Origin of the sequence: Escherichia sp. E2562 (assembly GCF_005781075.1) — a bacterium.
In the GTDB taxonomy this organism is placed as follows: Bacteria; Pseudomonadota; Gammaproteobacteria; order Enterobacterales; family Enterobacteriaceae; genus Escherichia.
Genome location: NZ_VATM01000003.1, coordinates 1 through 115,343, shown reverse-complemented (window position 1 = coordinate 115,343; position 115,343 = coordinate 1). Strand labels below are relative to the sequence as shown.

General features: G+C 51.4%; 106 protein-coding genes. 58 read left to right on the top strand and 48 right to left on the bottom strand.

What is annotated here, in order from left to right:
• Nucleotides 1–42 precede the first annotated feature (42 nt).
• The 4 genes from lpxC (at nucleotide 43) to mutT (ending at nucleotide 4,928) form a co-directional block, all read left to right on the top strand.
• A complete protein-coding gene (lpxC, locus tag FEK43_RS04465; RefSeq protein WP_000595482.1) occupies nucleotides 43–960 on the top strand; it encodes a UDP-3-O-acyl-N-acetylglucosamine deacetylase in 918 nt (305 codons plus the stop codon).
• Between the two features lie 230 nt (nucleotides 961–1,190).
• Nucleotides 1,191–1,703, top strand: coding sequence for a secA translation cis-regulator SecM (gene secM / locus FEK43_RS04460; RefSeq protein WP_130204926.1), 513 nt, complete (start codon nucleotides 1,191–1,193; stop codon nucleotides 1,701–1,703).
• A 61-nt stretch (nucleotides 1,704–1,764) separates the two neighbouring features.
• Entirely contained in the window at nucleotides 1,765–4,470 is a 2,706-nt protein-coding gene (gene secA / locus FEK43_RS04455; protein WP_130204928.1) for a preprotein translocase subunit SecA, read from the top strand.
• Nucleotides 4,471–4,529: 59 nt separating this feature from the next.
• Entirely contained in the window at nucleotides 4,530–4,928 is a 399-nt protein-coding gene (mutT, locus tag FEK43_RS04450; RefSeq protein ID WP_131161244.1) for an 8-oxo-dGTP diphosphatase MutT, read from the top strand.
• Nucleotides 4,929–5,017: 89 nt separating this feature from the next.
• On the opposite strand, the gene yacG is transcribed toward mutT, so the two are convergent.
• The 3 genes from yacG to coaE are packed head-to-tail and all read right to left on the bottom strand — an operon-like array spanning nucleotide 5,018 to nucleotide 6,588.
• A complete protein-coding gene (gene yacG / locus FEK43_RS04445) occupies nucleotides 5,018–5,215 on the bottom strand; it encodes a DNA gyrase inhibitor YacG (protein WP_000005046.1) in 198 nt (65 codons plus the stop codon).
• A 9-nt stretch (nucleotides 5,216–5,224) separates the two neighbouring features.
• On the bottom strand, nucleotides 5,225–5,968 hold the full coding sequence (gene zapD, locus FEK43_RS04440; RefSeq protein WP_130217398.1) for a cell division protein ZapD: 744 nt from the start codon (nucleotides 5,966–5,968) through the stop codon (nucleotides 5,225–5,227).
• Nucleotides 5,968–6,588 (bottom strand): dephospho-CoA kinase, encoded by a 621-nt coding sequence (gene coaE / locus FEK43_RS04435; RefSeq protein WP_130221628.1) that lies wholly within the window; start codon nucleotides 6,586–6,588, stop codon nucleotides 5,968–5,970. Before coaE ends, zapD begins: the two co-directional genes overlap by 1 nt.
• Before the next feature lie 224 nt (nucleotides 6,589–6,812).
• Here coaE and guaC point away from each other — a divergent pair, with 224 nt between their 5' ends.
• Nucleotides 6,813–7,856: a GMP reductase gene (gene guaC / locus FEK43_RS04430; protein WP_130204936.1), complete on the top strand. Its 1,044-nt coding sequence runs from the start codon at nucleotides 6,813–6,815 to the stop codon at nucleotides 7,854–7,856.
• Nucleotides 7,857–7,890: 34 nt separating this feature from the next.
• On the opposite strand, the gene hofC is transcribed toward guaC, so the two are convergent.
• The 4 genes from hofC to nadC all read right to left on the bottom strand — a co-directional run bounded on the left by hofC (nucleotide 7,891) and on the right by nadC (nucleotide 12,014).
• Nucleotides 7,891–9,093 carry a protein transport protein HofC gene (gene hofC, locus FEK43_RS04425; RefSeq protein WP_135406054.1) on the bottom strand — a complete coding sequence of 401 codons (1,203 nt, stop codon included), beginning with the start codon at nucleotides 9,091–9,093 and terminating at the stop codon, nucleotides 7,891–7,893.
• Complete coding sequence (gene gspE / locus FEK43_RS04420) at nucleotides 9,083–10,468, bottom strand: type II secretion system protein GspE (protein WP_130259637.1); 1,386 nt, start codon at nucleotides 10,466–10,468, stop codon at nucleotides 9,083–9,085. The genes hofC and gspE overlap by 11 nt, the downstream gene beginning before the upstream one ends.
• 9 nt (nucleotides 10,469–10,477) lie before the next feature.
• Nucleotides 10,478–10,918, bottom strand: coding sequence for a prepilin peptidase-dependent pilin (gene ppdD / locus FEK43_RS04415; protein WP_130204940.1), 441 nt, complete (start codon nucleotides 10,916–10,918; stop codon nucleotides 10,478–10,480).
• Between the two features lie 202 nt (nucleotides 10,919–11,120).
• Nucleotides 11,121–12,014 (bottom strand): carboxylating nicotinate-nucleotide diphosphorylase, encoded by an 894-nt coding sequence (gene nadC / locus FEK43_RS04410; protein ID WP_130204942.1) that lies wholly within the window; start codon nucleotides 12,012–12,014, stop codon nucleotides 11,121–11,123.
• An 87-nt stretch (nucleotides 12,015–12,101) separates the two neighbouring features.
• Between nadC and ampD the strand changes: the two genes are divergently transcribed.
• Together ampD and ampE are read left to right on the top strand one after the other, a co-directional pair.
• A complete protein-coding gene (gene ampD / locus FEK43_RS04405) occupies nucleotides 12,102–12,653 on the top strand; it encodes a 1,6-anhydro-N-acetylmuramyl-L-alanine amidase AmpD (RefSeq protein ID WP_130259638.1) in 552 nt (183 codons plus the stop codon).
• Nucleotides 12,650–13,504: a beta-lactamase regulator AmpE gene (gene ampE / locus FEK43_RS04400; RefSeq protein WP_000171986.1), complete on the top strand. Its 855-nt coding sequence runs from the start codon at nucleotides 12,650–12,652 to the stop codon at nucleotides 13,502–13,504. The genes ampD and ampE overlap by 4 nt, the downstream gene beginning before the upstream one ends.
• A gap of 42 nt (nucleotides 13,505–13,546) precedes the next feature.
• Here the strand turns inward: ampE and aroP are convergent, their stop codons facing one another.
• The gene (aroP, locus tag FEK43_RS04395; protein ID WP_165383261.1) at nucleotides 13,547–14,920 is read right to left on the bottom strand and encodes an aromatic amino acid transporter AroP; all 1,374 of its coding nucleotides are present in this window, start codon (nucleotides 14,918–14,920) and stop codon (nucleotides 13,547–13,549) included.
• Nucleotides 14,921–15,460: 540 nt separating this feature from the next.
• Between aroP and pdhR the strand changes: the two genes are divergently transcribed.
• The 4 genes from pdhR to lpdA all read left to right on the top strand — a co-directional run bounded on the left by pdhR (nucleotide 15,461) and on the right by lpdA (nucleotide 22,705).
• Nucleotides 15,461–16,225 (top strand): pyruvate dehydrogenase complex transcriptional repressor PdhR, encoded by a 765-nt coding sequence (pdhR, locus tag FEK43_RS04390; protein WP_000331776.1) that lies wholly within the window; start codon nucleotides 15,461–15,463, stop codon nucleotides 16,223–16,225.
• Nucleotides 16,226–16,385: 160 nt separating this feature from the next.
• Nucleotides 16,386–19,049: a pyruvate dehydrogenase (acetyl-transferring), homodimeric type gene (gene aceE / locus FEK43_RS04385; protein ID WP_135406055.1), complete on the top strand. Its 2,664-nt coding sequence runs from the start codon at nucleotides 16,386–16,388 to the stop codon at nucleotides 19,047–19,049.
• Nucleotides 19,050–19,063: 14 nt separating this feature from the next.
• The gene (gene aceF / locus FEK43_RS04380) at nucleotides 19,064–20,956 is read left to right on the top strand and encodes a pyruvate dehydrogenase complex dihydrolipoyllysine-residue acetyltransferase (protein WP_135406056.1); all 1,893 of its coding nucleotides are present in this window, start codon (nucleotides 19,064–19,066) and stop codon (nucleotides 20,954–20,956) included.
• 324 nt (nucleotides 20,957–21,280) lie between these two features.
• Nucleotides 21,281–22,705, top strand: coding sequence for a dihydrolipoyl dehydrogenase (lpdA, locus tag FEK43_RS04375; RefSeq protein WP_130205068.1), 1,425 nt, complete (start codon nucleotides 21,281–21,283; stop codon nucleotides 22,703–22,705).
• A gap of 242 nt (nucleotides 22,706–22,947) precedes the next feature.
• Here the strand turns inward: lpdA and FEK43_RS04370 are convergent, their stop codons facing one another.
• Complete coding sequence (locus FEK43_RS04370; protein WP_138158446.1) at nucleotides 22,948–24,801, bottom strand: DUF3300 domain-containing protein; 1,854 nt, start codon at nucleotides 24,799–24,801, stop codon at nucleotides 22,948–22,950.
• A gap of 354 nt (nucleotides 24,802–25,155) precedes the next feature.
• Between FEK43_RS04370 and acnB the strand changes: the two genes are divergently transcribed.
• Together acnB and yacL are read left to right on the top strand one after the other, a co-directional pair.
• On the top strand, nucleotides 25,156–27,753 hold the full coding sequence (acnB, locus tag FEK43_RS04365; protein ID WP_135406058.1) for a bifunctional aconitate hydratase 2/2-methylisocitrate dehydratase: 2,598 nt from the start codon (nucleotides 25,156–25,158) through the stop codon (nucleotides 27,751–27,753).
• 175 nt (nucleotides 27,754–27,928) lie between these two features.
• Nucleotides 27,929–28,291: a protein YacL gene (gene yacL, locus FEK43_RS04360; protein WP_135406059.1), complete on the top strand. Its 363-nt coding sequence runs from the start codon at nucleotides 27,929–27,931 to the stop codon at nucleotides 28,289–28,291.
• Between the two features lie 37 nt (nucleotides 28,292–28,328).
• Here the strand turns inward: yacL and speD are convergent, their stop codons facing one another.
• The 3 genes from speD to FEK43_RS04345 all read right to left on the bottom strand — a co-directional run bounded on the left by speD (nucleotide 28,329) and on the right by FEK43_RS04345 (nucleotide 30,458).
• The gene (gene speD / locus FEK43_RS04355; protein ID WP_130260722.1) at nucleotides 28,329–29,123 is read right to left on the bottom strand and encodes an adenosylmethionine decarboxylase; all 795 of its coding nucleotides are present in this window, start codon (nucleotides 29,121–29,123) and stop codon (nucleotides 28,329–28,331) included.
• Between the two features lie 15 nt (nucleotides 29,124–29,138).
• The gene (gene speE, locus FEK43_RS04350) at nucleotides 29,139–30,005 is read right to left on the bottom strand and encodes a polyamine aminopropyltransferase (protein WP_130204953.1); all 867 of its coding nucleotides are present in this window, start codon (nucleotides 30,003–30,005) and stop codon (nucleotides 29,139–29,141) included.
• Between the two features lie 105 nt (nucleotides 30,006–30,110).
• The gene (locus FEK43_RS04345) at nucleotides 30,111–30,458 is read right to left on the bottom strand and encodes a YacC family pilotin-like protein (RefSeq protein ID WP_000846617.1); all 348 of its coding nucleotides are present in this window, start codon (nucleotides 30,456–30,458) and stop codon (nucleotides 30,111–30,113) included.
• Nucleotides 30,459–30,622: 164 nt separating this feature from the next.
• Between FEK43_RS04345 and cueO the strand changes: the two genes are divergently transcribed.
• The gene (cueO, locus tag FEK43_RS04340) at nucleotides 30,623–32,173 is read left to right on the top strand and encodes a multicopper oxidase CueO (RefSeq protein ID WP_135406060.1); all 1,551 of its coding nucleotides are present in this window, start codon (nucleotides 30,623–30,625) and stop codon (nucleotides 32,171–32,173) included.
• 46 nt (nucleotides 32,174–32,219) lie between these two features.
• Here the strand turns inward: cueO and gcd are convergent, their stop codons facing one another.
• A complete protein-coding gene (gene gcd, locus FEK43_RS04335) occupies nucleotides 32,220–34,610 on the bottom strand; it encodes a quinoprotein glucose dehydrogenase (protein ID WP_135406061.1) in 2,391 nt (796 codons plus the stop codon).
• A 205-nt stretch (nucleotides 34,611–34,815) separates the two neighbouring features.
• On the opposite strand from gcd, the gene hpt reads away from it, so the two are divergent.
• Nucleotides 34,816–35,352 (top strand): hypoxanthine phosphoribosyltransferase, encoded by a 537-nt coding sequence (hpt, locus tag FEK43_RS04330; RefSeq protein WP_000683335.1) that lies wholly within the window; start codon nucleotides 34,816–34,818, stop codon nucleotides 35,350–35,352.
• Between the two features lie 40 nt (nucleotides 35,353–35,392).
• Here the strand turns inward: hpt and can are convergent, their stop codons facing one another.
• Complete coding sequence (can, locus tag FEK43_RS04325) at nucleotides 35,393–36,055, bottom strand: carbonate dehydratase (RefSeq protein ID WP_130204959.1); 663 nt, start codon at nucleotides 36,053–36,055, stop codon at nucleotides 35,393–35,395.
• A 108-nt stretch (nucleotides 36,056–36,163) separates the two neighbouring features.
• Between can and FEK43_RS04320 the strand changes: the two genes are divergently transcribed.
• The 4 genes from FEK43_RS04320 to FEK43_RS04305 all read left to right on the top strand — a co-directional run bounded on the left by FEK43_RS04320 (nucleotide 36,164) and on the right by FEK43_RS04305 (nucleotide 39,685).
• Nucleotides 36,164–37,090 (top strand): ABC transporter ATP-binding protein, encoded by a 927-nt coding sequence (locus tag FEK43_RS04320; protein ID WP_000150638.1) that lies wholly within the window; start codon nucleotides 36,164–36,166, stop codon nucleotides 37,088–37,090.
• On the top strand, nucleotides 37,087–37,857 hold the full coding sequence (locus tag FEK43_RS04315) for an ABC transporter permease (protein ID WP_064525104.1): 771 nt from the start codon (nucleotides 37,087–37,089) through the stop codon (nucleotides 37,855–37,857). The genes FEK43_RS04320 and FEK43_RS04315 overlap by 4 nt, the downstream gene beginning before the upstream one ends.
• Nucleotides 37,858–37,961: 104 nt before the next feature.
• Entirely contained in the window at nucleotides 37,962–38,402 is a 441-nt protein-coding gene (locus tag FEK43_RS04310; RefSeq protein WP_130260735.1) for a PTS sugar transporter subunit IIA, read from the top strand.
• A gap of 56 nt (nucleotides 38,403–38,458) precedes the next feature.
• Nucleotides 38,459–39,685 (top strand): polysaccharide deacetylase family protein, encoded by a 1,227-nt coding sequence (locus FEK43_RS04305; RefSeq protein ID WP_138158444.1) that lies wholly within the window; start codon nucleotides 38,459–38,461, stop codon nucleotides 39,683–39,685.
• A gap of 3 nt (nucleotides 39,686–39,688) precedes the next feature.
• On the opposite strand, the gene panD is transcribed toward FEK43_RS04305, so the two are convergent.
• Nucleotides 39,689–40,069, bottom strand: a complete 381-nt coding sequence (gene panD, locus FEK43_RS04300) for an aspartate 1-decarboxylase (protein ID WP_000621508.1) — start codon at nucleotides 40,067–40,069, stop codon at nucleotides 39,689–39,691.
• A gap of 273 nt (nucleotides 40,070–40,342) precedes the next feature.
• Here panD and rpnC point away from each other — a divergent pair, with 273 nt between their 5' ends.
• Nucleotides 40,343–41,215 (top strand): recombination-promoting nuclease RpnC, encoded by an 873-nt coding sequence (rpnC, locus tag FEK43_RS04295; protein WP_135406062.1) that lies wholly within the window; start codon nucleotides 40,343–40,345, stop codon nucleotides 41,213–41,215.
• A gap of 68 nt (nucleotides 41,216–41,283) precedes the next feature.
• Nucleotides 41,284–41,529: a hypothetical protein gene (locus FEK43_RS04290; RefSeq protein ID WP_131161232.1), complete on the top strand. Its 246-nt coding sequence runs from the start codon at nucleotides 41,284–41,286 to the stop codon at nucleotides 41,527–41,529.
• 70 nt (nucleotides 41,530–41,599) lie between these two features.
• Here FEK43_RS04290 and panC read toward each other — a convergent pair whose 3' ends face one another.
• The 15 genes from panC to thpR all read right to left on the bottom strand — a co-directional run bounded on the left by panC (nucleotide 41,600) and on the right by thpR (nucleotide 55,507).
• Nucleotides 41,600–42,451: a pantoate--beta-alanine ligase gene (gene panC / locus FEK43_RS04285; protein ID WP_131161231.1), complete on the bottom strand. Its 852-nt coding sequence runs from the start codon at nucleotides 42,449–42,451 to the stop codon at nucleotides 41,600–41,602.
• An 11-nt stretch (nucleotides 42,452–42,462) separates the two neighbouring features.
• On the bottom strand, nucleotides 42,463–43,257 hold the full coding sequence (gene panB, locus FEK43_RS04280; RefSeq protein WP_135406063.1) for a 3-methyl-2-oxobutanoate hydroxymethyltransferase: 795 nt from the start codon (nucleotides 43,255–43,257) through the stop codon (nucleotides 42,463–42,465).
• A gap of 134 nt (nucleotides 43,258–43,391) precedes the next feature.
• Nucleotides 43,392–44,522, bottom strand: a complete 1,131-nt coding sequence (locus tag FEK43_RS04275) for a fimbrial protein (RefSeq protein ID WP_135406064.1) — start codon at nucleotides 44,520–44,522, stop codon at nucleotides 43,392–43,394.
• Nucleotides 44,523–44,533: 11 nt separating this feature from the next.
• Entirely contained in the window at nucleotides 44,534–45,121 is a 588-nt protein-coding gene (locus FEK43_RS04270) for a fimbrial-like protein (protein WP_138158442.1), read from the bottom strand.
• A 20-nt stretch (nucleotides 45,122–45,141) separates the two neighbouring features.
• On the bottom strand, nucleotides 45,142–45,744 hold the full coding sequence (locus FEK43_RS04265) for a fimbrial protein (protein WP_135406065.1): 603 nt from the start codon (nucleotides 45,742–45,744) through the stop codon (nucleotides 45,142–45,144).
• A 14-nt stretch (nucleotides 45,745–45,758) separates the two neighbouring features.
• Complete coding sequence (locus FEK43_RS04260) at nucleotides 45,759–46,316, bottom strand: fimbrial protein (protein ID WP_135406066.1); 558 nt, start codon at nucleotides 46,314–46,316, stop codon at nucleotides 45,759–45,761.
• 13 nt (nucleotides 46,317–46,329) lie between these two features.
• Entirely contained in the window at nucleotides 46,330–48,930 is a 2,601-nt protein-coding gene (locus FEK43_RS04255) for an outer membrane usher protein (protein WP_135406067.1), read from the bottom strand.
• A 40-nt stretch (nucleotides 48,931–48,970) separates the two neighbouring features.
• The gene (locus tag FEK43_RS04250; protein ID WP_130260745.1) at nucleotides 48,971–49,696 is read right to left on the bottom strand and encodes a fimbrial chaperone; all 726 of its coding nucleotides are present in this window, start codon (nucleotides 49,694–49,696) and stop codon (nucleotides 48,971–48,973) included.
• 88 nt (nucleotides 49,697–49,784) lie between these two features.
• On the bottom strand, nucleotides 49,785–50,381 hold the full coding sequence (locus FEK43_RS04245; protein ID WP_138158440.1) for a fimbrial protein: 597 nt from the start codon (nucleotides 50,379–50,381) through the stop codon (nucleotides 49,785–49,787).
• A 347-nt stretch (nucleotides 50,382–50,728) separates the two neighbouring features.
• Nucleotides 50,729–51,208, bottom strand: a complete 480-nt coding sequence (gene folK / locus FEK43_RS04240; protein ID WP_130260747.1) for a 2-amino-4-hydroxy-6-hydroxymethyldihydropteridine diphosphokinase — start codon at nucleotides 51,206–51,208, stop codon at nucleotides 50,729–50,731.
• Nucleotides 51,205–52,602 (bottom strand): polynucleotide adenylyltransferase PcnB, encoded by a 1,398-nt coding sequence (gene pcnB, locus FEK43_RS04235; RefSeq protein WP_205712960.1) that lies wholly within the window; start codon nucleotides 52,600–52,602, stop codon nucleotides 51,205–51,207. The genes folK and pcnB overlap by 4 nt, the downstream gene beginning before the upstream one ends.
• 59 nt (nucleotides 52,603–52,661) lie before the next feature.
• Complete coding sequence (gluQRS, locus tag FEK43_RS04230; protein WP_135383394.1) at nucleotides 52,662–53,558, bottom strand: tRNA glutamyl-Q(34) synthetase GluQRS; 897 nt, start codon at nucleotides 53,556–53,558, stop codon at nucleotides 52,662–52,664.
• A 66-nt stretch (nucleotides 53,559–53,624) separates the two neighbouring features.
• Nucleotides 53,625–54,080 (bottom strand): RNA polymerase-binding protein DksA, encoded by a 456-nt coding sequence (gene dksA / locus FEK43_RS04225; RefSeq protein ID WP_001155227.1) that lies wholly within the window; start codon nucleotides 54,078–54,080, stop codon nucleotides 53,625–53,627.
• Between the two features lie 177 nt (nucleotides 54,081–54,257).
• Complete coding sequence (gene sfsA, locus FEK43_RS04220) at nucleotides 54,258–54,962, bottom strand: DNA/RNA nuclease SfsA (protein WP_135406069.1); 705 nt, start codon at nucleotides 54,960–54,962, stop codon at nucleotides 54,258–54,260.
• A 14-nt stretch (nucleotides 54,963–54,976) separates the two neighbouring features.
• Entirely contained in the window at nucleotides 54,977–55,507 is a 531-nt protein-coding gene (gene thpR / locus FEK43_RS04215) for an RNA 2',3'-cyclic phosphodiesterase (RefSeq protein ID WP_135406070.1), read from the bottom strand.
• Nucleotides 55,508–55,580: 73 nt separating this feature from the next.
• Here thpR and hrpB point away from each other — a divergent pair, with 73 nt between their 5' ends.
• The 6 genes from hrpB to fhuB all read left to right on the top strand — a co-directional run bounded on the left by hrpB (nucleotide 55,581) and on the right by fhuB (nucleotide 66,874).
• On the top strand, nucleotides 55,581–58,010 hold the full coding sequence (hrpB, locus tag FEK43_RS04210) for an ATP-dependent helicase HrpB (RefSeq protein WP_135406071.1): 2,430 nt from the start codon (nucleotides 55,581–55,583) through the stop codon (nucleotides 58,008–58,010).
• 162 nt (nucleotides 58,011–58,172) lie between these two features.
• Nucleotides 58,173–60,695, top strand: coding sequence for a bifunctional glycosyl transferase/transpeptidase (mrcB, locus tag FEK43_RS04205; RefSeq protein WP_130257830.1), 2,523 nt, complete (start codon nucleotides 58,173–58,175; stop codon nucleotides 60,693–60,695).
• 218 nt (nucleotides 60,696–60,913) lie between these two features.
• A complete protein-coding gene (fhuA, locus tag FEK43_RS04200; RefSeq protein WP_135406072.1) occupies nucleotides 60,914–63,157 on the top strand; it encodes a ferrichrome porin FhuA in 2,244 nt (747 codons plus the stop codon).
• A gap of 50 nt (nucleotides 63,158–63,207) precedes the next feature.
• Nucleotides 63,208–64,005: a Fe3+-hydroxamate ABC transporter ATP-binding protein FhuC gene (fhuC, locus tag FEK43_RS04195; protein ID WP_135406073.1), complete on the top strand. Its 798-nt coding sequence runs from the start codon at nucleotides 63,208–63,210 to the stop codon at nucleotides 64,003–64,005.
• A complete protein-coding gene (fhuD, locus tag FEK43_RS04190) occupies nucleotides 64,005–64,895 on the top strand; it encodes a Fe(3+)-hydroxamate ABC transporter substrate-binding protein FhuD (protein ID WP_130204999.1) in 891 nt (296 codons plus the stop codon). Before fhuC ends, fhuD begins: the two co-directional genes overlap by 1 nt.
• Entirely contained in the window at nucleotides 64,892–66,874 is a 1,983-nt protein-coding gene (gene fhuB, locus FEK43_RS04185; protein ID WP_135406074.1) for a Fe(3+)-hydroxamate ABC transporter permease FhuB, read from the top strand. Before fhuD ends, fhuB begins: the two co-directional genes overlap by 4 nt.
• A gap of 137 nt (nucleotides 66,875–67,011) precedes the next feature.
• On the opposite strand, the gene hemL is transcribed toward fhuB, so the two are convergent.
• Nucleotides 67,012–68,292 (bottom strand): glutamate-1-semialdehyde 2,1-aminomutase, encoded by a 1,281-nt coding sequence (hemL, locus tag FEK43_RS04180; protein ID WP_130205003.1) that lies wholly within the window; start codon nucleotides 68,290–68,292, stop codon nucleotides 67,012–67,014.
• A gap of 161 nt (nucleotides 68,293–68,453) precedes the next feature.
• On the opposite strand from hemL, the gene FEK43_RS22980 reads away from it, so the two are divergent.
• From FEK43_RS22980 to erpA, 4 genes are read left to right on the top strand one after another with little or no spacing between them, the layout of a single operon-like run.
• On the top strand, nucleotides 68,454–68,516 hold the full coding sequence (locus tag FEK43_RS22980) for a hypothetical protein (RefSeq protein ID WP_214251109.1): 63 nt from the start codon (nucleotides 68,454–68,456) through the stop codon (nucleotides 68,514–68,516).
• Nucleotides 68,513–69,934 carry a H(+)/Cl(-) exchange transporter ClcA gene (gene clcA, locus FEK43_RS04175; protein WP_138158438.1) on the top strand — a complete coding sequence of 474 codons (1,422 nt, stop codon included), beginning with the start codon at nucleotides 68,513–68,515 and terminating at the stop codon, nucleotides 69,932–69,934. Before FEK43_RS22980 ends, clcA begins: the two co-directional genes overlap by 4 nt.
• A 23-nt stretch (nucleotides 69,935–69,957) precedes the next feature.
• Nucleotides 69,958–70,023 (top strand): small protein YadW, encoded by a 66-nt coding sequence (gene yadW, locus FEK43_RS04170; RefSeq protein WP_120795373.1) that lies wholly within the window; start codon nucleotides 69,958–69,960, stop codon nucleotides 70,021–70,023.
• Nucleotides 70,016–70,360 carry an iron-sulfur cluster insertion protein ErpA gene (gene erpA / locus FEK43_RS04165; RefSeq protein ID WP_001295564.1) on the top strand — a complete coding sequence of 115 codons (345 nt, stop codon included), beginning with the start codon at nucleotides 70,016–70,018 and terminating at the stop codon, nucleotides 70,358–70,360. The genes yadW and erpA overlap by 8 nt, the downstream gene beginning before the upstream one ends.
• 46 nt (nucleotides 70,361–70,406) lie before the next feature.
• On the opposite strand, the gene FEK43_RS04160 is transcribed toward erpA, so the two are convergent.
• The 3 genes from FEK43_RS04160 to mtnN are packed head-to-tail and all read right to left on the bottom strand — an operon-like array spanning nucleotide 70,407 to nucleotide 72,559.
• The gene (locus FEK43_RS04160; protein WP_064525034.1) at nucleotides 70,407–71,030 is read right to left on the bottom strand and encodes a TRIC cation channel family protein; all 624 of its coding nucleotides are present in this window, start codon (nucleotides 71,028–71,030) and stop codon (nucleotides 70,407–70,409) included.
• Nucleotides 71,031–71,067: 37 nt separating this feature from the next.
• Nucleotides 71,068–71,868 (bottom strand): vitamin B12 ABC transporter substrate-binding protein BtuF, encoded by an 801-nt coding sequence (gene btuF, locus FEK43_RS04155; RefSeq protein WP_130205008.1) that lies wholly within the window; start codon nucleotides 71,866–71,868, stop codon nucleotides 71,068–71,070.
• Nucleotides 71,861–72,559 (bottom strand): 5'-methylthioadenosine/S-adenosylhomocysteine nucleosidase, encoded by a 699-nt coding sequence (gene mtnN / locus FEK43_RS04150; RefSeq protein ID WP_064525028.1) that lies wholly within the window; start codon nucleotides 72,557–72,559, stop codon nucleotides 71,861–71,863. Before mtnN ends, btuF begins: the two co-directional genes overlap by 8 nt.
• A gap of 83 nt (nucleotides 72,560–72,642) precedes the next feature.
• Between mtnN and dgt the strand changes: the two genes are divergently transcribed.
• From dgt to cdaR, 3 genes are all read left to right on the top strand, one after another.
• On the top strand, nucleotides 72,643–74,160 hold the full coding sequence (dgt, locus tag FEK43_RS04145; protein WP_130205010.1) for a dGTPase: 1,518 nt from the start codon (nucleotides 72,643–72,645) through the stop codon (nucleotides 74,158–74,160).
• 129 nt (nucleotides 74,161–74,289) lie between these two features.
• Nucleotides 74,290–75,717, top strand: coding sequence for a serine endoprotease DegP (gene degP, locus FEK43_RS04140; protein ID WP_130205012.1), 1,428 nt, complete (start codon nucleotides 74,290–74,292; stop codon nucleotides 75,715–75,717).
• 154 nt (nucleotides 75,718–75,871) lie between these two features.
• Nucleotides 75,872–77,029, top strand: a complete 1,158-nt coding sequence (cdaR, locus tag FEK43_RS04135) for a DNA-binding transcriptional regulator CdaR (protein WP_130217332.1) — start codon at nucleotides 75,872–75,874, stop codon at nucleotides 77,027–77,029.
• 88 nt (nucleotides 77,030–77,117) lie between these two features.
• Here the strand turns inward: cdaR and FEK43_RS04130 are convergent, their stop codons facing one another.
• From FEK43_RS04130 to map, 5 genes are all read right to left on the bottom strand, one after another.
• Nucleotides 77,118–77,504 (bottom strand): DUF3461 family protein, encoded by a 387-nt coding sequence (locus tag FEK43_RS04130; protein ID WP_000272188.1) that lies wholly within the window; start codon nucleotides 77,502–77,504, stop codon nucleotides 77,118–77,120.
• A gap of 161 nt (nucleotides 77,505–77,665) precedes the next feature.
• Nucleotides 77,666–78,478: a phosphodiesterase YaeI gene (gene yaeI / locus FEK43_RS04120; protein ID WP_130205018.1), complete on the bottom strand. Its 813-nt coding sequence runs from the start codon at nucleotides 78,476–78,478 to the stop codon at nucleotides 77,666–77,668.
• 53 nt (nucleotides 78,479–78,531) lie between these two features.
• Nucleotides 78,532–79,356, bottom strand: coding sequence for a 2,3,4,5-tetrahydropyridine-2,6-dicarboxylate N-succinyltransferase (dapD, locus tag FEK43_RS04115; protein ID WP_001186656.1), 825 nt, complete (start codon nucleotides 79,354–79,356; stop codon nucleotides 78,532–78,534).
• 30 nt (nucleotides 79,357–79,386) lie between these two features.
• Nucleotides 79,387–82,059: a bifunctional uridylyltransferase/uridylyl-removing protein GlnD gene (gene glnD, locus FEK43_RS04110; protein WP_135406075.1), complete on the bottom strand. Its 2,673-nt coding sequence runs from the start codon at nucleotides 82,057–82,059 to the stop codon at nucleotides 79,387–79,389.
• Between the two features lie 179 nt (nucleotides 82,060–82,238).
• Complete coding sequence (map, locus tag FEK43_RS04105) at nucleotides 82,239–83,033, bottom strand: type I methionyl aminopeptidase (protein ID WP_001018190.1); 795 nt, start codon at nucleotides 83,031–83,033, stop codon at nucleotides 82,239–82,241.
• Between the two features lie 367 nt (nucleotides 83,034–83,400).
• Between map and rpsB the strand changes: the two genes are divergently transcribed.
• From rpsB to tilS, 20 genes are all read left to right on the top strand, one after another.
• A complete protein-coding gene (gene rpsB, locus FEK43_RS04100) occupies nucleotides 83,401–84,126 on the top strand; it encodes a 30S ribosomal protein S2 (RefSeq protein WP_000246884.1) in 726 nt (241 codons plus the stop codon).
• A gap of 258 nt (nucleotides 84,127–84,384) precedes the next feature.
• Nucleotides 84,385–85,236 (top strand): translation elongation factor Ts, encoded by an 852-nt coding sequence (gene tsf, locus FEK43_RS04095; protein ID WP_000818112.1) that lies wholly within the window; start codon nucleotides 84,385–84,387, stop codon nucleotides 85,234–85,236.
• Nucleotides 85,237–85,382: 146 nt separating this feature from the next.
• The gene (gene pyrH / locus FEK43_RS04090) at nucleotides 85,383–86,108 is read left to right on the top strand and encodes a UMP kinase (protein WP_000224573.1); all 726 of its coding nucleotides are present in this window, start codon (nucleotides 85,383–85,385) and stop codon (nucleotides 86,106–86,108) included.
• A gap of 291 nt (nucleotides 86,109–86,399) precedes the next feature.
• On the top strand, nucleotides 86,400–86,957 hold the full coding sequence (frr, locus tag FEK43_RS04085; RefSeq protein ID WP_000622419.1) for a ribosome recycling factor: 558 nt from the start codon (nucleotides 86,400–86,402) through the stop codon (nucleotides 86,955–86,957).
• A 92-nt stretch (nucleotides 86,958–87,049) separates the two neighbouring features.
• Entirely contained in the window at nucleotides 87,050–88,246 is a 1,197-nt protein-coding gene (gene ispC / locus FEK43_RS04080; protein WP_135406076.1) for a 1-deoxy-D-xylulose-5-phosphate reductoisomerase, read from the top strand.
• Between the two features lie 188 nt (nucleotides 88,247–88,434).
• Complete coding sequence (gene ispU / locus FEK43_RS04075; protein WP_112014149.1) at nucleotides 88,435–89,193, top strand: (2E,6E)-farnesyl-diphosphate-specific ditrans,polycis-undecaprenyl-diphosphate synthase; 759 nt, start codon at nucleotides 88,435–88,437, stop codon at nucleotides 89,191–89,193.
• Nucleotides 89,194–89,205: 12 nt separating this feature from the next.
• Entirely contained in the window at nucleotides 89,206–90,063 is an 858-nt protein-coding gene (gene cdsA, locus FEK43_RS04070) for a phosphatidate cytidylyltransferase (protein WP_130205024.1), read from the top strand.
• 11 nt (nucleotides 90,064–90,074) lie between these two features.
• Entirely contained in the window at nucleotides 90,075–91,427 is a 1,353-nt protein-coding gene (gene rseP, locus FEK43_RS04065; RefSeq protein ID WP_130217326.1) for a sigma E protease regulator RseP, read from the top strand.
• A gap of 29 nt (nucleotides 91,428–91,456) precedes the next feature.
• The gene (gene bamA / locus FEK43_RS04060; RefSeq protein WP_130205028.1) at nucleotides 91,457–93,889 is read left to right on the top strand and encodes an outer membrane protein assembly factor BamA; all 2,433 of its coding nucleotides are present in this window, start codon (nucleotides 91,457–91,459) and stop codon (nucleotides 93,887–93,889) included.
• A 121-nt stretch (nucleotides 93,890–94,010) separates the two neighbouring features.
• On the top strand, nucleotides 94,011–94,496 hold the full coding sequence (skp, locus tag FEK43_RS04055; protein ID WP_000758958.1) for a molecular chaperone Skp: 486 nt from the start codon (nucleotides 94,011–94,013) through the stop codon (nucleotides 94,494–94,496).
• Between the two features lie 3 nt (nucleotides 94,497–94,499).
• On the top strand, nucleotides 94,500–95,525 hold the full coding sequence (lpxD, locus tag FEK43_RS04050; RefSeq protein ID WP_064524990.1) for a UDP-3-O-(3-hydroxymyristoyl)glucosamine N-acyltransferase: 1,026 nt from the start codon (nucleotides 94,500–94,502) through the stop codon (nucleotides 95,523–95,525).
• 104 nt (nucleotides 95,526–95,629) lie between these two features.
• Entirely contained in the window at nucleotides 95,630–96,085 is a 456-nt protein-coding gene (fabZ, locus tag FEK43_RS04045; protein ID WP_000210739.1) for a 3-hydroxyacyl-ACP dehydratase FabZ, read from the top strand.
• A 3-nt stretch (nucleotides 96,086–96,088) separates the two neighbouring features.
• Nucleotides 96,089–96,877, top strand: a complete 789-nt coding sequence (gene lpxA, locus FEK43_RS04040) for an acyl-ACP--UDP-N-acetylglucosamine O-acyltransferase (RefSeq protein WP_000565966.1) — start codon at nucleotides 96,089–96,091, stop codon at nucleotides 96,875–96,877.
• The gene (lpxB, locus tag FEK43_RS04035; protein WP_130221597.1) at nucleotides 96,877–98,025 is read left to right on the top strand and encodes a lipid-A-disaccharide synthase; all 1,149 of its coding nucleotides are present in this window, start codon (nucleotides 96,877–96,879) and stop codon (nucleotides 98,023–98,025) included. Before lpxA ends, lpxB begins: the two co-directional genes overlap by 1 nt.
• On the top strand, nucleotides 98,022–98,618 hold the full coding sequence (gene rnhB / locus FEK43_RS04030; RefSeq protein ID WP_130205032.1) for a ribonuclease HII: 597 nt from the start codon (nucleotides 98,022–98,024) through the stop codon (nucleotides 98,616–98,618). The genes lpxB and rnhB overlap by 4 nt, the downstream gene beginning before the upstream one ends.
• Before the next feature lie 36 nt (nucleotides 98,619–98,654).
• On the top strand, nucleotides 98,655–102,137 hold the full coding sequence (gene dnaE, locus FEK43_RS04025) for a DNA polymerase III subunit alpha (RefSeq protein WP_135406077.1): 3,483 nt from the start codon (nucleotides 98,655–98,657) through the stop codon (nucleotides 102,135–102,137).
• A gap of 12 nt (nucleotides 102,138–102,149) precedes the next feature.
• Nucleotides 102,150–103,109 (top strand): acetyl-CoA carboxylase carboxyl transferase subunit alpha, encoded by a 960-nt coding sequence (gene accA / locus FEK43_RS04020; RefSeq protein ID WP_000055746.1) that lies wholly within the window; start codon nucleotides 102,150–102,152, stop codon nucleotides 103,107–103,109.
• 222 nt (nucleotides 103,110–103,331) lie between these two features.
• Nucleotides 103,332–103,586, top strand: a complete 255-nt coding sequence (locus FEK43_RS04015) for a DUF4282 domain-containing protein (protein ID WP_130205036.1) — start codon at nucleotides 103,332–103,334, stop codon at nucleotides 103,584–103,586.
• 164 nt (nucleotides 103,587–103,750) lie between these two features.
• Nucleotides 103,751–104,140, top strand: a complete 390-nt coding sequence (locus FEK43_RS04010; protein WP_130205038.1) for a VOC family protein — start codon at nucleotides 103,751–103,753, stop codon at nucleotides 104,138–104,140.
• Between the two features lie 64 nt (nucleotides 104,141–104,204).
• Entirely contained in the window at nucleotides 104,205–105,503 is a 1,299-nt protein-coding gene (gene tilS, locus FEK43_RS04005) for a tRNA lysidine(34) synthetase TilS (RefSeq protein ID WP_135406078.1), read from the top strand.
• A gap of 48 nt (nucleotides 105,504–105,551) precedes the next feature.
• Here tilS and rof read toward each other — a convergent pair whose 3' ends face one another.
• Together rof and FEK43_RS03995 are read right to left on the bottom strand one after the other, a co-directional pair.
• On the bottom strand, nucleotides 105,552–105,812 hold the full coding sequence (gene rof, locus FEK43_RS04000; protein ID WP_000062312.1) for a Rho-binding antiterminator: 261 nt from the start codon (nucleotides 105,810–105,812) through the stop codon (nucleotides 105,552–105,554).
• The gene (locus FEK43_RS03995) at nucleotides 105,799–105,999 is read right to left on the bottom strand and encodes a YaeP family protein (protein ID WP_000417058.1); all 201 of its coding nucleotides are present in this window, start codon (nucleotides 105,997–105,999) and stop codon (nucleotides 105,799–105,801) included. Before FEK43_RS03995 ends, rof begins: the two co-directional genes overlap by 14 nt.
• A gap of 165 nt (nucleotides 106,000–106,164) precedes the next feature.
• On the opposite strand from FEK43_RS03995, the gene FEK43_RS03990 reads away from it, so the two are divergent.
• The 3 genes from FEK43_RS03990 to nlpE are packed head-to-tail and all read left to right on the top strand — an operon-like array spanning nucleotide 106,165 to nucleotide 107,853.
• Nucleotides 106,165–106,710, top strand: coding sequence for a YaeQ family protein (locus FEK43_RS03990; RefSeq protein ID WP_001185282.1), 546 nt, complete (start codon nucleotides 106,165–106,167; stop codon nucleotides 106,708–106,710).
• Nucleotides 106,707–107,129 carry an alternative ribosome rescue aminoacyl-tRNA hydrolase ArfB gene (arfB, locus tag FEK43_RS03985; RefSeq protein WP_130205042.1) on the top strand — a complete coding sequence of 141 codons (423 nt, stop codon included), beginning with the start codon at nucleotides 106,707–106,709 and terminating at the stop codon, nucleotides 107,127–107,129. Before FEK43_RS03990 ends, arfB begins: the two co-directional genes overlap by 4 nt.
• A gap of 13 nt (nucleotides 107,130–107,142) precedes the next feature.
• A complete protein-coding gene (nlpE, locus tag FEK43_RS03980) occupies nucleotides 107,143–107,853 on the top strand; it encodes an envelope stress response activation lipoprotein NlpE (protein ID WP_130205044.1) in 711 nt (236 codons plus the stop codon).
• Nucleotides 107,854–108,007: 154 nt separating this feature from the next.
• Here nlpE and FEK43_RS03975 read toward each other — a convergent pair whose 3' ends face one another.
• The 7 genes from FEK43_RS03975 to metN form a co-directional block, all read right to left on the bottom strand.
• On the bottom strand, nucleotides 108,008–108,832 hold the full coding sequence (locus FEK43_RS03975) for a YaeF family permuted papain-like enzyme (protein ID WP_135406079.1): 825 nt from the start codon (nucleotides 108,830–108,832) through the stop codon (nucleotides 108,008–108,010).
• A gap of 52 nt (nucleotides 108,833–108,884) precedes the next feature.
• Nucleotides 108,885–110,603, bottom strand: a complete 1,719-nt coding sequence (proS, locus tag FEK43_RS03970) for a proline--tRNA ligase (protein WP_001260707.1) — start codon at nucleotides 110,601–110,603, stop codon at nucleotides 108,885–108,887.
• Between the two features lie 110 nt (nucleotides 110,604–110,713).
• Nucleotides 110,714–111,421, bottom strand: coding sequence for a tRNA (N6-threonylcarbamoyladenosine(37)-N6)-methyltransferase TrmO (gene tsaA / locus FEK43_RS03965; RefSeq protein ID WP_135406080.1), 708 nt, complete (start codon nucleotides 111,419–111,421; stop codon nucleotides 110,714–110,716).
• Nucleotides 111,418–111,822: an Rcs stress response system protein RcsF gene (gene rcsF / locus FEK43_RS03960; protein WP_001202329.1), complete on the bottom strand. Its 405-nt coding sequence runs from the start codon at nucleotides 111,820–111,822 to the stop codon at nucleotides 111,418–111,420. The genes tsaA and rcsF overlap by 4 nt, the downstream gene beginning before the upstream one ends.
• A 117-nt stretch (nucleotides 111,823–111,939) precedes the next feature.
• Nucleotides 111,940–112,755, bottom strand: coding sequence for a methionine ABC transporter substrate-binding lipoprotein MetQ (gene metQ / locus FEK43_RS03955; RefSeq protein WP_000874224.1), 816 nt, complete (start codon nucleotides 112,753–112,755; stop codon nucleotides 111,940–111,942).
• A gap of 39 nt (nucleotides 112,756–112,794) precedes the next feature.
• Complete coding sequence (locus FEK43_RS03950) at nucleotides 112,795–113,448, bottom strand: methionine ABC transporter permease MetI (protein ID WP_001294600.1); 654 nt, start codon at nucleotides 113,446–113,448, stop codon at nucleotides 112,795–112,797.
• Nucleotides 113,441–114,472: a methionine ABC transporter ATP-binding protein MetN gene (gene metN / locus FEK43_RS03945; RefSeq protein WP_000593990.1), complete on the bottom strand. Its 1,032-nt coding sequence runs from the start codon at nucleotides 114,470–114,472 to the stop codon at nucleotides 113,441–113,443. The genes FEK43_RS03950 and metN overlap by 8 nt, the downstream gene beginning before the upstream one ends.
• A gap of 187 nt (nucleotides 114,473–114,659) precedes the next feature.
• On the opposite strand from metN, the gene gmhB reads away from it, so the two are divergent.
• Nucleotides 114,660–115,232, top strand: coding sequence for a D-glycero-beta-D-manno-heptose 1,7-bisphosphate 7-phosphatase (gmhB, locus tag FEK43_RS03940; RefSeq protein WP_130205052.1), 573 nt, complete (start codon nucleotides 114,660–114,662; stop codon nucleotides 115,230–115,232).
• Nucleotides 115,233–115,343: the final 111 nt, after the last annotated feature.

The following is a 115,343-nucleotide window of genomic DNA, read 5'->3' as shown; positions in this document are numbered from 1 at the left end:
TAGTACACTTCGGTTGGATAGATAATTTGGCGAGATAATACGATGATCAAACAAAGGACACTTAAACGTATCGTTCAGGCGACGGGTGTCGGTTTACATACCGGCAAGAAAGTCACCCTGACCTTACGCCCTGCGCCGGCCAACACCGGGGTCATCTATCGTCGCACCGACTTGAATCCACCGGTAGATTTCCCGGCCGATGCCAAATCTGTGCGTGATACCATGCTCTGTACGTGTCTGGTCAACGAGCATGATGTACGGATTTCAACTGTTGAGCACCTGAACGCAGCGCTCGCGGGCTTAGGCATCGATAACATTGTTATCGAAGTTAACGCGCCGGAAATCCCAATCATGGACGGCAGTGCCGCTCCGTTTGTTTACCTGCTGCTTGATGCTGGTATCGACGAGCTGAACTGCGCCAAGAAATTTGTTCGCATCAAAGAGACTGTTCGCGTCGAAGATGGCGATAAGTGGGCTGAATTCAAGCCATACAATGGTTTTTCGCTGGACTTCACCATCGATTTCAACCATCCGGCAATCGATTCCAGCAATCAACGCTATGCGATGAACTTCTCTGCTGATGCGTTTATGCGCCAGATCAGCCGTGCGCGTACGTTTGGTTTCATGCGTGATATCGAATATCTGCAGTCCCGTGGCCTGTGCCTGGGCGGCAGCTTCGATTGTGCCATCGTTGTTGACGATTATCGCGTACTGAACGAAGACGGCCTGCGTTTTGAAGACGAGTTTGTGCGTCACAAAATGCTCGATGCGATCGGTGATTTGTTCATGTGTGGTCACAACATTATCGGTGCATTTACCGCTTATAAATCCGGTCATGCACTGAATAACAAACTGTTGCAGGCTGTACTGGCGAAACAGGAAGCCTGGGAATATGTGACCTTCCAGGACGACGCAGAACTGCCGTTGGCCTTCAAAGCGCCTTCAGCCGTACTGGCATAACGACATCTATACTGTCGTATAAAATTCGACTGGCAAATCTGGCACTCTCTCCGGCCAGGTGACCCAGTCGTTTTTTTTTGAGTTTTTACAGCGTCGTAAGAAATCGGTGCGAACGCTGTTTTCTTAAGCACTTTTACGTGTTACTTATCTTGAATACTGCTGTGGACTTCTGGCTTTAATGATAAGATTTGTGCGCTAAAAACGTTGAATACGATCGGGATGGCAATAACGTGAGTGGAATACTGACGCGCTGGCGACAGTTAGGTAGACGCTACTTCTGGCCGCATCTCTTATTAGGGATGGTCGCGGCGAGTTTAGGTTTGCCTGCGCTCAGCAACGCCGCCGAGCCAAACGCGCCCGCAAAAGCGACAACGCGCAATCACGAGCCTTCCGCCAAAGTTAACTTTAGTCAGTTGGCCTTGCTGGAAGCAAACACACGCCGCCCGAACTCGAACTATTCCGTTGATTACTGGCATCAACATGCTATTCGCACGGTAATCCGCCATCTCTCCTTTGCAATGGCGCCGCAAACGCTGCCCGTTGCCGAGGAATCTTTACCGCTTCAGGCGCAACATCTTGCTTTACTGGATACGCTCAGCGCGCTGCTGACCCAGGAAGGCACGCGGTCTGAAAATGGTTATCGCATTGATTATGCGCATTTTACCCCTCAAGCAAACTTCAGCACGCCCGTCTGGATAAGCCAGGCGCAGGGCATCCGTGCTGGCCCTCAACGCCTCAGCTAACAACGAGAAACCTTTACTTCATTTTATTTACTCCGCAATGCGGGGTGTTTGAGATTTTATTATGCTAATCAAATTATTAACTAAAGTTTTCGGTAGTCGTAACGATCGTACCCTGCGCCGGATGCGCAAAGTCGTCAACATTATCAATGCCATGGAACCGGAGATTGAAAAACTCTCCGACGAAGAACTGAAAGGAAAAACGGCAGAGTTCCGCGCGCGTCTGGAAAAAGGCGAAGTGCTGGAAAACTTGATTCCGGAAGCCTTCGCTGTCGTGCGTGAAGCCAGTAAGCGTGTTTTTGGCATGCGCCACTTCGACGTACAGCTGCTCGGCGGTATGGTTCTTAATGAACGTTGCATCGCGGAAATGCGTACAGGTGAAGGTAAAACCCTGACCGCAACGCTGCCTGCTTACCTGAACGCATTAACCGGTAAAGGCGTGCACGTTGTTACCGTCAACGATTACCTGGCGCAACGTGACGCCGAAAACAACCGTCCGCTGTTTGAATTCCTCGGCTTGACCGTCGGCATCAACCTGCCGGGCATGCCAGCACCGGCAAAGCGTGAAGCTTACGCGGCTGACATTACTTACGGTACGAACAACGAATACGGCTTTGACTACCTGCGCGACAACATGGCGTTCAGCCCTGAAGAACGTGTACAGCGTAAACTGCACTATGCGCTGGTGGACGAAGTGGACTCCATCCTGATCGATGAAGCGCGTACACCGCTGATCATTTCCGGCCCGGCGGAAGACAGTTCGGAAATGTATAAGCGTGTAAACAAAATCATTCCGTACCTGATCCGTCAGGAAAAAGAAGACTCCGAAACCTTCCAGGGCGAAGGCCACTTCTCGGTGGATGAAAAATCTCGCCAGGTGAACCTGACCGAACGTGGTCTGGTGCTTATTGAAGAGCTGCTGGTGAAAGAAGGCATTATGGATGAAGGTGAGTCGCTGTACTCTCCGGCCAATATTATGCTGATGCACCACGTAACGGCGGCGCTGCGTGCTCACGCGCTGTTTACCCGCGACGTCGATTACATCGTTAAAGATGGTGAAGTTATCATCGTTGACGAACATACTGGTCGTACCATGCAGGGCCGTCGCTGGTCTGATGGCCTGCACCAGGCTGTGGAAGCAAAAGAGGGTGTACAGATTCAGAACGAAAACCAGACACTGGCTTCGATCACCTTCCAGAACTACTTCCGTCTGTATGAAAAACTGGCGGGGATGACCGGTACGGCTGATACCGAAGCTTTCGAATTCAGTTCCATCTACAAGCTGGATACTGTAGTCGTTCCGACCAACCGCCCGATGATTCGTAAAGATCTGCCGGATCTGGTCTACATGACCGAAGCGGAAAAAATTCAGGCGATCATTGAAGATATCAAAGAACGTACTGCGAAAGGCCAGCCAGTGCTGGTGGGTACTATTTCAATCGAAAAATCGGAACTGGTATCAAACGAGCTGACCAAAGCTGGTATCAAACACAACGTTCTGAACGCTAAATTCCACGCCAACGAAGCGGCAATCGTTGCTCAGGCGGGCTATCCGGCAGCAGTGACCATCGCGACCAACATGGCGGGTCGTGGTACTGACATCGTGCTTGGTGGTAGCTGGCAGGCAGAAGTTGCCGCGCTGGAAAACCCGACCGCTGAGCAAATTGAAAAAATTAAAGCCGACTGGCAGGTGCGTCACGACGCGGTACTGGAAGCAGGTGGCCTGCATATCATCGGTACCGAGCGTCACGAATCTCGTCGTATCGATAACCAGCTGCGTGGCCGTTCTGGTCGTCAGGGTGATGCCGGTTCTTCCCGTTTCTACCTGTCGATGGAAGATGCGCTGATGCGTATTTTTGCCTCTGACCGAGTATCCGGCATGATGCGTAAACTGGGTATGAAACCCGGTGAAGCCATTGAGCATCCGTGGGTAACTAAAGCAATTGCCAATGCTCAGCGTAAAGTTGAAAGCCGTAACTTCGACATTCGTAAACAGCTGCTGGAATACGATGACGTAGCTAACGATCAGCGTCGTGCCATATACTCCCAGCGTAACGAACTGCTGGATGTCAGCGATGTGAGCGAAACCATCAACAGCATTCGTGAAGATGTGTTCAAAGCAACCATCGATGCCTACATTCCGCCACAGTCACTGGAAGAAATGTGGGACATTCCAGGTTTGCAAGAACGTCTGAAAAACGACTTCGACCTTGATTTGCCGATTGCCGAGTGGCTGGACAAAGAGCCAGAACTGCATGAAGAGACGCTGCGTGAGCGTATCCTGGAGCAGTCCATCGAAGTGTATCACCGTAAAGAAGAAGTGGTTGGCGCTGAGATGATGCGTCACTTCGAGAAAGGGGTGATGCTGCAAACGCTGGACTCCCTGTGGAAAGAGCACCTGGCGGCGATGGACTATCTGCGTCAGGGTATCCACCTGCGTGGCTATGCGCAGAAAGATCCGAAGCAGGAATACAAACGTGAATCGTTCTCCATGTTTGCGGCGATGCTGGAATCGTTGAAATATGAAGTCATCAGCACGTTAAGCAAAGTACAAGTACGCATGCCGGAAGAAGTTGAAGAGCTGGAGCAGCAGCGTCGTATGGAAGCTGAGCGTTTAGCGCAAATGCAGCAGCTTAGCCATCAGGATGACGACTCTGCAGCCGCAGCTGCGCTGGCTGCGCAAACCGGCGATCGTAAAGTTGGACGTAACGATCCTTGCCCATGCGGTTCTGGTAAAAAATACAAGCAGTGCCATGGTCGCCTGCAATAAAAGCTAAGTGTTGAAATAAAAGGCGCAGGATTCTGCGCCTTTTTTATAGGCTTAAGACAATGAAAAAACTGCAAATCGCGGTAGGTATTATTCGCAACGAAAACAACGAAATCTTTATAACCCGTCGCGCCGCAGATGCGCACATGGCAAATAAGCTGGAGTTTCCGGGCGGTAAAATAGAAATGGGAGAAACGGCAGAACAAGCGATGGTACGGGAGCTTCAGGAAGAAGTCGGGGTTACCCCGCAACGTTTTTCGCTGTTTGAAAAGCTGGAATATCAGTTCTCTGACAGGCATATCACACTGTGGTTCTGGTTGGTCGAAAGCTGGGAAGGAGAACCGTGGGGGAAAGAGGGACAGCCCGGTGAGTGGATGGCGCTGGCCAGCCTCGATGCAGAAGATTTTCCGCCAGCCAATGAACCGGTAATTGCGAAGCTTAAGTGTCTGGAGGTCGGATAAGGCGTTTACGCCGCATCCGACATTTACACACGATGCCTGATGCGACGCTGGCGCGTCTTATCAGGCCTACGTGCGGCATCGGACAAATGTCACTGCTTTGGCTCTTCGCTCCAGTCATCGCTCTCAGAAAGATCGCCACTGCTAGGGATTCGTTTTTCTTCAGCAGCCCATTCTCCGAGGTCGATCAACTGGCAGCGTTTGGAACAAAATGGCCGAAATGGGCTGACTTCACCCCACACCACCGTTTTCCCGCAGGTGGGGCAATTCACCGTAATAGTTTCTGACATTTTTACTCCTTAGCAACAAGCCAGTTCGAAATCCAGACGTTCCGGTACTTGTCCATTTTCACTGTCCAGCGGCATAAAGCGAATCGCAAAACGGCTCTTATGACCGGATATTTGCGGGTAAAGCTGTGAATCGAGTGCCAGATTCAGGCGTAACAAATCGGCGTCTTCGCCGTTATCCTGATAAAAACCGTTCAGACTGGTCAGTTTGCGGAACGGTGCCGACTGACGAATCAAATCCAACACCATTGTAAGTGCCTGTGTCAGCGGGCTCAGGCTGGCAATCCAGGTTTCTACCTGACTGTCGCGCTGCGACTGGGGTAAATGCAACCAGATATGCAACGTAGGTAAATCAAAGCTGCAACAACCGCCGGGAATGCTCAGACGCTGGCGCACCAGGGCAATCATCCTGTCTTCACGCAGAAATTGCCCGATACGCGGCGCGGAAATCAGTACGCTACCTGCGGCCTTCAACTGCTGAATTAATGCTTCAATACGGGTCTGGTCCACGCCAGGCACACCAATCCAGGTCTGGAGTTTACGCTGTTGACGTTCCAGCTCTTTCAGTAGTTCGGTACGAACTTCTCCACGCTCGAACACATCCAGCAATTCACTAACATTACGGAAGAAATGCAGAGCACCAGCGTAGTCAGCAATAGGCAAATTTACGGTGAGTTGTTGAATTAAAAACTCAATGCGCAGCCATGTACGCATTTTTTCATTTAGTGGATGTTCAAAAAGGACCTGGGTCTGCATTAAGTTTTTTCCTGTGAGACAAACTGCGACGCGAGCTGCAAATAGTGTGCGTGCAGGCGGGCAACATCTGATGCAATAGCATCTGGTGTGCCGTTATTATCAATGACGTCATCTGCCACCGCAAGACGGGCTTCGCGCGTTGCCTGGGCAGCAAGAATTTGTTCGACATGCTCGCGAGTAACATCATCGCGCTGCATGGTGCGCTTAAGCTGCGTTTCTGGGCTGACATCCACCACCAGCACTCGATTCGCTTTTTTATACAGTGAGTTTTCTACCAGCAATGGCACAACCCATAACACATAAGGTGACGTTGCTTGCTGGATCTGGCGTTGCGTCTCCTGCTGAATCAGAGGATGCAGCAGGGCATTAAGCCAGTTTTTCTCTTCCGGATAGGCAAAGATCCGCTCGCGCAAGGCGCGACGTTGCAATGTTCCATCAGCAGCAATCATATCCGCGCCAAAGTGTTCAGCAATGGCACGCAGTGCAGGTGTACCCGGTTCAACCACCTGACGTGCAATAATATCGGCATCAATGACATTAATTCCGAGGTCAGCAAATGCATTTGCAACGGTACTCTTGCCACTGCCAATGCCGCCTGTTAAGGCAACTGTATACCTCATAATATATATTCCTGGGAATTCATCATGATTATCAAAATGTTAATAAAGAGCGCGCGAAAGCGAAATTGATGAAACGTTCGCCCACTATTTACCAGGTAAATTTATGGGATTGTAGCGTAAAAAAAGACAATTTCGCAGTCTTGCGCCATATCGATTAGTGCGTATGATAGCGTCACTGGAGTTGCGCTCTTACCCTTACAGCCATTAACCCCAGGAATCTGCACATGCGTATCGAAGAAGATCTGAAGTTAGGTTTTAAAGACGTCCTCATCCGCCCTAAACGCTCTACCCTTAAAAGCCGTTCCGATGTTGAACTGGAACGTCAATTCACCTTCAAACATTCAGGTCAAAGCTGGTCCGGCGTGCCGATTATCGCCGCAAATATGGACACCGTAGGCACTTTTAGTATGGCTACGGCACTGGCTTCTTTCGATATTTTGACCGCTGTACATAAACATTACTCTGTTGAAGAGTGGCAAGCGTTTATCAACAATTCTTCTGCTGATGTGCTGAAACATGTGATGGTTTCTACCGGCACGTCGGATGCCGATTTCGAAAAAACTAAACAAATTCTCGATCTGAATCCGGCATTAAACTTCGTTTGTATTGATGTTGCGAATGGATATTCCGAGCACTTCGTGCAGTTTGTGGCGAAGGCGCGTGAAGCGTGGCCGACCAAAACTATTTGTGCAGGCAATGTGGTAACTGGCGAAATGTGTGAGGAGCTTATCCTCTCCGGTGCCGATATCGTTAAAGTTGGCATTGGTCCTGGCTCTGTTTGTACAACTCGCGTGAAAACGGGCGTCGGTTATCCGCAGCTTTCTGCGGTGATCGAATGCGCCGATGCCGCGCACGGTCTGGGCGGGATGATCGTCAGCGATGGCGGCTGTACCACACCGGGCGATGTGGCTAAAGCTTTTGGTGGCGGTGCCGATTTCGTAATGCTTGGCGGAATGCTGGCTGGTCACGAAGAGAGCGGCGGCCGTATTGTTGAAGAGAACGGCGAGAAATTTATGCTGTTCTACGGTATGAGCTCCGAGTCTGCGATGAAACGTCACGTTGGCGGCGTTGCGGAATATCGCGCTGCAGAAGGTAAAACCGTTAAGCTGCCACTGCGAGGCCCGGTTGAAAATACCGCGCGTGATATTTTAGGCGGTCTGCGTTCAGCCTGCACTTACGTTGGGGCTTCACGCCTGAAAGAGCTGACCAAACGCACCACGTTTATCCGCGTACTGGAACAAGAAAACCGCATCTTCAATAATCTGTAATCTCCCAATGCTGGCGTGGAGCAACACGCCAGCATTATCCCACCCCACTCATCGCATCGCCCAGATGGAAAATTGGCAGATACATTGCCACCACCAACGTACCGATAATTCCTCCAGTAATGACCAGCAACGCCGGTTCCAGTAAGGCGGCAAGGTTATCTGCCAGCGCCAGCGTGTTATCCCGATGATGATGGGCAAGATTCTCCAGCATGAGATCCAGCGACCCGGATGTCTCTCCTGTCCTCACTAACTGCAAACAGAGCGGGCTAAACTCCCCCGTATTTTTTAGCGCCAGCCAGATGGGGTGACCGTTACTGATATCATGCTGAATTTGTGTCAGAAGTTGCGCCCAGTACGGGCAGCGCATCGTCTCCCTTACGCTCTCCACTCCCTGCAAAAAAATAATCCCTGCACTTTGTGTCAGCGCCAGAATCGTAAAGATCTGCGTGAGTTTTTGTCCCCGCATGAGGGCTCCCATTATTGGGATGCGTAATAACCATTTCTGCCGCGCAATAAGCCAGGTAGGGCGACGCATCAGCAGTTTGTTGGCTATCGCCAGCAGAAAGCCGAGCACTATCAGCAGCCAGCCCCATTTGCCACTAAAGTCTGCCAGCGTCATGATCCCCTGCGTTAGTATCGGTAGTGGGGTGTTAAAGGTTTTATAGATAGCGGCAAACTCCGGCAGAACAAAATGCAGCATTGCCACAACCACCATGATTGCCATCGCTAAAATGATGATGGGATAACGCAACGCTGATTTCACTTTGTCGGCCAACTGGCGCTGGGCTTTTTGTTGACGCGCCAGTTCAAAACAGCATTCATCCAGCTTACCGGTCACTTCCCCCGTGCGGATCATCGCCTGATAGAGCGGCGGAAATACCTCTGACCAGGGTAATAAGGCACTGGAAAAGGCAATGCCCTGTTCGAGATCGTGCGCCAGCGATTGCAACAATGCCTGCCATTGCTTACTTGGATGCTGTTCAGCCAGCAGTGCCAGCCCTTCAGAAAGCGTTAACCCGGCTTTAAGTAGCGTCGCCAGTTGATGAATGACTTCCGCGCTTTTATCTCCTCGCCAATGCGCAGAATTGATGGCGATTCGCTTCAGGCTTAGTGGGGTAACCCTTTGCTGCTGTAGAGCCAAAAGCAGCAAAGCACGGCTCTCTGACCATTGCATCCCATCTTGCGCATTGCCGTCGCCGGTTATGCCATGCCATCGCCAGAGTTGCTTATTCGCCATGTGGCATCCCCAGCACGCGGATTAACTCTTCAAAGGTGGTTAAGCCTTGTTCCACGGCCAGGCAGCCGTTTTCAAAAAGTGTGCGCATACCTGTCCGCCTGGCGTGCGTTTCCAGCGATTCAACTTCAGTATTAGAGGAAATAAGCTGGCGTATGGCTGGTGTAATGGGCAGGACTTCAAACAAGGCGGTACGACCATAAAAACCGTGGTAGCAATGTTCACAACCCAGTGCCTGCCAGCGGGACAGCGGAGATGACCATACATTGTCCGGAAGGCGGATCGGTTCCCCTTGCTGCTGGCGGCAATGCGGACAAAGTTTACGTACCAGGCGCTGGGCTATTACCAGAGTGAGGGCCGACGAGAGCATCCAGCGAGCAACGCCCATTTGCTGTAAACGCACCAGCGTTTCGCAGGTGGAGTTGGTGTGTAGCGTGGACAATACCAGATGACCCGTTTGCGCGGCTTTAATGGCAATTTCTGCCGTTTCGCCATCGCGGATCTCTCCGATCATGATGACGTCAGGATCCTGGCGCAATAACGCACGCAAAACGCCCTGAAAGGTGAGTCCGGCACGCGGATGGATTTGTGTCTGGTTTAGCCCGGCGATGGGGATCTCAACCGGATCTTCCACGCTGCAAATATTAATATCGTCGGTATTCAGCGTTTGCAGTGCGCTATACAGCGTGACTGTTTTGCCGCTGCCGGTAGGGCCAGTTACCAGCACCAGTCCCTGTGGTTGCTGCAACGCGTGGGTAAAGTCCGTCAGTTGTGATGGTTGCATTCCCAGCGTGTTGACATCCAGCGCCTGGTCCACCTGCTGTAACAACCGTAATACCACCTTTTCACCGCCGCGACATGGCAAGGTAGCAATACGAAATGAGACGGCGTTCCCGGCCAGTTCGACAGTGAATTGCCCGTCCTGCGGCAGGCGATGTTCCGCAATATCCAGGCTTCCAAGCACTTTTAACCTGGCGGTTAAAGCGACTCCGGCATCCAGTGAAACATCAGGTAAAGGATGCAGCACGCCGTCGATACGTAAGCGGATACGATAGCTATTGTCCGCTGGTTCGATATGAATATCTGACGCGCGTTGTTCCAGTGCAGATTGCAACGTATGAGCCAGCAATTCTGCTTTAGGCTGATGTTTCTCCTGAACGGCTACGGGCAATGTCTGTTGTTTGCGACTGGCGTGACCTTCCATCTGTTGGCGCGTCCAGCAGGTGATCTCAATACGTTTGGTGGTAGCGAAATGCAATGCGTCCAGCAACTCATGTGAGGGGGCATCGACCACCGCAACATGAACCACTTCTTCGCTGGCATCCAGTAAGACCCCCTGGTAACGCAAACACAGGGCGGTGAGCTGTGAAATATTCATCGCCGCTCCTTAGTTGGCGTCATCAAAGCGGAAGACATCTTCGCAGGCTTGCTGCAATGCGCTGTCACTTTGAATATTGCAGTTGCGCGTCCAGCCGGTGACACCGTTAGCGTTATCCCAACCGGGTGTCATAACGATGCTTAGCCCATTGAGACTCTCTTGCCCGGTCAGCGACACCACGCCCTTTGCCACACTCATGGCTGAAACATAGCGGGTGGTGGTAGGCGAGGGGATGCCATTGCTGCCGCCGTCGCAGGTGTCCAGTCCGCCATGTTCCAGCGCGCACAATTCTACGGCGGTACGGTAAGGCACAAAGGTTTGTAGCATGTCGGTAAGTGCGGCTTTGCGCAGGTAGTTTTGATAAGCGGGAATACCAATGGCGCTTAAAATGGCAATGATGCCAATAACCACCATCAGTTCGATAAGTGTAAAACCGCGTTGCTTGTCCATCTGTCTCGCTCCTTGATTTGGTTGGCGCTACTTTGGCAAACGCCATCAGCACAGGCGAGGGGCAAAAAACGAAACGGGAAGGCGGCTTCCGAGGTTTTTTATTACGTTGCAGCGAAAGACAGAAAATTTGCGAGGCGTTACGAAGAAAGTTGGGGAAGGGGAGATTATCCGCCCGCGATGGAGCGGATAAATCTGTCAGCAATTAGCGAAAACGCATTGAAAGATCGAGTGCCTGTACGTGTTTAGTTAGCGCTCCGACGGAGATAAAGTCCACGCCCGTTTCAGCAAACTCGCGTAGCGTTTTGTCGGTGACGTTGCCAGACACTTCCAGCAGCGCCTTGCCGTTGGTGCGTTTAACGGCTTTGCGCATCTGTTCTGTGTCGAAGTTATCCAGCATGATGATATCGGCACCTGCTTTCAGTGCTTCATCAAGTTCTTCCAGATTCTCGACTTCAACTTCTACTGGCGCATCCGGGTGCAGCCAGGACGCTTTTTCGACCGCCTGGCGCACTGAGCCGGAGGCAATAATATGGTTTTCTTTGATCAGGAAGGCGTCAGAAAGCCCCAGACGATGGTTAGCCCCGCCGCCGCAAAGTACCGCGTATTTCAGGGCAGAACGCAGGCCGGGTAAGGTTTTTCGCGTATCCAGCAACTGCGTATCGGTGCCTTCCAGTAACTCAACATAGTGGCGAACCTTACTGGCTACGCCAGAAAGAGTTTGTACAAAATTAAGCGCAGTACGTTCGCCGGTTAACAGCACGCGAGATGGGCCTTCGAGTTCGAAAAGGAGTTGATTGGCGTTAATGACATCACCGTCATCCACATGCCAGGTAATGGTGACATCGTCGCCTGCCAGTTGAATAAACACTTCTTCAACCCAGCGTTTACCACAAAATACGCCTTCTTCGCGGGTGATCACCGTGGCATGAGAGCGTGAATTTTCCGGTAAAAGTTTTGCCGTAATGTCGTTGTTGGCATCGACTGTTCCGCCTAAATCTTCTCGCAGCGCCTGAGCCACCGCGCCGGGGATATCGAGATTAATGCGTTCCAGCAGCTCGTCACGTCGGGTGTCAGGGTTATAGCGGCGAGGCGGCATGTTAAAACTCCAGATAGCTAACGAATCATAAGGTAGAAACATGCTACTCTGAACCGGGTATTAGCACCACATATAAGGAGATCCTGCATGTTGTTAGAACAGGGGTGGCTGGTCGGCGCGCGCCGCGTTCCCTCACCACATTACGATTGTCGCCCGGATGACGAAACTCCCACCTTGCTGGTGGTGCACAATATTAGCCTGCCGCCAGGCGAGTTTGGCGGTCCGTGGATTGATGCATTATTCACCGGAACTATTGATCCGCAGGCTCATCCCTTCTTTGCAGAGATTGCCCATTTACGCGTCTCCGCTCACTGTTTGATTCGCCGTGATGGTGAAATTGTCCAGTATGTTCCTTTCGATAAACGCGCCTGGCATGCGGGTGTTTCCGTGTATCAGGGGCGCGAACGCTGTAATGATTTCTCTATTGGGATTGAGCTGGAAGGCACTGATACGCTGGCTTATACCGATGCGCAGTATCAGCAACTGGCGGCGGTCACGCGGGCACTGATTGATCGCTATCCCGATATCGTTAATAACATGACGGGCCATTGTGATATTGCGCCGGAGCGTAAAACCGATCCCGGCCCTGCCTTTGATTGGGCACGGTTTCGCGCCCTAGTCAGCAAGGAGACAACATGACGCTGTTTACAACCTTACTGGTGTTAATTTTCGAGCGCCTGTTTAAGTTGGGCGAGCACTGGCAGCTTGATCACCGCCTCGAGGCGTTTTTCCGTCGGGTGAAACATTTTTCGCTGGGGCGCACATTAGGGATGACCATTATCGCGATGGGGGCGACCTTTTTACTGTTGCGCGCGTTGCATGGGTTATTGTTCAACGTCCCGACGCTGGTGGTGTGGCTGTTGATTGGTTTGTTGTGTATTGGCGCAGGAAAAGTTCGTCTCCATTATCATGCTTATCTGACCGCAGCTTCTCGTAACGACAGCCATGCCCGTTCCACGATGGCTGGCGAGTTAACCATGATTCATGGCGTCCCCGCAGGCTGCGATGAGCGTGAGTTTTTGCGTGAACTGCAAAATGCCCTGTTGTGGATTAACTTTCGTTTTTACCTTGCGCCACTGTTCTGGCTAATTGTAGGCGGTATCTGGGGACCCGTTACCCTGATGGGCTATGCATTCTTGCGTGCATGGCAATACTGGCTGGCGCGCTACCAGACGCCGCATCATCGCTTACAGTCGGGGGTTGATGCCGTGCTTCATGTAGTGGATTGGGTGCCAGTTCGCCTTGCGGGCGTAGTTTATGCCTTGATTGGTCACGGTGAGAAAGCGTTACCAGCCTGGTTTGCTTCACTGACCGATTTCCATACATCGCAATACCAGGTGTTAACGCGTCTGGCACAGTTCTCTCTGGCGCGTGAACCGCATGTCGATAAGGTTGAGACACCGAAAGCAGCGGTTTCAATGGCGAAGAAAACCTCGTTCGTGGTTGTGGTGGTGATTGCGCTACTGACGATTTACGGGACATTGGTGTAAATATTGCTGCCCTCACCCAGAACGGGTGAGGGCGTAGAGAGATTAATGTGCTTTTACGGCTTTTGCGGTTTTCTCTTTGAACAGATAACCTATACCTAACACAACCAGCCATACCGGGATCAGGTAAACCGAAATCGCCATCCCCGGCGTCATCAGCATTATCACCAGTACCGCCGCCATAAACAGCAGGCAGATCCAGTTACCCAGCGGATAGAGCAGGGCAGGGAAACGAGTTACCACACCTTGTTCTTGCTTAGCGCGACGGAACTTCATATGTGCCAGGCTAATCATCGCCCAGTTAATAACCAGTGCAGAAACCACCAGCGCCATTAACAGTCCGAAAGCGGACTCTGGGGCAAGGTAGTTAATCAGTACGCACAATGCCGTAACCAGCGCAGATACCAGAATGGTATTTACTGGTACGCCGCGTTTATCGACGGAAGCGAGCATTTTCGGTGCGTTACCCTGTTGTGCCAGACCGAACAGCATACGGCTGTTGCAATATACGCAGCTGTTGTACACGGAGAGCGCAGCCGTCAGTACCACGATGTTCAGCGCATTTGCCACAAAGGTATCGCCTAACTCGTGGAAGATCAGCACAAACGGGCTGGTGTCAGCGGTAACGCGTGTCCACGGCATCAGTGAGAGCAGAACGGCTAACGAACCAATGTAGAAAATCAGGATGCGGTAGATAACCTGATTAGTTGCTTTCGGGATGCTTTGCTCCGGGTTATCAGCTTCTGCAGCGGTGATCCCCACCAGTTCCAGACCACCGAACGAGAACATGATAATCGCCATCATCATCACCAGCCCGGTGAAGCCGTGCGGCAGGAAGCCACCTTGAGCCCACAGGTTGCTAACGGTCGCCTGCGGGCCGCCGTTGCCGCTGAACAGCAGCCAGCCGCCGAAGATGATCATCGCCACCACCGCGATAACTTTGATAATGGCAAACCAGAACTCCATCTCGCCAAACACTTTTACGTTGGTCAGGTTGATGGCGTTGATCACCACAAAGAATACGGCGGCAGAAGCCCAGGTGGGGATTTCCGGATACCAGAACTGAATGTATTTGCCGACAGCTGTAAGTTCTGCCATGGCAACTAAAACGTACAGTACCCAATAGTTCCAGCCAGAAGCGAATCCGGCAAAGCTGCCCCAGTATTTATAAGCAAAGTGGCTGAAGGAGCCTGCGACAGGTTCTTCGACCACCATTTCACCTAGCTGACGCATGATCAGAAAGGCGATAAAACCTGCAATGGCATAACCCAGGATAATCCCTGGCCCTGCGGACTGTATTACGGAGGCGCTTCCCAGGAATAGCCCGGTTCCTATTGCGCCACCCAGCGCGATAAGCTGAATATGGCGGTTTTTAAGGCCGCGCTTTAGCTGCTCGCCGTGCTGTTGACCTTCCATCATGAAACCTCGTGCGGTGATTGTTTTTTTGATCTACGCAATGATGCGTGTGTAAGTTTACAATTCCGTTTGTTGTATTAATTTGTTTACATTAAGGACGTTTGAATTGTTACAAAAAGACTTCCGTCAGATCAAGAATAATGGTATGCGGCAGCGAATGCACCCGCTTTATGCATGGTTGAAGATGAGTTGCTTAAAAAGGAACCGTTTGTAAAGATCAGCCTCAAATCCGCTCAATATATAAAATGAATATAAATTCATTTTAATTGAATTAAAAATCGAAAAATTGGTAAGTGAATCGGTTCAATTCGGATTTTTATAGTTTAATAATCGTTAAAAAATCACTTTCCTACGTAAAGTCTACATTTGTGCATAGTTACAACTTTGAAACGTTATATATGTCAAGTTGTTAAAATGTGCACAGTTTCATGATTTCAATCAAAACCTGTATGGACATAAGGTGAATACTTTGTTACTTTAGCGTCACAGACATGAAATTGGTAAGACCAATTGACTTCGGCAAGTGGCTTAAGACAGGAACTCATGGCCTACAGCAAAATCCGCCAACCAAAACTCTCCGATGTGATTGAGCAGCAACTGGAGTTTTTGATCCTCGAAGGCACTCTCCGCCCGGGTGAAAAACTCCCACCGGAACGCGAACTGGCAAAACAGTTCGATGTATCCCGTCCCTCATTGCGTGAGGCGATTCAACGTCTCGAAGCGAAGGGCTTGTTGCTTCGTCGCCAGGGTGGCGGCACGTTTGTTCAGAGCAGCCTCTGGCAAAGCTTCAGCGATCCGCTGGTGGAGCTGCTCTCCGACCATCCTGAATCACAGTATGACTTGCTCGAAACACGACACGCCCTGGAAGGTATCGCCGCTTATTACGCCGCGCTGCGTAGTACCGATGAAGACAAGGAACGCATCCGTGAACTCCACCACGCCATAGAACTGGCGCAGCAGTCTGGCGATCTGGACGCGGAATCAAACGCCGTACTCCAGTATCAGATTGCCGTCACCGAAGCGGCCCACAATGTGGTTTTGCTTCATCTGCTAAGGTGTATGGAGCCGATGTTGGCCCAGAATGTCCGTCAGAACTTCGAATTGCTCTATTCGCGTCGCGAGATGCTGCCGCTGGTGAGTAGTCACCGCACCCGCATATTCGAAGCGATTATGGCCGGTAAGCCGGAAGAAGCGCGCGAAGCATCGCATCGCCATCTGGCCTTTATCGAAGAAATTTTGCTCGACAGAAGCCGTGAAGAGAGTCGCCGTGAGCGTTCTCTGCGTCGTCTGGAGCAACGAAAGAATTAGTGATTTTTCTGGTAAAAATTATCCAGAAGATGTTGTAAATCAAGCGCATATAAAAGCGCGGCAACTAAACGTAGAACCTGTCTTATTGGGCTTTCCGGCGAGAGTTCAATGGGACAGGTTCCAGAAAACTCAACGTTATTAGATAGATAAGGAATAACCCATGTCAGAACGTTTCCCAAATGACGTGGATCCGATCGAAACTCGCGACTGGCTCCAGGCGATCGAATCGGTCATCCGTGAAGAAGGTGTTGAGCGTGCTCAGTATCTGATCGACCAACTGCTTGCTGAAGCCCGCAAAGGCGGAGTCAACGTAGCCGCAGGCACCGGTATCAGCAACTACATCAACACCATCCCCGTTGAAGAACAACCGGAGTATCCGGGTAATCTGGAACTGGAACGCCGTATTCGTTCAGCTATCCGCTGGAACGCCATCATGACGGTTCTGCGTGCGTCGAAAAAAGACCTCGAACTGGGCGGCCACATGGCGTCCTTCCAGTCTTCCGCAACCATTTATGATGTGTGCTTTAACCACTTCTTCCGTGCACGTAACGAGCAGGATGGCGGCGACCTGGTTTACTTCCAGGGCCACATCTCCCCGGGCGTTTACGCACGTGCTTTCCTGGAAGGTCGTCTGACTCAAGAGCAGCTGGATAACTTCCGTCAGGAAGTTCACGGCAATGGCCTCTCTTCCTATCCGCACCCGAAACTGATGCCGGAATTCTGGCAGTTCCCGACCGTATCTATGGGTCTGGGTCCGATTGGTGCTATTTACCAGGCTAAATTCCTGAAATATCTGGAACACCGTGGCCTGAAAGATACCTCTAAACAGACCGTTTACGCGTTCCTCGGCGACGGTGAAATGGACGAACCGGAATCCAAAGGTGCGATCACCATCGCTACCCGTGAAAAACTGGATAACCTGGTCTTCGTTATCAACTGTAACCTGCAGCGTCTTGACGGCCCGGTCACCGGTAACGGCAAAATCATCAACGAACTGGAAGGCATCTTCGAAGGTGCTGGCTGGAACGTGATCAAAGTGATGTGGGGTAGCCGTTGGGATGAACTGCTGCGTAAAGATACCAGCGGTAAACTGATCCAGCTGATGAACGAAACCGTTGACGGTGACTACCAGACCTTCAAATCGAAAGATGGTGCGTACGTTCGTGAACACTTCTTCGGTAAATATCCTGAAACCGCAGCACTGGTTGCAGACTGGACTGACGAGCAGATCTGGGCACTGAACCGTGGTGGTCACGATCCGAAGAAAATCTACGCTGCATTCAAGAAAGCGCAGGAAACCAAAGGCAAAGCGACAGTAATCCTTGCTCATACCATTAAAGGTTACGGCATGGGCGATGCGGCTGAAGGTAAAAACATCGCGCACCAGGTTAAGAAAATGAACATGGACGGCGTGCGTCACATCCGCGACCGTTTTAATGTGCCGGTGTCTGATGCGGATATCGAAAAACTGCCGTACATCACCTTCCCGGAAGGTTCTGAAGAGCATACCTATCTGCACGCTCAGCGTCAGAAACTGCACGGTTATCTGCCAAGCCGTCAGCCGAACTTCACCGAGAAGCTGGAGCTGCCGAGCCTGCAAGACTTCGGTGCGCTGCTGGAAGAGCAGAGCAAAGAGATCTCTACCACTATCGCTTTCGTTCGCGGCCTGAACGTGATGCTGAAGAACAAGTCGATCAAAGACAGGCTTGTGCCGATCATCGCCGACGAAGCGCGTACTTTCGGTATGGAAGGTCTGTTCCGTCAGATTGGTATTTACAGCCCGAACGGTCAGCAGTACACCCCGCAGGACCGCGAGCAGGTTGCTTACTATAAAGAAGACGAGAAAGGTCAGATTCTGCAGGAAGGGATCAACGAGCTGGGCGCAGGTTGTTCCTGGCTGGCAGCGGCGACCTCTTACAGCACCAACAATCTGCCGATGATTCCGTTCTACATCTATTACTCGATGTTCGGCTTCCAGCGTATCGGCGATCTGTGCTGGGCGGCTGGCGACCAGCAAGCGCGTGGCTTCCTGATCGGCGGTACTTCCGGTCGTACCACCCTGAACGGCGAAGGTCTGCAGCACGAAGATGGTCACAGCCACATTCAGTCGCTGACTATTCCGAACTGTATCTCTTACGACCCGGCTTACGCTTACGAAGTTGCTGTCATCATGCATGACGGTCTGGAGCGTATGTACGGTGAAAAACAAGAGAACGTTTACTACTACATCACCACGCTGAACGAAAACTACCACATGCCGGCAATGCCGGAAGGTGCTGAGGAAGGTATCCGTAAAGGTATCTACAAACTCGAAACCATTGAAGGTAGCAAAGGTAAAGTTCAGCTGCTGGGCTCCGGTTCTATCCTGCGTCACGTCCGTGAAGCAGCACAGATCCTGGCGAAAGATTACGGCGTAGGTTCTGACGTTTATAGCGTAACGTCCTTCACTGAACTGGCGCGTGATGGTCAGGATTGTGAGCGCTGGAACATGCTGCACCCGCTGGAAACTCCGCGCGTTCCGTATATCGCTCAGGTGATGAACGACGCTCCGGCAGTGGCATCTACCGACTATATGAAACTGTTCGCTGAGCAGGTCCGTACTTACGTACCTGCTGACGACTACCGCGTACTGGGTACTGATGGCTTCGGTCGTTCCGACAGCCGTGAGAACCTGCGTCACCACTTCGAAGTTGATGCTTCCTACGTGGTTGTAGCGGCGCTGGGCGAACTGGCTAAACGTGGCGAAATCGATAAGAAAGTGGTTGCTGACGCAATCGCCAAATTCAACATCGATGCAGATAAAGTTAACCCGCGTCTGGCGTAAGAGGTAAAAGAATAATGGCTATCGAAATCAAAGTACCGGACATCGGGGCTGATGAAGTTGAAATCACCGAGATCCTGGTCAAAGTGGGCGACAAAATTGAAGCCGAACAGTCGCTGATCACCGTAGAAGGCGACAAAGCCTCTATGGAAGTTCCGTCTCCGCAGGCGGGTATCGTTAAAGAGATCAAAGTCTCTGTTGGCGATAAAACCCAGACCGGCGCACTGATTATGATTTTCGATTCCGCCGACGGTGCAGCAGACGCTGCACCTGCTCAGGCAGAAGAGAAGAAAGAAGCAGCTCCGGCAGCAGTACCCGCGGCTGCGGCAGCAAAAGACGTTAACGTTCCGGATATCGGCAGCGACGAAGTCGAAGTGACCGAAATTCTGGTGAAAGTGGGCGACAAAGTTGAAGCTGAGCAGTCGCTGATCACCGTAGAAGGCGATAAAGCCTCTATGGAAGTTCCGGCTCCGTTTGCTGGCACCGTGAAAGAGATCAAAGTGAACGTGGGTGACAAAGTGTCTACCGGCTCGCTGATTATGGTCTTCGAAGTCGCGGGTGCAGCAGGCGCGGCAGCTCCAGCAGCTAAACAGGAAGCGGCTCCGGCAGCAGCACCAGCGGCTGCAGCTGGCGTGAAAGAAGTTAACGTTCCGGATATCGGCGGTGACGAAGTTGAAGTGACCGAAGTGATGGTGAAAGTGGGCGACAAAGTTGCCGCTGAACAGTCACTGATCACCGTAGAAGGCGACAAAGCTTCTATGGAAGTTCCGGCTCCGTTTGCTGGCGTCGTGAAGGAACTGAAAGTCAACGTTGGCGATAAAGTGAAAACTGGTTCGCTGATTATGATCTTCGAAGTTGAAGGCGCAGCGCCTGCGGCAGCTCCAGCGAAACAGGAAGCGGCAGCGCCGGCTCTGGCAGCAAAAGCTGAAGCCCCGGCAGCAGCACCGGCTGCGAAAGCCGAAGGCAAATCTGAATTTGCTGAAAACGACGCTTACGTTCACGCGACTCCGCTGATCCGCCGTCTGGCACGCGAATTCGGCGTTAACCTGGCGAAAGTGAAGGGCACTGGCCGTAAAGGTCGTATTCTGCGCGAAGACGTTCAGGCTTACGTGAAAGAAGCTATCAAACGTGCAGAAGCGGCTCCGGCAGCGACTGGCGGCGGTATCCTTGGCATGTTGCCGTGGCCGAAGGTGGACTTCAGCAAGTTTGGTGAAATCGAAGAAGTGGAACTGGGCCGCATTCAGAAAATTTCTGGTGCTAACCTGAGCCGTAACTGGGTGATGATCCCGCACGTTACCCACTTCGACAAAACTGATATCACCGAGCTGGAAGCGTTCCGTAAACAGCAGAACGAAGAAGCAGCGAAACGTAAGCTGGATGTGAAGATAACCCCAGTTGTCTTCATCATGAAAGCCGTTGCTGCAGCTCTTGAGCAGATGCCTCGCTTCAACAGTTCGCTGTCGGAAGACGGTCAGCGTCTGACCCTGAAGAAATACATCAACATCGGTGTGGCGGTGGATACCCCGAACGGTCTGGTTGTTCCGGTATTCAAAGACGTCAACAAGAAAGGCATCATCGAGCTGTCTCGCGAGCTGATGACTATTTCTAAGAAAGCGCGTGACGGTAAGCTGACTGCCGGCGAAATGCAGGGCGGTTGCTTTACCATCTCCAGCATCGGCGGCCTGGGTACTACCCACTTCGCGCCGATTGTGAATGCGCCGGAAGTGGCTATCCTCGGCGTTTCCAAGTCCGCGATGGAGCCGGTGTGGAATGGTAAAGAGTTCGTGCCGCGTCTGATGCTGCCGATTTCTCTCTCCTTCGACCACCGCGTGATCGACGGTGCTGATGGTGCCCGTTTCATTACCATCATTAACAACACGCTGTCTGATATTCGCCGTCTGGTGATGTAAATAAAAGAGCCGGCCCAACGGCCGGCTTTTTTCTGGTAATCTCATGAATGTATTGAGATTATTAGCGAATAGACAAATCGGTTGCCGTTTGTTGTTTAAAAATTGTTAACAATTTTGTAAAATACCGACGGATAGAACGACCCGGTGGTGGTTAGGGTATTACTTCACATACCCTATGGATTTCTGGGTGCAGCAAGGTAGCAAGCGCCAGAATCCCCAGGAGCTTACATAAGTAAGTGACTGGGGTGAGGGCGTGAAGCTAACGCCGCTGCGGCCTGAAAGACGACGGGTATGACCGCCGGAGATAAATATATAGAGGTCATGATGAGTACTGAAATCAAAACTCAGGTCGTGGTACTTGGGGCAGGCCCCGCAGGTTACTCCGCTGCCTTCCGTTGCGCTGATTTAGGTCTGGAAACCGTAATCGTAGAACGTTACAACACCCTTGGTGGTGTTTGCCTGAACGTCGGCTGTATCCCTTCTAAAGCACTGCTGCACGTAGCAAAAGTTATCGAAGAAGCCAAAGCGCTGGCTGAACACGGTATCGTCTTCGGCGAACCGAAAACCGATATCGACAAGATTCGTACCTGGAAAGAGAAAGTGATCAATCAGCTGACCGGTGGTCTGGCTGGTATGGCGAAAGGCCGTAAAGTCAAAGTGGTCAACGGTCTGGGTAAATTTACCGGGGCTAACACCCTGGAAGTTGAAGGTGAGAACGGTAAAACCGTGATCAACTTCGACAACGCGATCATTGCAGCGGGTTCTCGCCCGATCCAACTGCCGTTTATTCCGCATGAAGATCCGCGTATCTGGGACTCCACTGACGCGCTGGAACTGAAAGAAGTACCAGAACGCCTGCTGGTAATGGGTGGCGGTATCATCGGTCTGGAAATGGGTACCGTATACCACGCGCTGGGTTCACAGATTGACGTGGTTGAAATGTTCGACCAGGTTATCCCGGCGGCGGACAAAGACATCGTTAAAGTCTTCACCAAGCGTATCAGCAAGAAATTCAACCTGATGCTGGAAACCAAAGTTACCGCCGTTGAAGCGAAAGAAGACGGTATTTATGTGACGATGGAAGGCAAAAAAGCACCCGCTGAACCGCAGCGTTACGACGCCGTGCTGGTAGCGATTGGTCGTGTGCCGAACGGTAAAAACCTCGACGCAGGCAAAGCTGGCGTGGAAGTGGACGACCGTGGTTTCATCCGCGTTGACAAACAGCTGCGCACTAACGTGCCGCACATCTTTGCTATCGGCGATATCGTCGGTCAGCCGATGCTGGCACACAAAGGTGTTCACGAAGGTCACGTTGCCGCTGAAGTTATCGCCGGTCAAAAACACTACTTCGATCCGAAAGTTATCCCGTCCATCGCCTATACCGAACCAGAAGTTGCATGGGTGGGTCTGACTGAGAAAGAAGCAAAAGAGAAAGGCATCAGCTACGAAACCGCCACCTTCCCGTGGGCTGCTTCTGGTCGTGCTATCGCTTCCGACTGCGCAGACGGTATGACCAAGCTGATTTTCGACAAAGAATCTCACCGTGTGATCGGTGGCGCGATTGTCGGTACCAACGGCGGCGAGCTGCTGGGTGAAATCGGTCTGGCGATCGAAATGGGTTGTGACGCTGAAGACATCGCGCTGACCATCCACGCGCACCCGACTCTGCACGAGTCTGTGGGCCTGGCAGCAGAAGTATTCGAAGGTAGCATCACCGACCTGCCGAACCCGAAAGCGAAGAAGAAGTAATTCTTCTTGTGCCGGAACATCCGGTAAATTAAGAAGCGGCTGACCAGGCCGCTTCAGATTGTTGATAAAGTGCTCGTTGTTGATGCCGGATGCGGCGTGAACGCCTTATTCGACCTACAAAATCATGCAAATTCAATATATTGCAGGAGCTATGTAGGCCCGATAAACTTGCGTATCGGGAAATTCGATGTTTGTCATCAGTCTTAAGCGGCTAACTACGCCGCTTTTTTTATGCCTGCAATTTACCTTTCCAGTCTCCTTGTTCCACGCTCAGACAACCGTTCGCGTACCGCTGACCGTTGCTCATTATTCAATCGGGCAGTATGGTTATTGTCGTTCAGACGTTGCGGGCGGCTCTCCTGAATTTTCTCCCGCGCAACTTGACGCTGCTCAGGCGAGGCAGACTGGATACGCTGACGTGCTGCATCTCTTTGCTGTTGATTCTGCGGGCTAGTCTGCATTTTCTCACGGGCCGCCTGACGCTGCTCAGGCGAGGCCGACTGGATACGCTGACGCGCCGCCTCTCTTCGCTGCTGGTTCTGCGGGTTAGTCTGCATTTTCTCGCGAGCCGCCTGGCGCTGTTCAGGCGAGGCAGATTGATAACGCTGACGCGCCGCCTCTCTTCGCTGCTGGTTCTGCGGGTTAGTCTGCATTTTCTCGCGGGCCGCCTGGCGCTGCTCAGGCGAGGCAGGCTGATAACGCTGGCGAGCGGTGTCCTTTTGCTGCTGGGTCAGTGGTTGGTGGCGGCTGAACTCGCGGAAGTCGTCATAATTGCCATAGTGTTCCGCTTCATTAAACCGCTGTGCCGCAGCCTGACGCTGGGTATCTCGCGTAGTGACTGGTGCTGCGTGTGTTCGTTGCTGAAACTGACTTGCTGCCGCCTGGCGCTGGCTGTCGCGCGTTGGGGCAGGTAACTGTGTGGCACTCATGCCGCCTTTAACATCGGTTTGGTGAAACCGTTTTGCCATATCCTGATCATGATAAGGCACACCATCGCGGTAGTTTGGATTGTGCCGCCATGCCATATTCTTGTCAGTAAGATGCTCACCAGTAATACGGTTGAAATTGTTGACGTCGATATTGATGTTGTCGCCGTTGTGTTGCCAGCCATTACCGTCACGATGACCGCCATCGTGGTGATTATAATCATCATCGTCATGATGATGATGGTCATGATCGTCATCGTCCCAGTCGATGCTGCTGAATAGTGCATACGTGGTAGCAACGCCCATGCTGTAGCCAAATCCGCGCACGAAGCTGTCAACAAACGGTTCTCCGGCTGGCGGCGGCAGGTAAACCGGCGGATAAGCGGTATTGGCCCAACTGCCGTAAACCACGGTTGGGTTGTAGTTGGGAATATAAACTACATCCGGATTGGCGGGCTCAATGGTTATTACGGTCGGCGCAGGTTCAGCGACGACGGGGCTGGACGTAGAAACGGTATTTGATTGTGTGACAGGGGCGCTGGCGGGCTGATTTGCCGGTACGACTTTTTTCGTTGTCGTGATGACCTTTTGTTCAGTTGATGACTTCAGTGACCCGGTTTGTTGCGCCAGTTGCCGCAAACGTTGTACCGAGTCCATCACATCCTGCGGCTGCGCCAGAAACGCGTCGCCAAGATTTTGTACCCATTGCGGGTTTTCCCCCATCAACGCCATCAATTGCGGAAAAGCCACCAGCGATTTGACGCTGGCATCCCACGGCTGGTCGGATACTGCCTGAATAGCGGCATCACCTTGCTTGAGCGGATTGTCGTGCGACCACTGCACGGCCTGGGCGACATTTGCCGGATAGGTCGATGCCATCAGCACCTGCGAAAGCAGAGCGTCGGGATATAGCGCGACGGGCGCGATCCATTGATCGATTTGTGCAGTGCTGAATGTAGATTTGACGACGGCAGGCGTTACGGGGGGCGCGGAAACCGTTGCAGGAAGCGTAACTGCGGTGATGTCAGGCGCAGTCTGTTGTGTCGATTGCAGTTCCACAGGTGCTTCCAGTGTGCGGCTTTTTATATATAGCCCGGCAGAGGCGGCACAAAGCCCGGCACTGCAAATTAGCGCCAGCACATGGGGTTTAAACGGCAAAATCATTTTCATAATTCGGATCTCAAGGAAATCGCAATGGTCGGCGAACTGCCACCCGCAGGTGCTGTGAATCCGAGTATAAAGAGGCAGTAGTTTAAATTTTGACTAATCTTGGGATTCGTTGAGAAAGGTGATTATCACAATGCAAATTAACGAAGTTTTTACGGAGGGAAACAATCTCTAGACCATCCTTAACGATTCAGCCACTTTTTTATGTTGCTTTTTTGTAAACAGATTAACACATCGTCAAAATCCTGCTATTCTGCCCGTTGCGGTACTGGGCATTTACCCTACAAACTGCTGTCTCACAGGAGCGTGAAGAGAATCGCCTGCCGCACTATGACAATGAGAGCGAGGAGAACCGTCGTGCTAGAAGAATACCGTAAGCACGTAGCTGAGCGTGCCGCTGAGGGGATTGCGCCCAAACCCCTGGATGCAAACCAAATGGCCGCGCTTGTAGAGCTGCTGAAAAACCCGCCCGCGGGCGAAGAAGAATTCCTGTTAGATCTGTTAACCAACCGTGTTCCCCCTGGCGTCGATGAAGCCGCCTATGTAAAAGCAGGCTTCCTGGCTGCTGTCGCCAAAGGCGAAGCCAAATCCCCACTGCTGACTCCGGAAAAAGCCATCGAACTGCTGGGCACCATGCAGGGTGGTTACAACATTCATCCGCTGATCGACGCGCTGGATGATGCCAAACTGGCACCGATCGCTGCCAAAGCACTGTCCCACACGCTGCTGATGTTCGATAACTTCTATGACGTAGAAGAGAAAGCCAAAGCAGGCAACAAATACGCGAAGCAGGTAATGCAGTCCTGGGCGGATGCCGAATGGTTCCTGAATCGCCCGGCGCTGGCTGAAAAACTGACCGTTACCGTCTTCAAAGTCACTGGCGAAACCAACACCGATGACCTTTCTCCGGCACCGGATGCGTGGTCGCGCCCGGACATCCCATTGCACGCGCTGGCGATGCTGAAAAACGTCCGTGAAGGCATTGAGCCAGACCAGCCAGGCGCTGTTGGTCCGATCAAGCAAATCGAAGCTCTGCAACAGAAAGGTTTCCCGCTGGCGTATGTCGGTGACGTTGTGGGTACGGGTTCTTCGCGTAAATCCGCCACTAACTCCGTACTGTGGTTTATGGGCGATGATATTCCGCATGTGCCGAACAAACGCGGCGGTGGTCTGTGCCTCGGCGGTAAAATTGCACCAATCTTCTTTAACACGATGGAAGACGCGGGTGCACTGCCAATTGAAGTGGACGTCTCTAACCTGAATATGGGCGATGTGATTGACGTTTACCCGTACAAAGGCGAAGTGCGTAACCACGAAACCAACGAGCTGCTGGCGACCTTCGAACTGAAAACCGACGTGCTGATTGATGAAGTGCGTGCTGGTGGTCGTATTCCGCTGATTATCGGGCGTGGCCTGACCACCAAAGCGCGTGAAGCACTTGGTCTGCCGCAGAGCGATGTGTTCCGTCAGGCGAAAGATGTCGCTGAAAGCGACCGTGGCTTCTCGCTGGCGCAGAAAATGGTAGGTCGCGCCTGTGGTGTGAAAGGTATTCGTCCAGGCGCGTACTGTGAACCGAAAATGACTTCTGTAGGTTCCCAGGACACCACCGGCCCGATGACCCGTGATGAACTGAAAGACCTGGCGTGCCTGGGCTTCTCGGCTGACCTGGTGATGCAGTCTTTCTGTCACACAGCGGCATATCCGAAGCCGGTTGACGTTAACACGCACCACACGCTGCCGGACTTCATTATGAACCGTGGCGGTGTGTCGCTGCGTCCGGGTGACGGCGTAATCCACTCCTGGCTAAACCGTATGCTGCTGCCGGATACTGTCGGTACCGGTGGTGACTCCCATACCCGTTTCCCGATTGGCATCTCTTTCCCTGCGGGTTCTGGTCTGGTGGCATTTGCTGCCGCAACAGGCGTAATGCCGCTGGATATGCCGGAATCCGTTCTGGTGCGCTTCAAAGGCAAAATGCAGCCGGGCATCACCCTGCGCGATCTGGTACACGCCATTCCGCTGTATGCAATCAAACAAGGTCTGCTGACCGTTGAGAAGAAAGGCAAGAAAAACATCTTCTCTGGCCGCATTCTGGAAATTGAAGGTCTGCCGGATCTGAAAGTTGAGCAGGCCTTTGAACTGACTGATGCGTCCGCCGAGCGTTCTGCCGCTGGTTGTACTATCAAGCTGAACAAAGAGCCGATCATCGAATATCTGAACTCCAACATCGTCCTGCTGAAGTGGATGATCGCGGAAGGTTATGGCGATCGTCGTACTCTCGAACGTCGTATTCAGGGCATGGAAAAATGGCTGGCGAATCCTGAGCTGCTGGAAGCCGATGCAGATGCGGAATACGCGGCAGTGATCGACATCGATCTGGCGGATATCAAAGAGCCAATCCTCTGTGCACCGAACGATCCGGACGACGCGCGCCCGCTGTCTGCGGTACAGGGCGAGAAGATCGACGAAGTGTTTATCGGTTCTTGCATGACTAACATCGGTCACTTCCGTGCCGCGGGTAAACTGCTGGATGCGCACAAAGGCCAGTTGCCGACCCGCCTGTGGGTGGCACCGCCAACGCGTATGGACGCCGCGCAGCTGACAGAAGAAGGCTATTACAGCGTCTTCGGTAAGAGCGGTGCGCGTATCGAGATCCCGGGCTGTTCCCTGTGTATGGGTAACCAGGCGCGTGTGGCAGACGGAGCGACGGTGGTTTCCACCTCTACCCGTAACTTCCCGAACCGTCTGGGTACTGGTGCGAACGTCTTCCTGGCTTCTGCGGAACTGGCTGCTGTTGCGGCGCTGATTGGCAAACTGCCGACGCCGGAAGAGTACCAGACCTACGTTGCGCAGGTGGATAAAACTGCCGTTGATACTTACCGTTATCTGAACTTCAACCAGCTTTCTCAGTACACCGAAAAAGCGGACGGGGTGATTTTCCAGACTGCGGTTTAATAAGTAAGCGCACGCGCTGCGCATAAACGACACAATGCCCGGTGAATGTGATTCCCGGGCATTTTTTTATCTCTAAACCACCGTCGCTCCGCTGTTTTTCTCCGATAAGGCTGCGATAATTACATCAATGGCGCAATGCGATTTCGGCGCATTGCCGGGAGCAGAGGAACACACTATGGATTACGAATTTCTGCGCGATATTACCGGAGTGGTAAAGGTGCGCATGTCCATGGGGCATGAAGTGGTCGGGCACTGGTTTAATGAAGAGGTGAAAGAAAACCTGGCCTTGCTTGATGAAGTGGAAGACGCCGCGCGCACGCTCAAAGGTAGCGAACGTTCCTGGCAGCGGGCAGGGCATGAGTACACGCTATGGATGGACGGCGAAGAGGTGATGGTTCGCGCCAATCAACTGGAATTCGCTGGCGATGAAATGGAAGAGGGGATGAACTACTACGACGAAGAGAGCTTGTCGCTGTGCGGCGTTGAGGATTTTCTTCAGGTGGTGGCGGCGTACCGTAATTTCGTGCAGCAGATGTAGGTAAATCAGGCGGAGCCTCCGTGCTCCGCCAGGGCCGTTAAACGGCAGGCATATTGCGCCCGTAATAAATCTCGCGCATTTCTTTCCACAGCGCAGCGGTAATTTCCTGGCGCTCGCTGTCGGTTAAATCTTCCGGTTTGGTGTGGAACATGTAGTGCTTAAGGTCGAACTCTTTAAGCAACATCTTGGTATGGAAGATATTTTCCTGATAGACGTTCACATCCACCATGTCATACAGCGTCTTTATATCTTCGGACATAAAGTTCTGAATCGAATTAATCTCATGGTCGATAAAGTGCTTCATACCGTTAATGTCGCGGGTAAAGCCGCGCACGCGATAATCAATGGTCACGATATCGGACTCAAGCTGGTGGATCAGGTAATTCAGTGCCTTCAGCGGGGAAATCACGCCGCAGGTAGAGACTTCAATATCGGCGCGGAAGGTACATAAACCGCCTTCAGGATGGCTTTCCGGGTAGGTATGTACGCAAATATGACTTTTATCGAGATGGGCAACGACCGTTTCTGGCAGTGGGCCGGGGTGTTCTGTTTTGTCGATAAGTTTTGGGTCGACCGGTTCTTCACTCACCAGAATAGTGACGCTGGCACCTTGTGGTTCGTAATCCTGGCGGGCGATGTTAAGAATATTGGCCCCGATAATGGAACAGGTTTCTGACAGGATTTCGGTCAGACGGTTGGCATTATAGAGTTCATCGATATAAGCAATATAACCGTCGCGTTCTTCGGCAGTTTTGGCATAGCAGATATCGTAAATACAAAAACTCAGACTTTTGGTCAGATTATTAAAGCCATGCAGTTTCAGTTTTTTCAATTTCTTATCTTCTCCTTAGAGCGCCTGTGAAGCCAGTGCGTCTTGCAGATACTGAGGTAAGGCAAAAGCTGCCGAATGGACTGCCGGATTGTAATAACGGCATTTCAGGCCAGAGGCGAGAAAACGCGCCTGAATAATTTCGGTTGAGAGATGGCGTAAGGCGTCGTTATCTGTCGCCCATGCAAAGGTCATGATGCCGCCGTAATAGGTCGGGATCGCCGCCTGATAAAAGCCAACATCACTGAAGTAATGGCTGAGTTTACGATGGCTGCCGATGGCCTCTTCCTGCTGTAAAAAGCAGACACCGTTTTGTGCGACGAAGATACCGCCAGGATTCAGGCAACGTTTGCAGCCTTCATAAAATGCTGAGGTGAACAGACTTTCGCCGGGGCCGATAGGATCGGTGCAGTCGGAGATAATGACATCAAAGGTCTGGCTGGTTTGATTCACGAAATTGACGCCATCGTCGATCACCAGCTTAAAGCGCGGATCGTCGTAGCTACCGGCGTTATGGTTGGGCAAATACTGACGGCAGAACGACACCACGCCCGCGTCGATTTCCACCATCGTGATTGACTCAACGTTTTTATGTCGGGTCACTTCACGCAGCATTGCGCCGTCACCGCCGCCGATAATCAGCACATGTTTCGCGTGACCGTGGGCCAGTAGTGGAACGTGGGTCATCATCTCATGATAGATAAACTCGTCGCGCTCGGTGGTTTGTACTACACCATCTAGCGCCATTACACGACCAAATGCGGCGTTCTCAAAAATGATCAGATCCTGGTGATCGGTCTTTTCATGATACAGAACGTTATCTACCGCAAAGTACTGCCCAAACTGGTCGTGTAGCGTTTCATGCCACAGTTTATTTTCGGCCATGGGTTGATACCTCCTTTGTTAACACTCGTAAAAAAAGAGCGCAACATAATAGCTAACATTGACCGTGGTTGCACGGTCAATGTTTCTACAAAAAGGTATCAGGGATTATTTGACGTAGGCAAGCAGGCTTAAGGAATCGCGGGCCAGGGCTTTGCACTTTTTCGCGACGGGAATACCGATACCGCTGAGATCGCGGTAGCTGTCTTCACCGAGGGATTTCATGTCGAAGGTGTCGTAGTTGCTGAGATCCCACTGGTTTTGCTGGGCGAAAAAGACCAGTGCGCGACGAATTTGCCCATTAGGTAAGTTCTGGTAACCACAATCGTTCTTCAGAAAAACAAAAACTGCCGTTAAATCGGCCATATCTTCGGCTTCAGACTCGCTGAGCGCGTAACTGTTTGCGCAAACGGCCATCAGGCTGCCGAATAACACTGTTCTGAAAAACGTCTTCATTGCTTCTACCAGGACTTAAAGAAGATAAACGTTAGCACACTGTGAGCGAGGCGACGACCATTATTGTCGATTAAATTGTGTCTGCGGCTTGACCTTCCCGTAAGGGTAAGGACTATGCTCAACGTTTGATTTTGTTTCGCCTGCTTGAGAATAAGGAAATAACTATGCAACGCCGTGATTTCTTAAAATATTCCGTCGCGCTGGGCGTGGCTTCGGCTTTGCCGCTGTGGAGTCGAACAGTTTTTGCCGCCGAACGTCCAACACTGCCGATCCCCGAACTCCTCACTTCTGATGTTCGTGGCCGCATAAGATTATCGATCATGCCAGGTCAGTCCACCTTTGCCGGGAAAACGGCGACCACCTGGGGCTATAACGGTAATCTGTTAGGGCCTGCGGTGAAGTTGCAGCGCGGTAAAGCCGTGACGGTTGATATCAATAACCAACTGGCGGAAGAGACGACGTTGCACTGGCACGGGCTGGAAGTGCCGGGAGAAGTGGACGGCGGCCCGCAGGGAATTATTCCGCCAGGCGGTCAACGCACGGTGACGCTGAACGTCGATCAACCTGCCGCTACTTGCTGGTTCCATCCGCATCAGCACGGCAAAACCGGGCGTCAGGTGGCGATGGGGCTGGCAGGTCTGTTGGTGATTGAAGATGACGAGATCCTGAAATTAATGCTGCCAAAACAGTGGGGTATCGATGATGTTCCGGTGATCGTTCAGGATAAAAAATTTAACGCCGACGGACAGATTGATTATCAACTGGATGTGATGACCGCCGCCGTGGGCTGGTTTGGTGATACGTTGCTGACCAACGGTGCAATCTACCCGCAACACGCAGCCCCGCGTGGTTGGCTGCGCCTGCGTTTGCTCAATGGCTGTAATGCCCGTTCGCTCAATTTCGCCACCAGCGACAATCGCCCGCTGTATGTGATTGCCAGCGATGGTGGTCTGCTGCCTGAGCCGGTGAAGGTGAGCGAGCTGCCAGTGCTGATGGGCGAGCGTTTCGAAGTGCTGGTGGAGGTTAACGACAACAAACCATTTGACCTGGTGACGTTGCCAGTCAGCCAGATGGGGATGGCGATCGCGCCTTTTGATAAGCCGCATCCGGTAATGCGGATTCAGCCGATTGCCATTAGTGCCTCTGGTGCTTTGCCAGACACATTAAGTAGCCTGCCTGCGTTACCTTCTCTGGAGGGGCTGACGGTACGCAAGCTGCAACTCTCTATGGACCCGATGCTCGATATGATGGGTATGCAGATGCTGATGGAGAAATATGGCGATCAGGCGATGGCCGGGATAGATCACAGCCAGATGATGGGCCATATGGGGCATGGCAATATGAATCATATGAACCACGGCGGGAAGTTCGATTTCCACCATGCCAATAAAATCAACGGTCAGGCGTTTGATATGAACAAGCCGATGTTTGCGGCGGCGAAAGGGCAGTACGAACGTTGGGTTATCTCTGGCGTGGGTGACATGATGCTGCATCCGTTCCATATTCACGGCACGCAGTTCCGTATCTTGTCAGAAAATGGCAAACCGCCAGCGACGCATCGCGCAGGCTGGAAAGATACCGTTAAGGTAGAAGGTAATGTCAGCGAAGTGCTGGTGAAGTTTAATCACGATGCACCGAAAGAACATGCTTATATGGCGCACTGCCATCTGCTGGAGCATGAAGATACGGGGATGATGTTAGGGTTTACGGTATAAAAAGACCGTAATCGGAAATATGCCCGGATCTCTCCGGGCATTATGGTTACTTCACATCATCCGGCAGCGCATAAGCCACAATATAGTCGCCCATCTTCGTACCAAATGAACCGTGACCGCCCGCGGAGATCACCACATATTGCTTACCATTCACTTCATAGGTCATCGGCGTTGCCTGACCACCCGCTGGTAAACGGCCCTGCCACAGTTTTTCACCGTTGCTCATGTTGTAAGCGCGCAGGTAGTTATCTGCCGTAGCGGCGATAAACAGCACGTTACCCGCTGTGGAGATTGGCCCGCCAAGCATCGGCATACCCATATTGAACGGCACCGGTACAGGCATCGGGAACGGCATGCTGTCCTGCGGCGTACCAATACGTTTCTTCCACACCACTTCATTGGTTTTCAGATCCAGCGCCGAGATATAACCCCATGCTGGCTGTTTACACGGCAGACCAAACGGTGAAAGGAATGGATTGAGCGTGACGCCATACGGTACACCGTACTGCGGCTGAATGCCGGATTCCGTACCCGTACCTTTGGCATCTTTCGGCTGTTCCATCGGATTACCCGGACCGCGCGGGATCAGTTTCGAAACAAACGGCAGTGCCATTGGGTTGGCAATCGCCACTTCACGATTCGGATCAACGGAAATCCCGCCCCATTCGAACATCCCCAGGTTACCCGGGAAGACCAGCGTACCCTGTTCAGATGGCGGGGTGAAAATGCCTTCATAGCGCATCTGGTGGAACATCACGCGGCACACCAGCTGGTCAAACATGGTGGCGCCCCACATATCCGCACCGCTCAAATCTTTCGTCGGACGGAAGCTCAGTTCCGAGAATGGTTGAGTAGGGGTAACGTAATCGCCTTTCGCTGCACCTTGTGGCACTGGTTTTTCCGGGGCCGGAACCACCAGTTCACCATTACGACGATCGAGCACAAAAATGTTGCCGGTTTTCGCCGGAGCATAAATGACCGGAACTTTCTGACCATTGACGGTGATATCCGCGAGCGTCGGCTGTGCCGGAAGATCCATATCCCACAGGTCGTGGTGAACGGTCTGGTAACTCCACGCCAGTTTTCCGGTGGTGGCATTCAGCGCCAGAATCGAGCTGGCATAACGTTCCTGTTCTGGTGTGCGGTTACCGCCCCAGATATCTGGTGTGGTCACGCCCATTGGCAGATAGACCAGATCCAGCTTCGCGTCATAGGCCGCAGGTGCCCACGAGTTGGGTGAGTTAAAAGTAAAGGTGTGTTCGTCAGACGGGATTGCGTTCGGATCTTTCGCGCCCGGATCAAAAGCCCACAACAGCTCCCCGGTGTTGACATCAAAACCACGGATCACGCCAGACGTTTCGCGGGTTGAGAAGTTGTCGGTAACTGAACCGGCCATCACGATGGTTTTATCGGTGATAATCGGCGGAGAAGTCGGCTCATACAGACCCGGTTTGGTGTCCGGCATATTGCTTTGCAGATTGAGCACGCCTTTATTGGCGAAGGTTTCGCACAGCTTGCCGTTTTCAGCGTTGAGTGCAATCAGGCGACCATCATTGACCGGAAGAATGATACGACGCGGGCAATCCGCCATCACTTCCGGCGAAGCCGTTTCTGCTTTGGCTTCATGATAAGAGACGCCACGGCAGGTTACGTGCTGGAAAGACTCGTTAGTTTTCAGCTCAGGATCGTAATGCCATTTCTCTTTGCCGCTGGCGGCATCGAGCGCAAACAGGCGCTGGTGAGCGGTACACAGGTAAAGGGTGTCGCCCACTTTAATCGGCGTCACTTCATTGGTGATTTCGCCCGGATCGTTCGGCTGCTTCACATCGCCAGTACGGAACACCCAGGCTTCTTTCAGATTATGGACGTTATCGGCGTTAATTTGTTTCAGCGGTGAAAAGCGTTGACCTTCCTGATTGCGACCATAGGCAGGCCAGTCCTGATCGGCAACGGCTGAGATAGCTTCGGCAGGTGTGGTATCGACGCTTAAAGTGCCGTTGATTTCTTGCGGATCGTGAAATCCGGCCCAGGTGAGGATACCGCCGCTAATCAACAGTGCGACTAACAGCGCAGCAACTGCGCCGCCAGAAGGAATGACCAGGCGACGCCAGACAAACGGCAGGATCAGCCAGATGCCGAAGAAGACCAGAATGTCACTGCGCGGAGTCAGCGCCCAGAAGTCGAAACCAACTTCCCAGACGCCCCAAATCATGGTGCCGAGCAGCAGAGCGGCATACAGCCAAAGCGCGGCGCGTTTACTGCGCCACAGCATCCAGGCGACGCCGAGCATCACAAGGCCTGCGATAGGGTAGTACCAGGAGCCGCCAATGGCGACCAGCCAGCCTCCGCCAATGAGAAGATACAGCCCGCAAAGCGCTGCAAATAGGGCGGTTAGCGTGACGAGTAATCGTCGCGAGCCGGGATTGTTAATTGCCATAAAGAAACACCATTTCAATTCATTAATATTTTAGTAGCAATTAATTATAGGTTTTAACATGTGTGATCGTCATCACAATTTGAGCTTTATTAACAGATTCCGCGAATGAATAGTTTTACTGGTATACTGCATGTCTTGCGCTTTGTTGCGGTGCTGAATCCCGCCCGTGCGAAGTGATTTGTTTTTAAATCATATGGTTAGAGATATGAAACATACTGTAGAAGTAATGATCCCCGAAGCGGAGATTAAAGCGCGTATCGCCGAACTGGGTCGTCAGATTACTGAGCGTTACAAAGACAGCGGCAGCGATATGGTGCTGGTAGGTCTGCTGCGTGGCTCATTTATGTTTATGGCGGACCTGTGCCGTGAAGTTCAGGTATCTCATGAAGTCGATTTTATGACCGCCTCCAGCTACGGTAGCGGCATGTCCACCACCCGTGATGTGAAAATCCTCAAAGATCTGGATGAAGATATCCGTGGCAAGGACGTGCTGATTGTTGAAGATATCATCGACTCGGGGAATACACTGTCGAAAGTGCGTGAAATCTTAAGCCTGCGTGAACCGAAGTCGCTGGCGATTTGTACGCTGCTGGATAAACCGTCCCGTCGTGAAGTGAACGTCCCGGTAGAATTTATCGGTTTCTCGATCCCGGATGAGTTTGTGGTGGGTTACGGCATTGATTACGCACAGCGTTACCGTCATCTGCCATATATCGGCAAGGTGATTCTGCTGGACGAGTAAGTGTGAAGTTGCCGGATGTGTTGCATCCGGCATAGCATATTTATTTGTGGTTGGCGTGTTTCAGCTTGAGGTTGGAAATCCCGTGACGGTAACGTTGCTCAAGGGTTTCGCGGTTGGTGGCAGTAACATCCAGATCACGCAGCAAGCCGTCGTGAATGCCGTAGGCCCAGCCGTGAATGGTCACTTTCTGCCCGCGTTTCCACGCTGATTGCATAATGGTGGAGTGGCCCAGGTTATACACCTGTTCCATGACGTTCAGTTCACACAAGGTATCCAGACGGCGCTCTGGCGGCATTTCGCCGAGCAATGAGCTATGTTTGAACCAGATATCGCGGATGTGCAGCAGCCAGTTGTTGATAAGCCCCAGTTCCGGGTTTTCAACGGCGGCTTGTACGCCGCCGCAACCGTAGTGGCCACAGATAATAATGTGTTCAACTTCGAGAACATCCACTGCATACTGAACCACGGAAAGGCAGTTCAGGTCGGTGTGAATGACCAGGTTAGCAACATTACGGTGAACAAAGAGTTCGCCCGGCTCAAGACCGGTTAAACGTTCTGCAGGAACGCGACTGTCGGAACATCCAATCCATAGAAAGCGCGGTTTTTGCGCTTGTGCCAGTTTCTCAAAAAACCCGGGATCCTCTTCCACCAGCATTTTTGACCATAGTGCATTATTGCTGATGAGTGTATCTATGTCTTTCATGGAGGTTAACGACCTGTAACCAAATAATTACGTTTGGCTAATATAGGGCAACTCCGGGACGATTTAAACCACAGATAAAGTGTAAGAACGTAAGGTAAGTAAAAATTTATGACCATTGCACTGGAACTTCAACAGCTTAAAAAAACCTATCCAGGCGGCGTTCAGGCGCTTCGTGGGATAGATTTGCAAGTCGAAGCGGGTGATTTTTATGCGCTTCTCGGGCCGAACGGGGCCGGAAAATCAACCACTATCGGTATTATCAGCTCTCTGGTAAATAAAACCTCCGGGCGGGTCAGCGTATTTGGTTACGATCTTGAAAAAGATGTCGTCAACGCTAAACGTCAGTTAGGACTGGTGCCACAGGAATTTAACTTCAACCCGTTTGAAACCGTACAGCAAATTGTGGTGAATCAGGCGGGGTACTACGGTGTAGAGCGCAAAGAAGCGTACATTCGCAGCGAAAAGTATCTTAAACAACTCGATTTGTGGGGAAAACGTAACGAACGTGCGCGTATGTTATCTGGCGGTATGAAGCGCCGTTTAATGATCGCCCGTGCGTTAATGCATGAACCTAAACTGCTGATTCTGGACGAGCCAACGGCAGGCGTGGATATCGAACTTCGTCGCTCAATGTGGGGCTTTTTGAAGGATTTAAACGACAAAGGCACCACCATCATTCTTACCACGCATTACCTGGAAGAAGCAGAAATGCTGTGCCGCAATATCGGCATTATTCAGCACGGCGAACTGGTGGAAAATACCTCGATGAAGGCACTGCTGGCAAAGCTGAAATCAGAAACCTTTATTCTCGATCTCGCACCGAAAAGCCCGTTACCGAAGCTCGATGGCTATCAGTACCGACTGGTAGATACCGCCACGCTGGAAGTTGAAGTGCTGCGTGAGCAGGGGATCAACAGCGTATTCACGCAGTTAAGTGAGCAGGGCATTCAGGTATTAAGTATGCGTAACAAAGCTAACCGTCTGGAAGAGTTGTTTGTTTCACTGGTTAATGAAAAACAAGGAGATCGCACATGATGCATCTTTACTGGGTGGCGTTAAAAAGCATCTGGGCGAAAGAGATCCATCGCTTTATGCGTATCTGGATACAGACGCTGGTGCCACCGGTTATCACCATGACCCTTTACTTTATCATCTTCGGTAACCTGATTGGTTCGCGTATTGGCGATATGCATGGCTTCAGCTATATGCAGTTCATTGTTCCGGGGCTGATCATGATGTCGGTAATCACCAATGCCTACGCCAACGTCGCTTCATCATTTTTTGGCGCCAAGTTCCAGCGTAATATTGAAGAACTGCTGGTCGCTCCGGTTCCGACTCACGTCATTATTGCCGGATATGTCGGCGGTGGCGTAGCGCGCGGACTGCTTGTTGGTATGCTGGTGACAGCAATTTCGCTGTTCTTTGTACCGTTTCAGGTGCATTCGTGGGTATTTGTCGCTTTAACGCTGGTGCTCACGGCGGTGTTGTTCTCTCTTGCCGGATTGCTTAATGGGGTGTTTGCCAAAACGTTTGATGACATCAGCCTGGTACCAACCTTTGTGTTAACGCCACTCACGTATTTGGGCGGGGTGTTTTACTCACTGACCTTGTTGCCACCGTTCTGGCAGGGGCTGTCGCATCTCAACCCAATCGTTTATATGATCAGTGGATTCCGCTACGGCTTCCTCGGCATTAATGATGTGCCGCTGGTTACTACTTTTGGTGTGCTGGTTATTTTTATTATTGCGTTTTATCTGATCTGCTGGTCGCTGATCCAGCGCGGACGCGGTCTGCGCAGCTAAGGCTAGTTCCTCTCCTCTGGATTCGGGGGAGAGGAGTTTTGACGACTATCACCCTTTATCAACAATGGTCAGGGTAGACTGATTTTCAGCTAAGGAGGAAGGTAATGTTAGGTTGGGTAATTACCTGTCACGACGACCGGGCGCAAGAGATGTTGGATGCGCTGGAAAAAAAACATGGCGCACTTATCCAGTGCCGGGCGGTGAATTTCTGGCGCGGATTAAGTTCCAATATGCTCAGCCGCATGATGTGCGATGCTCTGCATGAAACAGATTCTGGCGATGGGGTTATCTTTTTAACCGATATTGCAGGTGCTGCGCCTTATCGTGTTGCATCGTTATTAAGCCACAAACATTCCCGTTGCGAAGTGATTTCTGGTGTCACGTTACTGTTAATTGAGCAGATGCTGGCCTACCGTGAAACGTTATCCAGTGCGGAGTTTCGCGAGCGAATTGTCGAACTGGGTGGGCCTGAAGTCAGTAGTCTCTGGCACCAACAACAAAAAAATCCCCCCTTTGTCCTCAAGCATAATTGGTTCGAGTATTAAATCGCATTCCGATTTTGCTACACTAACGGCGCTGTTTCTCGCCTGGTAGTTTTCTCATGATTAAAAAGATTATTTTTTTACTGCTGCTGGTTTCATCTGGTGTCGGCGCAGCGCTTCCCGCGCGTTATATGCAAACCACTCAGGATGCAGCTATCTGGGGAAAAATTGGCGACAAAACGGTAACCGTCGGCAACATTCGCGCCGGGCAGATTATTTCGGTCATCCCAACCGCTGCCGATTATTATGAATTCAATTTTGGTTTTGCTACGGGGTATATTGATAAAGGGCATCTGGAACCTGTACAAGGGCGGCAAAAAGTTGAAGATGGTCTGGGGGATCTGAATAAGCCACTGAGTAACCAAAATCTTATTACATGGAAAGATACTCCGATATACAACGCGCCTGATGCGGGTAGTGCGCCATTTGGCGTGTTGGCCGATAATTTGCGTTATCCCATTATTAATAAATTAAAAGATCGCCTGAATCAAACCTGGTATCAAATTCGTATTGGCGAACGACTGGCCTATATCAGTGCACTGGATGCGCAGCAGGATAACGGTATTCCTGTATTGACCTACCATCATATTTTACGCGATGAAGAGAACACCCGTTTTCGTCATACTTCGACTACGACGTCGGTGCGAGCTTTCAATAACCAGATGACCTGGTTGCGCGATCGTGGATATACCACGTTAACCTTGTATCAACTGGAAGGGTATCTGCGTAATTCGATAAATCTTCCGGCTCGCGCGGTGGTGCTGACGTTTGATGATGGCTTGAAATCAGTGAGTCGTTATGCATATCCCATTCTGAAACAATATGGCATGAAGGCGACGGCGTTTATTATTACCTCTCGCATCAAACGTCATCCACAGAAATGGAATCCGCAGTCATTACAGTTTATGAGTGTTTCTGAACTGCGTGATGTCAGCGATGTTTTTGATTTCCAGTCGCATACGCATTTTTTACATCGGGTTGATGGTTATCGCCGACCCATATTACTCAGCCGCAGTGAGCATAATATTCTGTTTGATTTCGAACGCTCTCGCCGGGCGCTAAACCAATTTAATCCTCGAGTCTTGTATCTTTCGTATCCATTTGGTGGATTTAATGACAAAGCGGTAACGGCGGCAAATGAAGCTGGATTTCATCTGGCGGTGACCACCATGAAAGGTAAAGTAAAACCGGGGGATAATCCGTATTTATTAAAGCGGCTGTATATTTTAAGGACAGATTCGCTGGAGACGATGTCGCGGCTGGTGAGTAACCAGCCGCAGGGGTGATTATCAGGCAACCTGTACCGGAATCGCTTTCGCGGTACGTTTCATTTCATTGTCGCCTTCAAAGTAGGCAACGTTGGGGCGCCAGGTACGGGCTTCTGCATCTGGCATAGTGACGAAGCTGGCGATGATGACAATATCGCCGACGCTGGCACAGTGGGCCGCCGCACCGTTGACAGAAATAATTCTCGAACCGCGTTCTGCCGCGATGGCATAGGTGGAGAAACGCTTGCCGTTGGTAACATTCCAGATATCAATGGCTTCGTTTTCGAGAATACCGGCTGCGTCAAGAAAATCCTGGTCAATGGCGCAAGAACCTTCATAGTGCAGGTCCGCATGAGTCACTTTCACGCGGTGGAGTTTGCCCTGCAGCATCGTGCGAATCATAACTTCTACCTTTCTACCCTGTCGTTAACGAAGCAGGCGATGCCTGCTTTGAGGAAATTCTCACGCAGTATTGCCCGATTTTTGATAAGTGTCTACTGATCTGGTGGCATTTGCACCAGCAGTTTGCGTACCGCGCCGAAGCTTGCCATGTAACGCCTGTAACCAATTGAAATTTCTCTGAACGCTACTCGGTAAACAACAAAGAGGCAGCAGACGACAGCGCATATTGGCCGGATACTTCCTTCACACAGGGCAACATGGAAGGCAGGGAAGATGGACGCACCGAGTACCACACCGCATGACGCGGTATTTAAACAATTATTAATGCATGCGGAGACGGCTCGCGACTTTCTGGAGATACATTTGCCAGTGGAATTACGCGAACTGTGTGATCTCGACACGCTGCATCTTGAGTCGGGGAGTTTCATTGAAGAGAGCCTGAAAGGACATAGCACGGACGTGCTCTATTCCGTGCAAATGCAGGGCAATCTTGGTTATCTGCACGTTGTGATTGAGCATCAAAGCAAGCCGGATAAGAAAATGGCCTTTCGCATGATGCGCTATTCGATTGCTGCCATGCACCGGCATCTGGAGGCGGATCACGATAAGCTGCCGCTGGTGGTGCCAATTCTGTTTTATCAGGGCGAGGCCACACCTTATCCACTCTCAATGTGCTGGTTTGATATGTTTTACTCACCGGAGCTGGCGCGACGCGTCTATAACAGTCCATTCCCGCTGGTGGACATCACCATCACACCGGATGACGAAATCATGCAACATCGGCGGATTGCGATTCTCGAACTGCTGCAAAAACATATTCGCCAGCGCGACTTAATGTTATTGCTGGAGCAACTGGTCACGCTGATTGACGAAGGGTACACTAGCGGAAGTCAGTTAGTTGCCATGCAAAACTATATGCTGCAACGCGGTCATACTGAACAAGCGGATTTGTTTTACGGTGTGGTGAGAGACAGGGAAACAGGAGGGGAGTCTATGATGACGTTGGCGCAGTGGTTTGAAGAGAAGGGAAGGCAGGAGGAAAGGCAGGAATTCGCCCAGCGTCTTTTGAGTAAAGGGATGTCTCGAGAAGACGTTGCAGAGATGGCAAATTTACCTCTTGCTGAGCTTGATAAGCTGATTAACTAAGTTATCTGCATTATCAGTTTTAGCCAGATAATTGTTATTGTTAACTGACCAGATAATTAAGGGAATCTATGGACATAAAGACACGGAGAGAAACCAGGCAGACGTTGGCGCAGTGGTTTGAAGAGAAGGGATTTCAGAAGGCGTATCAGGAGGCGTTTCAGAAGGGATATCAAGAGGGATATCAAGAGGGACTCCAGGAGGTAAGACAGGAATGCGCCCAACGTCTTCTGAGGAAAGGAATACTTCGTGAGGATGTTGCAGAGTTGGCAAATTTATCTCTTGCAGAGGTTGATAAGCTAATTAGCCTTAATTAAGTTACCTGTGTTATGACAGTTGACGTGGCAATGAATAACTGGCGCCATCAGCTGTAGCGCCAGTTAAGTATTACGCCAGCTCGATCATTTTGTTGTCGATCAGGCGAGCATCGCCAAGCCAGGCGGCTACCAGAATTACTGCCCGTTTGCTGTTTTCAGAGACTTCCAGCAGCGTGTCGGCATCGCGAATCTGAATATCATCAGCGCGGAAGCCTTTTTCATTCAGTTCTTGCCCTGCAATGGCAATAATCTCATCGAGATCCCGCTCTCCAGCCTGCAATTTGTCGGCAATCGAACTTAAAACTTTGTACAGACCGGGCGCAATTTTGCGTTGTTCCGCCGTCAGATAACCGTTACGGGAACTCAGCGCCAGACCGTCTTTCGCGCGCATAATCGGTACGCCGACAATCTCAATATCGAAGCCCATATCAGCAACCATTTTGCGTATCAGCGCCAGTTGCTGAAAGTCCTTTTCGCCGAAGCAGGCGATGTCCGGCTGAACCAGGTTAAACAGCTTGCTGACGATGGTCGACACGCCGCGAAAATGTCCCGGACGGCTGGCACCTTCCAGCATGGTCGAAAGGCCAGGAACATCAACATAGGTGTGGGTTTCGGTACCGTTCGGGTAGATCTCTTTTACCGAGGGCGCGAAAACCAGATCGACTTTGCGCTTGTTCAGTTTTTCGCAGTCTTCTTGCAAAGTGCGTGGATAGCGAGCCAGATCTTCCGGGCGGTCGAACTGCATCGGGTTAACGAAAATGCTGACGACTACCACATCGGCGCGGGCTTTGGCTTCGTCGACCAGTTTCATATGGCCATCGTGCAGGTTACCCATGGTTGGCACCAGCGCCACGCGCTTACCTTCCATACGCAGGCGGCGAATTTGCTGACGCAGCAGCGGCAGGGTTTCGATAATTAACACAACGTGACTCCTTAATGGAAACTGTGTTCTTCGCCCGGATAAACGCCGGACTCCACTTCAGCCATATACTGCCGCACAGCCGCGCGGATGTCGCCCGTTTCAGCGAGGAAATTTTTAGCGAATTTAGGAATGTGACCGCCGGTAATGCCAAAGGCGTCGTGCATCACGAGGATCTGCCCGTCGGTGACGTTGCCTGCGCCAATACCAATAACCGGGATCGCCAGTGCATCGGTAATGCGTTTTGCCAGCTCAACCGGCACACATTCCAGCACCAGCAGTTGTGCACCAGCGGCTTCTAAGGCTAATGCATCGCTGAGCAGTCGATCGCCCGCTTCATCGCCGCGCCCCTGTACTTTGTAGCCGCCGAAAATATTCACTGACTGCGGCGTTAAACCTAAGTGACCACATACAGGAACTGCGCGCTCGGTAAGCATTTGTACCGTTTCAACAAGCCACTCACCGCCTTCAATTTTGACCATATTGGCACCGGCACGCATAACCGTTGCGGCGTTTTCAAAGGCTTGTTCCGGCGTGGCATACGCCATAAACGGCAGGTCAGCCAACAGCAGGCAGTTTGGCGCGCCGCGACGTACCGCAGCGGTATGGTAGGCGATATCAGCAACGGTAACTGGCAGGGTGGAGTCATGCCCCTGAACCGTCATGCCCAGTGAGTCGCCTACCAGCATGACGTTAAGTCCTTCATCAGCAAAAAGTTTCGCGAAGCTGTAGTCGTAAGCGGTAATGGTCGCGAAACGTTTTTTTTCCTGTTTGTACTTCTGCAGTAAGGAGATGGTGGTCGGTTTCATAACGTATCCTGATGGCTAAAGTTAGATCCATTCGCATTCTAGCAGTCGATATCAGGCGGGCAATGGTTTTTAGTGTTATGAGGATATTCGCACCAGTGCAGAGTTCTGGTGCGAAATGGGGAGAAATCGCTTAATTATTCATAGGAAAAAGAGAAGGTTGCTTTACCCGTAAAATCACCCACGTCAACAACCCCACTTCCTCCATCTTTTACTAACTGTGCAGTGAAAGGAAAATACAGAAGATTGTTAGACCAGTTAGTGTAATTAAGAACCACAGCGTTGCTACCATCAGCATTTAATTGAAGTTTATTGTCATTGGCGGTCGAATAAATTTTGACACCAACTCCAGTTGCTGAGCCGGATGATTTTCCTATCAGTTTTTTATCAGGAGCCGCATTTTTCGCATTCAATTTAACAGTAATTTTGTTTGCGTAACAGAAATCTCCACGAATGGAAAAGGGTACTTCTCTGGTAATACCCTCGTTAATTTCAGAAATATATGAATCTCCTAAACTAACTTCATTGCCTTTAATATTTCCTTTTGTTGGATCCAACGCAATAGTAGTACAGGTAGGCTCTTCTACAGTAAAGTTTAATGAATCACTTTGCATAAGAAACCGAATTGTTGGTTGGAAACTAGGACCAATACGCCATAGGGCAATCGGTCCCGGCATAATCTTTCCACTGGAAACACCTTCCTGGGGTTTAAACTCAGGCGTATAATAGAGACGAAAACGTAGTGACCAATTATAATCGGTATCTGCCCACACCCACCAAACATCAGGGTTTGGTGTAAAGTTATCCTCTCCAGAAGGCAGGAGACGTAAATCAAGATTGATATTCGGTTTTTCACGTTGACCACAATTTGTACAGAGTAATTCTACTGAGTATGCAATCCCTTGAACAGTGGTTTTTAATAATGCAGCACCAACTTCATTAACATACCCCGTTTGCAAAGTGGCATCTGCAACATCAATAAAATGCACTGACTCATCACCAGCTGAGACTGCTTTACAGCCAATGCCTCCTCCTCTAAGAACAATAGGCACATCCCAGACCCCATCAGCCATTTCTGAAACGGAAGTTACCTGTTTCGTTACGACGTGATAGATTGAAGGGGAGATATCCATCGTATAATCCCCATTAGAACCATTTTCTATATAACACTCGGCCCCAGTATCAGCAAAAACATACCCAGAAAATATCAAAAAAAGAAGTATTGCATGGCATAGTTGAAGTAATGGATTGTTATTGTTTCTTTGCATAATGATCCTTATTATTCGTAATAAACGTTAACGACGACCTGACTTCTCACCATACCCGCTGTCGGGGGAGTGGTATCATCAATGCGCTGCATACGGGAATAAAACGTCCAGATTGATGGAATCACTTGATTTGACTGAATTGAATAAATGGCTTTTGATTTTCCGTCCGTACCCCGAACGTTGAATGTCTGTTCATTGGGTTGTGCTGAAAAAATAACAACGCCAACATTTTTTGCCCCGGTAGATTGCAACTCATATTCATTGCTAAAAACCTGATTATTTACCGAAGCAAAAGCCCCAACTTGTGGTTGAAAATCTAGTTTAATTTGCGACTGTGTGGTTTGTAGATTATCACAGGAAATAACTTTAACGGTGAATGTCTTGCCACCGGCATAGTCAGTTTCTGGTGTCACATTGTCGGAAAAATAGTCCAGTGTCACGGTGCCGAGATCGACAATATTATTGTCTACTGTCACCTGACAGGTACTGGAGACGATCTGTGCTGTGAGATCTACATCCTGACCTGCACTGCAAAAAGGAGCGCAGAGGGCTGTTGTCAGCCCTAAATAAAGTGCGAAATTATTATGCCTATTAAGCATTATAATATCCTTATCCATTGTTACTGATAAGTGATAGTAAAGGTCGCTGGAGAGAGGAAATCTCCAGGAGTGACATTTGCTACTGGCCCATTATCAGCAATAACCATTCGGGCACTTAAAATATAATCATAAGGTTTTGTCATGGTGGCAGTAGAAAGATCGGCTGTCAGGGCATTGGCACTAAAACAATTGAACGGCTCACTACCAGATCCCTCAGGAATATTGCTTGTCCATACTTCAACGGCAGCATTTGTTGCCGGACCATTGCTGGATTTATTGGCAAACGCAGCTGTGTTAGCTCCACTGCCTGCGCACCCTGGTGTCCTCGGGGTTAATTTTACTTTAGCACTTTTCCCTGGAATACCAGCACAACCGCTGAAACGAATTTTGAATACTTTAACTTTGCTTTTTGCGTAAAGTTCAGAAATATAAACATCACCAAATGCAATTGTAGATATAGAATTATTACTCGCATCAAGCAAGGTAGTGGTACAAGTACCCATCGTGATTTCACTATTTACTGTCAGGGAGGCTGAAGGCGTACCAGCCTCAGCGACATTTACAAAAGTAACGCCACTAACGATAACAGTACCAATCATTGTAGCTATAATTTTTATTTTCATGGTTGCGGTTCCTGTTATTCGTAGGTGAAGTTGAAGGTGGCCTTAGCCCGAAAAGTACCGGTATTCCCCATTCCTGCTGTAGTTTCGCGTAGCGCAACAGTAAGAGGTAGGCCATTGGCTTTATTGTCCGCTGACCATTCAATACTGAATGTATTATTTGGTGTTATAAAGGCAGAATCTGCGGTATCCCTGAGTTTGATGCCCATACCTATATTGGCTGCCGCTGAGGTGGTCGCTTCATTTTTTATTAATTTACCTGAAATTGATGCGCCCGATAGTTTTGTGTAAATCTTTTGATAACCGCTACTACATCCCGAAGCCACTAACTTAAAGTTGGCTTGTGCTAGTGTATTACCGGTGACTATTTTATCCAATCCAACGCTGGCAATAGTCAGACTATAATTATCGCCACCATCAGCATTAACTTTGGGGCCACCATCTTGAACGATAGTAATCGTACATGTAGTGGCTAATATGTTTGCAGTAAAATCGACATCAAGCCCATCTGCCGCAAAACTTATAGTAGGTAATCCAAAGCCTATTAGTACGGATGTTTTTAATATCCTTCTCATAAAATATTCCATATTAGTGGTTAGCCAACTGGCAGGTTAGATTATTCAATAATAAAGTATTGGTACTACCCAGCGTTTGCGGTTGTGCCGGGACGCGATACGGTAATTTGCAATCGATGGTGTGATTATTTTCAAACCAGCGCACAATTAATTCTCCGCTATCATTAATTCCGCGGACAAATGCCTGGCCACCCTGACCCATACTGCCGATCATTATGTCATCCTGGTAAACTTCTGCTGCAAACGGAATAGATTTTCCATTATTAGTGATGATATTTAATACGGCAGAACGCCCCTGATCCGTTTCAAAACTGGTCAGGATAATAGAACCACTGCGTGGAATTGTGGTGGCGCTGGTACTTTTAAGTTCTACGTCATTTTCCATTGTTTCAATATTCAGACCTACCTGGTTTTCCCGGTATGGGCTGACAGAAGACGTAATGGCATACCCCCAGCGATCAATTTCATCATTACTGTTATTAACTCGCGCACCCTTAGCACCCGGTGCTTTAATAACAACCAATGTGTCATTGCTGCTGAAACTATTATTGGTGTATGTCAGGCCACCACTGTGCAACACAAATCCACCATCGGTGCTAATTGAATATTGTTGATTATTGTCGCTGGTGGCAGACGCCGATGCGGAAATCCCTCCCCATGCAGACTCATAGCTGAGGTATCCCCCCAAAGAGGCAACATCACCGGATGCATTATCCAGACTATATCCGGTATTAACGCTGTAGCTCATTAAATGGTCTTCGCTGCTACCAGAACTACTGACGTTCATTTGATGAGAACCATTAAAGTCGGTATTGACCTGAGTATTCAGATTGCGAAAACCAGATGCACGACGTTTGCCACCAAAAATATTCTCCAGTGGAACACTTACGTTCAGGTACATTGCGTCGTCTTTATCGCCATCAGCATTCCAGCTACGTTGCAAGTTGACGCTGAAACTTCCCCACGGGACACTTTTACTGTAGCCCACGTTATATTCAGTGTGGTTATTGGCAGCGGCCCAATAATCTGTCCAGCTACCAGATAAATAGAGTGAACCGTAGTCTTCATAAGCAATATTCAGTGGCTGGTTTATACTGATGGTAAACTGATTTTTCATCCGCGAATAATTTCGCATGGTATTTTTATCTTCATCACCAGATGAATGATTTGCATCATCGATTAATGTCAAGGCATCATGCAGACCAAGATAATTCTGTGTGGAGTAACGATAGGCAGCAAGGTTAAATGAAGTGCCTGTTCCCTCGAAGAGTTTATTCCAGGTGATACGATAACTTTGCCCCTGATAGGTTTTATCATCGGGGATATCGGTACGGGAGTGAGTTACGTCTACTGCAAAAGCACCAATACCCGTATTGATCCCCAGGCCCAATAATCCGGCGATATAATCATTGTCAGTAACTTGTACTCCGGTATAGCCCGTTAACAGGTTATTAATACCATAGTAAAACGATGCCTGCGCCATGTTGGGTTCATGGTACAGGTTGTCATCAATGACCTGACCAGCACTGAAATCCCAACGTCCGACTCCTGGACGTTGCATCTGTACAACGGAGGAGAACGGTTGAGTAAATGAACGCGTAGAGCCATCGGCCTCTTCAATGGTGACAACCAGTTCACTACCAAACCCGGACGGGCTAATATCATCAATGGTGAATGCACCAGGCGGAACGGTTGCCTCATAGATTTTATACCCGTTCTGGGTAATGGTGACTTTAGCGTTAGTGTTAGCTACACCGCGGATAGTTGGTGCATAGCTGGCTAATACGGAGGGCAGCATACGGCTGTCACTGTAAAGGCGTAACCCGCGCACATTGACTGAGTCAAAAGTTTCACCGGTAGTGTAGGCATCACCAAGAATTATCTGTGAACGGATCGCTGGGATGTCGCGCTGAAGGTAACGATCCTGAAAATCAAAGTTGCTTCCGCCATCTTTTGACCAGTTATAGTTGCCGCGTGCGCGCAGATGCCAGGCACCTAAATTAATGCCAGAATTGAATGCGCCATAGATACTGTCTCTGTCTCGATTATCTGAATCGGTGTGGTACATGTTCAGTGAATAGGAGAGCATGGCAGCGTTTATCCCTGATTCCCACAAAGAAGGATCGACGTAACCGCCATAGCTTTTATACACATAAGCCTGAGGAACGGAGAGCTCCAGAAATTGCTCCCCACCGTCATAACGGATCTCTGCCTGATCAATTGATTTTACCAGATCCAGACAATCTCCTTCTTCGCCCTCTCTGGCTAGCAGGGTAACAGGTTGTTCTGGTTGCTTAATGTGCATCTGTGCAAGATTTTTACGGGTAATACAGGCAGCAGCGCTATTTTCACCAATATCAACAAAGGGCAGCTCTAAACTAGCGACAGATTTTTCATTTACAAATACACGGACGTTATAAACACCCGGTGGTGTTGGGTTTCCTTGTGTGTAACGTTTCACATCGATTGTTGATGATCCTGCTCCCATCAAAAACGAACTGTCATACTCTACACTTTCTGTTGCCGCGCCATTACCGCTATAGAACAAGGCGCAGCAGGCAGCTAGTATCGTCTTTTTCGGGGCACGGTTTTTATGATGAGTAAGCTTATACAAGATTGCATTCCTGGCGATATAAAAAGAATCCGTTTGGTTATTAGAGTGATGCAGAACCATCAATATTGCCGCCATAGTCATTGATGGCTTTGTAGACTATTTTTCCTGATGACACGTTACCTGCCAGCCCGGTAACGGCGAAGCTAGCCTGACTAAAAGGAGCGACCATGCTGGAGTCTACGGTGTAGGTTTTGCCGCCGCTCTCCAGAGTGGTATCGTTGAATGAAACGTAGTAAGGCGTTGGGTTATTTACCTGTACCTGTGCGTTGCTTAACTTCCATGTCAGTTTTGCGGGCGCTTCGGCTGGTTCACCCTGTAAGCCACTGGGGCGATAAAAGAGTTTGATGCGGGTACGGAAAGCTAGTTGTAATAAGTTTTTGTCAGACTCTGCATCTTTTGGTTTAGGCGGTACTTCCAGCACGTTAAACCAGAAAACACTTTCTCTGTCCGCAGGAAGTGTTGTTGCCCCGGTAAACATCACTTTTACTGTTTGTCCGCGTTTGGGTTCAACACGTGAAACTGGCGGTGTGGCGGTAAACGGTACTTTGATTTGGCTGGGATCTGCATTGTCGTCACCTGTATCCAGCCAGTTTTGAATTAATAAAGGACGATTTCCTTTGTTTTCCAGGCGAACGTTAACATCTTTTTTATCAGCGTTATAAATGATACGCGTACCGGAAATAATAATATCGGCAAATACTGGAGTACTGGCTAAGAGAGTACTCATAAATAATGCACTAACGGTTTTTTTTACGAAGGGAAACATAAGCACTCCTTGCCTCAATGTAGGTATACACATAAGAGAAAAATAAGGTTTGCCTTTCAGGCAAACCTTATACTCAGATAATGAACTATTACTGGTAAGTAATGGTGTACAAGGCATTAGTGGTAACGTGACCTGCAGTAACATCCTGGCTGTTCGGCGCTTTTACATAGGAAGCATTGAGCTTGTACTGACCATCACCTTCTGAATCTAAATTCAGCAGGTGTTTTTCAGCAGAATTGTTCATGTTGACCAGTTTAGTATCAGCGCTACCATCCTGTTTTTGCATATTATGCACAGCAATATTGACGTTTTTTGACGGCTGAATACCGTTAACAGTCACGTTCATATTGTTATTCAGTGTACCACTTGTGTTTGCGTAGCTGGCTGAACCCATGGTTAAAGCTGCGACATTGACAGTGCCTGGTGCACAATCAACGGTAATCATAAATTCTTTAGGCAGTAAACCAACGGTGTTTGCACTTACTTCTGCAAACGTATCGCTGACGTTAGCAGTATCCAGCGTAACTACGCCATCGGTAGTGATGCTGTGTTTGCCTTCATCAACAACACCGACTTTACAGGTTCCGGATTGCACCAGACCGTTAAAATCGATATGACCACCATCTACAGCCAGTGCAGATCCTGAAGTGAAAACCAGAGTGGCCGCGAGAAGTGCTTTTTTCATTACATGTATCCTTACAAAAAATATTAGTTAATGTAGCTGGCGGATAATACTGATTATGTGGTTGTTATGTAAGAGGGGGGTGATTATTATTTGGTTGAATGTATTTATTTAATTTATTGGTTTGTTTGTTTTAATTGATTTTTTAGTGAAATGTAATTGAATTTATTTGTTTTTTGTATGATTAATGATGTCAAGTTAGATAATTTGAAAGGTGATTGTAGAATAATTAATGTGGGAAAATTCAAGTTTATGTTTATGATAAGAAATAATTTCTTTTGGGAAGGGATGGTATATCTACTATCATCAACTACTTTTTGTAGTTTATTTGTAAATATAAATTATTCAAATTACCAGATTGCAGGTTGTGAAGTGTTCAGAATATTAAGTATATTTTGCAACGATGCGCCATCAGGAAAAACCAGCTCCGGCGCAATCTCAAACAGCGGCCACAGCATAAATCCACGATTTTTCATATCGTAGTGCGGAACGGTGAGTCGTTCGGTATTAATCGTTTCATTACCGAATAACATAATGTCGAGGTCCAGCGTGCGTGGCCCCCAGCGTTCAGCTTTGCGGACGCGACCTTGCTGCAACTCAATACGCTGTGTGTGATTGAGTAACTCTTCAGGGGCAAGAGCGGTTTCCAGCGCTACGGCTGCGTTTAAGTAATCGGGTTGATCTTGCGGCCCCAGCGGTGGGGTACGGTAAAACGAAGAAACGGCAAGAATGCGGCTTTCCGGAATGTCACCTAATGCTTTCACGGCAGCATTGACCTGCTCCAGCGGAGAGGCCAGATTGCTGCCTATGGCAATATACGCCACCGTCATGCGGTACCCTCGCGACGCGGCGCGCGTTTGCGCGGACGGCGAGTACGACGGCGCGGTGCTGGATCTTCATCCAGCTCGTTGAGCATCCCTTTTTGGTCTGGTGGCGCAGAAACCTGGAACTCACCCCACCATTTCGCCAGACGTTGCAGCTCGGCGTTGCGTTCCACTTCAGCACGCAGGGACAGCAGGTCGTAGGCGGCGCGGAATTTCGGATGCTCCAGCAGTTTCCATGCCCGTTTGCCCTGACGACGGGACATACGCAGCTGCAACTGCCAGATATCGCGAGTTAGCGTAGTCAGACGTTTCGGGATTGCCAGTGAACGGCAGGCTTCGTCCAGCACGTCGTTCATCGCCAGCGCGAAAGCGTCGTGATAGGTCAGGCCGCTTTCCTGAGCAATTTTCTGCGCTGTTTCCAGCAGTGGATACCAGAACATGGCGGCAAACAAAAACGCCGGGTTAACGCGCATATCGTTATGAATACGCGTATCGGTATTCTTCAGTACCTGCTCAATGATCCGCTCCATTGGGCTGTCGCCATTTTCCGTGAAGTAACGGGTAATGGTCGGGAACAGCGGCTGGAACAGATTATATTCACACAGCAGTTTATAGGTTTCGTAACCGTAGCCCGCTTGCAACAGTTTAAGAGACTCTTCAAACAGGCGTGCTGGCGGAATATCGTTGAGCAGAGTAGCAAGGCGTGGGATCGGCTCGGCAGTTTCTGGGCTGATGCGCATCCCCAGTTTCGCGGCAAAACGTACTGCGCGCAGCATACGTACCGGATCTTCACGGTAGCGCGTTTCCGGGTTCCCAATCAGGCGGATAACACCGTCTTTCAGATCCTGCATGCCACCAACGTAATCACGGACGGTAAAATCCGCGACGCTGTAATACAGACTATTAATAGTGAAATCGCGGCGCTGGGCGTCTTCTTCGATGGAGCCGAAAATGTTGTCGCGTAGCAACATGCCGTTTTGCCCGCGCTGAGAAGTCGTGCGGTCGCTGACATTGCCTTCGTGGTGACCTCGGAAGGTGGCGACTTCGATAATTTCCGGGCCAAACATCACATGAGCTAGACGGAAACGGCGACCTACCAGGCGGCAGTTACGGAACAGTTTGCGCACCTGCTCAGGCGTGGCGTTGGTGGTCACGTCAAAATCTTTCGGCTTTTTGCCAAGTAACAGGTCGCGTACGCCGCCGCCAACCAGCCAGGCTTCGTATCCCGCTTTATTGAGCCTGTACATTACCTTCAGGGCATTTTCACTGATATCTTTGCGGGAAATAGCATGCTGCTCGCGCGGGATCACCGTCACCTGTGGACGGGCGACTGCCTGTTCAGCTTCGCTCTCCTCGCGGCTCAACACCTTGCGGCAAAAATTAGCGACTCGGGTAAAAATAATACACCTCGGTAGTGTCAAACATCATTCAGGACAAAAAAATAGCGGCTAATCATAGCTCAGCATGACGCATTTGAGAATGTTGAATTTACAATTGCCGACTCTGGCACGGCGGTCAGCGTCCAGTTTTTGACGGCTGACTGAAGGATTTGCTCTACGCTGTAATCCTGCCAGTGCGCTTCTGCCTGCTGACCCAGAAAATGAAGTGCCGCGATTAGCACAGGGCGCGGATCGCCTTTCGGTAATGCAGGCGCATGATTCTGCTTGGAAAGTTTAGTTCCTTGTGCGTTTAGCGCCAGCGGTAAATGAATGTAATCTGGCACCTGCCAGCCAAAAAGCTGGTACAGCGAGATTTGCCGCACTGTCGGTTCAATTAAATCTGCCCCACGAACAATTTCTGTGACGCCCTGGAAGTGATCATCGACCACCACCGCCAGGTTATAGGCAAACAAACCATCACGACGATGAATAATAAAATCTTCTCGCGCCAGTTTTTCGTCGGCGTGAATAATTCCGCGTAGTTGATCAGTAAACTGCGTGACCGGATACAACTGCCGAATACGCACAGCCGCGTTGTCTGGTCCATGATGCAATGTTCGGCAATGACCGTCGTAAATACCGCCAATGCTTTGGATACGCGCACGCGTGCAGGTGCAGTAATAACTTAGCTCTTGCTCATGTAACCAGGCGAGTGCTTCGCGATAGGCGTCGTGACGTTGGGATTGCCAAAGAACATCGCCGTCCCAGTGCAGGCCGTAATGTTCCAGCTGGCGCAGGATAGTTTCTGCGGCACCGGGAACTTCACGAGGCGGGTCGATATCTTCAATGCGTACCAGCCAGCGACCTTGCCGGGCGCGAGCCTGCAAATAGCTGCCAAGCGCAGCAATCAGAGAGCCAAAATGAAGTTCGCCGGAAGGTGAGGGGGCGAAGCGACCAATATACTGTGTGTCTGTCATCTCTTTGAACAAAAAATAAGGCGGGAGTATTTCCCGCCTGTGGTAAACGTGATGGAACGGCTGTAATTAGCCAGCCATCTGTTTTTCGCGAATTTCAGCCAGCGTTTTGCAGTCGATGCACAGATCGGCTGTCGGGCGCGCTTCCAGACGACGAATACCAATTTCAACACCGCAAGATTCGCAGTAGCCGAAATCTTCGTCTTCCACTTTTTTCAGCGTCTTCTCGATCTTTTTGATCAGCTTACGCTCGCGATCGCGGTTACGCAGTTCGAGGCTGAACTCTTCTTCCTGGGCTGCACGGTCTACCGGGTCCGGGAAGTTGGCTGCTTCATCCTGCATATGTGTAACGGTGCGATCGACTTCATCCCTGAGTTGATTACGCCATGCTTCCAGAATACGACGGAAGTGCGCCAGCTGGGCTTCGTTCATATACTCTTCGCCCGGCTTCTCCTGATATGGCTCCACCCCAGCGATGGCGAGAATACTCAGGGACGATGTTTTACGGTTTTGCCCTTCTTGCATGTTGCTTCTCCTTAACACGCACTATCGATCCCCATGTTCGGGGGAAAAATGAGGCCGCTATAAATAGCAGATGCTTTTCCGGATAGCAATTATCTAAACGTAACACTTGACAACTGTGTGAGGAAAAGCGTATTTGCGCACGCGACCAGAATGTAAATTAACCAGTTACTTACACTACTACAATGTAACCGGCAGTGATTTTTTAAGAGCCATACCTTCAGCAGAAAGTTCCGCTTTATAAGCCAGAATTTCTACTCCCCTCTGTTGTGCTTCTGACAATAGTTGCGCGTATTTCTCATCGATGTGGCGCGCGGGTGAAAACCGTGTAATGGCTGAATGCAGTACAGCGAAAAAAATCACCGCACGTTGGCTTTCAGCCGCTACGCTCATCAACTCCCGAAGATGTTTCTGCCCACGTTGGGTAACGGCATCGGGAAAGTAACCTTGCTCATTTTCCGCTAACGTAACCGATTTCACTTCAATATAGCAGTCAGGTCGAAACCTCGCCTGTAACATGAGGTCAATACGACTGCGCTCGGCACCGTATTTTACTTCGCTTTTCAGCGAGCTATAGCCTGATAGCTCCGAAATTTCCCCATTAAGGATAGCCTCTTTCGTCAATCTATTCGCCCAAAGCGTATTAACGCAAATAAATGCGCCGCTTTGGCTTTGGGTTAATTCCCAGGTGTGCGGGTATTTCCGTTTTGTATTGTCGGAAGTCGAATACCAGACGGTATCGCCAGGCGTTGCACAACCGGTCATCGCGCCAGTGTTGGGGCAGTGTAGCGTCAATTCACGACCATCAGGTGTGATCACATCGGCTAAAAAGCGTTTATAACGCTGAATTAGCGTGGCGCGCTGTAAAGGAGGAGAAAATTCCATTATGACAATCCTTTTTATTGCGTCAGCGTCCAGCGTTTGAGCGGTGTGTAGCGTGTACGCCCACAGGCAAACGAGGAAGCATAAAGAGTGAACTCCTTCACCTCATATGACCAATTAAAACCAGGCGGTGGGATTGTTACCGCCTCGCTGGCGTCGCGCAATAAGGTGATATGCGGATGAAATGGTCGATTGCTTTGAAAACAACCACTGCGTGCTGCCTGAGAACGAAGCATATTCGCCAGTTGGATTAAGCCGCGCGGCGGCTGGCGCATACCCAACCATACCACGCGTGAACGCAGCCACTGACCTGCGTCATCAAGCGTGAGTGTAAAACCGGGTTGACGAATTCGCCCGGCCAGCAGTGAGAGCGCCTTTTCTTTGTCTGCGCTTACTTCGCCTAAAAACGCCAACGTCAGATGCAAATTCTCAGCAGCAACCGGGCGGCCCGCTTCAGGTGGAAACTGTGCGGCGCGCCAGTGAATAATCTGTTCGCGGATTTCAGCAGGTAGGTCAATGGCAAAGAACAGCCGTTGCGGTTCAGACATGTCAGGCACTCGGTTATGAATTACCGCGATGCTACAATGTGGCGCGAAGAATGTTAACCCTCTGGAGCGTTTTGTGTCGTCGTTACCCGTTGCAGCCGTCTTACCTGAATTACTTGCCGCCCTCGATTATGCGCCGCAGGTGTTATTAAGTGCGCCGACCGGAGCCGGAAAATCGACCTGGCTACCGCTGCAACTGCTGGCGCATTCAGGGATTCACGGGAAAATCATCCTGTTGGAGCCACGTCGACTGGCGGCGCGTAACGTTGCGCAACGCCTGGCGGAGCTGCTGAACGAAAAGCCTGGCGACACAGTTGGCTACCGGATGCGTGCGCAAAACTGCGTCGGGCCGAATACTCGTCTGGAAGTGGTCACCGAAGGCGTGTTGACGCGCATGATCCAGCGCGACCCGGAACTGAACGGCGTGGGGCTGGTGATCCTCGATGAATTTCATGAACGCAGTTTGCAGGCGGATTTGGCGCTGGCGTTGTTACTCGATGTGCAACAAGGTCTGCGCGATGACTTAAAGCTGCTAATTATGTCGGCTACGCTGGATAACGATCGCTTGCAGCAGATGCTGCCAGAAGCGCCCGTTGTTGTTTCCGAAGGGCGCTCGTATCCGGTGGAGCGCCGCTATTTGCCGTTGCCTGCACACCAACGCTTTGACGAAGCAGTAGCTGCCGCTACCGCCGAATTGCTGCGCCAGGAAACTGGGTCATTACTGTTATTTTTACCTGGTGTCGGAGAAATTCAGCGCGTGCAGGAACAATTGGCGTCACGTATCGGCAGTGATGTGTTGCTCTGCCCGCTGTATGGCGCGTTGTCGCTGAACGATCAGCGAAAAGCTATCCTCCCTGCGCCGCAAGGAATGCGCAAAGTGGTGCTGGCGACCAACATCGCTGAAACCAGTCTAACCATCGAAGGTATCCGTCTGGTGATGGATTGCGCCCAGGAAAGGGTTGCGCGCTTTGATCCGCGTACGGGTCTTACTCGGTTGATCACTCAGCGCGTTAGTCAGGCGTCGATGACGCAACGTGCCGGGCGCGCCGGGCGTCTGGAGCCAGGTATTTGCCTGCATTTAATCGCTAAAGAGCAGGCGGAACGCGCCGCAGCGCAAAGTGAACCGGAGATCTTACAAAGCGATCTCTCCGGTTTGTTGATGGAATTACTGCAATGGGGATGTAGCGATCCGGCACAGATGAACTGGCTGGATCACCCGCCAGCGGTGAATCTACAGGCGGCGAAACGTCTGTTACACATGCTGGGGGCGCTGGACGGTGAACGGCTTAGTGCGCAAGGGCAAAAAATGGCGGCGCTGGGTAACGATCCGCGTTTAGCGGCAATGCTGGTGAGTGCGAAGAGCGACGATGAAGCGGCTACCGCCGCAAAAATTGCCGCCATACTCGAAGAACCGCCACGGATGCGGAATGGCGATCTTGGCGTGGCGTTCTCGCGTAATCAACCAGCCTGGCAGCAACGTAGTCAGCAACTGTTGAAACGCTTAAACGTTCGCGGCGGTGAGGAGGACAGTTCGCTTATTGCGCCGCTACTCACCCGAGCGTTTGCCGATCGTATTGCTCGTCGGCGTGGGCAAGATGGTCGCTATCAACTGGCGAACGGCATGGGGGCGATGCTGGATGCCGACGACGCGTTAAACCGCCACGAATGGCTGATCGCACCGTTATTATTGCAGGGCAGCGCCTCGCCGGATGCGCGGATTTTGCTGGCGCTGCCGGTCGATATTGATACGTTAGTAGAACGTTGCCCGCAACTGGTGCATCAGTCTGACACTGTGGAGTGGGACGACGCTCAAGGCACGCTGAAAGCCTGGCGTCGGCTGCAAATTGGCCAGCTCACGGTAAAAGTGCAGCCACTAGCGAAACCTTCGGAAGAAGAATTACATCAGGCGATGCTTAACGGTATACGCGATAAAGGATTAAACGTCCTCAACTGGACGCCAGAAGCGGAACAGCTACGCCTGCGTTTACTGTGCGCTGCGAAGTGGTTACCAGAGTATGACTGGCCAGCGGTCGATGACGCGAGTTTATTGGCGACGCTTGAAACGTGGTTGTTGCCGCATATGAGCGGCGTACATTCGCTACGTGGCCTGAAATCAGTCGATATTTACCAGGCGCTGCATGGATTACTCGATTGGGGAATGCAGCAACGTCTGGTGAGTTCCCTGCCTGCGCATTACACTGTGCCGACGGGAAGTCGGATCGCCATTCGTTATCATGAAGATAACCCGCCTGCGCTGGCAGTAAGAATGCAGGAGATGTTTGGCGAAGCCACCAATCCGACAATCGCCCAGGGGCGTGTGCCACTGGTGCTGGAGTTGCTTTCACCCGCCCAAAGGCCGCTGCAAATCACGCGTGATTTGGGGGCCTTCTGGAAAGGGGCGTATCGTGAGGTGCAAAAGGAGATGAAAGGGCGTTATCCCAAACACGTCTGGCCGGACGACCCGGCGAATACCGCACCAACGCGGCGGACGAAAAAGTATTCGTAAGGTTGGTAAACGGGCATAGGGGCAATGTGCGCGCTGATGCCCTCACCCCGGCCCTCTCCCACAGGGAGAGGGAGAAAAGCATTTTGAGAGATATCTTCTTCTGTATTGCAAAAGAAGAACAGAAAATCGGGCTTTTGCGCCTGAATATTGCGGAGAAAAAGCATGGCCGGGAATGACCGCGAGCCAATTGGACGCAAAGGGAAACCGACGCGTCCAGTCAAACAAAAGGTAAGCCGTCGTCGTTACGAAGACGACGATGATTACGACGATTATGATGACTATGAGGACGAAGAACCGATGCCGCGCAAAGGAAAGGGCAAAGGAAAAGGGCGTAAGCCTCGTGGCAAACGCGGCTGGTTATGGCTGCTGCTAAAACTGGCTATCGTTTTTGCCGTGCTGATCGCCATTTACGGCGTTTATCTCGATCAAAAAATTCGTAGCCGTATTGATGGCAAGGTCTGGCAGTTGCCAGCGGCGGTCTATGGCCGAATGGTTAACCTTGAACCAGATATGACCATCAGCAAGAACGAGATGGTGAAACTGCTGGAGGCGACCCAGTATCGTCAGGTGTCGAAGATGACCCGTCCTGGCGAATTTACCGTGCAGGCCAACAGCATTGAAATGATCCGCCGTCCGTTTGATTTCCCGGACAGTAAAGAAGGGCAGGTGCGTGCGCGTCTGACTTTTGATGGTGATCATCTGGCGACCATCGTCAATATGGAGAACAACCGTCAGTTCGGTTTCTTCCGTCTTGATCCGCGCCTGATCACCATGATCTCCTCACCAAATGGTGAGCAGCGTCTGTTTGTGCCGCGCAGTGGTTTCCCGGACTTGCTGGTAGATACCTTGCTGGCGACAGAAGACCGTCATTTCTACGAGCATGATGGCATCAGCCTCTACTCCATTGGACGTGCGGTGCTGGCGAACCTGACAGCCGGACGCACGGTGCAGGGGGCGAGTACACTGACGCAACAGTTAGTGAAAAACCTGTTCCTCTCCAGCGAACGTTCTTACTGGCGTAAAGCGAACGAAGCCTATATGGCGTTGATCATGGATGCACGTTACAGCAAAGATCGCATTCTTGAGCTGTATATGAACGAGGTGTATCTCGGTCAGAGCGGCGACAACGAAATTCGTGGCTTCCCGCTGGCGAGCCTGTACTACTTTGGTCGCCCGGTAGAAGAGTTGAGCCTTGACCAGCAGGCGCTGTTAGTTGGCATGGTGAAAGGCGCGTCGATCTACAACCCGTGGCGTAATCCGAAACTGGCGCTGGAGCGACGTAACCTGGTGCTGCGTTTGCTGCAACAACAGCAGATTATTGACGGCGAACTGTATGAAATGCTGAGTGCGCGACCGCTGGGCGTACAGCCACGCGGCGGAGTAATCTCTCCTCAGCCAGCCTTTATGCAGCTGGTGCGTCAGGAGTTGCAGGCGAAACTGGGCGATAAGGTGAAAGATCTCTCTGGTGTGAAGATCTTCACTACTTTTGACTCAGTGGCCCAGGATGCGGCAGAAAAAGCTGCCGTAGAAGGCATTCCTGCACTGAAGAAACAGCGTAAGTTGAGCGATCTGGAAACGGCGATTGTCGTCGTTGACCGCTTTAGTGGCGAAGTCCGTGCGATGGTCGGGGGGGCTGAACCGCAGTTCGCGGGCTACAACCGTGCGATGCAGGCGCGTCGTTCGATTGGTTCACTGGCAAAACCAGCGACTTACCTTACGGCGTTAAGCCAGCCGAAAATCTATCGCCTGAACACGTGGATTGCTGATGCGCCAATCGCGCTGCGTCAGCCGAACGGTCAGGTCTGGTCACCGCAGAACGATGATCGTCGCTATAGCGAAAGCGGCAGAGTGATGCTGGTGGATGCGTTGACCCGTTCGATGAACGTGCCGACGGTGAATCTGGGGATGGCGCTGGGGCTGCCTGCGGTTACGGATACCTGGATCAAACTGGGCGTGCCGAAAGACCAGTTGAATCCAGTTCCGGCAATGTTGCTGGGAGCGCTGAACTTAACGCCAATCGAAGTGGCGCAGGCGTTCCAGACTATCGCCAGCGGCGGTAACCGCGCGCCGCTTTCTGCGCTGCGTTCGGTAATCGCGGAAGATGGTAAGGTGCTGTATCAGAGCTTCCCGCAGGCGGAACGCGCAGTTCCGGCGCAGGCGGCGTATCTGACGCTGTGGACCATGCAGCAAGTGGTGCAACGTGGTACAGGGCGTCAGCTTGGGGCGAAATATCCAAATCTGCATCTGGCAGGGAAAACGGGGACTACCAACAACAACGTTGATACCTGGTTTGCGGGCATTGACGGCAGCACGGTGACCATCACCTGGGTAGGCCGCGATAACAACCAGCCGACTAAGCTGTACGGTGCCAGCGGGGCGATGTCGATTTACCAGCGTTATCTGGCTAATCAGACACCAACGCCGCTGAATCTTGTACCGCCGGAAGATATCGTGGATATGGGCGTGGATTACGACGGTAACTTTGTTTGCAGCGGTGGTATGCGTACTTTGCCGGTCTGGACCAGCGATCCGCAATCGCTGTGCCAGCAGAGTGAGGTACAGCAGCAGCCGTCAGGCAATCCATTTGATCAGTCTTCACAGCCGCAACAGCAACCTGCTCAACAGCAGCAGAAAGACAGCGACGGCGTGGCAGGCTGGATCAAGGATATGTTTGGTAGTAATTAACGTCTAAGCGTGACATACCGGATGGCGAGTAGCCATCCGGTAAAATAACATCCCTCCAAAAGCATTAACCCTTTCTTTTCATCTGGTTATTTATTGACCCTTTGGTTGGATCTCTGATGGGTACTGCTTGCTATCGTCTCGCCGTTTCGAATATTATTTTATCTTTATAATAATCATTCTCGTTTACGTTATCATTCACTTTCATCAGAGATATACCAATGGCGCGTTCCAAAACTGCTCAGCCAAAACACTCGCTGCGTAAAATCGCAGTTGTAGTAGCCACAGCGGTTAGCGGCATGTCTGTTTATGCACAGGCAGCGGTTGAACCGAAAGAAGACACTATCACCGTTACCGCTGCACCTGCGCCGCAAGAAAGCGCATGGGGGCCGGCTGCAACTATTGCGGCGCGACAGTCCGCCACCGGCACCAAAACAGATACGCCGATTCAAAAAGTGCCACAGTCTATTTCTGTTGTGACCGCCGAAGAGATGGCGCTGCATCAGCCGAAGTCAGTTAAAGAGGCGCTTAGCTACACCCCTGGCGTTGCCGTGGGAACCCGTGGCGCATCCAACACTTACGATTACCTGATCATCCGTGGTTTCGCAGCTGACGGTCAAAGCCAGAACAACTATCTGAATGGCCTGAAGATGCAGGGCAACTTCTATAACGATGCGGTCATCGACCCGTATATGCTGGAGCGCGCTGAAATCATGCGTGGTCCGGTATCTGTGCTGTACGGAAAAAGCAGCCCTGGCGGCTTGCTGAATATGGTCAGCAAGCGCCCGACCACCGAACCGCTGAAAGAAATTCAGTTTAAAGCAGGGACTGATAGCCTGTTCCAGACCGGTTTTGATTTCAGCGATGCGCTGGATGATGATGGCGTTTACTCTTATCGTCTGACCGGACTTGCGCGCTCTGCCAATGCCCAGCAAAAGGGCGCGGAAGAGCAGCGTTATGCTATTGCTCCAGCGTTCACCTGGCGTCCGGACGATAAAACCAATTTCACCTTCCTTTCTTACTTCCAGAATGAACCGGAAACCGGTTATTACGGCTGGTTGCCGAAAGAAGGGACCGTCGATACGCTGCCAAACGGTAAGCGTCTGCCGACTGACTTTAACGAAGGGGCGAAGAACAACACCTATTCTCGTAATGAGAAGATGATTGGCTACAGCTTCGACCACGAATTTAACGACACCTTTACCGTGCGTCAGAACCTGCGCTTTGCTGAAAACAAAACCTCGCAAAACAGCGTTTATGGTTACGGCGTCTGCTCCGATCCGGCGAATGCTTACAGCCAGCAGTGTGCATCTTTAGCGCCAGCGGATAAAGGCCATTATCTGGCGCGTAAATACGTCGTTGATGATGAGAAGCTGCAAAACTTCTCTGTTGATACCCAGTTGCAAAGCAAATTCGCCACTGGCGATATCGACCACACCCTGCTGACCGGTGTCGACTTTATGCGTATGCGTAATGACATCAACGCCTGGTTTGGTTACGACGACTCTGTGCCACTGCTCGATCTGTACAATCCGGTGAATACCGATTTCGATTTCAATGCCAAAGATCCGGCAAACTCCGGCCCGTACCGCATTCTGAATAAGCAGAAGCAAACGGGTATTTACGTTCAGGATCAGGCGCAGTGGGATAAAGTGCTGGTCACCCTGGGCGGTCGTTACGACTGGGCAGATCAAGAATCTCTTAACCGCGTAGCGGGAACGACAGATAAACGTGATGACAAACAGTTCACCTGGCGTGGTGGCGTTAACTACCTGTTTGATAACGGCGTAACACCGTACTTCAGCTATAGCGAATCGTTTGAACCTTCTTCACAGGTCGGGAAGGATGGTAATATTTTCGCACCGTCTAAAGGTAAGCAGTACGAAGTCGGCGTGAAATACGTACCGGAAGATCGCCCAATTGTGGTGACTGGCGCGCTGTATAATCTCACCAAAACCAACAACCTGATGGCGGATCCTGAGGGTTCCTTCTTCTCGGTTGAAGGTGGCGAGATCCGTGCGCGTGGCGTAGAGATCGAAGCAAAAGCGGCGCTGTCGGCGAGTGTTAACGTGGTCGGTTCTTATACCTATACCGACGCGGAATACACCACCGATACCACCTACAAAGGCAATACGCCTGCGCAGGTGCCAAAACATATGGCTTCTCTGTGGGCTGATTACACCTTCTTTGACGGTCCACTTTCAGGTCTGACTCTGGGTACTGGCGGTCGTTATACTGGCTCCAGCTACGGCGATCCGGCGAACTCCTTTAAAGTGGGAAGTTATACGGTCGTGGATGCGTTAGTGCGTTATGATCTGGCGCGAGTCGGTATGGCTGGCTCCAACGTAGCGCTGCATGTTAACAACCTGTTCGATCGTGAATACGTCGCCAGCTGCTTTAACACCTATGGCTGCTTCTGGGGCGCAGAACGTCAGGTCGTTGCAACCGCAACCTTCCGTTTCTAATTTTCTCTTTGGGGCACGGATTTCCGTGCCCGCTTCACAAGTTGGCTGTTATGCAGGAATACACGAATCATTCCGATACCACTTTTGCACTGCGTAATATCTCCTTTCGTGTGCCAGGGCGCACGCTTTTGCATCCGCTGTCGTTAACCTTTCCTGCCGGGAAAGTGACCGGTCTGATTGGTCACAACGGTTCTGGTAAATCCACTCTGCTCAAAATGCTTGGCCGTTATCAGCCACCGTCGGAAGGCGAAATCCTTCTTGATACCCAGCCGCTGGAAAGCTGGAGCAGCAAAGCTTTCGCCCGCAAAGTGGCTTATTTGCCGCAGCAGCTTCCTCCGGCAGAAGGGATGACCGTGCGTGAACTGGTGGCGATTGGTCGTTACCCGTGGCATGGTGCGCTGGGGCGCTTTGGCGCGGCAGATCGCGAAAAGGTCGAAGAGGCGATTTCGCTGGTTGGCTTAAAACCGCTGGCGCATCGGCTGGTCGATAGTCTCTCCGGCGGCGAGCGTCAGCGAGCGTGGATCGCCATGCTGGTGGCGCAGGACAGCCGTTGCCTGCTGCTGGATGAACCGACCTCGGCGCTGGATATCGCCCACCAGGTTGACGTGCTGGCGCTGGTGCATCGTTTAAGTCAGGAACGTGGTCTGACGGTCATTGCTGTGCTGCACGATATCAATATGGCGGCGCGCTATTGTGATTATCTGGTCGCCCTGCGCGGTGGTGAAATGATTGCTCAGGGAACGCCTGCGGAAATTATGCGCGGCGAAACCCTCGAAATGATTTATGGCATCCCGATGGGGATTTTGCCGCATCCGGCGGGTGCTGCACCTGTGAGTTTTGTTTATTGATGAGCGGTTTACCTCTTATTTCGCGCCGCCGACTGTTAACGGCGATGGCGCTTTCTCCGTTGCTATGGCAGATGAATACCGCCCGTGCGGCGGCTATTGATCCACATCGCGTTGTGGCGCTGGAGTGGTTGCCGGTGGAATTACTGCTGGCGCTCGGCATCGTACCTTACGGCGTGGCGGACACCATCAACTATCGCCTGTGGGTCAGCGAACCGCCATTGCCAGATTCGGTGATTGACGTTGGTTTGCGTACAGAACCTAACCTTGAACTGCTGACCGAAATGAAACCGTCGTTTATGGTCTGGTCGGCGGGATATGGCCCTTCGCCAGAAATGCTGGCACGCATTGCGCCGGGACGCGGATTTAACTTCAGCGACGGCAAACAGCCGCTGGCGATGGCGCGTAAATCGCTGACGGAAATGGCGGATTTACTTAATCTACAAAGCGCAGCAGAAACGCATTTAGCGCAATATGAAGACTTTATCCGCAGCATGAAACCCCGCTTTGTGAAGCGTGGAGCGCGCCCGTTATTGCTGACGTCGCTTCTTGATCCGCGCCATATGCTGGTCTTCGGACCAAACAGCCTGTTCCAGGAAATTCTCGATGAATACGGCATTGTGAATGCCTGGCAGGGAGAAACCAATTTCTGGGGCAGTACTACCGTCAGTATCGATCGTCTGGCGGCGTATAAAGATGTTGATGTGCTCTGTTTTGATCACGACAACAGCAAAGACATGGACGCGCTAATGGCAACCCCGCTGTGGCAGGCCATGCCGTTTGTCCGCGCCGGACGCTTTCAGCGCGTACCCGCAGTCTGGTTTTATGGTGCGACGCTTTCGGCAATGCACTTTGTACGTATTCTGGATAACGCCATCGGAGGTAAAGCGTGAGTAAACGAATTGCGCTTTTCCCTGCGTTATTGCTGGCGCTGTTGGTGATTGTCGCTACGGCGCTGACCTGGATGAACTTTTCGCAGGCGCTGCCGCGTAGCCAATGGGCGCAGGCTGCCTGGTCGCCGGATATCGATGTCATCGAGCAGATGATTTTTCACTACAGCTTGCTGCCGCGTCTGGCGATTTCGCTACTGGTGGGCGCGGGCCTGGGGCTGGTGGGCGTGCTGTTTCAGCAAGTGCTGCGTAACCCGCTGGCGGAACCGACGACGTTGGGCGTTGCTACAGGCGCGCAACTGGGGATTACCGTCACGACGCTCTGGGCGATCCCCGGCGCGATGGCGAGCCAGTTTGCTGCGCTGGCGGGCGCTTGTGTCGTTGGCTTAATCGTTTTTGGCGTCGCGTGGGGGAAACGGCTTTCGCCGGTAACGCTGATCCTCGCGGGGCTGGTGGTGAGCCTTTATTGCGGGGCAATTAATCAGCTACTGGTTATCTTCCATCACGACCAGCTGCAAAGCATGTTCCTGTGGAGCACCGGAACGCTGACGCAAACCGACTGGGGCGGCGTTGAGCGTTTATGGCCGCAGCTGCTGGGCGGCGTGATGCTGACGTTACTGCTACTTCGCCCGTTAACCCTGATGGGGCTTGATGATGGCGTGGCGCGCAATCTGGGGCTGGCCTTGTCGCTGGCGCGTCTGGCGGCACTGTCGCTGGCGATTGTCATCAGTGCGCTGCTGGTGAACGCGGTGGGGATTATCGGCTTTATCGGCTTGTTCGCGCCGCTGCTGGCAAAAATGCTGGGCGCGCGGCGTCTGCTGCCGCGACTGATGCTGGCGTCGCTGATTGGGGCGCTGATCCTCTGGCTTTCCGATCAAATCATCCTCTGGCTGACTCGCGTGTGGATGGAAGTTTCTACCGGCTCGGTCACTGCGTTGATCGGTGCGCCGCTGCTGCTGTGGCTGCTGCCGCGTTTACGCAGCATTAGTGCGCCAGATATGAAAGTGAACGATCGGGTGGCGACTGAACGTCAACATGTGCTGGCGTTTGTCCTCGCTGGCGGTGTGCTGCTGTTGATGGCTGTGGTGGTGGCGCTATCGTTTGGTCGTGATGCGCACGGCTGGACGTGGGCAAGCGGGGCGTTGCTCGAGGATTTGATGCCCTGGCGCTGGCCGCGAATTATGGCGGCGCTGTTTGCGGGCGTCATGCTGGCGGTGGCGGGCTGTATTATTCAGCGGCTGACCGGAAACCCGATGGCAAGCCCGGAAGTGCTGGGGATTAGCTCTGGCGCAGCGTTTGGCGTGGTACTGATGCTGTTTTTAGTGCCGGGTAATGCCTTTGGCTGGCTGTTACCCGCGGGAAGTCTCGGCGCGGCGGTGACGCTGTTGATCATTATGATTGCCGCCGGACGCGGTGGATTTTCCCCACACCGCATGTTACTGGCGGGGATGGCGTTAAGCACCGCGTTCACCATGCTTTTGATGATGTTGCAGGCGAGCGGTGACCCGCGAATGGCGCAAGTGCTGACCTGGATTTCTGGTTCGACCTACAACGCGACCGATGCGCAGGTCTGGCGCACGGGGATTGTGATGGTGATTTTGCTGGCGATTACCCCGCTGTGCCGCCGCTGGCTGACCATTTTACCGCTGGGTGGTGATACCGCGCGGGCCGTGGGGATGGCGCTAACGCCGACGCGAATTGCATTGCTGATGCTAGCGGCTTGCCTTACGGCGACCGCGACAATGACCATTGGACCGTTGAGTTTTGTCGGTTTAATGGCACCGCATATTGCGCGGATGATGGGCTTTCGACGGACGATGCCACATATTGTGATTTCGGCGTTGGTGGGTGGGTTGCTGCTGGTGTTCGCTGACTGGTGTGGGCGGATGGTGCTGTTTCCGTTCCAGATCCCGGCGGGGCTGCTGTCGACCTTTATCGGCGCGCCATATTTTATCTATTTGCTGAGAAAGCAGAGCCGTTAATTTGCCCATATAACGGCGCTGAACTGTAGGCCAGATAAGGTGCCGCATTCGACAAATAATGCCCGATGCGACGCTGACGCGTCTTATCGGGCCTACAAACGAAGGCGTTCACGCCGCATCCGGCAAACAATGTTGGATCACAACTTCGCAAACACCCGACGTGCAGCATCGATGGTGTTATTGATATCTTCCATGCTGTGCGCCACGGACATAAAGCCCGCTTCAAACGCTGACGGTGCCAGGTAAACACCTTCGTCCAGCATCATATGGAAGAAACGCTTGAAGCGCTCGACGTCACAGGACATCACATCCTGGTAGCATGTTACGGACTCGGCGTCGGTAAAGAAAATACCGAACATGCCGCCAACGTGGTTAACGACCAGCGGAATTCCCGCTTCTTCCGCCGCTTCCAGCAGACCTTCTGCCAGACGTGTTGTCAGCTCATCCAGTGTCTCGTGAACGCCCGGCTGCGCGACTTCATTCAGACAGGCGAAACCGGCGGCCATCGCAATCGGGTTACCGGAAAGCGTACCCGCCTGATACACCGGACCCGTCGGAGCCAGCGCATCCATCACATCACGACGACCGCCGAAGGCACCTACCGGCATTCCACCACCGATGATTTTGCCCAGACAGGTGAGATCTGGCACCACGCCGTAATAATCCTGTGCGCCAGCTAGCGCCACGCGGAAGCCAGTCATCACTTCATCGATGATCAGCAACGCGCCAAATTCGTCGCACAGCGCGCGCAGACCCGGCAGGAACTCTGGCAGCGGTGGGACACAGTTCATATTGCCTGCCACCGGCTCGACGATAATACAGGCAATCTCTTGCGGGTACTGTTCGAACGCGGCGCGTACAGAGGCCAGATCGTTATAAGTACAAGTTAAGGTATGTTTAGCGAAATCCGCCGGAACGCCCGGTGAGTTTGGCTGCCCTAAAGTGAGCGCGCCAGAACCGGCTTTCACCAGCAGGCAGTCAGCGTGACCGTGGTAGCAACCTTCGAATTTAATGATCTTGTCACGGCCAGTAAAACCACGGGCCAGGCGGATGGCGCTCATTGTCGCTTCGGTGCCGGAGTTCACCATGCGCACCATATCCATCGTCGGCACCAGTTCGGTCACCAGTTGCGCCATTTTCACTTCCATTTCGGTCGGCGCACCAAAGCTCAGACCGCGCTCGGCGGCTTCAATCACTGCGTTACGGATCGCCGGATGGTTATGGCCCAGCACCATCGGCCCCCAGGAACCGACATAATCGATATACGCTTTGCCATCAACATCATACAGATAAGCGCCGTCCGCTTTTTCGATAAACAGTGGAGTGCCGCCCACGCCAGTAAAGGCGCGAACAGGAGAGTTCACACCGCCAGGGATCAGCTCGCGCGCTGCGCTGTAAAGATTTTCAGACTTACTCATGGAGGGTTCCTGATTCGTAGAAAAAGTGAATGGCTGCTATTCTAGGTTATTCATAACAAGTTAAATACTCGTCAACAAGTTGCTTTTACTACTGCAACTTTGACTTCGTAGAGTATAAAAGTTTTGTGCATTTGAAACATTACGCTTTGCAAAGGATTTTCATTGAATGTGCGAGTAAAATGCCGTCATCTTATTTGTATGACCAATATGTGATCATTGGATGAAAACTGATACTCCCTCTTATGAAATACCGCAGGCTGCGCGTCTGCGACGCAGACAACTCATTCGCCAGCTTCTTGAGCGTGATAAAACGCCATTAGCTATTTTGTTTATGGCGGCGGTCGTCGGTACCCTTGTCGGGCTGGCAGCGGTTGCTTTTGACAAAGGTGTCGCCTGGTTGCAGAACCAACGAATGGGCGCGCTGGTACATACTGCCGATAATTACCCACTTCTGTTAACCGTTGCTTTTCTCTGTTCGGCAGCGCTGGCGATGTTCGGTTATTTCTTGGTGCGCAAATACGCGCCGGAAGCGGGGGGGTCGGGTATCCCGGAAATTGAAGGGGCGCTGGAAGATCAACGTCCCGTTCGCTGGTGGCGTGTATTGCCAGTGAAATTCTTTGGTGGTCTGGGGACGCTGGGCGGCGGTATGGTCCTGGGGCGCGAAGGGCCAACCGTGCAGATTGGCGGTAATATTGGCCGGATGGTGCTTGATATTTTCCGCATGAAAGGTGACGAAGCTCGCCATACGTTACTGGCAACCGGTGCGGCGGCGGGTCTGGCGGCGGCTTTTAATGCGCCGCTGGCGGGTATTCTTTTTATTATTGAAGAGATGCGTCCGCAGTTTCGCTATACGCTAATTTCGATTAAAGCGGTATTTATTGGCGTCATTATGTCGACCATTATGTACCGGGTATTTAATCACGAAGTTGCACTTATTGATGTCGGTAAACTTTCTGACGCCCCGCTCAATACGCTTTGGCTTTATCTGATCCTCGGTATTATTTTTGGTATCTTCGGCCCTGTTTTTAATAAATGGGTGCTGGGGATGCAGGATTTGCTGCATCGCGTACACGGCGGCAATATAACCAAATGGGTACTGATGGGCGGTGCGATTGGCGGTTTGTGTGGGCTGCTGGGGTTTGTCGCGCCTGAAACCTCCGGTGGCGGTTTTAACCTGATTCCTATCGCCACGGCGGGGAACTTCAGCATGGGAATGCTGGTATTTATCTTTGTCGCGCGGGTCATCACCACCTTACTCTGTTTCTCTTCCGGCGCGCCGGGCGGTATTTTTGCCCCGATGCTGGCGCTGGGTACCGTGCTGGGAACCGCGTTCGGAATGGTTGCCGTTGAACTGTTTCCGCAATATCACCTTGAAGCAGGCACCTTTGCTATTGCCGGAATGGGCGCGTTACTGGCGGCATCCATTCGTGCGCCGTTAACGGGGATCATTCTGGTATTAGAGATGACAGATAACTATCAGCTCATTTTGCCAATGATTATTACCGGTCTTGGCGCAACACTATTAGCACAATTTACCGGCGGAAAACCGCTATACTCGGCGATTCTTGCGCGCACGCTGGCAAAACAGGAAGCGGAGCAACTGGCGCGAGCCAAGGCCGCACCAGCCAGCGAGAATACTTGAACGAAATACCAGGGTATTAGATAATGGCGATTATTATTGGGTTAGAATTTGCCCAATTGCCGATGTCGTTTGGAGCAAAATATGAGTGATGACGTAGCACTGCCGCTGGAGTTTACCGACGCAGCAGCCAACAAAGTTAAAAGCCTGATCGCTGACGAAGATAACCCGAATCTGAAATTACGCGTATATATCACCGGTGGCGGTTGCAGCGGCTTCCAGTATGGTTTCACCTTTGATGATCAGGTGAACGAAGGCGATATGACCATCGAAAAACAGGGCGTTGGCCTGGTCGTTGACCCAATGAGCCTGCAATATCTGGTTGGTGGTTCCGTTGATTATACTGAAGGACTGGAAGGTTCGCGTTTCATCGTGACCAACCCGAACGCGAAAAGCACCTGTGGTTGCGGTTCTTCCTTCAGCATCTAATCTGCTGTTAATGTGCCGGATAAGCTATCCGGCACATCTACTCTCTTTAACGCCCATTCTCATCCAGCGCAAACGTCGGCAGTTTAAGATGCCAACGGATAGCTGCCAGTCGAATCAATAGCGTTACCACCATCCCCATCATACTGGCCGTTTCTAACGGGACGGAAAACGTATAATAAGCCGTAGCGTGGACAATACCGCCGATAATACAGGCTGTTGCGTAGATTTCTGTACGTAAAATCATGGGGATTTCGCGCGCCAGTACATCGCGAATGATCCCGCCGCCAACGCCCGTAATAACACCCATACATACCGCAATCAATGGACCCGCATCCGCATTAAAGGCTTTGTTGACGCCAATGCCAACAAAGACTGCCAACCCAACAGCATCCAGCACCGGCAGCATCCATTTCGGCAAGCGTCTTGGCTGGCGTACCAGGACGATCGTCAGCATGCTGGTTACCATTGCAACGACCAGATCGGTGGGATCTTTCACCCAAAATACCGGACCGTGATCCAGCGCCATGTCGCGAATGGTTCCACCGCCTACCGCGGTAACCACGCCTAATACCAGGACGCCAAAAGGGTCCATACGCAATTTTCCGGCAAGTAAAACGCCGGAGATGGCAAATACCGCTGTGCCGACTATATCCAGCCAATAGACGAGCATTGTTCAATCCCCACTGAGCACCTGAAAAGGTCAGGCGCTAATCCACTTGTGAAAGCGCATTACAGAGTTGTTGTGCAGCGAGGATAATACGTGGGCTTGCACGTTCAAACCAGTCACTTGTGAGAGGAATAATGGGAATTTTGAGCTGTTCACCCCAGTATTGCTCGATTTTAGGAGTTTGGTCCGATCCGCCAGTGATGACAATTGCCTGTGGCGCGCGTGCTAATACCTGTTCGCGGCTAACCTGCGGCCAGGGAACATGGCTGTTTTTAAAGATGTTTTCTCCACCGCAAACTTCCAGTACCTGGTTCTGAATCGACTCTTTTCCGCTGGTGAACGGCGGATTAATGCCGAATTGTAAGAAAACACGTTTTTTAGGCTTATCGGCGAATTTAGCTTTGAGTTGCGCATACTGTTCCAGCAAGGTTTGCGCGGCTTTCTCGGCCTTGTCAGGTTGCGGGCTCCACGGGGCCAGTTGACGTAACGCATCGGCAATTTGTTCAATGCTTGTCGCATCGACCCACATCACTTTTATTCCCAGCGAAGCAAGCTGGTCAACTTGCCGCTCGGCGTTACCCCCGCGCCAGGCTACGACCAGATCGGGTTTTAGCGCCACAATACGTTCCAGATTCATCCCTTGCCAGGTGGAAACCTGCTCTATTTTTTGTGCTTCTGGCGGATAGTCGGAATAACTGCTGACCGCTACCGGCGTGATCCCGGCGGCAAATGCGAGTTCGGTGTTAGCGGGGGAAAGTGTGATGACACGCGGCGCGGCGTTGAGCCACAGTGGCGCAAGAAAAGACAGGGCGACCAGCGCCCTGAAGAGTGACTTAGCCATGAGCCAGTTTCTGCACCAGTGACTCAACCATCAGGCTGGACTGTTTGGCAGCAACGGCCAGGAACTCGTCGAAGCTAAGGTGAGACTGTTGATCGGCGACGTCAGAGATGGCGCGCACCACCACAAACGGGACGTTAAAATTGTGGCAAACGTGAGCGATAGCCGTCGCTTCCATTTCTACTGCAATGGCCTGCGGGAAATTGTGGCGGATTTTCGCCAGACCAACAGAGCCGTTGATGAAAGCGTCGCCGCTAACAATCAGGCCACGTACAGCGTTAAGATTCAGTTCGGCAATGCAGGACTCGGCGGCAGCGATCAGTTTATCGTCAGCTTTGAAGCCTGCAGGGCAGCCAGGCAGTTGACCGTATTCATAGCCAAACGCCGTGACATCCGCGTCGTGATAACGTGCTTCGTCCGAGACAACGATATCGCCCACTTTCAGCGTTGGCGCCAGGCCACCCGCGGAACCGGTGTTAATAATCACATCAGGCTTGCAGTGTTCCAGCAGCAGAGTTGCACCCAGCGCCGCTGCGACTTTACCAATGCCTGATTTCAGAAGCGCAACCTCGGTTCCGTTCAGTTGGCCGGTATAGATTTCGCAACCGCCCAGGCTGATAGTTTGACGGTTTTCGATTTTGTCACGCAGCAGCGTAACTTCTTCTTCCATTGCACCAATGATGCCGATTTTCATAGATTTACTCGCGATAAGCTCGATTTGAAGGCATAGTTTATCATGCGCTTGAGGGGAAGCGTATTTCTCACGCGGGAGAGGACATGGCACAGATTGATTTCCGAAATAAAATAAACTGGCATCGTCGTTATCGTTCACCGCAGGGCGTTAAAACTGAACATGAGATCCTGCGGATCTTCGAGAGCGATCGCGGGCGTATTATCAACTCCCCGGCGATTCGCCGTCTGCAACAAAAGACCCAGGTCTTCCCACTTGAGCGCAATGCTGCCGTGCGCACGCGTCTTACCCATTCTATGGAAGTTCAGCAGGTGGGGCGTTATATCGCTAAAGAGATTTTAAGCCGCCTGAAAGAGCTTAAATTGCTGGAGGCTTACGGTCTGGACGAGTTGACCGGGCCGTTTGAAAGCATTGTCGAAATGTCGTGTCTGATGCATGACATAGGAAATCCGCCGTTTGGTCATTTTGGCGAGGCAGCTATTAATGACTGGTTCCGTCAGCGTTTGTACCCGGCGGATGCCGAAAGCCAGCCATTAACCGACGATCGCTGTAGCGTGGCGGCGTTGCGATTGAGGGAAGGGGAGGAGTCACTTAACGACCTGCGGCGAAAAATTCGTCAGGACTTATGTCATTTTGAAGGTAACGCACAGGGTATTCGTCTGGTGCATACATTGATGCGGATGAATCTTACCTGGGCTCAGGTCGGCGGTATTTTAAAATATACCCGTCCGGCGTGGTGGCGCGGCGAAACGCCCGAGACTCACGATTATTTAATGAAAAAGCCGGGCTACTACCTTTCTGAAGAATTCTATATTGCGCGTTTACGTAAAGAACTTAATTTAGCACTTTACAGTCGCTTCCCATTAACGTGGATTATGGAAGCTGCCGACGATATATCTTATTGTGTGGCTGACCTTGAAGATGCGGTAGAAAAAAGAATATTTACCGTTGAACAGCTTTATCATCATCTGCATGAAGCGTGGGGCCAGCATGAGAACGGTTCTCTGTTTGCGCAGGTGGTAGAAAATGCCTGGGAAAAGTCGCGCTCAAATAGCTTAAGTCGTAGCACGGAAGATCAGTTTTTTATGTATTTACGCGTAAATACCTTAAATAAACTGGTGCCGTATGCGGCACAACGATTTATTGATAACTTACCTGCAATTTTTGCCGGAACCTTTAATCATGCACTGTTAGAGGATGCCAGCGAATGTAGCCAGTTGCTGAAGTTATATAAAAATGTCGCTGTAAAACATGTGTTTAGCCATCCAGATGTCGAGCAGCTTGAATTGCAGGGCTACCGGGTGATTAGCGGTTTATTAGAGATATATCGACCGTTGTTAAACATGTCGTTATCAGACTTTACCGAACTTGTTGAAAAAGAACGTGTGAAACGTTTCCCTATTGAAACGCGTTTATTCCATAAGCTCTCAACGCGTCATCGGTTGGCCTATGTTGAGGCTGTCAGTAAATTATCGTCAGATTCACCTGAGTTCCCGCTATGGGAATATTATTACCGCTGCCGGCTGTTACAGGATTATATCAGCGGTATGACAGACCTTTATGCGTGGGATGAATACCGCCGTCTGATGGCCGTAGAACAATAACCAGGCTTTTGTAAAGACGGACAATAAATTTTTACTTTTTGCAGAAACTTTAGTTCGGAACTTCGCGCTATAAAACGAATCTGAAGAACACAGCAATTTTGCGTTATCTGTTAATCGAGACTGAAATACATGAAAAAAACCACATTAGCACTGAGTGCACTGGCTCTGAGTTTAGGTTTGGCGTTATCTCCGCTCTCTGCAACGGCGGCTGAGACTTCTTCAGCAACGACAGCCCAGCAGATGCCAAGCCTTGCACCGATGCTCGAAAAGGTGATGCCTTCAGTGGTCAGCATTAACGTAGAAGGTAGCACAACCGTTAATACGCCGCGTATGCCGCGTAATTTCCAGCAGTTCTTCGGTGATGATTCCCCGTTCTGCCAGGAAGGTTCTCCGTTCCAGAGCTCCCCGTTCTGTCAGGGTGGTGGACAAGGTGGTAACGGCGGTGGCCAGCAACAAAAATTCATGGCGCTGGGGTCTGGCGTCATCATTGATGCCGATAAAGGCTATGTCGTGACTAACAACCACGTTGTCGATAATGCGACGGTCATTAAAGTTCAACTGAGCGATGGCCGTAAGTTCGACGCGAAGATGGTCGGCAAAGATCCGCGCTCTGATATCGCGCTGATCCAGATCCAGAACCCGAAAAACCTGACCGCGATTAAGATGGCGGATTCCGATGCGCTGCGCGTGGGTGATTACACCGTCGCAATTGGTAACCCGTTTGGTCTGGGCGAGACGGTAACTTCCGGGATTGTCTCTGCGCTGGGGCGTAGCGGTCTGAACGCCGAAAACTACGAAAACTTCATCCAGACGGACGCAGCAATCAACCGGGGTAACTCCGGTGGTGCGCTGGTTAACCTGAACGGTGAACTGATCGGTATTAACACCGCGATCCTTGCACCAGACGGCGGTAACATCGGTATCGGTTTTGCTATCCCGAGCAACATGGTGAAAAACCTGACCTCGCAGATGGTGGAATACGGCCAGGTGAAACGCGGTGAGTTGGGCATTATGGGGACCGAGCTGAACTCTGAGCTGGCGAAAGCAATGAAAGTTGACGCCCAGCGTGGCGCTTTCGTAAGCCAGGTTCTGCCGAACTCTTCTGCTGCAAAAGCGGGTATTAAAGCGGGTGATGTGATCACCTCACTGAACGGTAAGCCGATCAGCAGCTTTGCCGCGCTGCGTGCTCAGGTGGGGACTATGCCGGTGGGCAGCAAACTGACCCTGGGCTTGCTGCGCGATGGTAAGCAGGTCAACGTGAATCTGGAACTGCAGCAGAGCAGCCAGAATCAGGTTGATTCCAGCTCTATCTTCAACGGCATTGAAGGCGCTGAAATGAGCAACAAAGGCAAAGATCAGGGCGTGGTCGTGAACAACGTGAAAACCGGTACTCCGGCTGCGCAGATTGGCCTGAAAAAAGGTGATGTGATTATTGGCGCGAACCAGCAGACAGTGAAAAACATCGCTGAACTGCGTAAAGTTCTCGACAGCAAGCCGTCAGTGCTGGCGCTGAACATTCAGCGCGGCGATAGCACCATCTACCTGTTAATGCAGTAATCTCCCTCAACCCCTTCCTGCAAACGGGAAGGGGTTCTCTTTTCAATTTGTGACCCCCTCCACAACTCCATATTTCTCTGTCGTCCTTTGTGCATTTGCACAATGCTGTGCGTTGCGTACTTCCTTATGCTAAACCGTGCACAACGGAGGGCTTATGGCTGGCTGGCATCTTGATACCAAAATGGCGCAGGATATCGTGGCGCGTACCATGCGCATCATCGATACCAATATCAACGTAATGGATGCTCGCGGGCGAATTATCGGCAGCGGCGATCGTGAGCGTATTGGTGAATTGCACGAAGGTGCATTACTGGTACTGTCGCAAGGGCGGGTGGTCGATATCGATGATGCGGTAGCGCGCCATCTGCACGGTGTACGTCAGGGGATTAACCTGCCGTTACGGCTGGAAGGCGAGATTGTCGGCGTTATCGGCCTGACCGGTGAACCGGAGCATTTGCGCAAATATGGTGAACTGGTCTGTATGACGGCGGAGATGATGCTGGAACAGTCGCGGTTGATGCACCTGCTGGCGCAGGATAGCCGACTGCGTGAAGAGTTAGTCATGCATCTGATTCAGGCTGAAGAAAATACGCCAGCGTTAACCGAATGGGCGCAACGACTGGGTATCGATCTCAATCAACCCCGCGTGGTGGCCATTGTCGAGGTCGATAGCGGCCAGCTTGGCGTGGACAGCGCGATGGCGGAACTACAGCAACTGCAAAATGCACTCACCACGCCGGAACGCAACAATCTGGTGGCGATAGTCTCGCTAACCGAAATGGTGGTGCTGAAACCGGCATTGAATACGTTTGGGCGCTGGGATGCTGAGGACCATCGTAAGCGAGTAGAGCAACTTATTACTCGTATGAAGGAGTACGGTCAGTTGCGTTTTCGCGTGTCACTGGGCAATTATTTTACCGGCGCTGGCAGTATTGCGCGTTCTTATCGTACGGCGAAAACAACGATGGTAGTGGGTAAACAGCGGATGCCAGAAAGTCGCTGCTATTTTTATCAGGATCTGATGCTGCCAGTATTACTCGACAGTTTACGTGGCGACTGGCAAGCCAACGAACTGGCGCGTCCTCTGGCACGGCTAAAAGCGATGGATAATAATGGCTTGCTGCGGCGGACGCTGGCAGCGTGGTTTCGCCATAATGTGCAGCCGCTGGCAACGTCAAAGGCGCTGTTTATCCATCGCAATACTCTGGAGTATAGGCTTAATCGTATATCGGAACTGACCGGGCTGGATTTGGGCAATTTTGATGACAGGTTGCTGCTGTATGTTGCGTTGCAACTGGATGAAGAGCGGTAGGTTACGCGTTAAGGTCGAGGCGGCGCTGGCTTGTTCCCCTCACCCCGAAGGGAAGAGGGGATTGCCCGAGCTAACTGTCTGTTCGGGATTATTTACGCGTCAGTTTTTCCAGATCGGCTTCAATCTCGCTGATCTTATTGGTTACTACTGACTCCAGGTGACGTAAGTCGTCGAGGATCTTACGTTTAAGATCAACTTCGCTGCGGTCACGCTGGCAGATTTGATCAAGCTCATCAATGATATAACGCAGATTCGGGCTGATCTCCTGCACTTCTTTATAACCCTGACCCACACCATCGGCGACCACTGTTTTGCGCTGACGCGGATATTTAAACTTCACGCTCTTAGCGAAAAACTCGCCTTTGTCTTTCTGAAAATAGATTTTCAGAATATCGTTGTTGGCTTCCTGCCGGAGGCTGTAACGATCAATTTCTTCAGGATTGGTAATACCCAGACTTTTCAGATTGTCGTACATAGCGTTACCTCAAAATGAGTCAGTAAATTGTGCTTATCTTAGCATTTGGCCTGGCCCGCCCGGCTCGACTGTGATCGCAGAAAGCCTTTTTCTTCCAGACTTCTATCATGGCGTAAAATTAAAAAAATTACCTGCTTTATTCTGGCGATATCATTCATGTTCTACACCAGTTCCAGCATTGTCACTTCCGGACGGCAGTTCAGACGCAAGCCATACAAACTTCCCACACCTCGAGTCGTGTAGATGTGTCGTTCGCCAAAAGCGTTTAACCCTGCGACATAGCGTTTATCTTTAACTGGCGCAAAAGGTTCGCCAACTAATGGCACGTGTAACTGACCGCCGTGAGTGTGACCACAAAGCATCAGATCCCACTTTTCATTACGCATGACTTCTTTGCTGTCGGGATTATGCGCCAACACCAGTCGTGGCAGATTGGCTTCGCTGGCGGGAGGCGGTTTGCATTGTCCGGCCCATAAATCACCAGTGCCTACCAGTTCGAATTGCCTGTTCGGCGTGGCGATCACGGTTGCCTGGTTAACCAACACCGTGATGCCCGCCGATTGCAACGCCTCGCCAATTAAGCGATTTTTCTCTGTACCAACAGGGCGATCGTGGTTGCCGAAGCAGGCAAACGTCGGCGCACATTCGGCAAGGGGGGAGAGTACGTCAGCAAACGCCGGAAAATTCAGCGGCATATCAAATAATACGTAATCGCCGCCCAGCAATATCAAATCGGGCTTTTGTGCTACGCCAAGAGCAATCGCGTCAGAAATCAGGCTTAGAGGAACAAAACGAGAGTAATGGAGATCTGCCAGAAAAAGGATTTTGAAAGGTGGAACGTTGTCTTTAAAAAAGGCGAGGCGGTGACGGATTAATTCAAGCCAGCCAGGTTCCCAGTAATGCATATAACCGAAACCTGAGCCCGCGGCTAACGTCGCGGCGGCAGCCTGCAAAAATCGTCGGCGTGAAATCATCGCTCATCCCTGCAAAAAAATCGGGCAGCGTCGTGCTGCCCGTGTGCATACTTTTAGTCGATGGTACGCAGCAGTTCGTTAATACCAACTTTACCGCGAGTTTTCGCGTCAACTTTCTTAACGATAACCGCACAGTAGAGGCTGTATTTGCCATCTTTCGACGGCAGGTTGCCGGATACCACCACAGAACCTGCCGGTACGCGACCGTAATGGATTTCGCCGGTTTCACGGTCGTAAATACGGGTGCTCTGACCGATGTATACGCCCATGGAAATGACGGAACCTTCTTCGACAATCACGCCCTCAACGACTTCAGAACGTGCGCCGATGAAGCAGTTATCTTCAATAATGGTCGGGTTAGCCTGCAACGGCTCCAGTACACCGCCGATGCCTACACCGCCAGACAGGTGGACGTTTTTACCAATCTGCGCACAGGAACCGACAGTGGCCCAGGTATCAACCATCGTACCTTCATCAACGTATGCGCCGATGTTGACGTAAGATGGCATCAGCACGGTATTACGGGCGATAAATGCGCCCTGACGCACTGCCGCTGGTGGCACTACGCGGAAGCCTTCTTTCTGGAAACGCGCTTCATCGTAGTTAGCGAATTTCATCGGCACTTTATCGAAGTAGCGGCTTTCTGCCCCTTCGATCACCTGATTATCATTAATACGGAAAGAGAGCAGCACCGCTTTTTTCAACCACTGATGCGTCACCCACTGACCGTCAATTTTTTCCGCTACACGCAGTGCGCCGGAATCCAGCAGGGCGATCACCTGATTTACCGCTTCGCGGGTAACGGTGTCTGCATTGGCTGGCGTGATCTCGGCACGGCGTTCAAAAGCGGTTTCAATAATGTTCTGTAACTGCTGCATTGTTAAACTCTTTTCATATCAGTAAACACATCACCCTTTATCGTTTGGATTGAGGGCCTCTGTCAACCGCTGATGCACTTCCTGCTGCAACTCGTTATTAAGTGCGCGCCGATCAGCGGTGGCGATTATGAATAAATCTTCTACTCGCTCGCCAATGGTTGTAATTCGAGCGCCATGAAGCGAAATTCCCAGATCGGCAAAAATTTTCCCAACTCGGGCCAGTAGTCCAGGTTGGTCGAGAGCGATCAGTTCGAGGAATGATTTTCGGTCGGTATGGGTAGGCAAAAACGTCACTTCGGTTTCAACAGTAAAGTGACGTAGTTTGGCCGGTTGACGACGCGGCTGTGGTGGCTGCCAGCTACTTTGCGTCAGTACCTGCTCAAGTCCAAAACGAATGACTTCATGGCGATCAGCGGACAGCGGGCTGCCATCTGGTTCCAGCACGATGAAGGTATCCATCGCCATACCGTCGCGAGTGGTGAAAATTTGTGCGTCGTGAACGCTTAAATTGCGGCGGTCTAATTCGGCACAGACGGCAGCAAACAGATAGGGGCGGTCCGGACTCCAGATAAATATCTCCGTTCCGCCGCGTGTGGCTTGCGGACTAAGCAATACCAGCGGCTTGCTTAAATCATGCTGTAATAAATGGCGCGCATGCCAGGCCAGTTGATTTGGGCTATGGCGGACAAAATAGTTGGCGCGACAACGTGACCAAATCTGGTGTAACGCCTCTTCGTCGATATTGTCCATGCGCAGCAGCGCCAGCGCCTGAAGCTGGTGATGGCGAACCCGTTCGCGCATATCCGGCGTGTTTTGCATCCCGCGTCGTAGCTGTTTTTCGGTGGCGAAATAGAGTTCGCGCAGCAGGCTTTGCTTCCAGCTATTCCATAGTGTTTCGTTGGTGGCGCAAATATCGGCCACTGTCAGGCATACCAGATAGCGCAGCCGGGTTTCCGTTTGCACTTCTTCGGCAAATTGCTTGATGACTTCCGGGTCCTGAATATCGCGGCGTTGGGCGGTGACCGACATCAGCAAGTGCTGGCGAACCAGCCAGGCTACCAGTTGCGTTTCGCGCGAGTTCAGCCCGTGGAGCTCGGCAAAATGCACTACGTCTTGTGCGCCGAGTATAGAGTGGTCGCCGCCGCGCCCTTTGGCGATATCGTGAAACAGTGCGGCGATAAAGATAAGCTCAGGTGACGGCAATCGCGGCCAGACATCCACACACAACGGATGGCGCTGGCGCGTTTCTTCACTGGCAAAACTCTCCAGTTTCAACATCACGCGAATAGTATGTTCATCCACCGTGTAGGCGTGGAACAGGTCAAACTGCATCTGCCCGACGATATGCGACCATTGCGGCATATAGGCACCGAGCACGCTATGGCGATGCATCGGTAACAGTCCACGACGCACCGAACCAGGGTGACGCAGAATGCTCAAAAATAGCTTTCGCGCTTGCGGAATATTGCACAGCGGTTGTTGCAGATGGCGACGGGCATGACGTAACTGACGCAGTGTGGTGGAGTAAATGCCGGTGATCGCACTGTTGCGCACCATCGTATAGAACATGCGTAATATCGCTTCTGGTTGGCGCATAAACAGCGTTTCATCGCGCAGATCGATAAGCGTGCCGCGTAGCTGAAATTCATCGTCTATTGGACGTGGTTTTTCGTCGGCAGGGAGGGCGAGGATAGCCTCGTCGAACAGTTGCAATAGCATATGGTTAAGTTCGCTAACGCGGCGCGTAACGCGAAAATAATCCTTCATCATCTGTTCGACAGGCTCGTTACCTTCGCCACCGTAATTCAGACGCTGGGCAACGCTAAGCTGGCGATCAAATAACAGGCGATTATCGTAACGGTTGACCACCAAATGCAGGGCGAAGCGAATTCGCCAGAGAATATGCAAACACTCATTTAGCTCTGCACGTTCCGCAGACGTTAAGAAGCCAAATCCGACCATTTCATCGAGTGATGTTGCGCCAAAATGACGGCGGGCCACCCATTGCAGAGTGTGGATATCGCGCAAGCCGCCGGGGCTGCTTTTGATGTCTGGTTCAAGATTGTAGCTGGTGCCGTGATAACGCTGATGGCGCTGGTTTTGTTCTTCAACTTTCGCCGCGTAAAACTTATCGGACGGCCAGAATCCTTCGCTGAAAATATGCTTTTGCAGTTCGAGAAATAGCGCTACATCGCCAATTAACAAGCGGGATTCGATCAGGTTGGTTGCGACGGTTAAATCTGATAATCCTTCCAGTAAGCACTCTTCAAGCGTGCGCACGCTATGACCGACTTCCAGCTTCACATCCCAGAGCAGCGTTAACAGCTCGCCCACTTTTTGTGCCTGATCGTCCGGAAGTTTTTTACGGCTTAAGATCAGTAAATCGACGTCTGAAAGCGGATGCAGCTCGCCACGACCATAGCCACCGACGGCGACCAGCGCCAGATCGGCGATCTGGCTGAATCCTGCTTCAATCCATAACCGTTGCAAGAGCTGGTCGATAAATTCAGTGCGGGCTTCAATCAATTGTTCAGCGGAGATCCCACTATCAAAGGCATCACCCAGCCAACGCTGGAAAATATCAATATGGGCTTTTATCCCACAGACAGTTAATTCATCACGGGGCCAGGCGCATGGATTTTGCGGTTGACCGGGCAGGGTGGGGAGAGCGGTATTTGCGTACTGTTCTGGAAGGGTATTCATCGTGCGCCACCCATAAGATTACATTATCACATTAAAAAAGCCGGCATTCGCCGGCTTCAGATTGTTGACAAAGTGCGCTTTGTTCATGCCGGATGCGGCGAGAACGCCTTATCCAGCCTACAACTCCTTGCAAATGGAGAAGGTAGGACGCATCAGGCATTTTTGCGTTTGTCTTCCTCTTATTCGTCGTGCGAGATTATCGCCGGGATGGTGTCATCCTTGCGTAACGTCAGAATTTCGCAGCCGTTATCAGTCACCACAATAGTATGCTCGTATTGTGCAGACAAGCTGCGATCTTTGGTTTTTACCGTCCAGCCATCTTTCATGGTGCGGATCTCTTTTTTACCCGCGTTGACCATTGGCTCGATAGTGAATGTCATCCCTGGTTTCAGCACGACGTTGGTTTCAGGGGAGTCATAGTGCAGCACCTGCGGTTCTTCATGGAAGCCGCGACCAATACCGTGCCCGCAATATTCACGAACGACAGAGAAGCCTTCTGCTTCGACAAATTTCTGAATCGCTGCACCGATTTCGCGCAGATTGATGCCTGGTTTCACCATACGCAGCGCCAGGTACAGGCTCTCTTGTGTGATGCGGCACAGGCGTTCGCCCATGATGGTTGGCTTACCGACGATAAACATTTTCGAGGTATCGCCGTGGAAACCATCCTTAATAACGGTGACATCGATGTTAACGATGTCGCCATCTTTCAGCAGCTTGGCATCGTCCGGAATACCGTGGCACACCACTTCATTAATAGAGATGCAAACAGATTTCGGATAACCATGATAGCCGAGGCAGGCAGAAACCGCGTGTTGTTCATTAACAATGTAATCATTACAGATGCGATCCAGCTCGCCGGTGCTGACGCCCGGTTTAACATACGGTTCGATCATCTCCAGCACTTCGGCAGCCAGGCGGCCAGCGACGCGCATTTTTTCGATATCTTCAGGGGTCTTGATTGAGATAGCCATTAATTCTGTCCATCAGCGTCGGTGATACCGACAATATATATGTAAGTGCTGTCAATGGTATCACACCCGGGCAAATTGAGAATCATTCTGAATTTCGCCAAACGTGCCACTGAACGTTTTCTATAATAGAAAATTCATCGTCTGGTGCTGTACACAGCGCCAACAATTATTGGTGTCCGCAACGTATTTGTGGTATAAAGCGCGCCGGACTTCCGATCCATTTCGTATACACAGACTGGACGGAAGCGACAATCTCACTTTGTGTAACAACACACACGTATCGGCACATATTCCGGGGTGCCCTTTGGGGTCGGTAATATGGGATACGTGGAGGCATAACCCCAACTTTTATATAGAGGTTTTAATCATGGCAACTGTTTCCATGCGCGACATGCTCAAGGCTGGTGTTCACTTCGGTCACCAGACCCGTTACTGGAACCCGAAAATGAAGCCGTTCATCTTCGGTGCGCGTAACAAAGTTCACATCATCAACCTTGAGAAAACTGTACCGATGTTCAACGAAGCTCTGGCTGAACTGAACAAGATTGCTTCTCGCAAAGGTAAAATCCTTTTCGTTGGTACTAAACGCGCTGCAAGCGAAGCGGTGAAAGACGCTGCTCTGAGCTGCGACCAGTTCTTCGTGAACCATCGCTGGCTGGGCGGTATGCTGACTAACTGGAAAACCGTTCGTCAGTCCATCAAACGTCTGAAAGACCTGGAAACTCAGTCTCAGGACGGTACTTTCGAAAAGCTGACCAAGAAAGAAGCGCTGATGCGCACTCGTGAGCTGGAGAAACTGGAAAACAGCCTGGGCGGTATCAAAGACATGGGCGGTCTGCCGGACGCTCTGTTTGTAATCGATGCTGACCACGAACACATTGCTATCAAAGAAGCAAACAACCTGGGTATTCCGGTATTTGCTATCGTTGATACCAACTCTGATCCGGACGGTGTTGACTTCGTTATCCCGGGTAACGACGACGCAATCCGTGCTGTGACCCTGTACCTGGGCGCTGTTGCTGCAACCGTACGTGAAGGCCGTTCTCAGGATCTGGCTTCCCAGGCGGAAGAAAGCTTCGTAGAAGCTGAGTAATAAGGCTTGATAACTCCCCCAAAATAGTTCGAGTTGCAGAAAGGCGGCAAGCTCGAGAATTCCCGGGAGCTTACATCAGTAAGTGACCGGGATGAGCGAGCGAAGACAACGCATCTACGGCGCGAAATATGAAGGGGGGAGAGCCCTTATAGACCAGGTAGTACACGTTTGGTTAGGGGGCCTGCATATGGCCCCCTTTTTCACTTTTATATCTGTGCGGTTTAACGCCGGGCAGATCACATCTCCGAGGATTTTAGAATGGCTGAAATTACCGCATCCCTGGTAAAAGAGCTGCGTGAGCGTACTGGCGCAGGCATGATGGATTGCAAAAAAGCACTGACTGAAGCTAACGGCGACATCGAGCTGGCAATCGAAAACATGCGTAAGTCCGGTGCTATTAAAGCAGCGAAAAAAGCAGGCAACGTTGCTGCTGACGGCGTGATCAAAACCAAAATCGACGGCAACTACGGCATCATTCTGGAAGTTAACTGCCAGACTGACTTCGTAGCGAAAGACGCTGGTTTCCAGGCGTTCGCAGACAAAGTTCTGGACGCAGCTGTAGCTGGCAAAATCACTGACGTTGAAGTTCTGAAAGCACAGTTCGAAGAAGAACGTGTTGCGCTGGTAGCGAAAATTGGTGAAAACATCAACATTCGCCGCGTTGCTGCGCTGGAAGGCGATGTTCTGGGTTCTTATCAGCACGGTGCGCGTATTGGCGTTCTGGTTGCTGCTAAAGGCGCTGACGAAGAGCTGGTTAAACACATCGCTATGCACGTTGCTGCAAGCAAACCAGAATTCATCAAACCAGAAGACGTATCCGCTGAAGTGGTAGAGAAAGAATACCAGGTACAGCTGGACATCGCGATGCAGTCTGGTAAGCCGAAAGAAATCGCAGAGAAAATGGTTGAAGGCCGCATGAAGAAATTCACCGGCGAAGTTTCTCTGACCGGTCAGCCGTTCGTTATGGAACCGGCAAAAACTGTTGGTCAGCTGCTGAAAGAGCATAACGCTGAAGTGACTGGCTTCATCCGCTTCGAAGTAGGTGAAGGCATCGAGAAAGTTGAGACTGACTTTGCAGCAGAAGTTGCTGCGATGTCCAAGCAGTCTTAATTATCGAAAAGGAGCCGCCTGAGGGCGGCTTCTTTTTGCGCCCATCTTGTAAATTCAGCTAACCCTTATGGGGCTGCGCTGAAAAGCGACGTACAATGTCGCTGGTATTAATTCATTTCAATCGTTGACAGTCTCAGGAAAGAAACATGGCTACCAATGCAAAACCCGTCTATAAACGCATTCTGCTTAAGTTGAGTGGCGAAGCTCTGCAGGGCACGGAAGGCTTCGGTATTGATGCAAGCATACTGGATCGCATGGCTCAGGAAATTAAAGAGCTGGTTGAACTAGGTATTCAGGTTGGTGTGGTGATTGGTGGGGGTAACCTGTTCCGTGGCGCTGGTCTGGCGAAAGCGGGTATGAACCGCGTTGTGGGCGACCACATGGGGATGCTGGCTACCGTAATGAACGGTCTGGCAATGCGTGATGCACTGCACCGCGCCTATGTGAACGCTCGTCTGATGTCCGCTATTCCGTTGAATGGCGTGTGCGACAGTTACAGCTGGGCAGAAGCAATCAGCCTGTTGCGTAACAACCGTGTGGTGATCCTCTCCGCCGGTACGGGTAATCCATTCTTCACCACTGACTCCGCAGCTTGCCTGCGCGGTATCGAAATTGAAGCCGATGTGGTGCTGAAAGCGACCAAAGTTGATGGTGTGTTTACCGCTGATCCAGCGAAAGATCCAACTGCAACTATGTATGAGCAGCTGACTTACAGCGAAGTGCTGGAAAAAGAGCTGAAAGTCATGGACCTGGCGGCCTTTACGCTGGCTCGTGACCACAAATTACCGATTCGTGTTTTCAACATGAACAAACCGGGTGCACTGCGCCGTGTGGTAATGGGTGAAAAAGAAGGAACATTAATCACGGAATAATTCCCGTGATGGATAAATAAGGGTAAGATTCCGCATAAGTATCGCGGGGGCGTAAGTCTGGTTATAAGGCGTTATTGTTGCAGGCAGTCTGGTCACGGCCAGCGCGCAGCAACCGGAGCGTACATAAGTACGTGAGGATGGCGAGCACTGCCCGGGGCCAAAATGGCAAATAAAATAGCCTAATAATCCAGACAATTACCCGTAATATGTTTAATCAGGGCTATACTTAGCACACTTCCACTGTGTGTGACTGTCTGGTCTGACTGAGACAAGTTTTCAAGGATTCGTAACGTGATTAGCGATATCAGAAAAGATGCTGAAGTACGCATGGACAAATGCGTTGAAGCGTTCAAAACCCAAATCAGCAAAATACGCACGGGTCGTGCTTCTCCCAGCCTGCTGGATGGCATTGTCGTGGAATATTACGGCACGCCAACGCCGCTGCGTCAGCTGGCAAGCGTAACGGTAGAAGATTCCCGTACTCTGAAAATCAACGTGTTTGACCGTTCAATGTCTCCGGCCGTTGAAAAAGCGATTATGGCGTCCGATCTCGGCCTGAACCCGAACTCTGCGGGTAGCGACATTCGTGTTCCGCTGCCGCCGCTGACGGAAGAGCGTCGTAAAGATCTGACCAAAATCGTTCGTGGCGAAGCTGAACAGGCGCGTGTTGCAGTACGTAACGTGCGTCGTGATGCGAACGACAAAGTGAAAGCACTGTTGAAAGAAAAAGAGATCAGCGAAGACGACGATCGCCGTTCTCAGGACGATGTACAGAAACTGACTGATGCTGCAATCAAGAAAATTGAAGCGGCGCTGGCAGACAAAGAAGCAGAACTGATGCAGTTCTGATTTCTTGAACGACAAAAAACGCCGCTCAGTAGATCCTTGCGGATCGGCTGGCGGCGTTTTGCTTTTTATTCTGTCTCAACTCTGGATGTTTCATGAAGCAACTCACCATTCTGGGCTCGACCGGCTCGATTGGTTGCAGCACGCTGGACGTGGTGCGCCATAATCCCGAACACTTCCGCGTAGTTGCGTTGGTGGCAGGCAAAAATGTCACTCGCATGGTAGAACAGTGCCTGGAGTTCTCTCCCCGCTATGCCGTTATGGACGATGAAGCGAGTGCGAAACTTCTTAAAACGATGCTACAGCAACAGGGTAGCCGCACCGAAGTCTTAAGCGGGCAACAAGCTGCCTGCGATATGGCGGCGCTTGAAGATGTTGATCAGGTGATGGCGGCGATTGTGGGCGCTGCTGGCCTGTTACCTACCCTTGCCGCGATCCGCGCCGGTAAAACCATCCTGCTGGCAAACAAAGAAACACTGGTCACCTGCGGACGTCTGTTTATGGACGCAGTAAAGCAGAGTAAAGCACAGTTATTACCGGTCGATAGCGAACACAACGCCATTTTTCAGAGTTTACCGCAACCTATTCAGCATAATCTGGGATACGCTGACCTTGAACAAAATGGCGTGGTGTCCATTTTACTTACCGGGTCTGGTGGCCCTTTCCGTGAGACGCCCTTGCGCGATTTGGCAATAATGACGCCCGATCAAGCATGCCGTCATCCGAACTGGTCGATGGGACGTAAAATTTCTGTCGATTCGGCTACCATGATGAACAAAGGTCTGGAATACATTGAAGCTCGCTGGTTGTTTAACGCCAGCGCCAGCCAGATGGAAGTGCTGATTCACCCGCAGTCAGTGATTCACTCGATGGTGCGTTATCAGGACGGTAGCGTTCTGGCGCAACTGGGCGAACCCGACATGCGTACGCCAATTGCCCACACCATGGCATGGCCGAATCGCGTGAACTCTGGCGTGAAGCCGCTCGATTTTTGCAAATTAAGTGCGTTGACATTTGCCGCACCGGATTATGAGCGTTATCCATGCCTGAAACTGGCGATGAAGGCGTTCGAACAGGGCCAGGCAGCGACGACCGCATTGAATGCCGCAAACGAAATCACTGTTGCAGCCTTTCTTGCGCAACAAATCCGCTTTACGGATATCGCCGCGTTGAATTTATCCGTGCTGGAAAAAATGGATATGCGCGAACCACAATGTGTGGACGATGTGTTGTCTGTTGATGCCAATGCGCGTGAGGTCGCCAGAAAAGAGGTGATGCGTCTCGCAAGCTGAGGATAATCCGGCTACAGAGAGTCGTGCTATTTGTTAGCGTAGGGCTTCAGTGATATAGTCTGCGCCATCTGATCGTCAGTAGTTGGCTTTGTAAGGTCAGATATGCCGTGGTTTTACACGGCTTTTTTTTGTATAGGCTTCAGTATTCCTGAGTACCGTAAACCCTATCAGGGAATAAAAAACGCGTGATGTTGTCTGCTACTCAACCACTTAGCGAAAAATTGCCAGCACATGGCTGTCGCCATGTTGCGATCATTATGGACGGCAATGGTCGCTGGGCAAAAAAGCAAGGGAAGATTCGTGCCTTTGGGCATAAAGCCGGGGCAAAATCCGTCCGCCGGGCTGTCTCTTTTGCGGCCAACAACGGTATTGAGGCGTTAACGCTGTATGCCTTTAGTAGTGAAAACTGGAACCGACCAGCGCAGGAAGTCAGTGCGTTAATGGAACTGTTTGTGTGGGCGCTTGATAGCGAAGTAAAAAGCCTGCACCGACATAACGTGCGTCTGCGTATTATTGGCGATACCAGTCGCTTTAACTCGCGTTTGCAAGAACGTATTCGTAAATCTGAAGCGTTAACTGCCGGGAATACCGGTCTGACGCTAAATATTGCGGCGAACTACGGTGGACGTTGGGATATTGCCCAGGGAGTCAGGCAACTGGCTGAAAAGGTGCAGCAAGGAAACCTGCAACCGGATCAGATAGATGAAGAGATGCTTAACCAGCATGTCTGTATGCATGAACTGGCCCCTGTAGATTTAGTAATTAGGACTGGGGGGGAGCATCGCATTAGTAACTTTTTGCTTTGGCAAATTGCCTATGCCGAACTTTACTTTACAGATGTTCTTTGGCCCGATTTCGATGAACAAGACTTTGAAGGGGCGTTAAATGCCTTTGCTAATCGTGAGCGTCGTTTCGGCGGCACCGAGCCCGGTGATGAAACAGCCTGATGGGGGTCGCTTTTGCTGAAGTATCGCCTGATATCTGCTTTTGTTTTAATACCCGTAGTCATCGCGGCGCTGTTTTTGTTGCCGCCGGTGGGGTTCGCCATTGTTACGCTGGTAGTTTGTATGCTGGCGGCGTGGGAATGGGGACAGCTTAGCGGTTTTACCACTCGCTCGCAGCGGGTATGGCTGGCGGTGCTGTGCGGGTTATTGCTGGCGCTGATGCTTTTTCTATTGCCGGAATATCATCGGAATATTCATCAACCACTGGTTGAAGTCTCACTTTGGGCTTCGCTTGGTTGGTGGGGTGTTGCGTTATTATTGGTGCTATTTTACCCCGGTTCGGCGGCAATCTGGCGCAACTCTAAAACGTTACGCATTATTTTCGGTGTATTAACCATTGTGCCTTTCTTTTGGGGCATGCTGACGTTACGTGCCTGGCACTATGACGAGAATCATTACAGTGGCGCGATATGGCTGCTCTATGTCATGATCCTGGTCTGGGGAGCTGACTCAGGGGCATATATGTTTGGCAAATTATTTGGCAAACATAAGCTGGCGCCGAAGGTTTCTCCGGGTAAAACCTGGCAAGGTTTTATTGGCGGACTCGCGACCGCAGCAGTAATCTCATGGGGTTATGGTATGTGGGCGAATCTCGACGTCGCACCCGTCACCTTACTCATTTGCTCCATTGTCGCAGCGTTAGCTTCTGTGCTCGGCGACTTAACTGAGAGCATGTTTAAGCGCGAAGCAGGAATTAAGGACAGCGGTCATTTAATTCCAGGACACGGTGGTATTTTAGATCGTATTGATAGCCTGACGGCTGCGGTGCCGGTCTTTGCTTGCCTGTTGTTGCTGGTATTCAGGACGCTTTAACGGAAGGTATTATGCTGAGTTTTCTCTGGGATTTGGCTTCGTTCATTGTTGCACTGGGTGTGCTTATCACCGTGCATGAATTTGGTCATTTCTGGGTTGCCCGGCGCTGTGGTGTTCGCGTTGAGCGTTTCTCAATAGGTTTTGGTAAGGCGCTCTGGCGCCGCACTGACAAACTCGGCACCGAATATGTCATCGCCCTGATCCCCCTGGGCGGTTATGTCAAAATGCTGGATGAACGCGCAGAACCGGTTGTTCCGGAACTTCGCCACCATGCCTTCAACAATAAAACTGTTGGCCAGCGTGCAGCGATAATCGCCGCAGGTCCGGTTGCAAACTTCATTTTTGCTATCTTTGCTTACTGGCTGGTTTTTATCATTGGTGTTCCCGGCGTTCGTCCGGTTGTTGGTGAAATATCAGCCAACTCGATTGCCGCACAAGCACAAATTGTACCTGGCACGGAACTAAAAGCTGTAGATGGTATCGAAACGCCTGATTGGGATGCCGTGCGCTTACAACTGGTTGACAAAATCGGCGACGAAAGCACCACCCTTACGGTGGCACCTTTTGGCAGCGATCAACGACGAGATGTAAAGCTTGATTTGCGAAACTGGGCGTTTGAGCCTGATAAGGAAGATCCGGTATCTTCTTTGGGAATTCGCCCTCGTGGTCCGCAAATTGAACCTGTACTGGAAAATGTGTCACCAAACTCAGCGGCAAGTAAGGCGGGTTTGCAAGCAGGCGACAGGATCGTTAAAGTCGATGGTCAGCCATTAACGCAATGGCTGACGTTTGTGATGCTTGTCCGGGATAACCCGGATAAACCATTAGCGTTAGATATCGAAAGACAGGGGAGTCCCTTGTCTTTGACATTAATCCCGGAGAGCAAACCGGGTAAGGGTAAAGCGATTGGTTTTGCAGGCATTGAGCCGAAAGTCATTCCTTTGCCAGACGAGTATAAAGTTGTACGCCAGTATGGACCGTTCAACGCCATCGTTGAGGCCACGGACAAAACGTGGCAATTGATGAAGCTGACGGTCAGTATGCTGGGAAAATTGATCACCGGTGATGTGAAACTGAACAACCTCAGTGGGCCGATCTCTATCGCCAAGGGGGCTGGGATGACAGCGGAACTCGGGGTTGTTTATTACCTGCCGTTCCTTGCGCTTATTAGCGTGAACTTAGGGATAATTAACCTGTTTCCGTTGCCCGTACTTGACGGGGGGCATCTGCTGTTCCTTGCGATCGAAAAGATCAAGGGCGGACCGGTATCCGAGCGGGTTCAAGACTTTTGTTATCGCATTGGCTCGATTCTGCTGGTGCTGTTAATGGGGCTTGCACTTTTCAATGATTTCTCTCGGTTATGAGAGTTAGTTAGGAAGAACGCATAATAACGATGGCGATGAAAAAGTTGCTCATAGCGTCGCTGCTGTTTAGCAGCGCCACCGTATACGGTGCTGAAGGGTTCGTAGTGAAAGACATTCATTTCGAAGGCCTTCAGCGTGTCGCCGTTGGTGCGGCCCTCCTCAGTATGCCGGTGCGCACAGGCGACACGGTTAATGATGAAGATATCAGTAATACCATTCGCGCTCTGTTTGCTACCGGCAACTTTGAGGATGTTCGCGTCCTTCGTGATGGTGATACCCTTCTGGTTCAGGTAAAAGAACGTCCGACGATTGCCAGCATCACTTTCTCCGGTAACAAATCGGTGAAAGATGACATGCTGAAGCAAAACCTCGAGGCTTCTGGCGTGCGAGTGGGGGAATCCCTCGATCGCACCACCATTGCCGATATCGAGAAAGGTCTGGAAGACTTCTACTACAGCGTCGGTAAATACAGCGCCAGCGTAAAAGCTGTCGTGACCCCACTGCCGCGTAACCGTGTTGACCTAAAACTGGTGTTCCAGGAAGGTGTGTCAGCTGAAATCCAGCAAATCAACATTGTTGGTAATCATGCTTTCACCACCGACGAACTGATCTCTCATTTCCAACTGCGTGACGAAGTGCCGTGGTGGAACGTGGTAGGCGATCGTAAATACCAGAAACAGAAACTGGCGGGCGACCTTGAAACCCTGCGCAGCTACTATCTGGATCGCGGTTATGCCCGTTTCAACATCGACTCTACCCAGGTCAGTCTGACTCCAGATAAAAAAGGTATCTACGTCACGGTAAACATCACCGAAGGCGATCAGTACAAACTCTCTGGCGTTGAAGTGAGCGGTAACCTTGCCGGGCACTCTGCGGAAATCGAACAGTTGACTAAGATCGAGCCGGGTGAGCTGTATAACGGCACCAAAGTGACCAAAATGGAAGATGACATTAAAAAACTTCTCGGTCGCTACGGTTATGCCTATCCGCGCGTGCAGTCGATGCCTGAAATCAACGACGCCGACAAAACCGTTAAATTACGTGTGAACGTTGATGCGGGTAACCGTTTCTACGTACGTAAGATCCGTTTTGAAGGTAACGACACCTCGAAAGATGCCGTCCTGCGCCGCGAAATGCGCCAGATGGAAGGTGCCTGGTTAGGCAGCGATCTGGTCGATCAGGGTAAAGAACGTCTGAATCGTCTGGGCTTCTTTGAAACGGTTGATACCGATACCCAACGTGTTCCGGGTAGCCCGGACCAGGTTGACGTGGTCTACAAGGTAAAAGAGCGCAACACCGGTAGCTTCAACTTTGGTATCGGTTACGGTACTGAAAGTGGTGTGAGCTTCCAGGCTGGCGTGCAGCAGGATAACTGGTTAGGTACCGGTTATGCTGTTGGTATCAACGGGACCAAAAACGATTACCAGACCTATGCTGAATTGTCGGTAACCAACCCGTACTTCACTGTAGATGGTGTAAGCCTTGGCGGTCGTGTCTTCTATAATGACTTCCAGGCAGATGACGCTGACCTGTCCGACTATACCAACAAGAGTTATGGTACAGACGTGACGTTGGGCTTCCCGATCAACGAATATAACTCGCTACGTGCGGGTTTGGGTTATGTCCATAACTCCCTGTCCAACATGCAGCCGCAGGTTGCGATGTGGCGTTATCTCTACTCTATGGGTGAGCATCCAAACACCTCTGATCAGGATAACAGCTTCAAAACGGACGATTTCACGTTTAACTATGGTTGGACCTATAACAAGCTCGACCGTGGTTACTTCCCGACGGATGGTTCCCGTGTCAACCTGACCGGTAAAGTGACCATTCCGGGATCGGATAACGAATACTATAAAGTGACGTTAGACACGGCGACCTATGTGCCGATCGACGACGATCACAAATGGGTTGTTCTGGGTCGTACTCGTTGGGGCTACGGTGATGGTTTAGGCGGCAAAGAAATGCCGTTCTATGAAAACTTCTATGCAGGTGGTTCCAGCACCGTGCGTGGCTTCCAGTCCAATACCATCGGTCCGAAAGCGGTTTACTTCCCGCATCAGGCCAGTGATTATAATCCGGACTACGATTATGAATGTGCAACTCAGGACGGTGCAACCGACCTGTGTAAATCGGATGATGCAATCGGGGGGAACGCTATGGCGGTTGCCAGCCTGGAACTCATCACTCCGACGCCGTTCATTAGCGATAAGTATGCCAACTCGGTCCGTACCTCCTTCTTCTGGGATATGGGTACCGTTTGGGATACTAACTGGGATTCAAGTCAGTACTCTGGATATCCGGACTATAGTGATCCAAGCAATATCCGTATGTCTGCGGGTATCGCATTACAATGGATGTCCCCATTGGGGCCGTTGGTGTTCTCCTACGCCCAGCCGTTCAAAAAGTACGATGGAGACAAGGCTGAACAGTTCCAGTTTAACATTGGTAAAACCTGGTAAGTGTTCTCCACAAAGGAATGTAGTGGTAGTGTAGCGATGACTTTAGGCGATCTCGATAAGATCGCCGGGCCACGCAAAGAACTGCACCTTCCGGTGCAAATGGGATGGTAAGGAGTTTATTGTGAAAAAGTGGTTATTAGCGGCAGGTCTCGGTTTAGCACTGGCAACTTCTGCTCAGGCGGCTGACAAAATTGCAATCGTCAATATGGGCAGCCTGTTTCAGCAGGTAGCACAGAAAACCGGTGTTTCTAACACGCTGGAAAATGAGTTCAAAGGCCGTGCCAGCGAACTGCAGCGTATGGAAACTGATCTGCAAGCTAAAATGAAAAAGCTGCAGTCCATGAAAGCCGGCAGCGATCGCACTAAGCTGGAAAAAGACGTGATGGCTCAGCGCCAGACTTTTGCTCAGAAAGCGCAGGCTTTTGAGCAGGATCGTGCACGTCGTTCCAACGAAGAACGCGGTAAACTGGTTACTCGTATCCAGACTGCTGTGAAATCCGTTGCCAGCAGCCAGAGCATCGATCTGGTTGTTGACGCAAACGCCGTTGCTTACAACAGCAGCGATGTAAAAGACATCACTGCTGACGTACTGAAACAGGTTAAATAAGTAATGCCTTCAATTCGACTGGCTGATTTAGCGCAGCAGTTGGATGCAGAACTACACGGTGATGGCGATATCGTCATCACCGGCGTTGCGTCCATGCAATCTGCACAAACAGGTCACATCACGTTCATGGTTAACCCTAAATACCGTGAACATTTAGGCTTGTGCCAGGCGTCCGCGGTTGTCATGACTCAGGACGATCTCCCTTTCGCGAAAAGTGCCGCGCTGGTAGTGAAGAATCCCTACCTGACTTACGCGCGCATGGCGCAAATTTTAGATACCACGCCACAGCCCGCGCAAAACATTGCACCGAGTGCAGTGATCGACGCGACGGCGAAGCTGGGTAACAACGTATCAATTGGCGCTAACGCGGTGATTGAGTCCGGCGTTGAACTGGGCGATAACGTGGTTATCGGCGCCGGTTGCTTCGTTGGTAAAAACAGCAAAATCGGTGCAGGTTCGCGTCTTTGGGCGAACGTGACGATTTACCATGAGATCCAGATTGGTCAGAATTGCCTGATCCAATCCGGAACTGTGGTAGGCGCAGACGGCTTTGGCTATGCCAACGATCGTGGTAACTGGGTGAAGATCCCGCAGATTGGTCGCGTAATTATTGGCGATCGCGTGGAGATCGGCGCATGTACCACCATCGATCGCGGTGCGCTGGACGACACCGTTATTGGCAATGGCGTGATCATTGATAACCAGTGCCAGATTGCACATAACGTCGTGATTGGCGACAATACGGCGGTTGCCGGTGGCGTCATTATGGCGGGCAGCCTGAAAATTGGTCGTTACTGCATGATCGGCGGTGCCAGCGTAATCAACGGGCATATGGAAATATGCGATAAAGTGACGGTTACGGGCATGGGTATGGTGATGCGTCCCATCACTGAACCAGGCGTCTATTCCTCAGGCATTCCGCTGCAACCCAACAAAGTCTGGCGCAAAACCGCTGCACTGGTGATGAACATTGATGACATGAGCAAGCGTCTGAAGTCGCTTGAGCGCAAGGTTAATCAACAAGACTAACGTTCCATCTTTTGTTCGCCAAACTTTACGGCCTGTCTCATTCTTACGATTGCGGCAGGCCGTGTTATTATTGTCGTTTCTTATATTTTGACAGGAAGAGTATCTTGACTACTAACACTCATACTCTGCAGATTGAAGAGATTTTAGAACTTCTGCCGCACCGTTTCCCGTTCTTACTGGTGGATCGCGTGCTGGATTTTGAAGAAGGTCGTTTTCTGCGCGCAGTAAAAAATGTCTCTGTCAATGAGCCATTCTTCCAGGGCCATTTCCCTGGAAAACCGATTTTCCCGGGTGTGCTGATTCTGGAAGCTATGGCACAGGCAACAGGTATTCTGGCGTTTAAAAGCGTAGGAAAACTGGAACCGGGTGAGCTGTACTACTTCGCCGGTATTGACGAAGCGCGCTTCAAGCGCCCGGTCGTGCCAGGCGATCAAATGATCATGGAAGTCACTTTCGAAAAAACGCGCCGCGGCCTGACCCGTTTTAAAGGGGTTGCTCTGGTCGACGGTAAAGTAGTTTGCGAAGCAACGATGATGTGTGCTCGTAGCCGGGAGGCCTGATACGTGATTGATAAATCCGCCTTTGTGCATCCAACTGCCATTGTGGAAGAGGGCGCGTCGATTGGCGCTAACGCCCACATTGGTCCTTTTTGTATCGTTGGACCCCATGTCGAAATTGGTGAGGGTACCGTACTGAAATCTCACGTTGTCGTGAATGGTCATACTAAAATTGGCCGCGACAATGAGATTTATCAGTTCGCCTCCATCGGTGAAGTTAACCAGGATCTGAAATATGCTGGCGAACCGACCCGCGTGGAAATCGGCGATCGTAACCGCATTCGCGAAAGCGTCACCATTCATCGTGGCACGGTCCAGGGCGGTGGATTGACGAAGGTGGGCAGCGACAACTTACTGATGATCAACGCGCATATTGCGCACGATTGTACGGTAGGTAACCGCTGCATTCTCGCCAACAACGCAACGCTGGCGGGTCACGTATCGGTAGACGACTTCGCGATCATCGGCGGCATGACCGCAGTCCATCAGTTCTGCATCATTGGTGCGCACGTGATGGTAGGCGGTTGCTCTGGTGTGGCGCAGGACGTCCCTCCTTATGTCATTGCGCAGGGTAACCATGCAACACCGTTCGGTGTCAATATCGAAGGGCTGAAGCGCCGCGGATTCAGCCGTGAGGCGATTACCGCTATCCGCAATGCGTATAAGCTGATTTATCGCAGCGGTAAAACGCTCGATGAAGTGAAACCGGAAATTGCTGAACTGGCGGAAACATATCCGGAAGTGAAAGCGTTTACCGATTTTTTTGCACGCTCAACGCGCGGTCTGATTCGTTAATGACTGAACAGCGTCCATTAACGATTGCCCTGGTCGCCGGAGAAACCTCCGGCGATATCCTGGGGGCCGGTTTAATCCGTGCTCTGAAAGAACGTGTGCCCAATGCCCGCTTTGTTGGTGTTGCCGGGCCACGAATGCAAGCCGAAGGTTGCGAAGCCTGGTACGAAATGGAAGAGCTGGCGGTGATGGGCATTGTTGAAGTGCTCGGGCGTCTGCGTCGCTTACTGCATATTCGTGCCGATCTGACAAAGCGTTTTGGCGAACTGAAGCCAGATGTTTTTGTCGGTATTGATGCGCCTGACTTCAATATTACCCTTGAAGGTAACCTTAAAAAGCAGGGTATCAAAACCATTCATTATGTCAGTCCGTCCGTCTGGGCGTGGCGACAGAAACGCGTTTTCAAAATAGGCAGAGCCACCGATCTGGTGCTCGCATTTCTGCCTTTCGAAAAAGCGTTTTATGACAAATATAACGTGCCGTGCCGTTTTATCGGTCACACCATGGCTGATGCCATGCCGTTAGATCCAGATAAAAACGCCGCGCGTGATGTGCTGGGGATCCCTCACGATGCCCACTGTCTGGCATTGTTGCCGGGAAGTCGTGGCGCGGAAGTTGAGATGCTTAGCGCCGATTTCCTGAAAACTGCCCAGCTTTTGCGCCAGACGTACCCTGATCTGGAGATCGTGGTGCCGCTGGTAAATGCCAAACGCCGTGAGCAGTTTGAACGCATCAAAGCTGAAGTCGCGCCAGACCTGTCGGTTCATATGCTGGATGGAATGGGCCGTGAGGCGATGGTCGCCAGCGATGCGGCGCTATTGGCATCGGGTACGGCTGCACTGGAGTGCATGCTGGCGAAATGCCCGATGGTGGTGGGGTATCGCATGAAGCCTTTCACCTTCTGGTTGGCGAAGCGGCTGGTGAAAACCGATTATGTCTCGCTGCCAAACCTGCTGGCGGGCAGAGAGTTAGTTAAAGAATTATTGCAGGAAGAGTGTGAGCCGCAAAAACTGGCTGAGTCGCTGTTACCGCTGTTGGCGAACGGGAAAACCAGCCACGCGATGCACGACACCTTCCGCGAGTTGCATCAGCAGATCCGCTGCAATGCCGATGAGCAGGCGGCACAAGCCGTTCTGGAGTTAGCACAATGATCGAATTTGTCTATCCGCACACGAATCTGGTTGCAGGTGTGGATGAAGTTGGGCGCGGGCCGTTGGTTGGCGCGGTCGTTACCGCTGCCGTGATCCTCGATCCGGCGCGCCCGATTGTCGGGTTGAATGATTCCAAAAAGCTAAGTGAAAAACGTCGTCTTGCGCTCTGTGAAGAGATCAAAGAGAAAGCGTTAAGCTGGAGCCTGGGCCGTGCGGAACCTCATGAAATCGACGAACTGAATATTTTACACGCGACCATGCTGGCGATGCAGCGTGCCGTCGCTGGGCTGCATATTGCGCCGGAATATGTGTTGGTTGATGGTAACCGCTGCCCGAAATTACCGATGCCGTCGATGGCTGTAGTTAAAGGCGATAGCCGCGTACCGGAAATCAGTGCTGCGTCTATCCTGGCGAAAGTGACGCGCGACGCTGAAATGGCGGCGCTGGACATCGTTTATCCACAATATGGCTTTGCCCAACACAAAGGGTATCCAACCGCTTTTCATCTGGAAAAACTGGCTGAATATGGCGCGACTGAACATCATCGTCGCAGTTTTGGGCCTGTCAAACGCGCACTGGGACTTGCGTCCTGATTCTTGTGTCGAGATTAAGTAAACCGGAATCTGAAGATGTCTGAACCACGTTTCGTACACCTGCGGGTGCACAGCGACTACTCGATGATCGATGGCCTGGCCAAAACCGCGCCGCTGGTAAAAAAGGCGGCGGCGTTGGGTATGCCTGCGCTGGCGATCACCGATTTCACCAACCTTTGCGGTCTGGTGAAGTTCTACGGAGCGGGACATGGCGCAGGGATTAAGCCCATCGTCGGGGCGGATTTTAATGTCCAGTGCGACTTATTGGGTGATGAGTTAACCCACCTGACGGTGCTGGCGGCGAACAATACCGGCTATCAGAATCTGACGTTGCTGATCTCAAAAGCGTATCAGCGCGGTTACGGTGCCGCCGGACCGATCATCGATCGCGACTGGCTTATCGAATTAAACGAAGGGCTGATTTTGCTCTCTGGCGGGCGCATGGGCGACGTCGGACGCAGTCTTTTGCGTGGTAACAGCGCACTGGTGGACGAGTGTGTCGCGTTTTATGAAGAACACTTCCCGGATCGCTATTTTCTCGAACTGATTCGCACTGGCAGACCGGACGAAGAAAGCTATTTGCACGCGGCGGTGGAACTGGCGGAAGCGCGCGGTTTGCCCGTCGTGGCGACCAACGACGTGCGCTTTATCGACAGCAGCGACTTTGATGCACACGAAATCCGCGTCGCGATCCACGACGGCTTTACCCTCGACGATCCCAAACGCCCACGTAACTATTCGCCGCAGCAATATATGCGTAGCGAAGAGGAGATGTGCGAGCTGTTTGCCGACATCCCCGAAGCCCTTGCCAACACCGTTGAGATCGCCAAACGCTGTAACGTAACCGTGCGTCTTGGTGAATACTTCCTGCCGCAGTTCCCGACCGGGGACATGAGCACCGAAGATTATCTGGTCAAGCGTGCAAAAGAAGGCCTGGAAGAGCGTCTGGCCTTTTTATTCCCTGATGAGGAAGAACGTCTTAAGCGCCGCCCGGAATATGACGAACGTCTGGAGACTGAACTTCAGGTTATCAACCAGATGGGCTTCCCGGGCTACTTCCTCATCGTTATGGAATTTATCCAGTGGTCGAAAGATAACGGCGTACCGGTAGGGCCGGGCCGTGGATCCGGTGCAGGGTCACTGGTGGCCTACGCGCTGAAAATCACCGACCTCGATCCGCTGGAATTTGACCTGCTGTTCGAACGTTTCCTTAACCCGGAACGTGTCTCCATGCCTGACTTTGACGTTGACTTCTGTATGGAGAAACGCGATCAGGTGATCGAACACGTGGCAGACATGTACGGTCGTGATGCGGTATCGCAGATCATCACCTTCGGTACGATGGCGGCGAAAGCGGTGATCCGCGACGTAGGCCGCGTGCTGGGGCATCCGTACGGCTTTGTCGACCGTATCTCGAAACTGATCCCGCCCGATCCGGGGATGACGCTGGCAAAAGCGTTTGAAGCTGAGCCACAGCTGCCGGAAATCTACGAAGCGGATGAAGAAGTTAAGGCGCTGATCGACATGGCGCGCAAACTGGAAGGGGTCACCCGTAACGCCGGTAAGCACGCCGGTGGGGTGGTTATCGCGCCGACAAAAATTACTGATTTTGCGCCACTTTATTGCGATGAAGAGGGCAAACATCCGGTCACCCAGTTTGATAAAAGCGACGTTGAATACGCCGGGCTGGTGAAGTTCGACTTCCTCGGCCTGCGTACGCTCACCATCATCAACTGGGCGCTGGAGATGATCAACAAGCGGCGAGCGAAGAATGGCGAGCCGCCGCTGGATATCGCCGCGATCCCGCTGGATGATAAGAAAAGCTTCGACATGCTGCAACGCTCGGAAACCACGGCGGTATTCCAGCTTGAATCGCGCGGCATGAAGGACCTGATCAAGCGTCTGCAACCTGACTGCTTCGAAGATATGATCGCACTGGTGGCACTGTTCCGCCCCGGCCCGTTGCAATCAGGGATGGTGGATAACTTTATCGACCGTAAACATGGTCGCGAAGAGATTTCCTATCCGGACGTACAGTGGCAGCATGAAAGCCTGAAACCGGTACTGGAGCCAACCTACGGCATCATCCTGTATCAGGAACAGGTCATGCAGATTGCCCAGGTGCTTTCTGGTTATACCCTTGGTGGCGCGGATATGCTGCGTCGTGCGATGGGTAAGAAAAAGCCGGAAGAGATGGCTAAGCAGCGTTCTGTATTTGCTGAAGGTGCAGAAAAGAACGGGATCAACGCCGAACTGGCGATGAAAATCTTCGATCTGGTGGAAAAATTCGCCGGTTACGGATTTAACAAATCGCACTCTGCGGCCTATGCTTTGGTGTCATATCAAACGTTATGGCTGAAAGCGCACTATCCGGCGGAGTTTATGGCGGCGGTAATGACCGCCGATATGGATAATACCGAGAAGGTGGTGGGCCTGGTGGATGAGTGCTGGCGGATGGGGCTGAAAATCCTGCCACCAGATATAAACTCCGGTCTTTACCATTTCCACGTCAACGACGACGGCGAAATCGTGTATGGTATTGGCGCGATCAAAGGGGTAGGTGAAGGTCCGATTGAGGCCATCATCGAAGCCCGAAATAAAGGCGGCTATTTCCGCGAACTGTTTGATCTCTGCGCTCGTACCGACACCAAAAAGTTAAACCGGCGAGTGCTGGAAAAACTGATCATGTCCGGGGCGTTTGACCGTCTGGGTCCACACCGCGCGGCGCTGATGAACTCGCTGGGCGATGCGTTAAAAGCGGCAGATCAACACGCGAAAGCGGAAGCCATCGGTCAGGCCGATATGTTCGGCGTGCTGGCCGAAGAGCCGGAACAAATTGAACAATCCTACGCCAGCTGCCAGCCTTGGCCGGAGCAGGTGGTGTTAGATGGGGAACGTGAAACGTTGGGGCTGTACCTGACGGGCCACCCCATCAATCAGTATTTAAAAGAGATTGAGCGTTATGTCGGAGGCGTAAGGCTGAAAGACATGCACCCGACAGAACGTGGTAAAGTCACCACGGCTGCGGGGCTCGTTGTTGCCGCGCGGGTTATGGTCACCAAGCGCGGCAATCGTATCGGTATCTGCACGCTGGATGACCGTTCCGGGCGCCTGGAAGTGATGTTGTTTACAGACGCCCTGGATAAATACCAGCAATTGCTGGAAAAAGACCGCATACTTATCGTCAGCGGACAGGTCAGCTTTGATGACTTCAGCGGTGGGCTTAAAATGACCGCTCGCGAAGTGATGGATATTGACGAAGCCCGGGAAAAATATGCTCGCGGGCTTGCTATCTCGCTGACGGACAGGCAAATTGATGACCAGCTTTTAAACCGACTCCGTCAGTCTCTGGAACCCCACCGCTCTGGGACAATTCCAGTACATCTCTACTATCAGAGGGCGGATGCACGCGCGCGGTTGCGTTTTGGCGCGACGTGGCGTGTCTCTCCGAGCGATCGTTTGTTAAACGATCTCCGTGGCCTCATTGGTTCGGAGCAGGTGGAACTGGAGTTTGACTAATACAGGAATACTATGAGTCTGAATTTCCTTGATTTTGAACAGCCGATTGCAGAGCTGGAAGCGAAAATCGATTCTCTGACTGCGGTTAGCCGTCAGGACGAGAAACTGGATATTAACATCGATGAAGAAGTGCATCGTCTGCGTGAAAAAAGCGTAGAACTGACACGTAAAATCTTCGCCGATCTCGGCGCATGGCAGATTGCCCAACTGGCACGCCATCCACAGCGCCCTTATACCCTGGATTACGTTCGCCTGGCATTTGATGAATTTGACGAACTGGCTGGTGATCGTGCGTATGCAGATGACAAAGCTATCGTCGGTGGTATCGCACGTCTTGACGGTCGTCCGGTGATGATCATTGGTCATCAGAAAGGTCGTGAAACCAAAGAAAAAATTCGCCGTAACTTTGGTATGCCAGCACCAGAAGGTTACCGCAAAGCTCTGCGTCTGATGCAAATGGCTGAACGCTTTAAGATGCCAATCATCACCTTTATCGACACTCCTGGAGCTTATCCGGGCGTGGGCGCAGAAGAACGCGGTCAGTCTGAAGCCATCGCGCGCAACCTGCGTGAAATGTCTCGCCTTAGTGTACCGACTATTTGTACCGTTATCGGTGAAGGTGGTTCTGGCGGCGCGCTGGCGATTGGCGTGGGCGATAAAGTGAATATGCTGCAATACAGCACCTATTCCGTTATCTCGCCGGAAGGTTGTGCGTCCATTCTGTGGAAGAGCGCCGACAAAGCGCCGCTGGCGGCTGAAGCGATGGGTATCATCGCTCCGCGCCTGAAAGAACTGAAACTGATCGACTCCATCATCCCGGAACCGCTGGGTGGCGCTCACCGTAACCCGGAAGCGATGGCGGCGTCTTTGAAAGCGCAACTGCTGGCGGATCTGGCCGATCTCGACGTGTTAAGCACTGAAGATTTAAAAAATCGTCGTTATCAGCGCCTGATGAGCTACGGCTACGCGTAATCAGCAAATATTCTGAAAAGGGTCACTTCGGTGGCCTTTTTTTCTATGTAGTTTATTTAGTCATATTATAAATACATTTAGATAATCTTACTTTCGTTTTCCCCTGCTATAAAATTCTTGAACTCATGTTGATAACTCCGATTTCGGAGGCATATACCAATATACACAGTGGTCAAAAATAATATAAATTTATCAATCTCATAGAATTTTTAAGGATAAAATATGAAAGCAATTTTAGGATTTGATCATCTTCTTATGCCGCGTGTTCTGGTGTTTTTTTACTGGCTGGCTATGGTGCTGACACTGATAGGCGGTGTCTTCTCCATATTTAGCGGAAACATTATCTTAGGGTTAGCTTATACCGTCATTGGTCTTATAAGCTGTCGTATGACTTTCGAATTAATTATGATAGCGTTTAAGAATAACGAATATTTGCGCCGCATTGCCGAGAGTGTTAGCAAGAATAGCGCAGAGTAATCTCCCGCAAAGCGCTTCACCAAACCGCATCTCAACCGCTATTACAGGCGTTTGAGATGTTGTTTTAAAGTCAGTGTAAATGTCTGATTCATCTTTCCTGTAATTTGTGCGTATTATCAATATATAGCGATGCACGTGCGTATCATATCAATGCAGGAGATTCTATGTTGGGGTTAAAACAGGTTCACCATATTGCGATTATTGCGACGGATTATGCGGTGAGCAAAGCTTTTTACTGCGACATTCTCGGCTTCACGTTGCAAAGCGAAGTCTATCGTGAAGCGCGAGATTCGTGGAAAGGGGATTTGGCACTTAACGGGCAGTACGTGATTGAGCTTTTCTCATTTCCGTTTCCGCCGCAACGACCCAGTCGACCGGAAGCCTGCGGCCTGCGCCATCTGGCTTTTAGCGTTGATGATATCGATACGGCAGTGGCGCACCTGGAAAGCAATAACGTGAAATGTGAAGCGATACGTGTCGATCCATACACGCAAAAACGCTTCACGTTCTTTAACGACCCTGACGGGCTGCCGCTGGAACTGTATGAGCAGTAAGGCTTGTCATTACTGCATTTGCCCGGTAACGTGCCGGGCATCGCTACTGTAAAATCGCGCTATCATGACACTCACACTGAATACACAACTTCTCACCTCACGCCAGATTCTGGCGGCCTTTAGCGGCGGGCTTGACTCTACCGTTCTGCTGCATCAACTGGTGCTGTGGCGGGCGGAAAATCCGGGCGTCGCTTTGCGCGCTATCCATGTGCATCATGGGTTAAGTGCCAATGCTGATGCCTGGGTGAAACATTGTGAAAATATCTGCCAGCAGTGGCAGGTGCCGCTGGTGGTTGAGCGTGTGCAGCTTGCGCAAGAGGGGTTAGGCATTGAGGCCCAGGCGCGGCAGGCGCGTTATCAGGCATTTGCCCGCACCTTGTTACCTGGCGAAGTGCTGGTCACAGCGCAACATCTTGACGATCAATGTGAAACCTTTCTGCTGGCGCTAAAACGCGGAAGCGGCCCCGCCGGGCTTTCGGCTATGGGGGAAGTCTCGGAGTTTGCCGGAACGCGGCTTATCCGTCCGTTGCTCGCCCGTACGCGGGGAGAACTGGCGCAGTGGGCATTGGCGCATGGTTTACGCTGGATTGAAGACGAAAGTAATCAGGACGATTCCTACGATCGTAACTTCCTGCGCCTGCGCGTGGTGCCGTTATTGCAGCAGCGTTGGCCACATTTTGCCGAAGCGACGGCCCGAAGTGCCGCACTTTGCGCCGAACAAGAGAGCCTGCTGGATGAACTGCTGGCGGATGATTTAGCGCACTGCCAAACGCCGCAAAGGACGCTGCAGATTGCGCCAATGCTGGCGATGAGTGATGCCCGTCGCGCCGCGATTATCCGCCGCTGGCTGGCAGGGCTGAATGCCCCAATGCCTTCCCGCGACGCGCTGGGGCGGATCTGGCAGGAAGTGGCGCTGGCGCGGGAAGATGCTTCCCCCTGTTTACGTTTTGGCGCGTTTGAAATCCGCCGCTATCAGTCGCAATTGTGGTGGATTAAATCCGTCGCCGGGCAAAGCGAAACCATTGTGCCGTGGCAGACGTGGCTACAACCGCTGGAATTACCGGCGGGGCTAGGCAGCGTGCAGCTTACTGCGGGCGGGGAAATTCGCCCTCCACGTGCAGACGAAGCGGTCAGCGTGCGTTTTAAAGCGCCAGGATTGCTACATATTGTCGGGCGCAACGGCGGGCGTAAGCTAAAGAAAATCTGGCAGGAATTGGGCGTACCGCCGTGGCTGCGTGACACCACGCCGCTGCTGTTTTATGGCGAAACGCTGATTGCGGCGGCAGGGGTATTTGTGACGCAAGAAGGTGTGGCTGAAGATGAGAAGGGCGTAAGTTTTGTCTGGCAGAAAACGCTTAGTTAAGTGAAAGCCGGATAAGACGCTTCAAACGTCGCATCCGGCGAAAGTCAATCAGGACTCGCTCACTACCACCGTACCGATTTCCGGGTGGCTAAAGCTGGTAATTTTATCCAGACGTAGCTCGCGGGTTTCGCCAGCGGCCTCGACGACCAGATACTCCACATTTTTGCGGGAGACTAAATCGCTGGCCTTCGCCTGCAATTTTTCGCCATCTTTCAGCTCAAGTGTCAGCATTAAATGATGCTGGCAGGCGAGCTCAAGATTATCGTAATCATCACAATTGATTGGTTGATACGTATCATTCATTGACATAATCGCTCACCAGTAAGTTTGCCGCAGCGTATGCTGCTTTTTCCCTGACAGCCTCAGAAAGGGCGTCGTCGGCAGCCATTTCATTCAGCACTTTCAAAACGCAGCCCAGCGCGTCCGGAACGTATCCTAAGTCTCCGCTGGCGATTTCCGCGTACCGCTTGCGTATTAACTCACAATATTTTTCCACATGCCCTCCTGTCAGCACTCTGACTTAACCGTGGATGCAAGTCTAAGCCTACGAAGATAAACTCTGTTTCGCAAGGTGACTATACCACACTCATTTCTGCAATATCAGCGCCGCAACTGCACGTATTCCGTTACAATGGCCTCCTGATTCGAAAGGAGTTTTCTTATGGCGCTTAAAGCGACAATTTATAAAGCGACGGTTAATGTGGCCGATCTCGACCGCAACCAGTTTCTCGATGCCTCTCTGACGCTGGCGCGCCATCCTTCAGAAACTCAGGAGCGCATGATGCTGCGCCTGCTGGCGTGGCTGAAATATGCTGATGAACGTCTGCAATTTACCCGAGGTTTGTGTGCCGATGATGAGCCGGAAGCGTGGCTGCGTAACGATCACCTGGGCATTGATTTGTGGATTGAACTGGGGCTGCCGGATGAGCGACGGATTAAGAAAGCCTGCACTCAGGCCGCAGAAGTGGCGCTGTTTGCCTATAATAGTCGGGCGGCGCAAATCTGGTGGCAGCAAAATCAGAGCAAATGTGCGCAGTTTGCCAATCTTTCCGTCTGGTATCTGGACGACGAGCAGCTGGCGAAAGTGAGTGCCTTTGCCGATCGTACCATGACGCTGCAGGCAACGATTCAGGATGGCGTGATCTGGTTATCGGATGATAAGAATAATCTGGAAGTGAACTTAACCGCCTGGCAACAACCTTCATGATTGTGATTTCCCGACATGTTGCTATCCCCGATGACGAGCTTGAGATCACTGCTATTCGTGCACAGGGCGCGGGTGGGCAGCATGTCAATAAGACCTCAACGGCCATTCATCTGCGTTTTGACATTCGGGCGTCCAGCCTGCCAGAGTATTACAAAGAGCGCCTGCTTGCCGCCAGCCATCATTTAATCAGCAGCGATGGCGTGATTGTCATTAAGGCGCAGGAATACCGTAGTCAGGAGCTCAACCGCGAAGCGGCGCTGGCCCGGTTGGTGGCAGTGATTAAAGAATTAACAACAGAACAAAAAGCCCGACGACCCACGCGGCCCACCCGCGCATCAAAAGAGCGCAGGCTGGCATCGAAGGCACAAAAATCAAGCGTGAAGGCGATGCGCGGCAAAGTGCGCAGCGGTCGGGAGTAAAAAGAAGGAATGGATGGTGAGAAAAGCGATAGTGACAGCGATGGCTGTAATCAGCCTCTTTACTCTGATGGGATGTAACAATCGGGCCGAAGTCGATACGCTTTCTCCGGCGCAGGCTGCCGAACTGAAACCGATGCCGCAAAGTTGGCGCGGCGTGCTGCCGTGTGCCGATTGCGAAGGGATCGAAACCTCTCTGTTCCTCGAAAAAGATGGAACCTGGGTGATGAACGAACGCTATCTTGGCGCTCGTGAAGAGCCTTCATCCTTTGCCTCTTACGGTACATGGGCGCGAACTGCCGACAAGCTGGTATTAACCGACAGTAAAGGCGAAAAGTCATATTATCGGGCGAAAGGGGATGCGCTGGAGATGCTCGATCGCGAAGGCAATCCGATTGAATCGCAGTTCAACTACACGCTGGAACCGGCAAAATCGAGCATGCCAATGACGCCGATGACCCTGCGTGGCATGTATTTCTATATGGCAGACGCAGCAACTTTTACTGATTGCGCGACCGGAAAACGTTTTATGGTGGCGAATAACGCAGAGCTGGAGCGTGGCTATCTGGCGGCTCGTGGTAACAGTGAAAAACCGGTGTTATTGTCAGTTGAAGGTCACTTTACGCTGGAGGTTAATCCGGATACCGGTGCGCCGACCAAATTATTAGCGCCCGATACGGCGGGTAAATTTTACCCGAACAAGGATTGCAGTAGTTTGGGGCTGTAACCCGTCTTGAGACAGAAACAAACGAAAAAATGCCTGATGCTCTGCGCTTATCAGGCCTACAGCATATAATGCAATATTTTGAATTGGCACGATTTGTTGGCCGGATAAGGCGTTCACGCCGCATCCGGCATTTTGCACACGAGGCTGGCTTTTATCACTTGGTCAGCCCAACAAAGCGACCCGCCTTGATATAAATCCCAGGCTTCAGGTGCCCAACATACTGTAACTGCGTTTCTGGCTTAAACGCAGAGACATCACCAGTACGCATATGCATCAGATCGGCAGGGCTAATCCAACCTGACTGCGCCAGCGTAAGCGGATGCCCGGATTTGGCAAATGCATCAGTGACAAATTCCGAACAAAACCACGACTTTTTGCCTCCTTCGCCCACACTGCTTAACTGCGCTTTCGCCAGGCCGCTGACGCACTGTTGGCGAAAATCCTCGGAAAAAGGATTCAGTGAGCACATCTGGCGGGTCACCATAAATGGAATGAACTCGACAATGCCGCGATAGTTATACCCGCTATCTTTGATTTTGTTGGCGAACGCGGTGATTTCTGTGGCTTGCTGCGGGGTAAGGTCCGGGACTCGTAAAACGAAAAGCTTATCACTGTGCTTCATCGCTTTTTTAAGGGAAACAATCTGGACGCCAGCGCCTGTCGCTTCTGCAACGTTATTATCACCCAGATAGATTGCAACGTGACTCACAGAGGAAGTGCTGAAAACGCGGATCCCAAATGAGGTTACCCCCAGACTTGAGGAGAAAAGCAAATCGCCGGGTTTGAGATCTGGTTCCGTTATTTCTTTTATTGATTGTTCGGTGAAAGAGCTTTGATGCTGGAATTTAACTGCCCATGTTTTTGCCTCGGCATCTACCGCTGTGGCAGAGGAGTCTGGCTGGCTGATATCAACGGTACAGGCCGAAAGTAAAAGAAAGCAGGGGAGAAGCTGGCGGCAGTACGCCTTTAGTTTATCCATTTTATACAATCCATGTAAAAAAGGGCCCTGAAATTCAGGACCCTTTCTGGCATCAGCCTTTAATCTGTTTCACCAGATAATCGACGATGTCACCAGTCTTAATTAACTGTTTCTCGCCGTTGCGACGATATTTATATTCGATATCGTCGTTGTCGAGGTTACGGTCGCCCAGCACAATAGTGTGCGGAATACCGATCAGTTCCATATCAGCAAACATCACGCCCGGACGCTCTTTGCGGTCATCCAGCAGCACTTCGATACCTTGTGCACGCAGTTCGCTGTACAGTTTCTCAGCAAGCTCTTGTACGCGGAAGGATTTGTGCATGTTCATCGGCAGAATCGCCACCTGGAACGGCGCGATAGCGTCAGGCCATACGATGCCGCGTTCGTCGTAGTTCTGCTCAATCGCCGCAGCTACCACACGCGTTACCCCGATACCGTAGCAACCCATTGTCAGGATTTGGTTACGGCCATCTTCACCCTGTACGGAGGCTTTCAGTGCTTCGGAGTACTTGGTACCCAGCTGGAAGATGTGACCGACTTCGATACCACGTTTGATCAGCAGCGTACCCTGACCATCCGGGCTTGGATCGCCAGCCACCACGTTACGGATATCCGCAATTTCTGGGGTAGCGACATCGCGATCCCAGTTGATACCGAAGTAGTGTTTACCATCGATGTTAGCACCAGCAGCGAAATCACTCATCGCCGCAACGGTACGGTCAATCACTACCGGAATCGGCATGTTTACCGGACCCAGTGAACCCGGGCCGGCTTTAACCACGGCACGAATTTCTTCTTCAGTCGCAAAAGTCAGCGGGCTGGCAACCTGCGGCAGTTTTTCTGCTTTAACTTCGTTCAGCTCGTGATCACCGCGCACCAGCAGCGCAACCAGCGGGAAGCTACTGCCTTCAACCGCTTTAACCAGCAGAGTCTTAACCGTTTTCTCAATCGGCAGATTGAACTGTTCAACCAGTTCCGCGATGGTTTTCGCGTTCGGCGTATCAACCAGCGTCATCTCCTGGGTAGCAGCAGCGCGCGGTTCTTTCGGCGCGATAGCTTCTGCCAGTTCAATGTTCGCTGCATAGTCAGAGGTGTCGGAGAAGACCACATCGTCTTCACCGCTCTGCGCCAGCACCTGGAATTCGTGAGAGGCGCTACCGCCGATAGAACCGGTGTCGGCCTGTACGGCGCGGAAATCCAGCCCCATGCGGCTGAAGATTTTGCTGTAGGCCGCATACATTGCATCGTAGGTTTCCTGTAGGGATTCCTGAGAAGTATGGAAAGAGTAAGCATCTTTCATCAGGAATTCGCGGGAACGCATGACGCCGAAACGTGGACGCACTTCGTCGCGGAACTTGGTCTGGATCTGATAGAAGTTCAGCGGCAGCTGTTTGTAAGAGCTAAGCTCGTTACGAATCAGGTCAGTGATAACTTCTTCATGAGTTGGGCCGAGTACGAACGGACGCTCGCCACGGTCAACAAAACGCAGCAGTTCCGGACCGTACTGTTCCCAACGACCACTCTCTTGCCACAAATCGGCTGGCTGAACCACCGGCATCGACACCTCGATCGCACCGGCGTTGTTCATCTCTTCACGCACGATGTTTTCGACTTTTTTCAGAACGCGCACGCCGGTCGGCAGCCAGGTATATAACCCAGAGGCCAGCTTGCGGATCATCCCGGCGCGCAGCATCAGCTGATGGCTGATCACCTCGGCGTCGGCAGGTGTCTCCTTGAGAGTGGAGAGCAGGTATTGGCTAGTACGCATGTTGTTACGGTTCCAGTTGGAAGGTAGAACAGGCTCAAGGCGAGCCTGGGACAAAAAAAGTGATTTAGTTTACCAGTGCAAAAGAAATGTCAAAAGAGAAGGGCGTGAATTTAACGCGGTTCCAGCGCAAAGACTTCAAAACCTGCGTCGGTGACGCGCCAGCGAACGTTAAAATCATGCAGCCAGACGGCATAGGTTTTGCCCGTTTCCTCACCTTTACGATAGGCCGGGCGCGGGTCCTGCGCCAGTACTTCGCGGATAAACAGCGTTAACTGCGGATAACGCTTCTCCAGTGTCAAAAGCTGCTTTCCGACCTCTGCGGTAAAGCTCACCGCCATTTCTGCCGCTGGCGCATTTTGCGCATAGCTGGCGCTGGCATCGGGAAGCGATTCGGCAAAGGGGAGATACGGTTTGATATCCACCACTGGCGTCCCATCGACCAGATCCAGACTGCCAAGCTTCAGAATCACGCTGTCTTTATGGCAAACAACCTCTTTCAGCTCTACCAGCGACATACCAATCGGATTAGGACGGAAAGTAGAGCGTGTGGCGAAAACGCCCATTCTGGCATTACCACCAAGACGAGGCGGACGCACAGTTGGGCGCCAGCCGCCTTCCATCGTTTGATGAAAGACGAAAAGGATCCATAAATGGCTGAACGCTTCCAGGCCGCGCACGGCGTCGGCCTGGTTGTAGGGAGCAATGAGATGCAGTTCGCCGTTGGCGCTTTTTACCAGACCTGGCTGGCGCGGAACGGCGAATTTTTCTTTATAGGGCGAGCGAATAACGCCTATTTGCTCGAACTGGAAACTGCTCATTTCGCCGTAATGTTAAGCGCAGAACCGATACATACAGCCTGACGATAGCAGCCTGGCGTACCGCTGGTGACTTCGCAGCTATGCAGTAATACCGCATTGGCTTTCATTTTAGAAGCGTTGATTTGCATCCGCTTACGCGCGGTTGGAATGCTTGGCGGAGAGTCCTGATTAGAGGCCTGGCAAGAGTCGCCACTGACTTCACCGAGATCGCGGAACGGTTTGCCGACTAATTCTTCTGCATTGGTATAAATTCGGACCGGTGTGGCGCGCGGCGCTTTCGGTTTTGCTGGCTCCGCTTTCGGCTGGGGTGCAGTGCTTTGAACGGGTTCGACAGGGGATCTGCTTAACATGGAACAGCCGCTTAGCATGAGTGCTACTAAACAGATCGGTAAAGCACGCATAGTATTTCCTCAATGTATGATCAAAACGTCAATATTGAATCAGGAGCTTGTAAAAATGACAAGACGGGCAAGCGCCCGTCCTGAATGATATTACAAATTGTGGAAACAGCCTAAAAATTACCAGCCTTTAACAGCGCCGCCGTTAAACACTTTGTTTGCTGCTTCGTAAACTTCGTCAGACTGATAGGCCTGGACGAATTTCTTCACGTTCTCTGCGTCTTTGTTATCTTCACGCGTCACGATCAGGTTTACGTACGGGGAGTCTTTATCTTCGACAAAGATACCGTCTTTCGCTGGAGTCAGGCCAATCTGGCTGGCATAGGTGGTATTGATAACTGCCAGAGCGATTTGCGCGTCGTCCAGAGAGCGAGGCAGTTGCGGTGCTTCCAGCTCAACAATTTTCAGATTTTTTGGGTTCTCAACAACATCAAGAACGGTCGGCAGCAGGCCAACGCCATCTTTCAGTTTGATCAAGCCCACTTTTTGCAGCAGCAGCAGAGAACGGCCAAGGTTAGTTGGGTCGTTTGGCACGGCAACCTGCGAACCATCCTGCAATTCATCCAGTGATTTGATCTTCTTGGAGTAGCCAGCAATTGGATAAACAAAAGTGTTGCCTACTGCGACCAGTTTGTAGCCACGATCTTTCAGTTGCTGATCAAGGTACGGTTTATGCTGGAAGGCGTTGGCGTCTATATCGCCTTTGCTCAATGCTTCGTTTGGCAGAACATAGTCGTTGAAGGTTACCAGCTCAACGTCCAGGCCATATTTGTCTTTCGCAACTTTCTGCGCGACTTCTGCAACCTGCTGTTCGGCACCAACAATCACGCCGACTTTAATGTGGTTTGGATCTTTTTCATCCTGGCCGCAGCCTACCAGTGCCAGTGATCCAATCAGGGCTCCCACTGCCGCAAAGGTTTTGAATTTGAACGCCATACCTTATTCCTTCTTCAATTATTTATGTTGTGTTGAACGTTACTTGCGAGTGACAGCCCGGACGATGCGGTCGCCTGCGAACTGAATTAAATAAACCAGAATGACCAGCAATACCAGTACCGTGTTCATGACAGTCGCGTTATAGCCGATGTAACCATATTGATAGCCAATCTGACCCAACCCACCGGCACCGACTGCACCACCCATCGCGGAATAACCGACCAGGGTAATCAGGGTAATAGTTGCCGCATTTACCAGACCTGGCAACGCTTCCGGTAACAGCACTTTGCGCACGATCTGCATTGGCGTGGCACCCATTGCGCGGGAAGCTTCAATTAATCCGGTTGGGATCTCCAGCAGGGCGTTCTCGACCATACGGGCAATAAACGGTGCTGCACCAACGGTTAACGGAACAATCGCTGCCTGCAAACCAATCGATGTACCGACAATAACGCGGGTAAATGGAATCATCCATACCAGCAAGATAATGAACGGGATGGAACGGAAAATGTTCACAATCGCAGAAACGGTACGATACAGCTTCGCGTTAGCAATAATTTGCCCCGGACGCGTGACATAAAGCAGAACGCCAACCGGCAGACCAATCACAAACCCAAAAAAACCGGATACGAAGGTCATTGCCAGCGTTTCCCATACGCCACGAACCAGCAGCCACATCATCGGCTCAGACATAACCCAGTACCTCTACTTTTACATGGTGTTCCTGCAGCCAGGCAATGGCGGCTTGCGTATCTTGTTGTGTGCCGTGCATTTCAGTCAGCATGATGCCGAACTTAACGCCACCGGCGTAATCCATCTGCGCGCTAATAATGTTGTTATTAACGTTGAAACGACGCGCGGTTTCGGAGAGCAGTGGGGCATCGACTGACTGACCGGTAAACTCCAGACGCAGCATCGGCACGCAGTCAGTGAACGGCTCCGCTTGCAGACGTTCCTGGTAATCTTCCGGGATATCCAGATGCAGAGTCGACTGAATAAATTTTTGCGCCAGCGGCGTTTTCGGATGCGAGAACACTTCACTGACCTTGTCCTGCTCGATCAGTTCGCCATTGCTGATGACCGCCACGCAATCACAAATGCGCTTCACAACGTCCATTTCGTGGGTGATCAACAGAATCGTCAAACCCAGACGGCGGTTGATATCTTTCAGCAGTTCGAGAATAGAACGTGTCGTTGCCGGGTCCAGCGCGCTGGTGGCCTCATCACACAGCAATACTTTGGGATTGCTGGCTAATGCACGGGCAATCGCCACACGCTGTTTCTGCCCACCGGAAAGGTTCGACGGATAGCTATCATGTTTATCACCAAGACCAACCAATGACAGCAATTCCGTCACGCGACGTTTGATCTCGTCTTTCGGCGTGTTGTCCAGCTCCAGCGGCAGAGCCACGTTGCCAAAAACAGTACGCGAAGAGAGCAGGTTAAAATGCTGGAAAATCATACCAATCTGGCGGCGAGCTTTAGTCAACTCAGATTCTGACAGCGTGGTCAGCTCCTGGCCATCGACCAGCACGCTACCCTCGGTTGGGCGCTCCAGCAGGTTTACACAACGTATAAGCGTACTCTTACCCGCGCCTGAGGCACCGATAACGCCATAAATTTGTCCAGCTGGCACATGCAGGCTGACGTTGTTCAACGCCTGGATGGTGCGGGTGCCCTGGTGGAACACTTTGGTGATATTCGAAAGTTTTATCATTGATTATTTATTATCGTCATTAAGTTAGTCGTGGCATTTCGAATGCCAGGAACGGGCAAAGCCGTCAATGAAATGGATGTTAAGGCATCCAGACGTCTAAATCAATCAGGTTTATGCGAAGAGCACTTTCTTGCTGGTCGAAACATGCGATACTAGCGTCACATGCCTTATTAAGGAGCTATAAAAGGTGGCGAAGAGCGTACCCGCAATTTTTCTTGACCGTGATGGCACCATTAATGTCGATCACGGCTATGTCCATGAGATCGACAACTTTGAATTTATCGACGGTGTTATTGACGCCATGCGCGAGCTAAAAAAAATGGGCTTCGCGCTGGTGGTAGTAACCAACCAGTCTGGCATTGCTCGCGGTAAATTTACTGAAGCACAGTTTGAAACGCTGACCGAGTGGATGGACTGGTCGCTGGCGGACCGCGATGTTGATCTGGATGGCATCTATTATTGCCCGCATCATCCGCAGGGTAGTGTTGAAGAGTTTCGCCAGGTCTGCGACTGCCGCAAACCACATCCGGGGATGCTTTTGTCGGCACGCGATTATTTGCATATTGATATGGCCGCTTCTTATATGGTGGGCGATAAATTAGAAGATATGCAGGCAGCGGCTGCGGCGAACGTGGGAACAAAAGTGCTGGTGCGTACGGGTAAACCTATTACCCCTGAAGCAGAAACGGCGGCGGATTGGGTGTTAAATAGCCTGGCAGACCTGCCGCAAGCGATAAAAAAGCAGCAAAAATCGGTGTAGTGACTAAAAGATGAGCGGTTGAAATAAAAATGCATTTTTCCGCTTGTCTTCCTGAGCTGACTCCCTATAATGCGCCTCCATCGACACGGCAGATGTGAATCACTTCACACA

Excerpts from the sequence above, each read along its gene's own strand:
- lpxC (WP_000595482.1), top strand. The coding sequence starts at position 43 with ATGATCAAACAAAGGACACTTAAACGTATCGTTCAGGCGACGGGTGTC.
- secA (WP_130204928.1), top strand. The coding sequence starts at position 1,765 with ATGCTAATCAAATTATTAACTAAAGTTTTCGGTAGTCGTAACGATCGT.
- mutT (WP_131161244.1), top strand. The coding sequence starts at position 4,530 with ATGAAAAAACTGCAAATCGCGGTAGGTATTATTCGCAACGAAAACAAC.
- yacG (WP_000005046.1), bottom strand. The coding sequence starts at position 5,215 with ATGTCAGAAACTATTACGGTGAATTGCCCCACCTGCGGGAAAACGGTG.
- zapD (WP_130217398.1), bottom strand. The coding sequence starts at position 5,968 with ATGCAGACCCAGGTCCTTTTTGAACATCCACTAAATGAAAAAATGCGT.
- coaE (WP_130221628.1), bottom strand. The coding sequence starts at position 6,588 with ATGAGGTATACAGTTGCCTTAACAGGCGGCATTGGCAGTGGCAAGAGT.
- guaC (WP_130204936.1), top strand. The coding sequence starts at position 6,813 with ATGCGTATCGAAGAAGATCTGAAGTTAGGTTTTAAAGACGTCCTCATC.
- hofC (WP_135406054.1), bottom strand. The coding sequence starts at position 9,093 with ATGGCGAATAAGCAACTCTGGCGATGGCATGGCATAACCGGCGACGGC.
- gspE (WP_130259637.1), bottom strand. The coding sequence starts at position 10,468 with ATGAATATTTCACAGCTCACCGCCCTGTGTTTGCGTTACCAGGGGGTC.
- ppdD (WP_130204940.1), bottom strand. The coding sequence starts at position 10,918 with ATGGACAAGCAACGCGGTTTTACACTTATCGAACTGATGGTGGTTATT.
- nadC (WP_130204942.1), bottom strand. The coding sequence starts at position 12,014 with ATGCCGCCTCGCCGCTATAACCCTGACACCCGACGTGACGAGCTGCTG.
- ampD (WP_130259638.1), top strand. The coding sequence starts at position 12,102 with ATGTTGTTAGAACAGGGGTGGCTGGTCGGCGCGCGCCGCGTTCCCTCA.
- ampE (WP_000171986.1), top strand. The coding sequence starts at position 12,650 with ATGACGCTGTTTACAACCTTACTGGTGTTAATTTTCGAGCGCCTGTTT.
- aroP (WP_165383261.1), bottom strand. The coding sequence starts at position 14,920 with ATGATGGAAGGTCAACAGCACGGCGAGCAGCTAAAGCGCGGCCTTAAA.
- pdhR (WP_000331776.1), top strand. The coding sequence starts at position 15,461 with ATGGCCTACAGCAAAATCCGCCAACCAAAACTCTCCGATGTGATTGAG.
- aceE (WP_135406055.1), top strand. The coding sequence starts at position 16,386 with ATGTCAGAACGTTTCCCAAATGACGTGGATCCGATCGAAACTCGCGAC.
- aceF (WP_135406056.1), top strand. The coding sequence starts at position 19,064 with ATGGCTATCGAAATCAAAGTACCGGACATCGGGGCTGATGAAGTTGAA.
- lpdA (WP_130205068.1), top strand. The coding sequence starts at position 21,281 with ATGAGTACTGAAATCAAAACTCAGGTCGTGGTACTTGGGGCAGGCCCC.
- FEK43_RS04370 (WP_138158446.1), bottom strand. The coding sequence starts at position 24,801 with ATGAAAATGATTTTGCCGTTTAAACCCCATGTGCTGGCGCTAATTTGC.
- yacL (WP_135406059.1), top strand. The coding sequence starts at position 27,929 with ATGGATTACGAATTTCTGCGCGATATTACCGGAGTGGTAAAGGTGCGC.
- speE (WP_130204953.1), bottom strand. The coding sequence starts at position 30,005 with ATGGCCGAAAATAAACTGTGGCATGAAACGCTACACGACCAGTTTGGG.
- FEK43_RS04345 (WP_000846617.1), bottom strand. The coding sequence starts at position 30,458 with ATGAAGACGTTTTTCAGAACAGTGTTATTCGGCAGCCTGATGGCCGTT.
- cueO (WP_135406060.1), top strand. The coding sequence starts at position 30,623 with ATGCAACGCCGTGATTTCTTAAAATATTCCGTCGCGCTGGGCGTGGCT.
- gcd (WP_135406061.1), bottom strand. The coding sequence starts at position 34,610 with ATGGCAATTAACAATCCCGGCTCGCGACGATTACTCGTCACGCTAACC.
- hpt (WP_000683335.1), top strand. The coding sequence starts at position 34,816 with ATGAAACATACTGTAGAAGTAATGATCCCCGAAGCGGAGATTAAAGCG.
- can (WP_130204959.1), bottom strand. The coding sequence starts at position 36,055 with ATGAAAGACATAGATACACTCATCAGCAATAATGCACTATGGTCAAAA.
- FEK43_RS04320 (WP_000150638.1), top strand. The coding sequence starts at position 36,164 with ATGACCATTGCACTGGAACTTCAACAGCTTAAAAAAACCTATCCAGGC.
- FEK43_RS04315 (WP_064525104.1), top strand. The coding sequence starts at position 37,087 with ATGATGCATCTTTACTGGGTGGCGTTAAAAAGCATCTGGGCGAAAGAG.
- FEK43_RS04310 (WP_130260735.1), top strand. The coding sequence starts at position 37,962 with ATGTTAGGTTGGGTAATTACCTGTCACGACGACCGGGCGCAAGAGATG.
- FEK43_RS04305 (WP_138158444.1), top strand. The coding sequence starts at position 38,459 with ATGATTAAAAAGATTATTTTTTTACTGCTGCTGGTTTCATCTGGTGTC.
- panD (WP_000621508.1), bottom strand. The coding sequence starts at position 40,069 with ATGATTCGCACGATGCTGCAGGGCAAACTCCACCGCGTGAAAGTGACT.
- rpnC (WP_135406062.1), top strand. The coding sequence starts at position 40,343 with ATGGACGCACCGAGTACCACACCGCATGACGCGGTATTTAAACAATTA.
- FEK43_RS04290 (WP_131161232.1), top strand. The coding sequence starts at position 41,284 with ATGGACATAAAGACACGGAGAGAAACCAGGCAGACGTTGGCGCAGTGG.
- panB (WP_135406063.1), bottom strand. The coding sequence starts at position 43,257 with ATGAAACCGACCACCATCTCCTTACTGCAGAAGTACAAACAGGAAAAA.
- FEK43_RS04275 (WP_135406064.1), bottom strand. The coding sequence starts at position 44,522 with ATGCAAAGAAACAATAACAATCCATTACTTCAACTATGCCATGCAATA.
- FEK43_RS04270 (WP_138158442.1), bottom strand. The coding sequence starts at position 45,121 with ATGCTTAATAGGCATAATAATTTCGCACTTTATTTAGGGCTGACAACA.
- FEK43_RS04265 (WP_135406065.1), bottom strand. The coding sequence starts at position 45,744 with ATGAAAATAAAAATTATAGCTACAATGATTGGTACTGTTATCGTTAGT.
- FEK43_RS04260 (WP_135406066.1), bottom strand. The coding sequence starts at position 46,316 with ATGAGAAGGATATTAAAAACATCCGTACTAATAGGCTTTGGATTACCT.
- FEK43_RS04250 (WP_130260745.1), bottom strand. The coding sequence starts at position 49,696 with ATGTTTCCCTTCGTAAAAAAAACCGTTAGTGCATTATTTATGAGTACT.
- FEK43_RS04245 (WP_138158440.1), bottom strand. The coding sequence starts at position 50,381 with ATGAAAAAAGCACTTCTCGCGGCCACTCTGGTTTTCACTTCAGGATCT.
- folK (WP_130260747.1), bottom strand. The coding sequence starts at position 51,208 with ATGACGGTGGCGTATATTGCCATAGGCAGCAATCTGGCCTCTCCGCTG.
- gluQRS (WP_135383394.1), bottom strand. The coding sequence starts at position 53,558 with ATGACAGACACACAGTATATTGGTCGCTTCGCCCCCTCACCTTCCGGC.
- dksA (WP_001155227.1), bottom strand. The coding sequence starts at position 54,080 with ATGCAAGAAGGGCAAAACCGTAAAACATCGTCCCTGAGTATTCTCGCC.
- sfsA (WP_135406069.1), bottom strand. The coding sequence starts at position 54,962 with ATGGAATTTTCTCCTCCTTTACAGCGCGCCACGCTAATTCAGCGTTAT.
- thpR (WP_135406070.1), bottom strand. The coding sequence starts at position 55,507 with ATGTCTGAACCGCAACGGCTGTTCTTTGCCATTGACCTACCTGCTGAA.
- mrcB (WP_130257830.1), top strand. The coding sequence starts at position 58,173 with ATGGCCGGGAATGACCGCGAGCCAATTGGACGCAAAGGGAAACCGACG.
- fhuA (WP_135406072.1), top strand. The coding sequence starts at position 60,914 with ATGGCGCGTTCCAAAACTGCTCAGCCAAAACACTCGCTGCGTAAAATC.
- fhuC (WP_135406073.1), top strand. The coding sequence starts at position 63,208 with ATGCAGGAATACACGAATCATTCCGATACCACTTTTGCACTGCGTAAT.
- fhuD (WP_130204999.1), top strand. The coding sequence starts at position 64,005 with ATGAGCGGTTTACCTCTTATTTCGCGCCGCCGACTGTTAACGGCGATG.
- hemL (WP_130205003.1), bottom strand. The coding sequence starts at position 68,292 with ATGAGTAAGTCTGAAAATCTTTACAGCGCAGCGCGCGAGCTGATCCCT.
- clcA (WP_138158438.1), top strand. The coding sequence starts at position 68,513 with ATGAAAACTGATACTCCCTCTTATGAAATACCGCAGGCTGCGCGTCTG.
- erpA (WP_001295564.1), top strand. The coding sequence starts at position 70,016 with ATGAGTGATGACGTAGCACTGCCGCTGGAGTTTACCGACGCAGCAGCC.
- FEK43_RS04160 (WP_064525034.1), bottom strand. The coding sequence starts at position 71,030 with ATGCTCGTCTATTGGCTGGATATAGTCGGCACAGCGGTATTTGCCATC.
- btuF (WP_130205008.1), bottom strand. The coding sequence starts at position 71,868 with ATGGCTAAGTCACTCTTCAGGGCGCTGGTCGCCCTGTCTTTTCTTGCG.
- mtnN (WP_064525028.1), bottom strand. The coding sequence starts at position 72,559 with ATGAAAATCGGCATCATTGGTGCAATGGAAGAAGAAGTTACGCTGCTG.
- dgt (WP_130205010.1), top strand. The coding sequence starts at position 72,643 with ATGGCACAGATTGATTTCCGAAATAAAATAAACTGGCATCGTCGTTAT.
- degP (WP_130205012.1), top strand. The coding sequence starts at position 74,290 with ATGAAAAAAACCACATTAGCACTGAGTGCACTGGCTCTGAGTTTAGGT.
- cdaR (WP_130217332.1), top strand. The coding sequence starts at position 75,872 with ATGGCTGGCTGGCATCTTGATACCAAAATGGCGCAGGATATCGTGGCG.
- FEK43_RS04130 (WP_000272188.1), bottom strand. The coding sequence starts at position 77,504 with ATGTACGACAATCTGAAAAGTCTGGGTATTACCAATCCTGAAGAAATT.
- yaeI (WP_130205018.1), bottom strand. The coding sequence starts at position 78,478 with ATGATTTCACGCCGACGATTTTTGCAGGCTGCCGCCGCGACGTTAGCC.
- dapD (WP_001186656.1), bottom strand. The coding sequence starts at position 79,356 with ATGCAGCAGTTACAGAACATTATTGAAACCGCTTTTGAACGCCGTGCC.
- glnD (WP_135406075.1), bottom strand. The coding sequence starts at position 82,059 with ATGAATACCCTTCCAGAACAGTACGCAAATACCGCTCTCCCCACCCTG.
- map (WP_001018190.1), bottom strand. The coding sequence starts at position 83,033 with ATGGCTATCTCAATCAAGACCCCTGAAGATATCGAAAAAATGCGCGTC.
- rpsB (WP_000246884.1), top strand. The coding sequence starts at position 83,401 with ATGGCAACTGTTTCCATGCGCGACATGCTCAAGGCTGGTGTTCACTTC.
- tsf (WP_000818112.1), top strand. The coding sequence starts at position 84,385 with ATGGCTGAAATTACCGCATCCCTGGTAAAAGAGCTGCGTGAGCGTACT.
- pyrH (WP_000224573.1), top strand. The coding sequence starts at position 85,383 with ATGGCTACCAATGCAAAACCCGTCTATAAACGCATTCTGCTTAAGTTG.
- ispC (WP_135406076.1), top strand. The coding sequence starts at position 87,050 with ATGAAGCAACTCACCATTCTGGGCTCGACCGGCTCGATTGGTTGCAGC.
- ispU (WP_112014149.1), top strand. The coding sequence starts at position 88,435 with ATGTTGTCTGCTACTCAACCACTTAGCGAAAAATTGCCAGCACATGGC.
- rseP (WP_130217326.1), top strand. The coding sequence starts at position 90,075 with ATGCTGAGTTTTCTCTGGGATTTGGCTTCGTTCATTGTTGCACTGGGT.
- bamA (WP_130205028.1), top strand. The coding sequence starts at position 91,457 with ATGGCGATGAAAAAGTTGCTCATAGCGTCGCTGCTGTTTAGCAGCGCC.
- lpxD (WP_064524990.1), top strand. The coding sequence starts at position 94,500 with ATGCCTTCAATTCGACTGGCTGATTTAGCGCAGCAGTTGGATGCAGAA.
- lpxB (WP_130221597.1), top strand. The coding sequence starts at position 96,877 with ATGACTGAACAGCGTCCATTAACGATTGCCCTGGTCGCCGGAGAAACC.
- rnhB (WP_130205032.1), top strand. The coding sequence starts at position 98,022 with ATGATCGAATTTGTCTATCCGCACACGAATCTGGTTGCAGGTGTGGAT.
- dnaE (WP_135406077.1), top strand. The coding sequence starts at position 98,655 with ATGTCTGAACCACGTTTCGTACACCTGCGGGTGCACAGCGACTACTCG.
- accA (WP_000055746.1), top strand. The coding sequence starts at position 102,150 with ATGAGTCTGAATTTCCTTGATTTTGAACAGCCGATTGCAGAGCTGGAA.
- FEK43_RS04015 (WP_130205036.1), top strand. The coding sequence starts at position 103,332 with ATGAAAGCAATTTTAGGATTTGATCATCTTCTTATGCCGCGTGTTCTG.
- FEK43_RS04010 (WP_130205038.1), top strand. The coding sequence starts at position 103,751 with ATGTTGGGGTTAAAACAGGTTCACCATATTGCGATTATTGCGACGGAT.
- tilS (WP_135406078.1), top strand. The coding sequence starts at position 104,205 with ATGACACTCACACTGAATACACAACTTCTCACCTCACGCCAGATTCTG.
- rof (WP_000062312.1), bottom strand. The coding sequence starts at position 105,812 with ATGTCAATGAATGATACGTATCAACCAATCAATTGTGATGATTACGAT.
- FEK43_RS03990 (WP_001185282.1), top strand. The coding sequence starts at position 106,165 with ATGGCGCTTAAAGCGACAATTTATAAAGCGACGGTTAATGTGGCCGAT.
- arfB (WP_130205042.1), top strand. The coding sequence starts at position 106,707 with ATGATTGTGATTTCCCGACATGTTGCTATCCCCGATGACGAGCTTGAG.
- nlpE (WP_130205044.1), top strand. The coding sequence starts at position 107,143 with ATGGTGAGAAAAGCGATAGTGACAGCGATGGCTGTAATCAGCCTCTTT.
- FEK43_RS03975 (WP_135406079.1), bottom strand. The coding sequence starts at position 108,832 with ATGGATAAACTAAAGGCGTACTGCCGCCAGCTTCTCCCCTGCTTTCTT.
- proS (WP_001260707.1), bottom strand. The coding sequence starts at position 110,603 with ATGCGTACTAGCCAATACCTGCTCTCCACTCTCAAGGAGACACCTGCC.
- tsaA (WP_135406080.1), bottom strand. The coding sequence starts at position 111,421 with ATGAGCAGTTTCCAGTTCGAGCAAATAGGCGTTATTCGCTCGCCCTAT.
- rcsF (WP_001202329.1), bottom strand. The coding sequence starts at position 111,822 with ATGCGTGCTTTACCGATCTGTTTAGTAGCACTCATGCTAAGCGGCTGT.
- metQ (WP_000874224.1), bottom strand. The coding sequence starts at position 112,755 with ATGGCGTTCAAATTCAAAACCTTTGCGGCAGTGGGAGCCCTGATTGGA.
- FEK43_RS03950 (WP_001294600.1), bottom strand. The coding sequence starts at position 113,448 with ATGTCTGAGCCGATGATGTGGCTGCTGGTTCGTGGCGTATGGGAAACG.
- metN (WP_000593990.1), bottom strand. The coding sequence starts at position 114,472 with ATGATAAAACTTTCGAATATCACCAAAGTGTTCCACCAGGGCACCCGC.